63 protein-coding genes, 1 tRNA gene and 1 pseudogene are annotated in these 84,377 nt (G+C 70.3%); 29 read left to right on the top strand and 36 right to left on the bottom strand.

Translation table 11 applies throughout. From position 1 onward, the window contains the following. Positions 1-579: SDR family oxidoreductase (locus ACLBYE_RS03275; RefSeq protein ID WP_447693024.1), on the bottom strand; the 579-nt coding region annotated here is incomplete at its 3' end. A gap of 237 nt (positions 580-816) precedes the next feature. Here ACLBYE_RS03275 and ACLBYE_RS03270 point away from each other — a divergent pair. After that, positions 817-2,421, top strand: a complete 1,605-nt coding sequence (locus ACLBYE_RS03270) for an ATP-binding cassette domain-containing protein (RefSeq protein WP_447693023.1) — start codon at positions 817-819, stop codon at positions 2,419-2,421. Positions 2,422-2,836: 415 nt separating this feature from the next. Here ACLBYE_RS03270 and ACLBYE_RS03265 read toward each other — a convergent pair whose 3' ends face one another. From ACLBYE_RS03265 to ACLBYE_RS03250, 4 genes are all read right to left on the bottom strand, one after another. Beyond that, positions 2,837-3,787: an adenylate/guanylate cyclase domain-containing protein gene (locus ACLBYE_RS03265; RefSeq protein WP_447693022.1), complete on the bottom strand. Its 951-nt coding sequence runs from the start codon at positions 3,785-3,787 to the stop codon at positions 2,837-2,839. 8 nt (positions 3,788-3,795) lie between these two features. Beyond that, a complete protein-coding gene (locus tag ACLBYE_RS03260; RefSeq protein ID WP_447693021.1) occupies positions 3,796-4,041 on the bottom strand; it encodes a hypothetical protein in 246 nt (81 codons plus the stop codon). A gap of 300 nt (positions 4,042-4,341) precedes the next feature. Next, positions 4,342-5,643 (bottom strand): glycosyltransferase, encoded by a 1,302-nt coding sequence (locus ACLBYE_RS03255; RefSeq protein WP_447693020.1) that lies wholly within the window; start codon positions 5,641-5,643, stop codon positions 4,342-4,344. A 309-nt stretch (positions 5,644-5,952) separates the two neighbouring features. Further along, a complete protein-coding gene (locus ACLBYE_RS03250) occupies positions 5,953-7,203 on the bottom strand; it encodes a cytochrome P450 (RefSeq protein WP_447693019.1) in 1,251 nt (416 codons plus the stop codon). Between the two features lie 244 nt (positions 7,204-7,447). Here ACLBYE_RS03250 and ACLBYE_RS03245 point away from each other — a divergent pair, with 244 nt between their 5' ends. Beyond that, positions 7,448-7,687 carry a hypothetical protein gene (locus ACLBYE_RS03245; protein WP_056532465.1) on the top strand — a complete coding sequence of 80 codons (240 nt, stop codon included), beginning with the start codon at positions 7,448-7,450 and terminating at the stop codon, positions 7,685-7,687. 91 nt (positions 7,688-7,778) lie between these two features. Here ACLBYE_RS03245 and ACLBYE_RS03240 read toward each other — a convergent pair whose 3' ends face one another. From ACLBYE_RS03240 to ACLBYE_RS03230, 3 genes are read right to left on the bottom strand one after another with little or no spacing between them, the layout of a single operon-like run. Beyond that, the gene (locus ACLBYE_RS03240) at positions 7,779-8,636 is read right to left on the bottom strand and encodes an alpha/beta fold hydrolase (RefSeq protein ID WP_447693018.1); all 858 of its coding nucleotides are present in this window, start codon (positions 8,634-8,636) and stop codon (positions 7,779-7,781) included. Beyond that, complete coding sequence (locus ACLBYE_RS03235; protein ID WP_447693017.1) at positions 8,633-9,886, bottom strand: Bcr/CflA family efflux MFS transporter; 1,254 nt, start codon at positions 9,884-9,886, stop codon at positions 8,633-8,635. The genes ACLBYE_RS03240 and ACLBYE_RS03235 overlap by 4 nt, the downstream gene beginning before the upstream one ends. Continuing rightward, on the bottom strand, positions 9,877-11,160 hold the full coding sequence (locus tag ACLBYE_RS03230) for a glycosyltransferase (protein WP_447693016.1): 1,284 nt from the start codon (positions 11,158-11,160) through the stop codon (positions 9,877-9,879). Before ACLBYE_RS03230 ends, ACLBYE_RS03235 begins: the two co-directional genes overlap by 10 nt. A gap of 787 nt (positions 11,161-11,947) precedes the next feature. Here ACLBYE_RS03230 and ACLBYE_RS03225 point away from each other — a divergent pair. From ACLBYE_RS03225 to ACLBYE_RS03210, 4 genes are all read left to right on the top strand, one after another. Continuing rightward, the gene (locus tag ACLBYE_RS03225; RefSeq protein ID WP_447693015.1) at positions 11,948-12,709 is read left to right on the top strand and encodes a response regulator; all 762 of its coding nucleotides are present in this window, start codon (positions 11,948-11,950) and stop codon (positions 12,707-12,709) included. Positions 12,710-12,711: 2 nt separating this feature from the next. Continuing rightward, positions 12,712-13,740 carry a cytochrome-c peroxidase gene (locus tag ACLBYE_RS03220; RefSeq protein WP_447693014.1) on the top strand — a complete coding sequence of 343 codons (1,029 nt, stop codon included), beginning with the start codon at positions 12,712-12,714 and terminating at the stop codon, positions 13,738-13,740. Further along, positions 13,737-16,295, top strand: a complete 2,559-nt coding sequence (locus ACLBYE_RS03215) for a two-component system VirA-like sensor kinase (protein ID WP_447693013.1) — start codon at positions 13,737-13,739, stop codon at positions 16,293-16,295. The genes ACLBYE_RS03220 and ACLBYE_RS03215 overlap by 4 nt, the downstream gene beginning before the upstream one ends. A gap of 208 nt (positions 16,296-16,503) precedes the next feature. After that, positions 16,504-19,545, top strand: a complete 3,042-nt coding sequence (locus ACLBYE_RS03210; RefSeq protein ID WP_447693012.1) for a PAS domain-containing protein — start codon at positions 16,504-16,506, stop codon at positions 19,543-19,545. Positions 19,546-19,593: 48 nt separating this feature from the next. Here ACLBYE_RS03210 and ACLBYE_RS03205 read toward each other — a convergent pair whose 3' ends face one another. Next, positions 19,594-20,340 (bottom strand): SDR family oxidoreductase, encoded by a 747-nt coding sequence (locus tag ACLBYE_RS03205; RefSeq protein WP_447693011.1) that lies wholly within the window; start codon positions 20,338-20,340, stop codon positions 19,594-19,596. 96 nt (positions 20,341-20,436) lie between these two features. Between ACLBYE_RS03205 and ACLBYE_RS03200 the strand changes: the two genes are divergently transcribed. Further along, positions 20,437-21,342 (top strand): AraC family transcriptional regulator, encoded by a 906-nt coding sequence (locus ACLBYE_RS03200; RefSeq protein ID WP_447693010.1) that lies wholly within the window; start codon positions 20,437-20,439, stop codon positions 21,340-21,342. Positions 21,343-21,711: 369 nt separating this feature from the next. Continuing rightward, complete coding sequence (locus tag ACLBYE_RS03195) at positions 21,712-22,890, top strand: DUF1624 domain-containing protein (protein WP_447693009.1); 1,179 nt, start codon at positions 21,712-21,714, stop codon at positions 22,888-22,890. Between the two features lie 79 nt (positions 22,891-22,969). Here the strand turns inward: ACLBYE_RS03195 and ybaL are convergent, their stop codons facing one another. After that, the gene (gene ybaL / locus ACLBYE_RS03190; RefSeq protein WP_447693008.1) at positions 22,970-24,844 is read right to left on the bottom strand and encodes a YbaL family putative K(+) efflux transporter; all 1,875 of its coding nucleotides are present in this window, start codon (positions 24,842-24,844) and stop codon (positions 22,970-22,972) included. 878 nt (positions 24,845-25,722) lie between these two features. Between ybaL and ACLBYE_RS03185 the strand changes: the two genes are divergently transcribed. Continuing rightward, a complete protein-coding gene (locus ACLBYE_RS03185; RefSeq protein WP_447693007.1) occupies positions 25,723-26,004 on the top strand; it encodes a hypothetical protein in 282 nt (93 codons plus the stop codon). Here ACLBYE_RS03185 and ACLBYE_RS03180 read toward each other — a convergent pair. The 6 genes from ACLBYE_RS03180 to ACLBYE_RS03155 form a co-directional block, all read right to left on the bottom strand. After that, a complete protein-coding gene (locus tag ACLBYE_RS03180) occupies positions 25,969-26,517 on the bottom strand; it encodes a metal-dependent phosphohydrolase (RefSeq protein WP_447693006.1) in 549 nt (182 codons plus the stop codon). The genes ACLBYE_RS03185 and ACLBYE_RS03180 overlap by 36 nt on opposite strands. 58 nt (positions 26,518-26,575) lie before the next feature. Next, complete coding sequence (locus tag ACLBYE_RS03175; protein WP_056532440.1) at positions 26,576-26,776, bottom strand: hypothetical protein; 201 nt, start codon at positions 26,774-26,776, stop codon at positions 26,576-26,578. A 752-nt stretch (positions 26,777-27,528) separates the two neighbouring features. After that, positions 27,529-28,935 carry an argonaute/piwi family protein gene (locus tag ACLBYE_RS03170; protein WP_447693005.1) on the bottom strand — a complete coding sequence of 469 codons (1,407 nt, stop codon included), beginning with the start codon at positions 28,933-28,935 and terminating at the stop codon, positions 27,529-27,531. Beyond that, positions 28,932-30,350, bottom strand: a complete 1,419-nt coding sequence (locus tag ACLBYE_RS03165) for an SMEK domain-containing protein (protein WP_447693004.1) — start codon at positions 30,348-30,350, stop codon at positions 28,932-28,934. Before ACLBYE_RS03165 ends, ACLBYE_RS03170 begins: the two co-directional genes overlap by 4 nt. Positions 30,351-30,598: 248 nt before the next feature. Then, positions 30,599-34,300, bottom strand: coding sequence for a DEAD/DEAH box helicase (locus ACLBYE_RS03160; RefSeq protein WP_447693003.1), 3,702 nt, complete (start codon positions 34,298-34,300; stop codon positions 30,599-30,601). Positions 34,301-34,695: 395 nt separating this feature from the next. Then, the gene (locus tag ACLBYE_RS03155) at positions 34,696-35,802 is read right to left on the bottom strand and encodes a hypothetical protein (RefSeq protein WP_447693002.1); all 1,107 of its coding nucleotides are present in this window, start codon (positions 35,800-35,802) and stop codon (positions 34,696-34,698) included. Positions 35,803-36,608: 806 nt separating this feature from the next. Between ACLBYE_RS03155 and ACLBYE_RS03150 the strand changes: the two genes are divergently transcribed. The 13 genes from ACLBYE_RS03150 (at position 36,609) to ACLBYE_RS03090 (ending at position 53,869) form a co-directional block, all read left to right on the top strand. Next, positions 36,609-39,722 (top strand): MobA/MobL family protein, encoded by a 3,114-nt coding sequence (locus tag ACLBYE_RS03150; protein ID WP_447693001.1) that lies wholly within the window; start codon positions 36,609-36,611, stop codon positions 39,720-39,722. 282 nt (positions 39,723-40,004) lie between these two features. After that, positions 40,005-40,649, top strand: coding sequence for an AAA family ATPase (locus ACLBYE_RS03145; RefSeq protein WP_447681167.1), 645 nt, complete (start codon positions 40,005-40,007; stop codon positions 40,647-40,649). Further along, entirely contained in the window at positions 40,646-40,975 is a 330-nt protein-coding gene (locus ACLBYE_RS03140) for a hypothetical protein (protein WP_447681166.1), read from the top strand. The genes ACLBYE_RS03145 and ACLBYE_RS03140 overlap by 4 nt, the downstream gene beginning before the upstream one ends. Before the next feature lie 299 nt (positions 40,976-41,274). Further along, positions 41,275-42,405 carry a hypothetical protein gene (locus tag ACLBYE_RS03135; protein ID WP_447681165.1) on the top strand — a complete coding sequence of 377 codons (1,131 nt, stop codon included), beginning with the start codon at positions 41,275-41,277 and terminating at the stop codon, positions 42,403-42,405. 486 nt (positions 42,406-42,891) lie between these two features. Continuing rightward, positions 42,892-43,845 (top strand): hypothetical protein, encoded by a 954-nt coding sequence (locus ACLBYE_RS03130; protein WP_447681164.1) that lies wholly within the window; start codon positions 42,892-42,894, stop codon positions 43,843-43,845. A 207-nt stretch (positions 43,846-44,052) separates the two neighbouring features. Beyond that, positions 44,053-45,444 carry an exodeoxyribonuclease VII large subunit gene (locus tag ACLBYE_RS03125; protein ID WP_447693000.1) on the top strand — a complete coding sequence of 464 codons (1,392 nt, stop codon included), beginning with the start codon at positions 44,053-44,055 and terminating at the stop codon, positions 45,442-45,444. A gap of 23 nt (positions 45,445-45,467) precedes the next feature. Then, positions 45,468-45,674, top strand: coding sequence for a hypothetical protein (locus tag ACLBYE_RS03120; RefSeq protein ID WP_447681162.1), 207 nt, complete (start codon positions 45,468-45,470; stop codon positions 45,672-45,674). Positions 45,675-46,056: 382 nt separating this feature from the next. After that, a complete protein-coding gene (locus ACLBYE_RS03115) occupies positions 46,057-47,496 on the top strand; it encodes an IS1182 family transposase (RefSeq protein WP_447692999.1) in 1,440 nt (479 codons plus the stop codon). Positions 47,497-47,732: 236 nt separating this feature from the next. Next, positions 47,733-48,200, top strand: coding sequence for a GNAT family N-acetyltransferase (locus ACLBYE_RS03110; RefSeq protein WP_447681161.1), 468 nt, complete (start codon positions 47,733-47,735; stop codon positions 48,198-48,200). 193 nt (positions 48,201-48,393) lie between these two features. Continuing rightward, a complete protein-coding gene (gene nikR, locus ACLBYE_RS03105; RefSeq protein WP_447681266.1) occupies positions 48,394-48,882 on the top strand; it encodes a nickel-responsive transcriptional regulator NikR in 489 nt (162 codons plus the stop codon). Positions 48,883-49,127: 245 nt separating this feature from the next. Further along, positions 49,128-51,152 carry a TonB-dependent receptor gene (locus ACLBYE_RS03100; RefSeq protein WP_447681160.1) on the top strand — a complete coding sequence of 675 codons (2,025 nt, stop codon included), beginning with the start codon at positions 49,128-49,130 and terminating at the stop codon, positions 51,150-51,152. A 489-nt stretch (positions 51,153-51,641) separates the two neighbouring features. Continuing rightward, positions 51,642-52,724 carry a YeiH family protein gene (locus ACLBYE_RS03095; RefSeq protein WP_447692998.1) on the top strand — a complete coding sequence of 361 codons (1,083 nt, stop codon included), beginning with the start codon at positions 51,642-51,644 and terminating at the stop codon, positions 52,722-52,724. Positions 52,725-52,789: 65 nt separating this feature from the next. Then, on the top strand, positions 52,790-53,869 hold the full coding sequence (locus ACLBYE_RS03090) for a molybdopterin-dependent oxidoreductase (protein WP_447681265.1): 1,080 nt from the start codon (positions 52,790-52,792) through the stop codon (positions 53,867-53,869). Between the two features lie 13 nt (positions 53,870-53,882). On the opposite strand, the gene ACLBYE_RS03085 is transcribed toward ACLBYE_RS03090, so the two are convergent. The 3 genes from ACLBYE_RS03085 to ACLBYE_RS03075 all read right to left on the bottom strand — a co-directional run bounded on the left by ACLBYE_RS03085 (position 53,883) and on the right by ACLBYE_RS03075 (position 56,154). Continuing rightward, positions 53,883-54,767 carry a LysR family transcriptional regulator gene (locus ACLBYE_RS03085; protein ID WP_447681158.1) on the bottom strand — a complete coding sequence of 295 codons (885 nt, stop codon included), beginning with the start codon at positions 54,765-54,767 and terminating at the stop codon, positions 53,883-53,885. A gap of 83 nt (positions 54,768-54,850) precedes the next feature. Next, positions 54,851-55,648, bottom strand: a complete 798-nt coding sequence (locus tag ACLBYE_RS03080) for an anti-sigma factor family protein (RefSeq protein WP_447692997.1) — start codon at positions 55,646-55,648, stop codon at positions 54,851-54,853. Then, positions 55,645-56,154 (bottom strand): sigma-70 family RNA polymerase sigma factor, encoded by a 510-nt coding sequence (locus ACLBYE_RS03075; RefSeq protein ID WP_447681156.1) that lies wholly within the window; start codon positions 56,152-56,154, stop codon positions 55,645-55,647. Before ACLBYE_RS03075 ends, ACLBYE_RS03080 begins: the two co-directional genes overlap by 4 nt. 196 nt (positions 56,155-56,350) lie before the next feature. Here ACLBYE_RS03075 and copM point away from each other — a divergent pair, with 196 nt between their 5' ends. Together copM and ACLBYE_RS03065 are read left to right on the top strand one after the other, a co-directional pair. Then, on the top strand, positions 56,351-56,749 hold the full coding sequence (gene copM / locus ACLBYE_RS03070; RefSeq protein ID WP_447692996.1) for a CopM family metallochaperone: 399 nt from the start codon (positions 56,351-56,353) through the stop codon (positions 56,747-56,749). Positions 56,750-56,797: 48 nt separating this feature from the next. Continuing rightward, positions 56,798-58,237 (top strand): YncE family protein, encoded by a 1,440-nt coding sequence (locus ACLBYE_RS03065; protein WP_447692995.1) that lies wholly within the window; start codon positions 56,798-56,800, stop codon positions 58,235-58,237. A gap of 46 nt (positions 58,238-58,283) precedes the next feature. On the opposite strand, the gene sorB is transcribed toward ACLBYE_RS03065, so the two are convergent. The 9 genes from sorB to ACLBYE_RS03020 form a co-directional block, all read right to left on the bottom strand. Next, positions 58,284-58,604, bottom strand: a complete 321-nt coding sequence (gene sorB, locus ACLBYE_RS03060; protein WP_447692994.1) for a SorB family sulfite dehydrogenase c-type cytochrome subunit — start codon at positions 58,602-58,604, stop codon at positions 58,284-58,286. A 13-nt stretch (positions 58,605-58,617) separates the two neighbouring features. After that, entirely contained in the window at positions 58,618-59,829 is a 1,212-nt protein-coding gene (gene sorA / locus ACLBYE_RS03055; RefSeq protein WP_447692993.1) for a SorA family sulfite dehydrogenase catalytic subunit, read from the bottom strand. Positions 59,830-59,950: 121 nt separating this feature from the next. Then, a complete protein-coding gene (locus tag ACLBYE_RS03050) occupies positions 59,951-60,655 on the bottom strand; it encodes an anti-sigma factor family protein (protein WP_447681151.1) in 705 nt (234 codons plus the stop codon). Next, on the bottom strand, positions 60,655-61,143 hold the full coding sequence (locus ACLBYE_RS03045) for an RNA polymerase sigma factor (protein ID WP_447692992.1): 489 nt from the start codon (positions 61,141-61,143) through the stop codon (positions 60,655-60,657). Before ACLBYE_RS03045 ends, ACLBYE_RS03050 begins: the two co-directional genes overlap by 1 nt. A gap of 266 nt (positions 61,144-61,409) precedes the next feature. Continuing rightward, positions 61,410-63,626: a hypothetical protein gene (locus ACLBYE_RS03040; protein WP_447692991.1), complete on the bottom strand. Its 2,217-nt coding sequence runs from the start codon at positions 63,624-63,626 to the stop codon at positions 61,410-61,412. Between the two features lie 321 nt (positions 63,627-63,947). Further along, positions 63,948-64,022: transfer RNA gene (locus tag ACLBYE_RS03035), tRNA-Gln, on the bottom strand. An 82-nt stretch (positions 64,023-64,104) separates the two neighbouring features. Beyond that, on the bottom strand, positions 64,105-65,682 hold the full coding sequence (locus ACLBYE_RS03030; RefSeq protein ID WP_447692990.1) for an aldehyde dehydrogenase (NADP(+)): 1,578 nt from the start codon (positions 65,680-65,682) through the stop codon (positions 64,105-64,107). A 61-nt stretch (positions 65,683-65,743) separates the two neighbouring features. Continuing rightward, entirely contained in the window at positions 65,744-67,414 is a 1,671-nt protein-coding gene (locus ACLBYE_RS03025; protein WP_447692989.1) for a thiamine pyrophosphate-binding protein, read from the bottom strand. 129 nt (positions 67,415-67,543) lie between these two features. Then, positions 67,544-68,239 carry a GntR family transcriptional regulator gene (locus ACLBYE_RS03020; protein ID WP_447692988.1) on the bottom strand — a complete coding sequence of 232 codons (696 nt, stop codon included), beginning with the start codon at positions 68,237-68,239 and terminating at the stop codon, positions 67,544-67,546. Positions 68,240-68,431: 192 nt separating this feature from the next. Here ACLBYE_RS03020 and ACLBYE_RS03015 point away from each other — a divergent pair, with 192 nt between their 5' ends. The 4 genes from ACLBYE_RS03015 to ACLBYE_RS03000 all read left to right on the top strand — a co-directional run bounded on the left by ACLBYE_RS03015 (position 68,432) and on the right by ACLBYE_RS03000 (position 73,343). Next, entirely contained in the window at positions 68,432-69,151 is a 720-nt protein-coding gene (locus ACLBYE_RS03015; RefSeq protein WP_012319094.1) for a ribonuclease activity regulator RraA, read from the top strand. 81 nt (positions 69,152-69,232) lie between these two features. Beyond that, the gene (locus tag ACLBYE_RS03010; RefSeq protein WP_447692987.1) at positions 69,233-70,540 is read left to right on the top strand and encodes an MFS transporter; all 1,308 of its coding nucleotides are present in this window, start codon (positions 69,233-69,235) and stop codon (positions 70,538-70,540) included. A 16-nt stretch (positions 70,541-70,556) separates the two neighbouring features. After that, entirely contained in the window at positions 70,557-72,287 is a 1,731-nt protein-coding gene (gene araD, locus ACLBYE_RS03005) for an L-arabinonate dehydratase (RefSeq protein WP_447692986.1), read from the top strand. 51 nt (positions 72,288-72,338) lie between these two features. Continuing rightward, complete coding sequence (locus tag ACLBYE_RS03000; RefSeq protein WP_447692985.1) at positions 72,339-73,343, top strand: SMP-30/gluconolactonase/LRE family protein; 1,005 nt, start codon at positions 72,339-72,341, stop codon at positions 73,341-73,343. A gap of 133 nt (positions 73,344-73,476) precedes the next feature. Here ACLBYE_RS03000 and metH read toward each other — a convergent pair whose 3' ends face one another. The 4 genes from metH to ACLBYE_RS02980 form a co-directional block, all read right to left on the bottom strand. Then, complete coding sequence (gene metH, locus ACLBYE_RS02995) at positions 73,477-77,229, bottom strand: methionine synthase (protein WP_447692984.1); 3,753 nt, start codon at positions 77,227-77,229, stop codon at positions 73,477-73,479. Between the two features lie 170 nt (positions 77,230-77,399). Next, a complete protein-coding gene (locus ACLBYE_RS02990; RefSeq protein ID WP_447692983.1) occupies positions 77,400-77,651 on the bottom strand; it encodes a hypothetical protein in 252 nt (83 codons plus the stop codon). A 43-nt stretch (positions 77,652-77,694) separates the two neighbouring features. After that, complete coding sequence (metF, locus tag ACLBYE_RS02985; RefSeq protein WP_447681066.1) at positions 77,695-78,615, bottom strand: methylenetetrahydrofolate reductase [NAD(P)H]; 921 nt, start codon at positions 78,613-78,615, stop codon at positions 77,695-77,697. Positions 78,616-78,671: 56 nt separating this feature from the next. Beyond that, positions 78,672-79,697, bottom strand: coding sequence for an ArsR/SmtB family transcription factor (locus ACLBYE_RS02980; RefSeq protein ID WP_447692982.1), 1,026 nt, complete (start codon positions 79,695-79,697; stop codon positions 78,672-78,674). A gap of 186 nt (positions 79,698-79,883) precedes the next feature. Here ACLBYE_RS02980 and ACLBYE_RS02975 point away from each other — a divergent pair, with 186 nt between their 5' ends. Continuing rightward, on the top strand, positions 79,884-80,465 hold the full coding sequence (locus ACLBYE_RS02975; protein WP_447692981.1) for a histidine phosphatase family protein: 582 nt from the start codon (positions 79,884-79,886) through the stop codon (positions 80,463-80,465). Positions 80,466-80,468: 3 nt separating this feature from the next. On the opposite strand, the gene ACLBYE_RS02970 is transcribed toward ACLBYE_RS02975, so the two are convergent. The 4 genes and pseudogenes from ACLBYE_RS02970 to ACLBYE_RS02955 form a co-directional block, all read right to left on the bottom strand. Beyond that, the gene (locus tag ACLBYE_RS02970) at positions 80,469-81,365 is read right to left on the bottom strand and encodes a bestrophin family protein (RefSeq protein WP_447692980.1); all 897 of its coding nucleotides are present in this window, start codon (positions 81,363-81,365) and stop codon (positions 80,469-80,471) included. Positions 81,366-81,477: 112 nt separating this feature from the next. Continuing rightward, positions 81,478-82,416, bottom strand: a complete 939-nt coding sequence (locus tag ACLBYE_RS02965; protein WP_447692979.1) for an ROK family protein — start codon at positions 82,414-82,416, stop codon at positions 81,478-81,480. Next, complete coding sequence (locus ACLBYE_RS02960; protein ID WP_447692978.1) at positions 82,416-83,789, bottom strand: dicarboxylate/amino acid:cation symporter; 1,374 nt, start codon at positions 83,787-83,789, stop codon at positions 82,416-82,418. Before ACLBYE_RS02960 ends, ACLBYE_RS02965 begins: the two co-directional genes overlap by 1 nt. Positions 83,790-84,020: 231 nt before the next feature. Then, a pseudogene (locus tag ACLBYE_RS02955) lies at positions 84,021-84,377 on the bottom strand (hypothetical protein); the annotation flags it as partial.

Genomic DNA, 84,377 nt, shown 5'->3' with positions numbered 1-84,377 from the left:
CCGGAACGGCAGCCGCTCCGGCCCCGCGACGTCGATCGTCCCGTCGGCGGGCGCGCCGACGGCCACCGCGGCGAGCGCCGCGGCCACGTCCGCCGCCGCGATGGGCTGGAAATCCGCGTCCGGCACGACGATCCGGTCCCCGACCGCGAAGGCTTCGGCGATCGTCGCGACGAACTCGAAGAACTGGGTGGCGCGGACGATAGTGTAGGGAAGGCCCGAGGCCGCGATCAGCCGCTCCTGCGCGACCTTCGCTCGGAAGTAGCCGTTGCCGTCCGCGCGGTCCGCGCCGACGATCGAGAGGGCGACGTGGTGCTTGACGCCCGCCTGCCGGCTGGCGGCGAGGAGGTTGCGGCTCGAGCGCTCGAAGAAGTCGCGCACCGCCGCGTCCTCGAAGGAGGGCGCGTTCGCCACATCGACCACGGTGTCGGCGCCGGCGAGAACCCGGGCCAAGCCGGCGCCGGTCACGGCGTCGACGCCCGTGCTCGGGGAGGCCGGGACGGCCTCATGGCCCGCGCGCCCGAGCTCGGCCGTCAGGTGCCGGCCGATCAACCCGCTGCCGCCGATCACCACGATCTTCATGACGTCTGTCTCCCGCGCGGACCGGGCCGAGGGGCACCCTGCCGCTCCGGCGTCCCGGTCGGCGACAGGACGATGCAGCATCCCGGTTTGTGACATCCCGCCGCAAAAAGCGACGGCCGCGGCGTTGCGAGAGGCCGCGACCGGCGCTACGGAGGCCCCCCGCCGGAGCCGAGACGCCGATGAGACTGACCCTGACTGCAACGCCGCCCCGCCTTGCCGCCAGGACCGTCTCTCCGCATGCCAGCACAGCTCTCCCTCCTGAATCTCGCGTGGACCGCGCCTGACGGGCGCGCCGTCCTCTCCGGCATCACCGCCAGCTTCGCGCGGGAGCGCACCGGCATCGTCGGCCGCAACGGGGCCGGCAAGAGCACGCTCCTGAATCTCCTGGCGGGCCGCCTCGCGCCGACGGGCGGCAGCATCCACCGCGACGGCACGGTCGCCCTGCTGCGCCAGTTCGCCGGCCCGACCGCCGACGAGACCGTCGCCGACCTGTTCGGCGCGACGGCGGGCCTGGCGCTGCTCCGCCGCGCGGAGGCCGGTGCGGCGGAGGCCGACGAGCTCGCCGCCGCCGACTGGACCCTCGCGGAGCGCCTGACGGGAGCGCTGGCGCGGATGGGCGTGGCGGTGGGCCCCGACACGCCGCTCCGGCGCCTCTCCGGCGGGCAGCGCGCCCGCGCGGCGCTGGCGGCGGCGATCTTCGCCGCGCCGGATTTCCTGCTCCTCGACGAGCCGACCAACGACCTCGATCGCGACGGGCGGCGGGCGGTCCAGGAACTTCTGCAGGGGTGGCGCAGCGGCGCGATCGTGGTCAGCCACGACCGGGCCCTGCTCGACGCGATGGACGCGATCGTGGACCTCGCGCCGGGGGAGGCGACCCGCTACCGGGGCAATTTCGAGGCCTTCCGGCAGGCCAAGGCGACGCGTCTCGCCGCGGCCGAGCACGACCTCGCGGTCGCCGAGAAGCGGGCGACGGACCTCGCCCGCCGGGCGCAGGAGCGCGTCGAGCGCCAGCAGCGCCGCGACGCGGCTGGGCACCGCCGCTCCGCGAAGGGCGACCTGCCCCGGATCCTGGCCGGGGCTCGCCGGGACAACGCGGAGCGGACGGCGGGTGGGAGCGCGCGCCTCACCGAGCGCCAGCGCGCCGGCGCCGAGGCCGATCTGGCGGAGGCCCGGGACCGGATCGCGGCGGTGAAGCCGGCCGCGATCGCGCTCCCGCCGAGCGGGCTCCACGCCGACCGGCGCGTCCTCGCGCTCACCGACGTGACGGTCGGCTACCGGCCGGGACAGCCGGTCCTGCGGGACGTGTCCCTCGCGGTCACGGGGCCGGAGCGCGTCGCCCTCCGCGGGCGGAACGGCTCGGGCAAGTCGACCCTGCTCGCGCTGGTCGCCGGCCGCCTCAGCCCGTGGTCGGGCCGCGTCTCGGTCGGGGTGCGCGCCGCGCTGCTCGACCAGCGCCTCGACCTCCTCGACCGCGACCGGACCGTGGGGGAGAACTTCGCGCGTCTCAATCCGGAGGAGGACGCGAACGGGTGCCGGGCGGCGCTGGCGCGATTCCAGTTCCGGGCGGCGGCCGCGGACCGCCCCGTCGCGGCGCTGAGCGGCGGCGAGCAGGTCCGGACCGCCCTCGCCTGCGTGCTCGGCAACCGCGCGCCCCCGCCCCTCCTGATCCTCGACGAGCCGACCAACCACCTCGACCTGGACGCGGTCGAGGCCCTCGAGGCCGGGTTGGCGGCCTATGACGGCGCGCTCCTCGTCGTCAGCCACGACGCGGCCTTCCTGGACGCGGTGGGGATCACCCGGCGCGTCGACCTCGACGACCTCGACGACCGGCCCCGCGCCTGAGGGCCAGCACCCGCAGCGGCGGCGGTATGGGAGGCGGCCGCCGCCCGCCGGAACAGCCGGGCCAGAGCGGCTCAGGGCCGCGTCGACGGCGGCGCGGGACGAGGACCGCACGGCGCTCGTCGAGCCCTCGGCGCGCGTGGCGCGCCTCCCCTCTCCCGTTCGGGAGAGGGACAGGGTGAGGGAGGAGAATTATCCGGAGAGATCGCATCCCTCACCCCAGCCCTCTCCCGCACGGGAGAAGGGGCATAGCGCGGCTGTCTCGACCGGAGTCGTCCTTCCAAACCGTCGCAACACGATCGGGAGCAGCTCTAGCGCGCCCGTCAGAGGTGGCCGGTCCGGATCGTCTGGCGGCCGCGCGGGTGGCGGGCGGCCCGACCGCCGGCCTGTCGGACACCGTCCCGCCGCGTCCGCGGGATCACTCGGACCCGTCCCGAGACGGCGCCGCCGGATCGAGCCGGAGGGTGAACAGGCGCAGGACGGTGCGGCCGCCGCGCACGGGCCCGACGGCCACGATCCGCGCCCCGCCGGACGGCGCGGCCCGGACGACCGCCTCGGAGGCGAGGCAGTCGCAGGGCAGCGCGCGGGTCATCTGTTCCAGCCGGCGGGCCACGTTGACGGTGTCGCCGACCGCCGTGAACTCGACGCGCTCCGCCCCGATGACGCCGATGAAGACCGGGCCGCGATGCAGCCCGATGCCGACCCGCACCGGTGGCAGGCCGGCCTGCCCGCGCTCCCGGCTCCAGGTCGCCATCGCGGCCGCGAGCGCGCGGGCCGCCGCGACGGCGCGACCGGCATCCCCGGGCGCCGCGTCCGGCACGCCGAACACCGCCATCACCTCGTCGCCGACGAACTTGTCGACGAGGCCGCCCGCCGCCTCGATCGCCCGCGCGGCGCGGGACCGGAACGCGGCGAGGAACGCCGCGACCTCGCCGGGCGCCATGCCCTCGCAGAGGCGGGTGAAGCCGCGGATGTCGGCGAAGAGCACCGTCGCCTCCTGCTCCCAGCCGGGGCGCCGGGCGGCGCGATCCGTCTCGGCGACCCATCGGGCGACCGTCGGCGCGGTCAGGCGCGCGAGGTTGTTCCGCTGCCGCGTCGCGGCGCACGCCGCCCCGCGCAGGCGCTGCACCCGCAGCGAGAGCCACGCCAGGGCGAGCCCGCCGAGCCCGATCGCCACGGGCTCCGGCGTCGTCGTGGCCGCGAGCGCCAGGAGCAGCGGCAGCGCCGCCGCGGCGAGGAGCCGGCCGCGCTCCGCCGCCGGGACGGCGAGGCGTCGGCGGAGGGGAACCGCCCGCGCCCGTCGCCCGATACCGCCCGCGAGCCCGGGACAGGCGTCCGCCGTGTCCGCGCGGGGCTCCCGCAGCGCCATGGCGGGCATCAGCAGCGCGAGCAGACGCGGGCGATGATGCGCTGCGCCCGGGAATGCTCCCGCTCCACGGCGGGGGAGCGGAGGTCTAGATCCGTCCGGAACGGGCGTGCCCGGGCGATCACCGCGACGCTCGGGACGTCGGGCTGCGCGAAGCGCGGGATTGGCTGCGCCGGCGCGGCGGTCGGGGCCGCCAGGACCGTCAGCAGCGTCCCGAGCGCGGTGGCCGCGGCGGCCCGTGTGCAGTGTGAGATCATGGTCTCGTGCTCCTCGTGGTGGAGCGTCCGAAGTAAAAATCCGATCTTTCACCGCGATTTCGGCGGATCGGAAAACAATGACAGCAGACATGCGGGGCGATCGACGGACGGGCTCGGGATCGTTGCCGGGACGGTCGTGACCCGGGTCCGGGCTCGTCGCCCCGACAGTTGCCCCGACAGTCGCCCCGACACGCGAACGGCACCCGGTCCGCCGGACCGGGTGCCGTGATGGGCGCGGATGCGGGGGCCGTCCGCGCCGGGCTGGTCCCGGGACGGTCCCACGCCGGGTGCGACGGACGCTCAGGCGGCGCTGCGCGCGCGGCCGCCGTGGCTGGACAGGAGCCGCAGGATCTCGGCCTTCGCGTCGTAGGCGGCGAACTCGGCGGCGAGGCGCCGCGCCTCCCGGCGATGGCCGGGCGCGTCGAGCACGGTCCGCACCGCCTTCCGGATCGCCTCCGGCGTCGGGTCGTTCGCGGCGAGGTCGATCCCGGCCCCCGACCATGCGATGCGGGCGTTCACGTCGGCCTTGTCCTCGGTGAGGCCGGCGGCGACGAGGGGGATCCCGTGGCTCAGGGCCTGGTTCACGCTCCCGTAGCCGCCGTTGGTCACCATGGCGTCGACCCGGGGCAGCAGCCACTCGAATGGGAGGTAGGGCGAGAGCCGCGCGTTGGCCGGGATCGGGCCCGGGATCGCGTCGAGTCCCCGGCCGCCGCCCGTCACCACGGTCAGGATGTCGGGCTCATCGGCCAGCGCCCGGAGGGCGGGGCCGATGAGCAGGCCGAAATCGTGGTTCGCGACCGTGCCCTGCGTGACCAGCACGACCTTGCGCGCGCCGTCGAGGTCGCCCGCCCAGGGCGGGAGCGCCGCCTGCCCCGGGACGATCGGCAGCGCCCCGATGAAGCGCACCGTCGGCGGCAGCGGGAACGGGTACTCGAAACTCGGGACGGTGAGCTGCAGGTAGGTGTCGGCGAGCCGCACCACCGCGTCGAACAGCGGCCAGGGCGGGGCGGCCCGGCCGAGTTCCGCCAGCTTGGCGGCGAGGCTCAGCCCGACCGGCCGGTCGACCGCCGCCTCGTAGGCCTCGGCGATGCGGCCGTAGGTGGCTTCCTGCTCGGGCGTCTCGGCCGGCGGGAGACCCAGGAAGGCCGGAGCCCGGTCGGGCCGCGCGCAGTGCAGGATCGACGTGCCGCACAGGACGATGGCGGGGCGCTCCGCGCGCGGCCCCAGCAGCAGCGGCAGGGCGCCGAAGAACATGTCGTCGCCGATCACCAGCGAGGCCGGGAAGGCGCGGAGCGCCGCGCGCAGGCCGCGCGCCTGGTCGGGGATGCGGTCGACGAACACGCGCTCCATGGCGACGCGCAGCCAGTCCGGTCCCGGCGCGATCTCGGCCAGTTCGGGCACGACCGCGCGGAGGTCGCGGCCGTCGAAATCCGCCGCGCCCGGCAGGGCCATGAAGCGGGCGCCGGCCGCCACGATGCGGTCGCGGAAGGCCGAGCCCGAGAGGACCATGACCTCGTGGCCGTCCGCGATCAGCATGTGGGCGATGGCGAGGAGGGGATTGAGATGGCCCGTGGCGGGCGTCGAGCAGAGGAGGACCTTCATCGCTTGTCCTTTCCGTGGGGGGCGTGAGGGCGCCGCGATCGCGGTGCGATCGCCGGGGCGTCCGGGAGCGAGGCTGGGGGCGGCCCGTTACGGCGTCGCTGCGGGGCGGGGCCGAAGCGGCTACGGCTGCAACGGGCGCGCGGGGGACGCGCGGGAGACGGCGCGAAAGCGTTGCAACGGTCCGGAGGGGCGCGACTCCGGTCGAGGTAGCCGCGCCCTGGCCCCCTCGCCCGTGCGGGAGAGGGGACCTCGCTACGCGCGGCGAAGGGCTCGGCGAGCGCCGCCGTCCCCATCCGGTCGGGAACGGCGCTAGGCGGCGACCCGCAGCGCGTCGATGCGGCGGATGCCGCTGTGGCCGCGGAGGACCGGCATCGCGCCGGTCAGGCGCAGGCGCGGGGCGAGGCGCAGCACGGCGCCCAGTCCCTCCTCCAGCTCGACCCGCGCCAGGGCCTCGCCGATGCACCTGTGCGCGCCGCCGCCGAAGACCGGATGGAGGCGCGGTAGGTCGGTGCGCCGGATGTCGAACGTGTCGGGACGCGCGTAGACCGTCTCGTCCCGCATCGCCGACAGCGTCGAGAGCAGCATCAGGCTTCCGGCCGGCACGACGTGCCCGTCGAGGGGAATGTCCTCCCGGGCGACCCGGCCGGCGGAGCCGGCGCTCGGCTCGTAGCGGAGCGACTCCGCCACCGCGGCCGGGATCAGGTCGGGATCGCGGCTGACCGCCGCCCACTGCTCGGGATGCTGCAGCAGCAGCGCCACCTGCATGGCGCCCGCGACCCGGGTCGTGTCGGTGCCACCGATGATCATCTGCACGAGCTGGATCACCACCTCCTGCGGCGTGAGCTCGCCCGCCGCCTCGGTCTCCGCGAGGAAGCGCGACAGGAAATCGGCGCGGGGCGCCGACCGGCGCGCGGCGAGGATCCCGGCCACGTAGTCCTGCAGCGCGACCGCCGCCGCCTCCAGATCCGGAATGTCCTCCGGTCCGAAGGTGAAGCTCAGCACCCGGGAGACCTCGTAGGCGAGGTGCGTGAACCGCGGGATGTCGTCGCGCGGCAGGCCGAGGATGTCGGCGATGACCTGGGCCGGGATCTGCGCGGTGTAACGCGCCACGAGGTCGACCTCCCCGTCCCCCAGCCAGTCGCGGACGAGGCCCTCCGCGGCGACGCGGATCCGGGGCCGAAGGCCCTCGATCAGGCGCGCCGCGAAGGTGCGGGTGAAGGGCGAGCGGCGCCGGCGGTGGACCGCGCCGTTGGCCGTGAGCATGCCGTGCGCGAAGATGTCGAACAGCGCCCCCTCGGGGATCGCGCGCGATTCCGGATAGAGCGTCTCCGTGGCCTGGGCGCGAGGGTCGCGCATCAGCAGGTCGACGTCGCGGGCGCGGAGGACGAGGACGCCCGCGACCTCGTGGCCGACGAAGGGCAGCCGCGGCCGCCAGGCGCGGTAGACGCCGTGCGGGTCGGCCTCCAGCTCCGCCACCGTGAGCGTCGGGACGCCGGTCAAGACGCCGGTCGGGGCTTCGGGCGGGCCGGCCTGTCGCGTCAGATCTTCGGTCGCATTCATCTGTGCGTTCTCGCTGCTGTGTTGCGCGAGAACTCTCGGAAGCCCGGACTACAGGATGATTGCGGGAGCTGGGCCGAACATTACAGCCATAACATGCGCCGCGCCGGCGGCCCGGTCGCAGCCGCGGCCGCCTTGTGCGGAAGAGCACGCCGATCGCCGCGCGGATGGTGTGTGAGATGTTCCGAAATCATGCCGTAACTTGACCCTTCGAAAAAGGCGCCGCTTCGCAGAAGGAGAAGTCCTCATGGTTGCAGGGCTGGCGAATACGGACGACGTCTTCGAGACGCTGCTCCGACGGACGATCACGGACTTCGTGATCGGCGGTATGGACCACGGGATCCCGGACGAGGACGGCCTGATCGTCCGCCTGAGACAGTACGAGCAGCGGGCGCGCCAGGAGCAGCTGAGCTCCCAGACGCTCCAGGTGATCTCGTCGGCGCGGCGCCTCCTGGGCGACCGGACGGAGGCGGGCCGGGCGTCCTGACGCGCTTCGCGCGACGGGTCGCGGGACGGCTCCGCGGAGGGCGCCGTCCCGCCTGTTCCGCGATGGTCCCGCGGCGTCCCGCGGCGTCCCGCTACCGCGCGCGCGGCCCCAGGCCGACCGCCAGGAAGCGCTCGATCATCGCGTTGACCTGCTCGGCCACCTCGATCGTGTTGAAGTGGCCCGCCAGCAGCGTCTGGGCGGTGACGAGCTGCGGGCAGAGCTCCCGCAGCCGGTCGAGGTCGCGGGCCTCCGCCACGAGCGGCACGTCCGCCGAGATGTAGGCCATCGGGATCCGGCAGGCGCGCGCGGCCGGGACGGGATCGTGGGCCAGCACCATGTCGCGCAGCGCCGCGTAGGCCACGTGCTGCGGTGTCCGCTGGCAGGGGCCGAGGATGAACGTCTCGAAGATCGCCTTCCGCCGGGCCGGATGGTCGTACTCGCCGCCGATCACCCAGGCCATCTCCCGGACGACGGACCGGTAATCCGGGCCGCCGACGCCCGCCAGCAGCCCCTCGATCGCGGCGCCGCCCGCCGCGTCCGCCGACGGCAGGACGATCGAGTCGATCATGACGAGGCCGGCGGCGAGGTCGGGATGGCGGCCGCACAGCTCCAGCGCCACCGCGCCGCCGAAGCTGTGGCCGATCACGATCGGTTTCACGAGGCCCAGCGTCCGGCTCTGCCACGCGACGTCCTCGGCGAAGCCCGCGACCGTGTAGTCGCGCTCCGGCGCGTCGCTGGCGCCGTGGCCGCGCAGGTCGACCGCCACGACGCGGCGCGTCCTCGCGAAGTGCCGGATCTGCGGCGTGAAGATGCCGTGGTCGCCGGTCCAGCCGTTGATCAGCAGCAGCGGCTGCCCCTCGGGGGTGATCGGCCCGGCCTCGATATGGGCGAGCCGGCCGCCCTCGCGCGTGAGGTAGAGGGGCGGCCAGGGGGGCGGGTCGAAGATCATGCGGGTTCTCCGTGGGGCTGGGAGAGGGCGCGGGTCACCGGCCGGGCGAGACCCGCGTGGGCGGCGGCGGCCGCGAGGCAGCAGCCGAGCATCACGGCGGCCATCGACAGGGCGGACCGGCCGTCGAAGAACCGGGCGACGAGGTCGCTGGCGACGGCCGCCCCGAGCATCTGCAGGAAGACCGCGACGGCGCTGGCCGCGCCCGCCGCCTCCGGGCTGCGCTCCGTCGCGCCGTGCACGGCGTTGGGCGAGACGAGGCCGAAGGCCAGGGCCACGCCGACCATCGCGGCGATTACCGGCGCGGCCGCGGGCGGCCGGGCGAGCGCCGCGACGAGGAGCAGGGAAGCCGCGCCGGTCGCCAGGGCGAGGCCGGCGGCGATCACCCGCGGCGGGGGGACGCCCCGGGCCGCGAGCCGCCCGTTCAGGAAGGCGCCGACCATCACCGACAGGGAGCTCGCCCCGAAGACCAGCCCGTAGGCCAGCGGGCTGAGCCCGAGGGCGTCGACGAACACCAGCGCCGAGCCGGTGATGTAGGCGAAGACCGCCCCCGCGGCCGCGGCGTTGCACAGGGCGTGGCCGAGGAAGACCCGGCTCGCCAGGATCCGCCCGTAGCCGCGCAGGATCCCGGAGGCCGGCCCCGGGCCCGGGGTCCGCCGTAGGGGCTCGTCGATGCGCCGGATCGCCACCAGGGCCGCCAGGGCGGCGGCGACCGGCGCGGCGTGGATCAGGCGCCAGCCGCCGAGATCCATCAGCCCGGCGCCGACGGTCGGGGCCACCATCGGCACCACGTTGATGGTGAGGACGACGAACGACATCCGGGCGCGCGCCGCCTCGCCCTCGAACAGGTCGCGCACCATCGCGAGGACCGCCATGCCCGGGCCCGCCGCGCCGATCCCCTGGAGGGCCCGGAACAGCAGGAAGTCCGGCAGCGTCCGCGCCGCGCCGCAGCCGAGGCTGCCAACGACGAGGAGGAGGCAGCCGCAGACGATGGCCGGCTTGCGGCCCAGCCGGTCCGAGACCGGGCCGTAGACCAGCAGCGCGCCCCCGAAGCCGAGCAGGTAGATGCCCATGGCCGCGCCCATCGCGGTGGCCGGGACGTGCAGCGCGGCCGCCGTGTCCGACAGGCTCGGCAGGATCATGTCGATCCCGAAGGTCGGGAGCGCCGCCAGCAGCCCGAGCAGCGCCGAGAAGCCGGCCGAGCCGGGGCGGATGCGGGGCCGCGCCGGCGCGGGCGCGCGGATCAGGCCCAAAGCCGGTCTCCGCCCCGGGTGCCGCCCCGGTCCGCGGAGGCCCGGCGCGCCGCCACCATCGCGTCGATCTCGCGGACGAGGCCGCCCGCGTCGAGATCCGCCCGCACGGCCGCCCCGAGTATTCCGGCGGCCCTGCGGAAGCCCGGCTCCGCCAGGAGCCGGCGCGCCGCGGTGGCGATCTCGCCCTCGCCCGCGTCGGCGGGCAGGCGCAGGCCGGCACCGCGCAGGGCGACGCGGGCGGCGTTGTCGGCCTGGTCGCGGGCCAGGGGGATCACCAGCAGCGGCGCACCGTGCAGCAGGGCGCGGCTGACCGTCCCGTGACCGCCCTGGCACACCACCAGGTCGGCCCGCGCCATGAGGGCGTCGTGGGAGGCGGCCGCCACGACCCGGACGGCGGCGGGGGCGGCCAGGTCCGCGGGCCCGACATTCGGTCCGGTCGTCACGATGGTCTCGGCCTCGACCGAGCCAACGGCGCGCGCCACGCGCCGGAGCAGGTCGGTCTGGTTCTGGGCGCCGGTACTGCCGGCGACGAGGATCCGCCGCCGTCCCGAGCCGGACCACCCATGCCCCGTCCCGCGGGACCAGCCCGGCTCGTCGAGCAGCGGGCCGATGTAGCGGTAATTGGCGGGCAACGCCTGCGTGTCGAAGTCGAAGGCGCGGCTGACGGCCAGCAGGACGCGGTCGGCGCGATCGAAATGGGCGAAGGCGCTGGCGACCGGCGGCAGCCCGAAGGCGCGCCGCGCGGCGTTGAGCGCCGGCCGGCCCCGCTCCATCGCCGACACGATCGCGGCGGTCGCCGCGTCCACCGCGTCCCGCTCCGCCTCGGTCCGCGGCGGCGTCAGGCCGCTCGCGGCGGGCGGAATGCCGGGGAGCGGGCGGATGCTGATATGCGGCGACAGGACCGCGTGCGGCAGGTCGGCCGCCTCGGCCGCCAGGGCGCAGCCGGGCAGGAGGTCGAGGCTCAGGACGGCGTCGGTCGGGAGGCGGCGGATCTCGTCGAGCGTGTCGGCCGCGTAGGCGCCCGCCGGGGCGAACATCGTCTGCCGCAGCCAGTCCGCGAGATCGGAGAAATCGGCCGGGTCGGCGTCGAGGCCGGTCGGGGCGCGGCGCCACCCGACGAACGGGAAGCCCGCCGCCTCGACCTCCCCGCACATCGCCGGGTCGGCCATGACGCGCGGGCGGTGCCCCGCCCGGCGCAGCTGCCGGGCCGCCGTGAGCACGGGGCTGAGATTGCCGGTGGTGCCCCACGAGATGCAGAGGACGTTGAGCGACATGATCTGGATGTCCCGAGATGATCGCGCGCGGACGCGCGCGGAGGCCGCGACTCGGCTGACCTCCCTGGAGCGGTCTGGAAGACGACGTGGCACTGTCGACGGCGGGAGCGTCAGGTCCGGTGCCGATTTGCGCTGCTGATATCGCGCAGGAAGTCGACGTAGTCCGGGTGGATACTGTGGATGCACCCGCCGAATGCGAAGCTGACAACGAGCGCGTCGAGCAGCCATCGTCCGTGGCGGGCGAGCGCCGGTCGCGGCGCGGCGATCGGGGACGGAGTTGGCCCGCCGCGCTCCCGCGCCGGGCGTCCCGACGGCCCGGGAAGACCAGCGGCGGGCTTCCGGCAGTCGGGTCCGGGCTTGCAGAGGTTTCGGTGAAGGCGCGGACCGATCTCCGGGATCGCGGCGTCAGTCATGATCACCTCTCTATTGCGAGAGAATGATCATGTTTTCTGCGGGTTACATCCCGGTGTCTCAACAAGATGATCTCGGTTACAGCTGTAACGGTGGCATTCTCGTTTGTTCGATACGGTACGTGCCGGGACGAATGCTCGCGCTGTGCTGTCACGCACAATATGAAGCGCGCAATCTTTTAGGGGGCGTGGTATCAACTCAGCCGTGTAAGGCCCGATGACCGGACGCGCCCAGATCGGCCGCCGGGGCGGGCCGGCGACGGACGCGAAGGACATCCGGAGGGCGCTATCAGCCCGACCGGACGCTCCTCCCGCTCCCCGAACCGGCGCGTCGAGATCGTGCCGTCGCGGCGGGCCGCCGCGAACCGGAGGTGGCCATGATCGAATCCAGTCTGGACCGGAGTCAGGGTCGGAGCGCGCGCGCCGGCACGACCCGCATCCTCCTCGTCGAGGACGACGCGGGTATGCAGCGCATCGTCTCGGACCACTTCGCCGACCACGACGTCGCCGTGACGGCGGCGACCGACCGGGCGGAGGCGGAGAAGCGGCTCGCGGAGGCCGAATTCGACCTCGTCGTGCTGGACCTGCGGCTGGGCTCGGAGAACGGGCTCGACCTGCTGCGCGACCTGCGGGCCAGGAGCGACCTGCCGGTGATCATCACCACCGGCCATCGCCGGGACGAGATCGACCGGGTGATCGGCCTCGAACTCGGCGCCGACGATTACCTCGTGAAGCCCTACGGGCTGCGCGAGCTGCTCGCGCGGGTCAGGGTCATCCTGCGTAGGGCCGAGGCGGCGCCCGCCCCGGCGCGGGTCCAGGAGTCCCACCGCAGCCGCTTCGAAGGCTGGGTGCTCGACCGGCGTCGCCGGCGCCTCACCAATCCCGACGGCGCGGAGGTCGCGCTCAGCAAGGGCGAGTACGCCCTGCTGGTGGCCTTCCTCGACGCGCCCCAGCGCCCGCTCAGCCGCGAGCAGCTCCTGCAGGCCACACGCGTCCACGAGGACGTGTTCGACCGCAGCATCGACGTCCAGATCCTGCGGCTGCGCCGCAAGCTGGAGGTGGATCCGAGCGCGCCGCGCCTGATCGTCACCGAGCGCGGCGTCGGCTACGTCCTCGCCGCGACCGTCGAGAAGCTGTAGCCGTGACCCGGTTCCGGGCCGGCCGATGGCGCGTCGCGGTCGCGGCGCTCCTCGGCAGCGCAGCGGCGCTCCTCGCCGCGGTCGCCCACGGGAGGCCGGCCGGCCACGACAGGCCGCCCGACACCGCGCTCTCCGCCGAGGCGGCAGATGCGCTGGGGGTGATCACCCCGGTGCCCGACACCCTGGAGGCGGACCCGGCCCGGGCCGCGATCGGCCGCCTGCTCTTCACCGACACGCGGCTTTCGCGCGGGGGCGACCGGGCCTGCATCACCTGCCACGACATCCGCACCAGCGGCGCGAGCGCGGTGCCCCGGAACCTGACCGCCGACGGCACGCCGGTTCCGCGCAACACGCCGACGGCCTTCAACGCGGCGCTCAGCTTCCGGCAGGGCTGGGCCGGCGACATCCCGAGCCTGCGCGAGCAGGCCGAGCTCGCCCTGACGCGGCCCGAGTTCCTGGGCGGGTCCTGGCCCCGGATCCTCGACACGGTCCGCGGCGACCCTGTGCTCGCCCCGATGTTCCAGGCCGCCTACGGGCGCGCGGCCGACCGGGAGGCGGTGATCGACGCGATCAACAGCTTCGAGCGCACGCTCCTCACACCGGACAGCCGCTTCGACCGCTGGCTGCGCGGCGACGCCCACGCCATCACCGGCGCGGAGCAGGCGGGCTACGACCTGTTCCGCCGGATCGGCTGCGCGTCCTGCCACCAGGGCGTCAATGTCGGCGGCAACCTGTTCGAGAAGGTCGGGATCTTCGTCACGATCCCCAACAAGGTGGCCGAGGTGCTGCGGGTGCCCAGCCTGCGCAACGTCGCCGTCACGGCGCCCTACTTCGACGACGGTGGGATCGCCACGCTCCCCGAGGCGGTTCGGCTCATGGCGCGGGCGCAGCTCGGCCGCGAACTCACCGCCGCGCAGATCGACGGGATCGTCGCCTTCCTCGGGACCCTGACCGGCACCTACGAGGGCCGGCCCCTGACCGCGCCGCCAGCGCCCGGCGCGGCCCCTCAGGACGGCAAGCCGCAGCTATGAGACTGACCCTGCAGGCCGTCACGCTCGGCGCGCTGCTCGCGGCGCTGCTCACGTGGCTGCTGATCAACGGCAACGGCGGGATGGAGGCCGCCTACCAGGCGACCCAGCGGACCGTGGACGCCCTGGCACTGGCCGAGTCGCGCATGCAGCACGACGTGCTGCGGGCCCGGACCGGCCTGCTGCGCAACTACGACCCGATCGTCGCGCACCTGCGCGAGATGCAGAAGGCCGTGGCCGACCTGCAGGCGAGCAATGGCGGGGATCCCGACGTCCAGGCGCTGGCCGAAGCGGTGGAGCGGGAGGCCGCGATGGTCGAACGGTTCAAGACCGGCAACGCCCTTGTGCAGAACTCGATCGCCTACTTCGACTCGCTCAGCGACCGGCTGTCCGAGTCCGACATCGCCCCCGGCCTCTCGCGCGCGGTGGCCGCGCTCCAGATCCGCATCTCGGAACTCGTGCGCGACTCGACGCCCGCGCGCCTCGCCGACATCCGCACCCGTCTCGAGACGTTGCACGCCGCCGACGGGGCGGGGGCCCCGGGCCGGGGCGCGGGGGCCACCGCCCCGCGCGCGGCCCCGCCCCCCCCCCCCCCCCGTCCGGGGGGGTCGCCCCCCCCGGGGGGGGCGCCCGCCCGGGCCGGCGACGTCGACGCCATCGTCCTGCACGGGCGCCAACTCCTGGAACTGCTGCCGCATGTCGACGCGGTCACGCGCTCGCTGCCGGCCTCGTCGAGCGAGGCGGCCCGCGAGGCGCTTCTGGAGTCCCGGCGCAGCCTCCGCGACCGGCGCCAGGCCCGGGCGGACGGGTTCCGCCTCGCGCTCTACGCCGTCGCCCTCGCGCTGCTCGCCCTCGTGGTCCGCGTGGGGGTGCTGATGCGCGCCGGGACCCGGATCCTGCGCCGGACCGTGGCTTTCCAGACTGTCGTGGCGCAGGCGGCCAACCGCTTCCTGGCGATTCAGCCCGACGAGACCGACACGCGCATCGTGGACGTCCTCGCCATGGTGGGCGAAGGGCTCGACACGGATCACGGCTACGTCCTCATGCTCGACGGCACCGGCGCGGTGCATCTCTGGAACCGGCCCGGCCTCGCTCCGCCGAGCGGCTGGCCGGCGGCGCAGCAGGCCCTCGTTCACGACGTCGCGGCCGCCGCCAGCGACCTCATCTTCGTCGAGGTGGCGGACGAGACCGGGCCGCCGGCGCTGCGCCGCTCCCTGGCCGAGCGCGGCGTCGTCTCGTGGGCCTGCGCGCGGCTGCGCCGCGGCGAACGCATCGTCGGTCTGCTCTGCTTCGAGCGCACCACCTCCGGCCTGCCGCCCTGGCTGCGGCACTCGCGCGGCCTGCTGCAGGTCGTCGCCGACAGCTTCGCGGCCGCCCTGGAGCGGCAGCACGTCTGGGCCGAGCGCCGGGAGATCGAGGCGGCGCTGCGCCGCGCCCAGCGGCTCGAGGCCATCGGGACCTTCGCCAGCGGGGTCGCCCACAACATCAACAACGTCCTCAACGTCATGCTGGGCCACGCCGAGATCGCCGGGGACGCCCTGCCGGCTCATCCGGCGCGGGCGGCCGAGCATATCGGGCTGCTGGTCCAGGCCGGCGGCCGCGCGCGCGAGATCGCCGGCCAGATCCTCGATTTCGGCCGCCCCGCGCGCTCCGCGCAGTGCACCAGCGCGGCGGACGCGGTGGTCCACGAGACCGTGGCGCAGATCCGGGCCTCCACGGCCGGACCGGCCACGATCGCGCTCGCGGGCACCGCGGAGGGCGCCCGCGTCGGCGGCGAGCCGGCACAGCTGCAGCAGGTCGTCCACAACCTGATCCGCAACGCCGTCCAGGCCTCCGCGCCGGGCGCGGCCGTCGACGTGCGGCTCGACCACGTCGCCCTGCCGCGGACGAGCGCCCTGACCCACGGCACCCTGCGGCCCGGCGCCTACGTCCGGATCCGCGTGTCCGACACCGGCCGCGGCATGGACGAGGCCACGCTCGCGCGGATCTTCGAGCCGTTCTTCACCACCCGACCGGCCGGGACCGGCCTAGGTCTCGCCACCGCCTTCGAGTTCGTCCAGGAGCAAGACGGCGCCTTCGACGTGCGCAGCGCTCCGGGCAGCGGCAGCACCTTCGCGGTGTGGCTGCCCGTGATCCCGCAGGCCGCGGCCGGCGCGGCGGCCGGCGGGACCGTGATGTTGGTCGGGCGCACGCGCCGGTCTGTCCAGGAGGACGAGGAGACGCTGGCGGCGCTCGGCTACGAGCCGGTCGGCTACGCGGACCCCGAGGCCGCCCTGGCCGTCCTGCGGCGGGAGCCGGGACGGTTCGACCTGCTGATCGTCGACAACCGTCTCGCCGATCTCTCGGGCCTCGCCTTCGCGCACCGCGCCGCGCGGATCTCCGGGCGGCCGATCGTGCTCTCGCTGTCGGCGACCGACGCGGTGCGGCCGGAACTCCTCGCGGCGGTTCCCGTCGCCGACATCGTCCGGCGGCCCTGGCGCTCGAACGCCCTGGCGCTGACACTGCGGCGCCATCTCGCCTCCGCCGACCCGGCGCGTCGCCCGGCCGCCGTCTCCTGAGGGGGCCGGCGGCATCAGAATCCTGCGATCCGGCCACGCGGGCGCCATCCCGGCTTTGACAAGCTCGGCGTCTCGTGGGACCGGTCTGGCATGCCGGGCGACCAGATGCGCGATGCCGCCCCGACGATCGAACGGGCCGTGTCGAGTCTCGCCGAGACCCCGTCGCCCGAGGAACCCCCGATGCCCGTCGAAGCCGCGTCAGGACGCCATGCACGGGAGATCTGACGCCCCGATCCGCGACCCGGCCTTCCTCGCCGACGGCGGCGCGATGGCCGTGCTCCTGCGCGCGCACGACTGGGACAGCACGCCCCTCGGGGCGCTGTTCGCCTGGCCCGAATCGCTGACGACCCTCGTCGGGGTCATGTTCGGCGCGGACCGGCCGACGTTCATCCTCTGGGGCCCCGAGCGGCGGCTCCTGTACAACGATCTCTACGCGGAGATCCTCGGCGACCGGCATCCCGCGGCCCTCGGCCGGGACTGTCTCGCGGTCTGGGGCGAGGTCGGGGCCGGTCTCGCGCCCCTCGTGGACCGGGCCTACGCCGGCCGGCCGGTCCACACGGCGGAGGGCGAGCCCGTCCTCGACGGCGACGGCGGTGCCGACGCGGCGCGCTTCGCGCTCTCCCTGGTGCCCGTCCGGGACACGGCGGGGCACGTCACCGGCCTCGTCGGGACCTGCACGGCGATCGCCGGCCAGGAGGCCGTCGCCCGCCGTACGCGCGAGACGGAGGCGTCGCGCCGGGACAACGAGGAGCGGCAATCCTTCCTGCTCGATCTCAGCGACACGCTCCGCCCGCTGACCGCGTCGGCGGAGATCGTCGCGGTGGCCTCGCGGCGCCTCGGCGAGCGCGTCGGCGCGAGCCGCGTCTTCTACGCCGAGATCGCCGGCAGCCTGATGAAGGTCGAGCGGGAATACGCCCGGGGCGTCGGCTCGATCGTCGGGGAGCATTCCCTGGCGGCGTTCGGCCCCGACCTTCTGGCCGCCTACCGCGACGGGACCGTGGTCGCGGTCGAGGACGTGGCCGCCGATCCCCGCTTCAGCGAGGCGGCGCGCGCCGGCCTCGGATCCCGCGAGGTCGCGGCCTTCGTCGACGTCGTGCTGTTCCGCGGCGCGGAGTGGGTGAGCCTGCTGGCGGTTCAGAGCGCGGTGCCGCGTGCCTGGACCACCGCCGAGGGGAACCTGATCCGCGAGGTCGGCGAGCGCGTGAAGGCGGCGATCGAGCGCGCCCGCGCAGAGGCGGCCCTGCGCAAGAGCGAGGAGCACTTGGCGGCGATCTTCGCCGGCGCCTCGGTCGGCCTGTCCGAGGTGGATGCCGCGGGGCGCTTCCTGCGGGTTAACACCGAGCTGTGCCGGATCCTCGGGCGGCCGACCGAGGCGCTGCTGCGGCTCGGCGTCGCCGACGTGACCGATCCCGCGGACCGGGCGCCGAGCGCGGCCGCGCTGGCGCGGGCCCTCGAGACCGACCGCGACGTCGCCCTCGACAAGCGGTATGTCCGTCCGGACGGCAGCGCGATCTGGGCGAGCAGCAGCATCCGGCGCCTCGACGACGCGGAGGGCGGGCTCAAGAGCCTGCTGATCGTCACGGCCGATCTCAGCCGGCGCAAGGAGGCCGAGCAGCGCCTGGCCGAGAGCGAGCGCCGCCTCCAGGACCTCAACGAGACCCTGGAGCTGCAGGTCTCCGAGCGCACCGCGGAGCGCAATCTCTTCGCCACGATCGTCGAGAGGACCGACATCATGGTGATGGCGGCCGACCTCGACTACAACATCCTGGCGATCAACAGGGCGAATGCCGACGAGTTCGCGCGCATCTACGGCGTGAGGCCGAAGGTGGGCGACAACATGCTCGACCTGCTGGCCGATCAGCCGGAGCACCAGGCGCAGGTGCGGGCGGTATGGGGACGCGGGCTCGCCGGCGAGGAGATCACCCTGGTCGAGGCGTTCGGCGACGCCGGGCGGGCGCGCCCCTCCTACGAGATCAGCTTCCGCACCCTGCGCGACGCGCGGGGCGCGCGCACGGGCTGCTACCAGTTCGTCATGGACGTCACCGAGCGGCTGCGCGGCCAGGCCGAGCTGGCCCAGGCGCAGGAGGCGCTGCGCCAGTCCCAGAAGCTGGAGGCGGTCGGCCAGCTCACCGGCGGCGTCGCGCACGTCTTCAACAACCTGCTGACCATCATCCGCTCGTCCGTCGACTTCCTGCGGCGGCCCGACCTGCCGGAGGTCCGCAAGCGCCGCTACCTCGACGCGGTCTCCGAGACCGTGGAGCGGGCCGCGAAGCTCACCGGCCAGCTGCTGGCCTTCGCCCGGCGGCAGGCCCTCAAGCCCGAGGTGTTCGAGGTCGGCCAGAGGGTGCGGGCGATCGCCGACATGCTCGACACCCTGACCGGCGCGCGGGTGCAGGTCGTGACCGAGGTGCCGGAGGCGACCTGCCTGATCCGGGCGGATGTGAGCCAGTTCGAGACCGCGCTCGTCAACATGGCGGTCAACGCCCGCGACGCCATGGACGGGGAAGGCACGCTGACCCTGCGCGTGACCTGCGGCGCGGCCCTGCCGGCCATCCGCGGCCATGCCGGGTCCCGGAAGCCCTTCGCGGCCGTGTCGCTGATCGACACCGGCACGGGCATCCCGCCCGAGCGGATCGGGCGGATCTTCGAGCCGTTCTTCACCACGAAGGAGGTGGGCAAGGGGACCGGCCTCGGCCTGTCCCAGGTCTTCGGCTTCGCCAAGCAGTCGGGCGGCGACGTCGACGTGCGCAGCACCCTCGGCGCGGGCACCGCGTTCACCCTCTACCTGCCGCAGGTGGCGTCCGAGGACCGGCCGGCCGGCGACCGCCTGCCGGATGCGGACCTCGCGCCGCTCGGGAGCGGGCAGCGCGTCCTGGTCGTGGAGGACAATGTCGGCGTCGGGCAGTTCGCGACGCAGATCCTGGAGGATCTGGGCTACCGGCCGACCTGGGCGGCCAACGCCGAGGAGGCGCTGGAGGAGCTCGGGCGGGCGGCGAACCGATACGACTTGGTCTTCTCGGACGTGGTGATGCCCGGCATGGGCGGCGTGGCGCTCGCGCAGGAGCTCCGGAGGCGCGCGCCGCAGGTGCCCGTGGTGCTGACCTCGGGTTACAGCCACGTGCTCGCCCAGTCGGACGCCCACGACTTCACGCTGCTGCACAAGCCGTACTCGGCCGAGCAGCTCGGCCGCATCCTGCATCGGGCCCTGGGCCCGCGCCGGAAGTCCGGCGCGCGCGCCGATCCGTCCTGAACCCGGGCCCCCGCGTCGGGATCCCGGACCTCCGGCCCGGCGCCGCCCTCAGCCCGCCTTGGCCCACGCCACCGCGTCGGCGCCGGCCGGCAGACGCATGGGGCACGACGGGTCCGTCACCGCGCGCCACACCGCCTCCGCCACGTCCGAGGACCGGGTCAGGTCCCCGTCCGCCTGCTGGATGCCGGCGAAGACCTTCGCGGCCACCGCCGCGTAGGCCTCGGGGATGTCCATGCCCATGCGGGCGCGCGCGTTGGCGCCGAACGCGGTCTCCGGGGCCCGTCCGGGAATGACCAGCCGGGCGCGGATTCCGAACGGTTCGAGCTCCAGCGCCAGGGACTCGGTGAAAGCGTTCACCGCCGCCTTGCTCGCCGTGTAGACCGACAGCAGGTGCAGCGGGCGCTGCGTCACGCTCGACGTCACATTGACGACGACGCCCGCGCGTCGCGCCCGGAACTGCGGCAGCACGGCCCGGGTCATCGCGATGGTGCCGAGGGTGTTGGTCTCGAACACCTCCCGCGCGGCGTCCATCGAGACGCCCTCCAGCGCGTTCAGGAGCCCGACGCCGGCGTTGTTGACCAGCGCGTCGACCGGTCCGGCGGCCGCGACCGCGCGGTCGATGCTGTCGTGGTCGGTCACGTCGAGCGGCAGGACGCTCAGATGATCGGAGGGCGCCAGCAGGTCGCTCCGCGGCCCGCGCATCGTGGCGACCACGCGCCAGCCCCGTTCGAGGAAGGTGCGGGCCGTCTCCAGGCCGAAACCGGACGAGCAGCCGGTGATCAGGATCGTGTTCATGGGAACTCCCGTGCAGTAGGGGCAACGGGGTGATAGGGAGCGCGGGCCGGACCTGATACGTGCGCAAGTCCGGTTCGCATTGGCGAGCGTCCGAGAATGCCCGATCCGCTCACTCAGGTGGTCGGCCTCCTCCGGCCGAGCGCCCCGCTGTCCAAGCTCGTCACCGGCTCCGGTCACTGGGCGGTGCGGCGCACGGATTCCGGGCTGCCGTTCTACGCCGCCGTGCTCGAGGGCGGGTGCCGCCTCGCGATCGACGGCGAGGGCGGCATCGTGCTCGGAGAGGGCGACTTCGTCCTCATCCCCGCGGCCCACGCGTTCACCACCACCAGCCTCGAGCCGCCGCCCCCGCGGCGCGCGGCGCAGCGTCCCGTCGCGGTGAGCCCCGGCGCGTTCCGGCTCGGCGACGCCGAGGGGCCGCCGAATGTCCGGATGCTCGTGGGCCACTGCATCTTCGCGTCGAGCGACGCGGATCTGCTCGTCTCGCTGCTGCCCCGGTACGTCCACGTGCGCGGCGCCGCCCGGCTGACCACCCTGCTCGGCCTCGTGAACGAGGAGACCCGCGCAGACCGGCCGGGTCGCGACGTGGTCCTGGCGCGCCTGCTGGAGGTCGTGCTGATCGAGGCGCTGCGCGCCACCGCCGGGCCGGCGGCGCCCTCGGGACTGCTGCGCGGGCTCGCCGACGACCGGCTCGCCGCCGCCCTGCGGCGGATGCACGACCGGCCGACGGCGAGCTGGACGGTGGCCGCGCTCGCGCGCGAGGCGGGCCTCTCCCGGTCCACGTTCTTCGAGCGGTTCCGCCGCGCCGTCGGGGTCGCCCCGATGGCGTACCTGCTGGCGTGGCGGATGGCGCTGGCGAAGGATCTGCTGAGCCGCGAGGCGGTCGGGATGGCCGAGGTGGCCGCGCGGGTGGGCTACAGCTCGGCGAGCACGTTCAGCGTCGCCTTCGCCCGGCACGTCGGCCGGCCGCCGATCCGGTACGCCCGCGAGCGGCCGGTGCCGTGATCCGGGCCGGCTGGCCGTGCCCCGGCCGTGCCCCGGGCAAGCCCCCGACACGGCGAGGCGGTTTCCTTCCGGTCCGGCACCGGCATCGACCGTGCCAGCCGGCCCTTCGCCCCGAGGCCGGGTTCGGGTACGAGACCGGGATCGCGCTCGACCCCGTCACCCGCCGCGGCGCGACCGACGCGCACGGCCCCTCGCGCAGGAGAACGTCCTGATCACCGATCCGCAGGCCCTCCGCGCACAGGCCGGTGCGAGCCGCCGCCAGGACCGCGCCGCTCGATGGACGCCGGCATTCCGCGCGATCGCCGGCGGCGTCCGAGCCGATATCGGCGCTCCCCCGCGGGGCACCCTCGGCACGGCGGCGCGCTCCTGATGGTCGCATCGTCCTGGGCGCCCGTCGCCGCGCCCGTCGGTCCGGCGGCATCCCGGCGCGTCGGCTCCATCGACGCCCTGCGCGGGCTGGTGATGCTGCTGATGCTCGTCGACCACGTGCGGGAGTTCTTCTACCTGCACGCGCAGGTCCGCGACCCGATGGACCTCGCCGCGACGCCGCCCGACCTGGTCCTGACGCGGGCGGCCTCGCACCTCTGCGCGCCGGTCTTCGTCCTGCTCACCGGCCTCTCGGCGTGCCTCTACGGGCAGAGGCACGGCGCGCGGGCGACCGCCGCCTTCCTGCTCAAGCGCGGTCTGCTCCTGATCCTGCTGGAGGTGACGCTCGTCAACTTCGCCTGGGCCGGCAGCGTCCGGCCGCCGATCCTGTACCTGCAGGTGATCTGGGTGATCGGTCTCTGCATGGTGGCGCTGGCCGGCCTGCTCTGGCTGCCGCGGGCCGCCCTCGTGGCTGGGGCCCTGGCGCTCATGGTCGGCCACAACCTGCTCGACGGGGTCGCGATCCGGGCGGACGAGCCCGGCTACGTGCTCTGGTCGATCCTGCATCAGCGCGGGATGATCGCGCTGCCCTGGGGCGGGCTGGCACGGACCTCGTACCCGCTCCTGCCCTGGATCGGCGTGATCGCGGCCGGCTACGCCCTCGGACCGTTCTTCGCCGGCGGTGTCGACGCCGCGCGCCGACGCGCGGGGCTCCTCGGGCTGGGGGCGGCCGCCCTGGTCGGCTTCCTCGTCCTGCGCGGGCTCAACGGCTACGGCGAGCCGGTGCCGTGGCAGGCGGGGGCCACGCCGCTCGCCACGGCGCTGTCCTTCGTCAACCTGACCAAGTACCCGCCCTCGGCCGACTTCCTGCTGCTGACCCTCGGAATCGGTCTCGGCCTGCTGGCGCTGTTCGAGGTGCTGCCGCAGCGGCTCCTCGGCGGCCTGCGCGTCTTCGGCGGCGCGCCGCTGTTCTTCTACCTGCTCCACCTCGCCCTGCTCCGGGTCCTCTACGACGGCGCGGCGGCGCTGGGCCTCGCCGGGGCGTCGGGACGGGTGGAGGCCGGCTCGCCCCTCGCGCTCTGGCTCGTCGCGGCTGCCGTGAGCGTTCCCCTCTGGCTGGCGTGCCGCGCCATGGTGCGCCTGAAGCGGGCCTCCACATCGCCGGTCCTGAGCTACCTCTGACGGCGGCCCCCCGCCGCCGACATCCGCCGCGGGCCCGTGCGGGAGCGGCCACGACCGGGCCCCTCCCCGCGGTCCTGCGTCAGGACAGGTCCGCCCCGTCGCGGTCGTGCTGATGGCGGAGCTCGGGGGTCCCCTTCACCGGCCCGACGGTGACCTCCGCGTCGCTCCGGCTCTCCGCGCGCGCCGTGTCGATGAAGACGCGGGCCTCGCCTTCGCGCACGCCGAGACTGCGCAGCGCGTAGAAGGACATGCCGAGGGCCAGCTCCCGCTCGCCCATCAGCACGAGGCCGACGCCGTCTTCCTCGAGATGCCGACGTTCCGCCTCGCTGTGCGTGCGGACCACGGTGTCGATCCCCGGGTTGGCGGCGCGCGCGGCCTCGACGAGCCGGCGCGCCTGATGCGCGTCGGGCGTGGCGACGACGAGCAGGCGCGCGGTGCCGATGCCGGCCGCCTCGAGGATGCCGGGCGCGGTCGCGTCGCCGAACACGGCCTGCGTGCCGGCCGCGCGCAGGGCCAGCACGCGGCGCCGGTCGCGCTCCACCACCACGTAGGGCAGGTCCCAGGTCTCCAGCGTCGCGCCGATGCTGCTGCCGACGCGCCCGAAGCCGATGATCACGACGTGGTCCCGTCGCGGCGGCTCCCCGCCCGAGATGGCGACGTCGGCCGCGCCCTTGCGCGCGAAGCGGGCGGCGAGGTCCGGCCGGTCGGCGAAGACCTGCTCGATCCGCACCGCCAGGGCGAAGAAGAGTGGGTTCAGCGTGATCGACAGCAGCGCTCCGCCAAGGATCAGGTTGCGCCCTTCCTCGGGCAGCAGCTTCAGCGACAGGCCGAGCGACACCAGGATGAAGGAGAACTCGCCGATCTGGGCGAGGCTCGCGGCGATCGTCAGGGCGGTGCCCAGCGGGTGCCGGAAGGCCAGCACGATGGCGACGGCCGCGAGGGACTTGCCGACCATGATGACGCCGAGCACCGCCAGGACCGAGAGCGGCGCGCGCAGGAGGATCCCCGGATCGAACAGCATCCCGACCGACACGAAGAACAGGACCGCGAAGGCGTCCTGCAGCGGCAGCGAATCGGCGGCCGCCTGATGGCTGAGATCGGACTCGGCGAGCACCATCCCGGCGAAGAAGGCCCCGAGGGCGAAGGAGACCCCGAACAGCTCGGCCGAGCCGAAGGCGATGCCCAGGGCCAGCGCCAGGACCGCGAGGGTGAACAGCTCCCGCGAGCCGGTGCGCGCCGCCTGGTCGAGCAGCCAGGGCACGAAGCGGCGTCCGCCCACCAGCATCAGGCCCGCGAAGACCGCGACCTTGGCGAGCGTCAGAACGACGGTGAGCGCGAGGCTCTGCGCGTGCTCGGGTCCGACGATCTGGGCGACGAGGTCCGTGAGGGCGTGGGCCGTGCCGTGCCCGAGGCCCCGGGCTTCGCCCCCGAGCGAGGGCGCGAGGGCGGGCAGGACCACGAGGGTCAGCACCATCGCCAGATCCTCGACGATGAGCCAGCCGACCGCGATGCGGCCGTTGTCCGTGTCGAGGAGGCCGCGCTCCTCCAGCGCGCGGAGCAGGACCACCGTGCTCGCGACGGAGAGGGCGAGGCCGAAGACCAGGCCCTGCCCGAGGGTCCAGCCCCAGGCGAAGGCGAGGCCGATGCCCATGGCGGTCGCCGCCGCGATCTGCACCACCGCGCCGGGCAGGGCGATGGCGCGCACGGCCATCAGGTCCTTGAACGAGAAGTGCAGCCCGACCCCGAACATCAGCAGGATGACGCCGATCTCGGCGAGCTGGCCCGTGAGGTTGCTGTCGCCCACGAAGCCCGGCGTGTAGGGGCCGACGAGGACGCCCGCGACCAGGTAACCGACCAGCGGCGGCAGCCTGAGGCGCTGCGCGACCATCCCGCAGACGAAGGCGAGAGTCAGCCCGAGGGCGATGATGGCGATCAGTTCGGTCGCGTGCGGCACAGGGGCTTCACCTCCGAGGGGCGATGCGGATCGGGCGGAGCGAGCCTTTCCGAATGGCGGCCGCGATTCAACGCTCTTCCGACCGAACGCCTGTGCGAACCGCCGTCGGCAATCCCCGCTTGCCTTTCGGGCGCCGCGAAACAGCCTCCCGCCGAGCCACGATGGTCTTCCGGAGTGCTGTCCCGCGCCAGGGCGGCGGGCGCCGCCCGCGTCCGCGCGTCCCGATCGCCCATCGTGCAGGAATCCGGCGCGCGGTCGAGGGCCGAGGCGGGTCGGGGCGGGACGAACGGCCGGGACCTGGAACCTGCGGCCTCGCCGCTGCCGGGACCGGGCGCCTCGCTGGGGCCCGCCCCGGGGGAGCGGTGCCGCCCGCCCGAGGTGCGGCAGCCTGACCGGGATGCGCGGCTCCGTCACGCGGCCCGGAAGCGGGCGCGCGTCCGGCCGCAACAGGGTCGGGTATTGCTCTACCTGTCAGTGAGGATCGACGTGAGATCCGTGAACCCCTGGGCCTCGCTCGTGAGCAGGGCCACGAGCAGCAAGCACAGGCCGCCCAGGAGCGCGACCCCGGCCGTGGCTCCCACCAGATCCGACGTCCGAATGGTCGGCTCAGCTTGACGGCTGAACAGCAAAGCTCGCCCTCTGCGAGTGTTCGGATACGTGCGGCTCACGCGATGCCCCCAGAGATCGAGGCCCCTTGTATTAACGTTCACATGATCTGCCCTTCATCCCCGCACGAGCCGCGAGCATTGTAAATCGCGTGCGCTGGCGCACGTCCATGATCTGGGAAGGGGATGATTTGACCTTCCCTCGATTGTCCGGGTCTTGGTCGCGGGAAGCCGCTGCTCTTCGGGGACAGCTTCGGCCACCGGGCGCCGTTCATGCTGACGATCCTGCTCGCCGCGACGTTCCGGGAGGTGCACGTCGTCTGGTCGACCTCGATCGATGACGGACCGGTCGATCGCGTGAAGCCCGACACCGTTCTGACCGAGAGGGCCGGGTGGTGGCTCCATCTGACCGTCGACGGCGGCTTCGCTGCCGCGGCGCGGGTCGCCGCGCATGCCGCAGCCGTGACAGCGGGACGGCGCTGGTCGCGCGAAGCGTCGCCGCATGGGCAAGGTTCCGGGCTAACGCGGCCCGCTGCCTTCGACCGTCGTCGGTGAACCGAGCCAGCCCTTCGCCGCCGCCGCCGCGCGCAGGATTGCCTTGGCCGGCTCGTACTTGAGATGAAGCCGCTCGCGGATCTCCTCGGGCAGGAGCGCCAGACGCCCGGGATCCGAATTGTCCTCGAGGTCGGCGAGCTTGACGAGGGTCGCCCGGAGGGTGCCCACTTTCGCGATGTTGTTGATCCAGGCCGCGTAGGTGACGCGACCTCCGGGCTTCGTGAGCATCGCGACCGAGGTCAGCACGTTGTCGCTGAATCCCTCCTTGGCCAAGTCGCCGAACCCGTAGCGGGTGTCCTCGACCACATCGTGCAGCCACGCGGCCTGCAGCGCCTCGTCCCGCTCCAGGTCGGACCAGAACGGGCACCCCTCCGACAGCCCGAGCACGCCGGCAGCCACCCGCGCCGCATGCTCGATATACGGCCTGCCGGCCTTGTCGACCTGGCCCTCGTGGGCGACGGTGGCCACCGTCCGCGCGTCGGCCGCGGTCCGGCGGAGGGGAGGCAGGATCACGCGGTCATCCCTTCACCGGATACGCCAGCAGGGTCGCTGTCCCGGCCATGTACCGCCCTCAGCCCGACACGAACAGCATCATCATCCGCGCCGCCGCCGCGATCTGCTCGACGGTGGCCTCCGGCATGTCGGCAACCGCCTTCTCCACGATGCTCCGGGCAATGCCGTCGTACAGGCCGATGCCCAGCGCGAACGTGCTGAGACGAACCAGCACGCTGTCGGCGATCGTTTTCCGCTTCGGATCGGGCACGTCGCTCATGTCGTCCTCGGGCAACTCATGTTGATCGCGCTCTCGGCCACGTGCGGCGGAGCGCCGGCGCGGAGGCTCGTCGCCTGAGAGCGCATTTCGATGGCCTCGGCCACGTCGACGTGGTGGCCTGTCGGGATCGTGAAGGGCTCAGCCGTCGCGGTCTCGCTCTCCACAGCGGTCGTCTCGGCCTCCCGGTGCGGAGCACCGGCGCCGGACGGCCCGCGCGGGCCGTTCGGGACCGTGCGGATTCTCGTGCCGCGGGGCGACACCGCGCGTTCCGGCGGGCCCGCTCAGTCCCGGCCCCAAAGGTTCTGTTTTCCTTGGGAAATTTGGCTGGGGCGCCAGGATTCTCACCCAGGTCCAACCCAGCAAAGCATTTGACTTAAGTCATTGTTTTTACACGCGCCTCAGCTTCGTGCGTACAAGCAGTTGATACGATCCCGCGCTCAGTGCCAATGCTGAATTTTGGTGCTCCACAAGGGATCGCCGCAGGCAGAATACCAGGATTTTAGACTGGCACTCCGAGCCCCACGAAAGCATGAAAGTGTCGTCGGCAAAGCGCCAGGAGCGGAAGTTCGGTGCCCGCCCGAAAGCCGACATGGCGGCCATCTACTCTCGTGTTTCATGTCACTGCTTGAAGCAGTGGTTTCGATGCAAGGCCAAGAAATTTTATCTGGCAGAAGCTAAGACCGTTCGAGGCGAAGACCACTTCGGTGGTCTTCTCAACCGCACGGGGCCAAGCCGTGGCTGTCAAGGCCGGTCTACATATAGAAACTGTAGCTGACCTGCGGCTTCTCAGTCGGGCTGACATATTTCATAATATCGCCGATCTTTCTGGCGCACTCCAGAGTGATTGGTAGCCGGCCATCCATCTGCGTGTTGTTCCAGTTCATCTTCGTCAGGCCGAGGATTTCGTCACACAGATTTTCGAGGGAGGAATCCTGCTCGTAGACGGTGACCTTCAACGGATTGGGGACATACATGCCGGGATAGGTCTTGTAGAAATCGACGGTCCCGCGCGTGTACAGGACGCCCTCTGTCTCCGAGATCGTCAGCATGGTGCCGCGCTTTGGCGGATAGTCGCTATCCCCGAACAGCCTGATCTGGGTGTCGGTGATCGCGACGAAGTCCTTCGACCTGATGCCCTTTTCGTCGAGCGCGCGGAGGAACCCGGCCCGCTCGCTATCCCGGAAGTAGCTGGACTTGTGGATCACGATCCGCGCCGGCATGTGCTCCAGGGCCCGATCATACTCGTCCAGAGCATCGCGCAGCAGCTCGTAGGCCTGCTCCTCGTTCAGGTATGGATGCCGGTTCTTCTTGTCGATCGAGACCGGAGTACCGCGGAGGATGATGCCGTGCCCAAACTCATCGAAGACCTGCGCAAGGCTGGACGAGATCGTAGCCCCGTCCCGGCTTTTGTAGAATCCGATCCCGATGTAGCAGGACCGCAGTTTTGCCGTATCCTCGACTAGGCGCCATGGGATCGTGCGGTTGCCCTTGTAGTACAGGGCCGTGCAGAAGTTCCAAGCCTTGGTGGCTGGATCCTGCTGATCGCCGGCGAACTTCGTGATGAGGATGGTCTTCTCGCGCACGAGCTGAAGCGGCGTGCCGAGGTGCATCGACTTCGCCTTCAGGATGCGCCGAAAATTGTGCTCCAGCTCATCCTTGTCCGAGTCGTCGTCATCGGCCGTAGTCACGGAGTCAAACATCTCGTTCGGCATCACGCAGACGATCACATCAACGGCTCTGTTCTCGGCCAGGAAACGGATCTGCTCGTAATACAGTTCGACAGCCCGTTGGATGCGGTCCACGCGGGAGGCCATCTTGACGACCTCAGTGATGTCGGATTTCTTCAGTGTCCGGGTATACTGGGATGAATTGATGAGCTTGGTCAGGAACCCGTAGTTTTGGTTGATGCCGCCGAACCCTCGGAAAAGGTTTAGCAGCTTCGATTCCTTCTTGCGCTCAACCCCAACCCGGCATTTTTCCAGCCAGTCATCGAGGAGATCGACGCCCTCGCCGCGGCCGACAACTCCTATCCGAAGCTCGGTTCGGCGGAGCTCGTCACGCTTGTCGTAGACCCCCATCCGCTCGATCCCGGTTCGGGGGCAGATATGGGTTCCGGTGCCGAACTCCAGCAGCGGCTCCGCCAGCATAGTCAGCTTCATGCGACGGCTCCCTCAGCCAAATCGTCACCCTCATCGCTCTCGGCCTGGTCGCCCTCATCAGCCTCCCCGACGTCGAACTCCAGCAACGACAGGAAGCGGACGCCGTCATCCTGGACGTCGTACATTTTGGACAGAAAGTGAGCGACGAAGCGGACCATGTTCCGGACGCTGGCGTTGTGTTCGAGAGCCTTCTGCGTCGACAGAAGGTCCTCGTGCCAGTTCGACCTGACGTAACCGTTGTACGAGTAGTACCAGCTCGGCACGATCTGCACGTACCAGTCGTCATCCAGCTTCGTGAACGTTAGTTCGAACGAGAAGTGGGTGTGGTGGGCGACCTTGGTTGGGTCCTTGCGCTGGTATTTCAGCTCATAGACCCGTCGGGTTGCAGCCCTTTTGCCGACCCACGTCTCCTTCCGCTCGGTCTGACCTTCCTCGACGGGACCGAAAAAGAAAAACCTGTCCTTGGCATGCATGCGGACGTGCAGCTTCTTTAACTGCTCCTGAGTTTCGGCGGACAGAAGCTGCTTCAGGATGTTAACGTTGTCCAACTCGGGCGAGTCGGCGAGATCAGATATCGCCAACCGCTCCACCGACCCTTCGTCGACGACACTAAGCAGCCCGCACTGCTCGATATCGAGGAACGAGAACAGCTTGTTGTCGTGGCAGACCCAGGCGTCGGTCTCCACACCGTTGAGGAGGAGCGCCATCTTGACGACGGCTTTGCGGCTCTTCGCGTAACCTTTGTAGTTGAGCTCCCGTTTTGCCCTGGAGATCACGGCCTTGTCGTCGATCGTCAGCTCGGCGACATACGCCGCGTCGGGCAGACGGATCCGCTGGAGGTTCGTTGTTATTGCTACCGGCGCCGCGATGCCCTCGGCACTGAAGCTGATAAAGGCGTCGATCTCGCCCAGAATGTGCCTGAACTCGGCTAGCACCCTTTCCTGGGCAGCGAGCCGAAGGCCAGATACCTGACCGAGGAGATCGCTGAGATCGATGATGTGCTTCTTGCAGTTGAAGGCGAATTGGTCCGTCAACAGCTCGTTGACCGAGGGCTGGCTGTAGGAGGCCTGTTTCCTCGACAGCATGAGGATGAACAGCTCGTCGAAGTCATTGTAGTAGGCCCGATCCATGAACTGGCGGATCGTGCCCTTCACCTTGTCGAGCGTCGTCGTCGATGTGATCTGGAACGCGACGCGGTCGTGGTCGTCGCCGAGATCGATTCCTGGATAATTCTTCTGCTTTCGATTCAAATTGACGAGTTGAGGCAGGTTGTAGATCGACTTCAAGATAGGGATGAACGCATCCTCAAGCGCGAGGTTGATGTCGGTTCGTCCTTGCGCCGTGGCCAGTTCTACCTGAACCACGATACGGCTGACCACCTCACGGAGCTGGTTCTCGATCTCGAGCTGCCTCATCGGGCACCCCCGTCATGTGCGCGACCAGGTCCCTATCATTAGAACGCAGCGGGAACATTTCAAGAAGACGGAGGGCGGTCGTTCACCGATTTCGACGTCTGGCACCATCCCGCGGCGGCGCCCAGTGCCTCGGGCGTGGCAGCGGTCCGGAAGCGGACAATTTCAGGGTCGGCTATGGGTCAGAAGCCAACACGCAGTGCCTAACCGGGATTGACCATCCAGGCTGGCTCACTCACGCCCGCTTCCAACTACAACGTCATATCATCTGCCGACCAGCCGGTAGTACCCCGCTTTCCCATCGCTACACGACCCAGGATCTGGTTGGTGGAGGGCTCGTAGACGAACCCTGCTTGGCGCGACTTCAGGCCTAATAGCATGCGGACCTCCGACGCCATGGCAACGCGTAGACCGTTCGGTGACGCGACACCGGCTTCGACCCGGCATTTTCCTTTGCGAAGGACCGCCGCTTGCTGAGCTGCTGCCATGGTCCAGGCATCTTGCCGATCAGTGGCACGGTTGACGCCGTCGAGTAGGGCAACAAGTGGGGCGAGGCGCGGCGGAGCAGCATTCGTTGCGAACGTGTAGAGGATCCCGATTCCGGTAAGCGCGCAGATTCTGACATCCTCTGGATGTACGGATTGTCCACTCCAGCCGCATGATTGGGCTTCGGCAGGTAGACAATACACGCCATGGGCAGCGCGCACGGCTTTTTCCTCAAGCATCAGGGCCCCGGAAACGCTGCTCGGCACGAGGAGGCGTTTCAACACCCGGCTTCCGGTAACGACGCATCGGCCAAGCTCCGATGGGAGGGAGCGAGTTCCCGTGGCTGCGCAGGACTCCAGGATACCGGGGCGAACCAGATGTCCCGTTATGCCGCACCGTTCGCCCTCGCTTGGGGCGAGGAGGCCTCGCGTCTCGTGGCAGGCCACGAATTCGTCCTGATGGCCAATGCGCCCGGATACAACCGACGACGCGGCCCGATCCTCCCGGAACAGCTTGCCTGACAGATCACTCGTCCGCAGCTCACTACGCAACGCTTCGTCGCCCGAGAAGACGCAGCGCCCAAAATAGTTGGCCTCTGCATGCTTGCCGCTGACTGCTGATGTTTTGAGCTGGTCACGTCCTACGAGTTTGCCGGTCATGGCCGACCGCTCGACCTCATCAGTCAGGAGACGACGATTCGTCAGCGCACATTGGACCACATACTCAGGCAGCGCCCGACGTCCATTAAGTTCCGACGCCACCAAGCGATGCCGCAGTTCCCGCTGCCCGCTGATCGCGCATGCATCAAGGCAGGTCTCCGGTACGGCCTGCTGACCAGGGCTGCATGATACCAGTGCCGGCGCCGCTAAAATGTGGCTAGAGGAGGGGACGATCGTCAGCTCATCTGCATAGCCGCCGTCGCCGACCCGGTAGCTTACCCGCAGCTGAACGTCCCGGAGAACAGCGCCTTCCGCGCCTGCCAGCACGAACGACAGGCGCGGTGTGAAATCCTCCTCCATTTTTGCACGCTTTCGGGCATCCTGGCCCGCCGAGGCCATCTCCTGTCCGCGCCGTTCCAGGTAGAAGCGCGTGAATTCCGCGATGCCCGGGTCCTGACGGGCCGCTTCCATGACTTGGTCGACGCTAAGCCCCAACGCATCGGAGGCTGCGTCGAGAACCAGAGGGAGCGGAGTCAAAGCATCACGGGTAAATGAAAACTTTGCCCGATTACGCGGTGCACAACGCACCTCGATCAGCCGCTCGTAGGCGTCATGCGCAACGGTCGCCCGTACACGAACCAGGATAACCCCTTCGAACCAACGGCGCGCGGCAGCGCTTTCCGTGCCGACCAGAGTCCCCCCGAAGCTTTCGACCCATTGCCTCGCCGCTGCATCTGCCCCAAGCCGCGGATCCTCATCGAGGTCACGGACCGCATAGCGGCCGCTGACCACCATCCGCTGTACTATCCGGTTGAAAGCAGGCGACCCCGGCTGGTAAAGGGAGGACCGCGTCCCGCTCATCGCGTCGCGCTCGAAGCGGATCACTTCCTGGCCGCCCTCATCTTCAACCGCGAACAGACGGTTGCCCAACGGCGTGATCCGCGCGCCGAGCTGGCCCAGAGCGCTAAGAGCAAAAGGCTGGTACTCCATCGAACGCGTCTGCGGCGGCAGGCTCGGTGCCCGCGGCCCGACATAGCCCTGGCCGTCCGTGTCCCCTAGCATCGCATCGATGCGCTTTTCTTCTTCGAGGAGCGCCTGCTTGGCCGCCGCGATGCTTTGCTCGGCCATTGCCACGCTCGCTTTAACGTCTGCCCCCTTGAGCGCTGCCACCACAAGTTCGCGGATCCGCTCTTCGAAGCCCGCGGCGCCATCCTCACCTCCCACGGAGCCTTCCAGCAGAGATTCGATGTCGCCTATGGCGCTCGTCGACATTTGCAGCTTCTCCATGAGCCGCCCGACGATGTACTCCTCAAAAGTCCCCTGCAGCGTGACATTCAGAATGCTGACATGGGCATGCTGGGACGCAAGACGTTGTACCCGGCCGATGCGCTGTTCCACGATCATCGGGTTCCAGGGTAGGTCGTAGTTCACCAGCACGTTGGCGACTTGCAGGTTCACACCCTCTGACCCGGCCTCAGTTGAGACGATGACGCGGTAGCCGGGCGGATTGGTCCGGAAGCGTCCGATTGTCTCCTGGTTGCGCGCACCAGACGTGCCGTTGATAATCCCCACCGTCAGGCCGTGCCCCTCTAGAAACTCCTGGATGGTGGTCTGAGTCTCCCGCCGTCCCGTGAAGACGACGAGCCGCCAGCCGTCCGGATTCTCGTGCTTCAATTGGGTGATCAGTCGTCCAAGGCCATCCAGCTTTGCGCTCGTCGTCATGCCCCGCACGACTGCCCGCACCGCGCCCGCGAAATCAGGCGCAATCGTGCCGTTGCGCTCCATGTTATCGAGCTGGGCGCTGAGCGCGTGCGGGCTACTTGTTAGCGCCTGGAGGATGCCGATCTGCGCCAGACGATTGAGCTTCTCGATACCCTTGGCGACGATTGCGATCAGTTCGAGCTCGGCTGGTGTCGGCTGCACCCGATGCAGTTGCACCTTGCGGTCGGGGAAATGGAGCTTGGCGTCGCCGCGACGCACCCGAGACATGTAACCATAGACGATCGATCGGAACGCCTCGGCCGCCTCCGGCTTCAGCTGGCGTGCCTGCTCTCGGTCACCTGCGATGAAGCGCCGGGCAAACTGGCCTTCGTTGCCGAACGGGTTCTCGTGTCCCCTCGCCACGGTGAGCAGATCGACGAGCGAATAGAGGTCCCAAAGCCGATTCTGGATCGGCGTGGCCGTCAGCATCAGCACGAACCGGAACCGCCGTGCCGCTAAGGCACTCCGAATGACCTGCCCCACTTTGGGCGGCTCCGGTGTACCGTAGAGATTTCGTAGCTTGTGCGCTTCGTCGAGGATCAGCATCTCGAAGCGATCGGCGGGAAGTTTCTCCAGGTAGAGCCGCGCCGAATTGTACGTCGTGATGATCGCACCGACGCCATCCGGGTTCGCACTCAGCAGTTCGCGGCCCGTTGCGACCTCGGCTGGAATATCGAACTTCGTTTCCAGCTCCTCCTTCCACTGTGGTCCAAGGAGTTTGGGACAGACGATCAGGGCTCGCGACAGCCGTGAACGCGCGATGAGCTCGCTCATCACCAGGCCCGCACTGATCGTCTTACCCAGCCCGACATCGTCCGCGAGCAGCGTTACAGGCAAGCGGCGGCAGAAAGTAATCAGGTTGCTGACTTGATGATTGAACGGCTCGACCCGGTGACGCCACTGCGCTTCCGACTTTACGTCCTTGCGTGACTCAATCACGATCGGATCGGACAAGTCCCATTCAAGGGCTGCCTTGTAGATTCGATATTCCTCAGGCGACCGCGCCGCGCGAAGGAGCTTCGTCTGCCATTCAGAATCAGCGGTCATGTGCTGCCACAAGGTTTTTTTCTAAACTGCATACTGAAGTGACCAGGAGCCTCACTCAAGATTGTGGCGAGCTCGATTGCCGTCTGATGGCAGTCGCGAACATCCGCGCGCGACGCCGCAGCGGGCGATGTCATGATGAATTTTGCTCGTCTCAACCCTCGACTTCATTGTCATCCTCATAAACATTGTGGCCGCCGCTAACGTCTTCCGGCATGTCGTAGAGGTCGGCCTCAGCGATCTCTACTCACGCGGTTGGATGGCCGGACGCCGAACAATCACCTGTCGTCGCAGTTGGACCAGCCCGAGGCATGTATCTATTGGACCGACGGTCGACGCGACTCCGGTCGCTAGCATTGCACCGGAGCCGCCACAGAGGCTCGGCGAGCCCATCGGCTTCAGGTCGACCCTACGTCCTCGGGATCGTCGTCCTCGTAGGCGGAGGCGTCGTTGCCATCGTCGTAGGGCACCGCGTGCAGCCTGGCGCCCGACGCGAGCCAGGGACGCTCTGGAAGGAGCATGACGAGTTCGTGCCAGACCGGATGCAACACCGGGTCAATCGGAATGCGACACCAGTCTTTATAGTAAGCAAATTTCTCCTCAGCCTCCTCGAGCGTCGTCGTTCCGCCCGGGCCACCCGGCGACATTGCCAGAACCAACCCATACAATTCGAGGAGATCGGGCCAGACGTGGCGTCGCGCCTGCTCGCGCCAGATCGCCTGCTGGACCGGCTCTCGGTAGCGAGCTCCCTCATCGGACCAGAGCCAAGTCAGCACTTCATCCTCAGCTGCTGGCAGCGCGGACGGAGGGATGTCGCTGATCTCCGAGAGCAGCGGCAAGAGCTCACCAAGATTGAGAGGGCTTAGCTCCCATTGGTCACCAATGCGCATCCCGCTCAGCGGAAAGCGCGCGCTGACGCAGGGCGGCGGCGCATCGACATCCAGCCAATCCGGCGTCGATGCGGCGACCAGGGCGTACAGCGCCGGCAGATCCAAGCGAGGTCCCTCCTCGTCCAGCTCGTCGGCGCGATCCATGATGGCAGCGAGACTGGGACCGCTGTCGGTGCTGTCCCAGTCATCCTGTTCCCAAGGGTCCTCCTCGAGGTCGGGATCGTCCCAGGCTCCGCAATCGGAGAGGGATCCGGATAGCGGGCGATGCCGCGACGAACCTGCGGATTGCGCCGGTCGCGTCCTGCGACCCGCGCGACGGGCACGCTCCTCGTTCCTGATCGCCATGACGGTCTCGACCTCGGCGAGATCGACCAGGTAGGAGAGCCGCTTGTGCGTCAGGGCCCGAGAGCGCTCGAGGAAGTGCCGGATGAGGGCCTCGACCTTCGCGTCGGTATCCGCGATGCCCTTCTTTAGTGCGGCTTGGCGAGCACGGGGCTTCTGCTGGCCCCACGAGTGAGGGTCATCGGGCTGACGCGTGCGTGATCTCAAGCCGAGCTCGATCCGAACGGCCGCGAACGCCGTCCCGATCATCGGGGTGTAGGACAGGGGTTCCACGAGTCTCCAACCTCATCGATCGCCTCATGCGTGAAGGCGACAGGAGGAAGAGCGAACGGTCAAGCCTCGTGCCGGACCGCGCGTGCGCCGGAACGGCCCGCTGGGCAGCCATGGCGGGCGGCCTGGGCAGCCCTCAAAACCCCGGAAGGGAACCCCCGAAGACGGCCGCCCCGACGGGCGGCGGCCGGGCTTTGCCGTTCGCTCGGTCGCGCGAACCAAAGCCCGGCCAACCCCCCAGGATGACTTCGATCCCAGGAAGGACGATCCCGGAAGGACGTCCCGGATCGTCTCGCGCCACCGAGGCGATCCGGGACAGGGCTCAGCTCCCCTAATTCAGAGCAGCCCGGCGGCCACTCTCGATTAGGCGGCACCTACGCGCCGGCTTCGACTTCCCAAAACAAGAGCAGGCTGACCGGGCCGTCAGCCATTCAATCGCGATGTGTCCATCGGCTCGGCACGAGGCTGCCCGAGCCCGTCTGACACGTCCGCCGGTTCGCCCCGTGACGGGCGCGGGCGGCCTGTCAGAACGCGCCCCACAACCGGCGCGAGATGATTCATGCGGCAGAACATCGCATTTCAACACACGCAACGTAGAGTTTGCATGAAAGCATCGACTAAATCTCAGATAGCTAACAATTCGTTACCGTTTGCGATTCGTTTGTTAAGGTCAAGACCTCAATGCGGCCGCGTAAGACGGTTGCTTCTGCCCGAATCGCTCAATGCTTTTCATGCGCTTGCGTGAATCGGTAGAGCCTGCCTAAGCTTGGCCATCTGCACTTGCCGGTGCTTGCCGGTGGCCATCGAACATGCCCGAACCGACCATCACGCACCCCTTCGTGCGCGGCGTCCTCGCGTCGCTCTGCCACGACGCGGACGGCCCGCTCCTGCCCGAACACGACCTCGGCCGCGCTCGCCTGCCCGAGACGCTGCGGCACCTCTATGGCGCGCCGGGCGTGCGCTTCGCCAGCCGCGGCGAGCGCGAGCGCGAGCGCCCGCTCTCGCGCGACGGGGCGGTGACCTGCCACTTCTCTCAGACCTCGGTCTCGAAGACCTCGCCGATCCTCGCGAGGATTCGGGCCGCCAAGGCCGGCCGGAGCTACCAGGGATCACGCGCCGTCGCGCACGAGGCGTATATCGAGCGGCCGGGCGCCGCCGAGCGGCTCGGGCCGGCACGGAGCCGACGCGCCACCGGCCGCGACGGTCGCGCGCAGCAGGCCTATCTCGAGCGCGACGGAGCGGTCGAGGTCGACCCGGACGACGCCCTCGCGCTCGCCTCGTTCGGCACGATCGGCGACACGCCCGCGGAGCGGTCAAAGTTCTGGACGCTCGTCGAGGAGAGCGAGCGCTCGGCCCGAGGCGACCGGATCAGGATCGTGCCGGGGCGGGACCCGGACTGGTGGGCGCGGGCGCTCTCCGCGATCGACGCGGCACCGGAGGCAGCCCGAGACATCCTGCGGGCGGCGGGCTTACAGCGTTCGGCTCCCCTGACGCTGACGCTCCCGACCGAGGACGCCTTCGCGCTGTGGCGCTGGGCCATCGGCCTCGGCGCGGACGCGCCGGTCACGATCGCGCCGGGGCGCGGCGGGCGCATTCAGACCCGGATCATCGCCGAGCTGCCGCACGAGATCGACGCCCGTCAGCGGCTTGCCATCGTCGAGGCCTTCACGGGCAAGCTCGCGGGCAAGGGCTTTCCCTTCTGGGCGGTGGTGCACGCGCCCGACGAACGCAACGACGCCCGCAACGTCCACGTCCACATCGTCTACTACGACCGCCCGGCGCGACGGATGCCGCACCCGGACACGGGTGCGCCGAGCTGGGACTTCGCGATCACCTGCGAGAGGCGGCGGGCGAACCGCACCCGGGTGCTGACGCGGCCCTACCGGCAGTCCAAAGATCGCGCCAGCCACGACCGCACCTGGATCGCTGAGCTGCGGACGCATTGGGGGGCGTGCTGCAACGCGGTGCTGGCTGAGGCGGGGATCGGCAAGCGCTATGACCTGCGCGCCTACGCCACGATCGGCATCGCCCTGGCGCCGGGCGTGCACATTCCGGCGCGCCAGTACAACAAAGAGCGCAAGGGCGCCCTGACCGAGGCGGGGGCCGACCTTGCCCGCAGGCAGTGGCAGGCCGAGGCGGACCGCATCCTCGAGGCGCGGGCCGCGGCGACCGGGGCCAAGCTCGGCCTGTTCCTGCAGCGCGGCCGGCAGGCCGAGTTCGCCGCGCCGCGCCCCGCGATGGGCGAGCGGGGTGCCGCCGGCCGTGACAGGGCCAGCGACCCCGTCCAACCAGTGCGGCTGCTGATCCAGCGCGGGCTCGCCCTCGTCGTGGAGATTGGCAGGCTCGAGCTGGGGCGGGATCTGGCTCGGCTCGTCTGCGCGCGAACCCAGTCCCGGCCGCGCCTGCTCTTGGCGGCAAGCGCGACGCCCGCGCCCGCTCGGGCCACGAAGGCCGATCCGCGCGGGATCACCGGGGCGGATTCCGCGGTGCCGGAGGGCGCGCCCTTCGGTCTGGCGCGCCGAAGCGAGTTCGTCGGGCTGTGCGAGCGGCTCGATCGAAGGGCGGGACAGCTCGCTGCGGCCTACGAGGCCCGGATCGCGGACGCACAGAGGCGGCTAGACAGAATCCGCGCCGACCTCTCTCCGGCTGGGCGAACGCGGCCCATGGACCCGGCGCGGGCGGGAGCGGCCTCAGCAGTTGGCCCGGATCCGTCGATCACTGCTGTTCCGACCGATCCGGTCCCGGAGGCTGAGTTCGCGGCCCGGGTGCGGGCGAACCTAGAGCCCATCACTGCGGCACTCTGGCATCGATACGCCGAGGTCGTGCCGGACGGGGCCGAGGCGGCCGCCGGGAGGCCGTCGCTGGCGATCGCCTTGCGCGAACCGACACCGAACCTGAGGCCCGCGACAACCCCCCCGGCAGAGCCGCCGGCTCAGATCGCGCCGGTCGTCACCCGCGCTTCGTCCTGGTCGGACGCCGTCGCGCGTGCGGCGGAGCGGCATGGCAAAGCTCAGGTCGATCCGATCCCAGCCCAGCGGCCTCGACCGCCCCAGCACGAACGCGTCCGACCACCCGTCTTCAGCCTCGGCGGAAGCCACCGCTCGAACGGTGCGCCGCTGACGCCGCCTGCTCCTCACCCCACGGCCGATCGTGCGGGCACAGGGGCCGCGGATCCGGGTGGAGGTCAGCCGCTCGCGCGACCGCCCGAGGCGCGTAGCGCCTTCTCGCCGCCAGCCTCGGCTCTGCCTACACCGGCGTCCGCACCGCCCATCGTCGCGGAGAGCGTTGAGCACATTGTCGCCACAACGCCGGCAGACCCGCCCGCGGTCGCGCCGATGTCCGACAAGACCGCGGTGCCGCCGACGGTGCCGGTGCCGGTACGGCCGAAACCAGAGATCGGGGACACCACGTCGGCTCCGGTCGCCGTCGCGGTCGAGACTGACGCGCCGCCGGAGCAGGCCGAGCCGGCCCTGGCCACGTCGGAGATAGTCGCTGGTCCGGCTACCGCAGACACGAAACCCATCCCGATCCAGTTCCCGCAGGTCGGGACACCGGCGATCCGGAGTGAGCCCGAGCCACGGGTCCCAGCGGTCGAGCCGGTGCGGGAAGCGCAGGTCCGGATAGCAGCATCCTCCGACGCCGACGGTCCTGTTGCGGACCGGGTGGCGATTGGGCCGCAACAGCGCGACGACGAGAGCGATGCGCCCTGGCCGCCGCGCGGCGAAGCGACCGACCCGGCGCCTCGGGTCGCCCCTCCGGCCCGCTCGTCGGCCGAGGCCCCGCCGCTGCGCCTGCCGCTCTTGGCCGTCCACGGCGCGGACGAGGCTGCCGCGACCGGCAATCGTCGCGCGGGTCGGCGGCAGCACGCACCACAGCCAAAGCGAAACGGACGCGGCCGTGGCGGTCGCGGGATCGGAGACTGATATGAAGAATCCCCGTGCCCGTCGGACCCGATACCGCCCGCCCGCCTCGCACCTGGCGAGCGGCCGGCCCCGCACGACGAGGCTGCAGCGTCATGGCGCTGTGAGGCCAGGATGCCGTGGCGCTGCGATGCAGTGGCGCAACGATGCGGGGACGCCACGGCGCTGGCGCATCACGATGACCTGGCGCTGCAGCGCCGTGATGCCGTGGCGTCGTGATGCCGATGCGTCGGGGCGCCGTGATGCGGCAACCCCGGGCCTGCCCGCGCGCGGGGGACCGTCGTGATGGACGTCCTCGCGATCGCCAACCAGAAGGGCGGCTCCGGCAAGACCACGGCTGCCGTCAACCTCGCGGTCGCCGCCCATCAGGCCGGGCGGCGCGTCGCCGCCCTCGACCTCGACCCGCAGGGCTCGCTCGCCGCCTGGGCTACACGCCGCGCGGCGGACGATCCGGCCGTCGATCATCTCGGACTCGAGCGGGTCGGGCAATTGCCCGAGATCCTCGCCGCGCTCACGCGACGCGGCTTTGACCTCGTCGTCCTCGACACCGCCGGGGCCCTGAGCCCCGTGGCCAACCAGGCGCTGCGCGCGGCCCATTTCGTCCTGGTCCCGACCCGGCCAACCCTGCTTGATCTCCTCGCCACCGAGCCGACGCTGCGGGCGCTCGCCCAGATCGGCCTCGCCGCGCGCCTGGCGCTCCTTCTGAGCCAGTGCCCGCCGCAGGCCGGCGCGCGCACCGCCGGCTACGCCGAGCGCCTGCGCCGCTGGGGCCATCTGGCCGAACCGCCGCTGACCCAGCGGATCGACCATCAGGACGCGCTGCTGGGTGGCCAGGCCGTCACCGAGTTCGCCCCGACCGGCAAGGCGGCGGCCGAGATTCGCGCGCTCTGGGCCTGGACCGCGCAGCGCCTGATGGAGATGCCACGATGACCGACCCGACCCGGCCCCCGCGGAAGCGGCTCGACCTGCTCGGCAGCCTGGACGATCTGGGCGGGGCACCGCCCGGCTCCGGCCCGTCGGCCATTCCGGCGGAGCGCGTCCCGGCGGCGCGGAGCGAGGTGTGCCCGGCCGCGGGCCGAGGCTCCGCGGCGACGCGGCGAACCTCGGTCTACTTGTCCGCGGCGACGCTGCGGCGCCTGAAGGAGCTCGCGCTCGCCCGCGACTGCAAGGTCAACGACTTGCTGGTCGAGGGCGCGGAGGCGGTCCTGCGCGAGAGCGGCCACCTGCCGTCCCCGATCCACCGGGACACGAGCTGACCCCGCTCATGCCTTGGTCCCGACCGCCCGGCATCACGACGCCTTGATGCCGTGACGCTCCGGCATCGTGACGCTTCGGCATCACGGCATCTCGGCGCTCCAGCATCAGGGCGTCTCGGTAGCTGGGAGCGCTCCGGCGTCTCACCCCGGAGGCCGGACGAAGACCGCCCCGCCTCCAGCCTCGATCCCCAGCGCAACGCCCTACTGGCCGGCCCCAATCCCCGGGCGCCGCGCCGCCGGGGCAGCCCCGATGCTGGGGCGCTCCCATCCCGCAGCATGAGCACTAGGAACCCACGATCATGTCGAACACCCGCCCCACCACCGATCCCGTCAGCGATCGGGATCCGCCCCGCGACCCGGCGACCGTCGTGTCGCTTCTCGACCACATGCGCGCCGGCCTCATGAGCCAGCGCTTCCGCCTGGGACTGATCGGCGTGCAGGCGCCAGACGTCGTCGGAGAGACGGCGGACCGGCGCGATGGCGCGGCCGCCGCTGTCGACAGGCCGCGCCAGGACCGCCCGGCGCCCGCGCGCACCAAGGCGGCGCGCCGCCATGCGGCCCGCGAGAGCCTGAATGCCCGGATGCGCCCGATCCTCTACGCGCTCGCGCAGAATGCCGGTCTCGACCCGGCTGTCTGGAAGGCGCGCCTCGACGCTCCGATGCCGTTGACCGATCCCGAGATCGTGCGCGCCCTGCCCGAAGTGTTCGCCTCCGACGCCTTCCGCGACGCCCGCGCGGCCTGCCGTGACCTCTCCCTGCTGGCGCCGGAGCAGAGGGTCTATGCCGAGGCGCCGTTCGACCTCGGCTTCCGCGGGCGTCCACCGGCGGAGATCCTGGCCCATCATCCCTGCTGGGATCTCCCGCTCGTGCCGGGCGCCCGGGCGCTGGAGCGCTGGACCATCGCGGATGTCGCCGAGTGGATGATGGACTGGCCGCCCGAGCCCGGCGAGCTCAAGGGGCCGATCGATCTCTGGGATGAGCCCACCGCCGACCTCTGGCTGCGCCGGTATAGGCTCGTCCAGGGCCAGGAGACGGATAGGAGGCACCCAGTCGTCGCCTACCGGGAGGGTCGAGGGAAGAAGAGCCCGCTGAAGGTTATGGCCGGGCTCGACGACGACGCGCTGCTCGTCTTGACCGATTCGGTGCTTTGCGAGCGTCTGCGCCGCGAGGTGATGGCCGTGCTGATGCAGGATCGCGCCGACCTGATCCACGTCGGCCTGGAGATGGTGGCGTGCGGCTACCTCACCGTGAGGGATGTGCGAAAGGCCCTCGCAGCCCATGATGTAGCTCGCGAGAAAGCATTCTGGGACGCCTTCGCCGAGAACGACGACTGGATGTACGAGTGGATCGTCACTTGGAGTGCGTTGCTGATCTGGCAGTACAACTTTCCCCTAGTCGGGACGCATCGTGTTGCCTTCATGGGATATTGAAGGCGGGTCGAGGCCGCACGCGGGCCGGAGCTCCAAGCCGAGCCGCTGTCGGCCTGAGTGCCGGGGAGACGAAGGAAGGCTGCCGGATCGGTGGGATCCGGCAGATGGGATAGGGGTACGACGCCGAGACGGATGACCCTACGTCACACATCGGCAGGGGGGTGCGTTGGACAACACCCGAGGCCGAATGCCGATTTTGTAGCAAAGACTTGGCGCTGCGTTGGACAACACACGAAGGACTGGACGATGGCGTGCTCACCCGAGCCGGTGCCGCCGGGGCCGCCGTACAGGCTCGGGTGGGGAATCAGGGACGAGAACAGGCGAGGACGAGCACAAGAATGGGGAAGCAGGGCGAAGGCACCTTCGCTCGAAACCCCGGAATGACCTGACGACGGGATGACGGAGGGCGGCGCTCGCACAGCGCCGGCCCGAGGTCGGCGAGGCTCCTTCGATCCCCTGACCCCGCATCACGAAAGTCCCCCCACCATGACAGATCACGACGCGCCCTCCGGCGCGAACGAGCCCGGCTGCGCGCTGACCCCGACCGGCCTCTGGGTCCGCGCCCAGGTCCGGCAATCGCGCCGGCACCGGGACGGGCTACTGCTCGCGCTCGAACCACTCGATCCGCATCGCCCGGGCCGGCTCAGCGCCGTCCTCTCCGGCCCCTTCCTGCGCCAGATCGAGGCAGCCTCGGGCGTCCTGCTCGACCCGGACCACCTCGTGGGCGAGCACACCCTGCTGCTCACCCTGGTGGTCGATCCGCTGCTCGGACTGACCGGGCAGGTGCTCGGGCTCGAGCGCGGTGCCTTCCTCCAGGCTTGGCGCGAACAGGATCGGATAGCGCAGGCGGCATTGGAAGCGGATGGACTGTGGGACCGGCAACGCGGCTTTCCAGTCCCTCAGAAGCTCCGGCGGGTCGTGCTGATCGAGCCGGACGACGCCGCGCCTCACCCGATCGGGGCGACGCTCGCACGCTGGTACGAGCAAGGCTTGATCGAGCTGATCCGCCTGCCCGTCGCCTACGAGGAGCCGGGCTCGGTCGCTGCGCTGCACGAGGCCTTCGCGGCGGTCTACGACCAGTGGGACTGGGGCACCCTCGACGCGGTTGTGGTCGAGCCGGGCCTCGGCTTCGCTCACCGGGCGCTCTCGGACGAGGGCCTGATGCGCCGCATCGCCGTGCTGCCGGTACCGGTGCTGTTCCGTCGGGTCAGCGCGCCGACCCTGATCGACGGCGTGGCCTTCCGCGCCTGCGACACCGCCGAGGCGCTGCTCGCTGATCTTACCGAAATCCTGCGCGGCGAGCTCCGGACCGGGGGCTACGTCCGCCTCGCGGCGATCGCCCGCGCGCTCGGTCCAGACCCGGTCGCGACAGCGCCTGCATCGGCGTCCGAAGCTCCCACCGATCCGGGCCCCACCCGACAGGGGCCGCTGTTCGACTGAGGCGGTGAATATCGATCCGGCTGCCCGCATCCGGGCGGCCGGATCCGCTCCTCAGTCACCGCGTCTCACGCTGCTCCTCGACCCTCCGCACGCGAGCCCGCGCGTTCGCGACACCTTCACAACAACACAGGATTCCGACATCCCATGCGTCATCACAGATTCCATCACGGGCCGGACACACCGCCCCGACCGCCGCGTCCGGCCTCATTGCCGGACGGCGGCCGCCGAAGCCTGCCCGATGCGGGCGATGCGGTTCACTCCGAGGCGGCGGTCGTCGGCGAGCTGCGCGACCTGATCGGTTGGCTGCGCCAGCGCCTGCGCGGCGAGCACACGGTGCGCGCCAGCGTGCTCACCGCGGAGCCGAACGGACAGGACGGCTATCTCATCCTGCTCGGTGAGGCCGAGGCCCGCCTCACCAACGATCCGCCCCGGCTGAAGGCCCGGCTCGATTCGGCTGAACTCGCCCAGATCCGGACCGAGTACGGTCCGGACTTCGACCCCGCCGGGCTCGTCAACCGCACGGTCACGCTCACCTTACGCACCAGCCTGCGCCAGCGCTTCGGCCGCGGGGCCGGCGTCCAGGCCAAGGTCATCGGCTTGATCTGCGTCGGTCAGGTCCCGCTCGAGGCCGATCTCGACCGCGAGCGCACGCTGCAGCGGCTGCGCCTGGAGGGACGGCGCTTCGGGCCCGAGACCTGGAGCGAACCGGAGGATCCCTGCCACATCGCCCTCGTCGTCTCCGAGCACGGCGAGGTGCGCCGCGACGTCGAGCACGTGCTGCAGCCGCTGGAGGTAGCTGGACTGATCCGGATCCACCGGGTCTGGGCGATCTTCGAGGGGGCGGGGGCGGAGCGCTCGCTGGCCGAGGCCTTCGCCCGGGTAGCGGGCCTTCAGCACGAGCACGGCCTCTCCGCGACGCTGGTCTGCCGGGGCGGCGGACCGGTCGAGGCGTTCCGGCCTCTTAACGCATTCGGGACAGCGAACGCTGCCGCGCACCCTGAGGTTCCGAACCTGATCACGGGCCTCGGTCATGCCGGCACCCCTTGCACCGCGCTCGATGCAGTGGCGGCGCGCTCGGAGCCGACCCCGACGGCGGCGGCGATGCTGGTACGCCAGCTCGTCGAGCGTACCGGGAACCGGGCCGAGCGGGCGCTGGCCGACCTCGATGCCGCGATCGAGGCGGAGCTGGAGGCGGCGGGCCGCATCGTCCTGGCCCGGGCCGGGGCCGCCTTCGATCGGGCGTTGCGCAATCTCGCTGACCAGGCCGACGAGCGGCTGCGTCACCTCGGCCAAGCGGTCGAGCGGAGCCTACTCGCCAATCTCGCCGCTGCCACCTGTGTCAGCGCGAAGTCCGCATCAGCTGCCGATACCGCCGGGGCCACCCCGCTCAATGAGGCTGCCCTGCTCGAAGAGAGCGGGGAGGAGGATCTCCTAAGCGAAGCCCTGACGCTGGTGATCGCGGCCGAAACGGGCCAAATCGTCAGCACGGCCGAGCAGGCCCGCGCCGAGACAGACCTGCTGCTGCTCTTCCCGGACGGCACCGTGCCCGCCCGGGTCGAAGCCTGGACCACAGCCATCCCCTCCGTAACCACCCACTGAGCCACAACGTGGAGAACCCTAGCATGACCACGATCCGCACCGACATGACCGCTGCGCCCGAGACGCCGAGCTTCCTCTGGGCGGTGAAGCGCATCGAGGCGCTGACACAGGAGATCCGCCGCGAAGGTCTTGGCGCCTTCGAGAAGGCGGAGGCCGCCTACGCGGAAGTGCAGGAGCTGCGCACCATGCTGATCGCGCGCATCGCCGACCTGCGTCGACGCAACGCGTAATCGGGAGCAGCGCCACCGCCGAGCCTTATGGTACCAGCGGTGATGTTCACGTAGTCAAAAGCGAAGAGGCTGTTCCCTTCGAATGCGATGCCGCATTGGCATGAGTGGAGTTCCAAACCCCACTACTGTACGGCAGGTATCAGATATCGTAGCGCAAGCGCAGAGAAGACTTGATGAAGATCTATGTTGGGTGAATTGCTGCTGTTCCGGTTTAGGGAGGAAGCTCGAAGAAATCGGACGCTCGACAGTTGGCTGGAATTGGCCGAAAGCAGCTGGTCCGCTTCCGAATAAGTCCGCTGGAAAAGCGGACGGCCTCCTAACGACCCTGGCTGTGTCAAAACCCCGATGGTGGTAGCTTTCCTCTGCACGACCGGAGGACGGCATGGGACGGTTCGTTGTCGGTGCCGAGCGCGATCAGACGACGCTATTTCCCCCTTGTCTTGAGGACTGGATCGCCGAGGACAACCCTGTCCGCGTCGTCGATGCCTTCGTGGAGGCCCTGGACCTCGGCGCGCTCGGCTTTGCGGGCGTCGATGCGGCACGGACGGGTCGACCGGGCTACCATCCGGCCGCCCTGTTGAAGCTGTACGTCTACGGCTATCTCAACCGGGTCCCGTCGAGCCGACGGCTGGAGCGCGAGGCGGGCCGCAACGTCGAGGTCATGTGGCTGATCGGCCAGCTGTCGCCCGATCATAAGACCATTGCCGAGTTCCGCCGGCAGAATGGCTCCGCCATCGGGCGCGTCTGTGCCCGCTTTGTCGCCCTGTGCCGCACGATGGGCCTACTGACGGGGACGTGCGTCGCGATCGACGGCTCGAAGTTCAAGGCGGTCAACAATCGCGACCGCAACTTTACGCAAGGCAAGCTCGACCGGCGCCGCCAGCAGATCGAGGAGAGCGTGTCACGCTACCTCTCGCAGCTCGACACAGCCGATCGTCAGGATCCGACGCCGGAACTGGCAGCCAAGGTGGAGAGGCTGAAAGAGAAGGTCGCCCGCCTCGGGCAGGAGATGGAGCGGCTGGCGGGGTTGGAGGAGCAGATGAAGGCCGCACCCGACCGGCAGGTCTCGCTGACCGATCCCGACGCGCGGTCCATGGCCACCAGCGGCCGTGGATCGGGCGTTGTGGGTTACAACGTCCAAATGGCAGTCGAGACCGAGCATCACCTGATCGTCGCGCACGCGGTCACCAATGCCGGCTCGGACCGGGCGCAGCTCAGTGGCATGGCCACACGGGCCAAGGAGGCTCTGGAAGCGGACACGCTCGATGCAGTGGCAGACCGGGGTTACTATTCCAGTGAACAGATCCTGGCCTGCGAACGCGCCGGCATCACCGTGACGCTGCCCCGGCCGATGACCTCGGGCGCGAAGGCCGTCGGACGCTTCGGCAAGGATGATTTCCTCTACCGTCGTCAGGACAACACCTACCTGTGTCCGGCGGGTCAGACGCTCTCCCATCGCTACACCTCGGTGGAGAATGGCCTGACCCTGCATCGGTACTGGACGAATGTCTGCTCGACTTGCGCGATGAAGGAAGCCTGCACGACGGGCAAGGAGCGCCGGGTGACCCGGTGGGAACACGAGGACGTGCTGGAGGCCGTGCAGCGCCGGTTGGACGGCGATCCGCGGGCCATGCGGGTCCGGCGCGAGACGGTCGAGCACCCCTTTGGCACGCTGAAGGCGCGGATGGGGGCGACGCACTTCTTGACCAAGACGTTGCCACGCGTCTCGACCGAGATGGCACTCCAGGTCCTGGCCTACAATCTGACGCGAGTTCTCAACATCATGGGAAGCCGGAAGCTCTTGGCAGCGATCCCTGCCTGAGCACAGGCCTTTGATCGTTCACTGAGGGACTAAAAAGCCATCCAGCAGCGCCTTCAACTCAAACGGACAACTGCTCGACCACAAAAGATCGCTCCGAGCGATGGAAGGCCTATTCTCGCAAGAGTGGGGCGGCACCCAGCACAAAGCCCATTCCCGGCGTTTTGACACGGCCTGGACCCTTTGCCGCCGTTGAGGAGCCCCTTTCGATTTTTTAGAAGCAGCCATAGCGCTTTGGCATGATCATTCGCCCCTTCGAACCGTCAGATGCCGATGCGCTTGCAACGCTGTTTCATGCGTCTGTCCATGAAGCCGGTCGTCGATACTATTCCGACACGCAGGTGAAGGCGTGGAGCCCGTCGAGGCCGGAACCCGAACGGTATCTTCGACAGTCCAAGGGTCGGACATTCCTCGTCGCGATCGATGAAGCTGGACAGCCTATCGGCTATGGGGACTTGGAACCCAACGGCCATATCGACCACCTTTATTGTCGTCCAGACAGGATCGGGACAGGCGTCGGATCCGCGATCTACGCCGCCCTGGAAGACGCAGCTAGAGCTGCGGCGGTAGCAGTTCTGTACGTCGAAGCCAGCGAAGGCGCGCGCCCTCTTTTCGAGCGTCGAGGCTTCAAGGTCGTTGTCCGAAACGACTTCGTGTTGAACGGCATCGTGATCCACAACTATCGCATGTCCAAGTCGCTGGCCTGACGCAGGTCGGCCGAGGCCTCCTTTTCAAACTGATCGGCGTGGAAGCGGACCGGAAGCTTTCCACCCACCCCAGCCGATCGAAACGCTAACGGCGGTTATCTAAAGTGGCCGTTCGTCCGTTCTCCGACGACTTCGACTAAGGGTGGAAAGCGGTGCCACCTGGCTGCGCCGCGACGGTCACATCGAGACACTCATGCAGCGCGTTACCATCACCATCGACGACGAACTGCTGACGGCGATCGATGCACTCTGCGACAGCCGCGGCTACGGCAGCCGCTCCGAGGCCGTGCGCGATATTGTCCGCGACGCCCTGGCGCCTGCCCGCGCCGCCGGCGCTGGATCAGCGGCCTGCTACGGGGCGCTCAGCTACGTCTACAGCCACGGCACGCGCGATCTGGCCCGCCGGCTGACCGATCAGGGTCACCAGCACGGCGTCTCCATCGCCAGCATGCACGTCCACCTCAACCAGGACGACTGCCTGGAGGTGGCCGTTCTGCACGGGTCAGTCTCTCAGATGCAGAGCTACGCGGACGCCGTCATTACCCAGCGCGGGGTCCGTTACGGTCATCTGCATCTCATCCCTGAAGGTGACGAAGCTCATCATCTGCATGGCCATGACAACAAGGTTGCCGATGGCGCTGCGTCTCACGAGCAACAGGGCCAAGCTAATCCGGCGGTGTGAGTTATCCGTATGTTTCTCATACTCCATCCGTGTGAGAACAAGCGAACCGTCACGCTTTGCCCGGTCTGCAAGTGCCTCGTCCGATCTCCCGGCCCAGTTGCTCCGCACTAGGCATTCGCGTTCGCAGCGTCACCCGTCCGCTGCTCACCACTGGCGGTCTCGTCATTGCGACATGCACTCTTGGATGGGCAGCTCCCGATGCGGCTGCGCCATCACCGTCCGCAGTCACGCTGTCCGAGATCTCCGTGGTCTCCGCGCAGCCTTCGACCACTCTCACGCCAGGGACGCCGAACGCCAGCGCCGGGTACGTCGGAGGCGTTACCGGGATCGGCGGCGCCCTGCTGACGGTGGACTCCGCCAGCGCTGGCATCATCAGCGGCGCGGCCATCAACGCCCGGCCGGTCACACGCCCCGGAGAGGTGCTCGAAGAGGTCCCGGGTCTGATCGTCACCCAGCACAGCGGCGAGGGCAAAGCCAACCAGTACTTCCTGCGCGGCTTCAACCTCGACCACGGCACCGACATCGCCATCAGCGTCGACGGCATGCCGGTGAACATGCGCACCCACGCCCACGGTCAGGGCTATGCCGACCTCAACTTCCTGATCCCCGAACTCGTCGGCGCGGTGGAGTTCCACAAGGGCCCGTACTTCGTGCGCGACGGCGACTTCGCCTCCGCGGGCTCGGTCCGGATCGACTACCTCGACAGCACGCCCAAGAACCTCGCCCTGACCTCAATAGGGTCATTCGGCTACAAGCGAGCCCTATCGATCACCTCGGTGCCGCTGGGCGAGGGCAACCTGCTCGTGGCCGGTGAGGCGCAGGTCTACGACGGGCCGTGGGTCGTGCCGGACGCCCTGCGCAAGATCAACGGCGTCGCCCGCTACAGCCAGGGTACGGCGCTGGACGGGTTTTCGATCACCGGCATGGCCTACGCCGCCAAGTGGACGGCGACCAACCAGATACCCGAGCGTGCCGTGGTCTCGGGGCAGCTCAGCCGCTACGGCACGATCAACCCCACGGATGGCGGCGACACGAGCCGCTTCTCCCTCTCGGGGCGGTTCAGCGCCACGGACGACACCGGCATCACCCGGGCTTCGGCCTACGTGATCCGCTACCAGATGAACCTATTCAACGACTTCACCTACTTTCTCAACGACCCAGTGAACGGCGACCAGTTCCACCAGCTCGATCAGCGCATCCTTGGCGGCGGCGAGGTCCTGCACATCTTCCAGGGCGACCTGTTCGGCCGGCCGCTGGAGGTCGAGGTCGGCGCCCAGACCCGCACCGACTCAATCCGGGTCGGCCTGTTCAACACCACTGCACGCCAGTACCGCTCCGGCGTGCTCGACGACCGGGTGCTGGAGTCGAGCGGTGCGCTCTACCTCGACACGCGTGTGCGCTGGACCGAGTGGTTGCGCACGAGCGTGGGCGTGCGCGCCGATGGCTACTACGCCGATGTCCGCTCGGACACGCCGGCCAACTCGGGCAAGGCCACGGACGGGATCGTCAACCCGAAGCTGGGTCTCGTGCTCGGGCCGTGGTTCGACACCGAGTTCTATGTGAATTACGGCGGCGGGTTCCACTCGAACGACGCCCGCGGCGTCACCGCCACGGTGGATCCTGCGAGCCCCCTGTTCAACATCACCCGCTCGCCGTTCCTGGTGCCCTCCACGGGCTACGAGGTCGGCGTCCGCAACCGCTCGATCGCCGGGCTGGAGACGAGCCTCGCGCTGTTTCGGCTCGACTTCGCCTCCGAGAACATCTTCCAGGGCGACACAGGCACCACGGAGCCGAGCCGTCCGACCCGGCGCTTCGGGGTCGAGTGGACGAACCGCTATGCCGTGACGCCCTGGCTCTCGCTAGAGGGCGATCTGACGATCACCAACGCCCGGTTCTCCAGCTTCGACCCGGTGGGCAACCGGGTGCCTGAGGCGCCTACCACGATCGCCTCGGCGGGCGTCACCTTCGGCGAGCCGCTCGGCTGGTTCGGGTCCCTCCGCTTCCGCTACTTCGGGCCGCGTCCGCTGATCGAGGACAATTCGATCCGCTCGCGGGCGACCGCGCTTTTCAACGGCCGGGTCGGCTACAACTTCGAGAGCGGCATTAGCATCTCCCTAGACGTGCTGAACCTGACGAACAGCAAGTCCGATCAGATCACCTACGCGTATGTCTCGCGCCTGCCCGGCGAGCCGGCCGAAGGGCTGATCGATCGCGTGTTTCACCCTGTCGAACCCACGGCTGTGCGCCTCACCATCGCGGGCCGCTTCTGATTTCATTCATCCGCATTCGGACGGTCAGACTGCCTCTGTGGGTGCGTCAGCGACACGGCTACGCCCGCTCCGACGCCTTTCTGCTTTAAAGCGGACCAGCAGAAATCCATCCAACTCAACTATTTAAGGCACCCGCCAACGAAGCTGGGCGTGACCGAAATCGATCCGTCCGCTCCGATGAGTTGATGGGAAAATCAGCCGTAATTTCAACAGCCCCTGCTCGGCGTACTGTTGGCTGTTCAGGCGACACAAGCTCGCCTGAAGGATCCGGTCGTTTGCGTTGGAAACTCCGGAACCAAGATCTGCAGGGCTTCCGCGCAATCTGTCCACTCACTCCGATGGCGCTACGGCCGTGAGGAGAAACGAAAGCTGCTGATCACCGGCAACTCATCAAATAATTCGATCAAAACGTTCGATACGTTCCATTGGATTGATCGATTGGCTGCGGCCATGATCCAGAGCAGATCCAGCCCACGATGTGTCCGCACCATGTTCGCAGCAACCTTTTCCATGTCGCGCAAGCTTGCCCTGCGCCACGTCCTGCCCGGCCTGATCCTGTGCCTCGCGGTGACAGGCGCCGCCCTCACCCTGGAAGGGGTCGAGGAGTATTTCTTCGGTCGTGCGTGGTTGGAGGCTCTCGTTCTCGCCATCGTGCTAGGCACGGCCGTTCGCACAGCCTGGAGCCCGGGGCCGCGCTTCGTTCGCGGTATCGCGTTCGGCGCCAAGACCGTCCTGGAGATCGCCGTCGTCCTGCTCGGCGCCTCGCTGAGCCTGGGTACCTTGCTTGCGGCAGGACCCGGACTGCTCATCGGCATTGCAGGGGTGGTGGCTCTCGCCATCGCCGGGAGCTACGGCATCGGCCGGGCCCTCGGGCTGGCCCCGCGCCTCGCCATCCTCGTCGCCTGCGGCAACTCCATCTGCGGAAACTCGGCGATCGCGGCGGCGGCCCCGGTGATTGGCGCGGACGGCGAGGACGTCGCCTCGTCCATCGCGTTCACCGCCGTGCTCGGAGTCCTCGTCGTCCTCGGCTTGCCCCTGCTCGTGCCGCTGCTCAGGCTCTCGCCGATGCAGTACGGCGTGCTCGCGGGGCTTACGGTCTATGCCGTACCGCAGGTGTTGGCTGCTACGGCTCCGGTGGCGGCTCTCAGCGTCCAGGTCGGAACTCTGGTCAAGCTGGTCCGCGTGCTGATGCTCGGGCCGGTGGTGCTCGCCCTCTCGCTGGGCGCGAGCCGGCTGCGGGGAGAGGCGGACGCAACCGTCCCGTCCCAGACGGTCGATGAGGGCCCCGCCCCGAGCCGGGTGCCGCTGCACCGGCTGGTGCCGTGGTTCATCCTCGCCTTCCTGACCCTGGCGGGGCTCCGCTCGGCGGGGCTCATTCCCGAGGCGGCCGTGCACCCCATGGCCGCGACGGCGAACGGGCTAACTATCGTGTCGATGGCGGCCCTCGGCCTCGGGGTCGATGTGCGCAGCGTCGTCAAGGCGGGACCCCGCGTCACCCTGGCGGTCGTCGCCTCTCTCGCCGCCCTGACCGTCGTGAGCCTCGGGCTGATCCGCCTGCTCGGCATCGCCTGACCGGGGCGCGCCACCCGGTGCGTCCGAATGCGTTGAACCCCGACCTCTCCCCGGAAGGAGCCACTATGCAGAGCTTAGCCGAGCGCATGGCGCGCCTGATCGTCCACAGCGAGCGGCCCTACAACGCCGAGCCGCCGCTGGACCGCCTGCGGGCGCACTACCGGACCGCCGCGGACGATTTCTACGTCCGCTCCCACGGCGACCTGCCGGAGATCGACGCCTCCACATGGCGTTTGTCCGTTGACGGTGCGGTGGCAATGCCTCTCGATCTGTCCCTGACGGATCTATGCGCGCGTTTTCCCGAGGTGACCGTCACGGCCACGATGCAGTGCGCCGGCAACCGCCGTGCCGATATGCGAGCGGTCGCCCCGGTCTCGGGCGATCCCTGGGACGCTGGCGCCATCGGGACGGCGGACTGGACGGGCGTCCGCCTCGGCGACATCCTGCGAGCGGCAGGGGTGACGCCGGGAGCGGATCTCCACGTGGCCTTCGAAAGCCACGACGTGGTCGAGGGCCGGCCCTACGGCGTCTCCATTCCCCTCGCCAAGGCGCTCGCCGACGAGACGCTGCTGGCCTTTGCGATGAACGGGGCACCGCTGCTGCCCGAGCACGGCTTCCCGGCCCGTGCCGTCGTGCCGGGCTTCGCGGGGGTGCGCAGCCCGAAATGGCTGCGGCGCATCACGGTGCAGGACCATCCGTCGGCCAACCCGATGCAAGCCGACGATTACAAGCTGTTCCCACCGGACGTGACGGCCGAGACCGCCGATCCTTCCAAAGGCCACACCATCGAGACGATGCCGCTCAACGCGGCGATCTGCGAGCCCCCGCGCGGGGCTCGGCTCGAAGCGGGGGAGACCCCCGTCCGTGGGTACGCGATCGCGGGAGACCGGGCGGTCGTGCGGGTCGATGTCTCGGGCGACGGCGGGCGCTCCTGGCGCCAGGCCACGCTGGACCACGAGGCCGACGCGCCCTTCGCCTGGACGTTCTGGGAGATCGTGCTGGACCTTCCGCCCGGCGAACACGAACTCGCGGTGCGCGCCTGGGACTCGGCCGGGCAGACCCAGCCGGCGCAGCCGGACGACACGTGGAACTTCAAGGGCTACCTCAGCGCTTCGTGGCACCGTGTGCGAGTCGAGGTCGCCTGAGTCGCGCAGCCGGTCAGGGGGCGGCGTGAATTAGGGCGAGCAGTGCGTCGGCGGCGCGACTGCGGTAACGCTCCTTGTGGCGCAGGACCTGGAAGGTCCGCGTCGGCAGGGCGAGGGGCACGGCGACGAGTGCGCCGGTTCGCAGCGCGGGTCCGACAACCGCTTCGGAGAGCACGCTCGCGCCGGCCCCCGCGACGACGGCGGCGAGGACGGCCTCGTTCGACGGCAGTTCCAGGGCGACGGCGAGGGTATCCGGCGCGATGCCCAAAGCAACGAGCGCCGCCTCGAAGGCGGAGCGCGTGCCCGATCCGGGCTCCCGCAGCACCCAGGAGGCCGAAGCGAGGTCGGCTGGTTCCGGCCGTGCGCATCCGGCCAGGGGGTGGCCGGCCGAGACCACGAGCACCAGCCGGTCCTCGGCGATCGGCGTGCTCCCCAGGCTGGCGTCGTCGATCGCGCCTTCCACGAAAGCGAGTTCCGCCGTCCCCGCCCGCACCGCTTCGGCCGCCTCCGCAGTGTTCCCGATGCCGAGACGCAGGACGATGTCCGGGTAGGCCGCCCGGAAGGCGACGAGATGCCGGGGGAGCCAGTGGCTGGCGATGGTCTGGCTCGCCTGGATGGTCAATGTGCCGCGCCGCAGGCCGCTGAGGTCCGCCAGCACCAGTTCGGCCGCCTGGGCGCGGGCGAGCACGGCGCGAGCTTCACCGAGAAAGACGCTTCCTGCCTCGGTCAGTTCGATGCCACGGCCGACCCTGTGGAACAGCTTGACGGCGTGCCGGGTCTCCAGCGCGTTGATGGCGGCACTGACCGCCGACTGGACGAGATTCAACGCCTCGGCCGCCCGGGTGACATGCTGGCGTTCAGCCACCGCCACGAAGATCCGCAACTGGTCGAGGGTCATGGCGTTTCGGGCTCAGAAGGGCCTGGGCGGACGGGGGAGATTAGGCGGGGCCGTCGCGTCTCTATGCACACTGGACGCGCGCGTCACCGCGCGCCTTCGCGTTGGCCCGAGACCTGCGCATCGACCGCCTGGGCGACCCGGAGCAGCCGCGCTTCGTCCGTGCGGGCGGTCACCACGTAGGACATGCCCGCGTCGATCCACGAGAAGGCCGCCACGTCGTCCGCGCGGGCATAGCGAAACACGCCGCGCCCACCGGACGGCCCGGCCCGGCTGTAGAGGGTCAAACGGGTGCCCCGGTCGTCATCGTACATCAGCATGGCCGCCGGCTCGTCTCCGGCGGGGAGCAGGCGACCGCCCATCAGCCGGAAACCCTGCGCCTGCAGATCCGGCACGATGACGGGCCGTCCCAGTCGCGCGGTGAGCCATTGCACGAGGTCGGATGAGCCATCGGCGCGGACCTCGACCGGATGGGCGGCCTCGACCACGTAGGTGCGGAAGGCGGAGACGGCCGCCTGGGTCATCGGTTCGGCGGGCGCGCCCGCACCCGGCATGGCGCCGCGCCCGGCCCACCCGGCCACGCCGCCGAGGGCGAGCAGGAGCGCCGCCGCCGCCAGGTTCTTCCACCAGCGCGGGATCCCCATCCGGCGCGGAGCCGCGAGGTTCGCGATGCGCAGGCGGGCGGGGATCGGCTCCTCCGCCACGGGCGCGAGCCGAGCCCGCAGGCGGTCCCGCACCTCCCGATCGGCGGCGACCCGCGCAGCTGCCTCCGGATGCGCGGCGAGCCACGCCTCGACGCTGGCGCGGCGGCCCGGATCGAGCCGTTCGTCCACGAAGGCGTGCAGGTCGTCCTCGCCGACGGGACGCGGGTCGGACGCGGTCATTTCACCCTCCGCAGATGCCCGGTGACGATCGTGGGCGCCAGATCGAGAAAGGCGCGCATCCGCCCCCGGGCCCGGCTGAGGCGCGACATCACCGTGCCGACGGGGACCGCGAGCACGGCGGCGACCTCGGCATAGGACATGTCCTCGACTGCGACGAGGAGCAGGACGGATCGCTGCTCCTCGGGAAGCGCGGCGATCCCATCGAGCACGTCCCGCGCGCCCAAAGCCGCCTCGGGATCGGCCCCCAAATCGGCGATCGTGTCCAGCGCCTCCACGCCGACCTCGATGCCCCGGCGGCGGCGGACGCCTTCGAGGTAGCGGTTGCGCAGGATCGCGAACAGCCACGCCCGCAGATCGCCCTCGCGGCGCTGCGGCCACGCGCGGATCGCCCGTTCCAGCGTGTCCTGAACGAGGTCGTCGGCCGCTTCACGCTGGCGCAGCAGCGCGGTCGCGTAGCGGCGCAGGGCCGGTATCTGCGGTTCGATCAGGACGGCGAGATCGTCCAAGGCGGTCTCCGGATCGGGGCGCTGGCCATGCTCGCGCCGCCGCTTGGACAAGAGATGCCGGAAACGCCGGATCTATTCCGGAATAGCATGTCGAAATCCGATCACGCATCCGTGATCGGCGCGCTCGGTGCCGCGGGGAATATCCCGGCCCTACCGGCATCTCTCACCGCGTGACCTCGACACTGCGGGAGAGACCATGCGCGGAGCACCGACGGCGATCCTCATCACCCTGCTCATGGCCGGGGGTGCCTTAGGTGGCGGCATGATGATGCGCGCCGGGCATGCGGAGTCCGCACACGGCGGCTTCGATGCGATGATGGCCCAATCGATGGCGCGAATGCACGCGGACATGGCGGTGGCGCCGTCCGGCGACCCCGACCGGGACTTCGCCGCGATGATGATCCCGCACCATCAGGGCGCGATCGAGATGGCGAAGGCCGAACTCGCCTATGGCCGCGATCCGGTCCTGCGCCGGCTCGCGCAGGGCATCATCGTCGAGCAGGCGCAGGAGATCGAGGTCATGCGCCGCGCCCTGGCCGAGCGGCCGGTCGCGCAAGCCACGCCGCAGCGGAGCCCGGCCCCTCACCATCACTGAGCGGATCGCCGCTCGCCATCCCCCTCGTCAGCGCGAAGAGACCTTACGATGCGACACGTCATTCCGGCGACCCTGCTGCTCGCCCTCCTCGGTGGAACCGCCCTCGCGGGTCAGGCACCGGGGTCCGCCTCGGCGCCGGACGTGCCGGTCGGCCCCCGAGACCGGTTCTACACCTCGGACCAGTTCTCCAACACGGTCTCGGTGATCGATCCCGCCGACAACAAACTCCTCGGCGTGATCCGCCTCGGCGACACGACGCCCGCGAACCTGAGCCCGCTCTATCGCGGTCAGCTCCTCGTCCATGGGATGGGCTTCTCGCCCGACCGCAAGACTCTGCTCGCCGTCTCGATCGGCTCGAACTCGGTCAGCTTCATCGACACCGCCACCAACACGGTACGCCACACGAACTATGTCGGCCGCTCGCCGCACGAGGCATTCTTCACGCCGGACGGGCGCGAAGTCTGGGTGAGCGTGCGGGGCGAGGACTATATCGCGATCCTCGACGCCGGGACCGGCAAGGAGACGGGCCGGATCACCGTGCCGAACGGGCCCGGCATGACGATCTTCTCGCCCGACGGGCGTTACGGCTACGTCTGTTCCAGCTTCAGCCCCGAGACGGTCGCCATCGACGTGAAGAGCCGCGAGATCGTCGGGCGGATCAAGCAGGAGAGCCCGTTCTGCCCCGACATCGCGGCGACGCCGGACGGCAAGCAGGTGTGGTTCACCCTCAAGGACGTCGGCCGCGTCCAGGTGTTCGAGGCCACGCCGCCCTTCAAGGCGCTCAAGACCATCGAGACGGGCCCGATCACCAACCACGTCAACATCGCGCGCACGAAGGTCGGGCAGTTCGCCTACGTGACGATCGGCGGCCTGAACCAAGTGAAGGTGTTCCGCACCGACGACTTCACGCAGGTCGCGACCATTCCCACCGGCGCGCTTCCCCACGGCCTCTGGCCCTCGGGCGACGGATCGCGGATCTATGTCGGCCTGGAGAATGCCGATGCGGTCGCGGTGATCGACACGGGCAGCAACACCGTCATCGCCACGATCCCGATCGGCCAGGGGCCTCAGGGCGTCGCCTACGTCCCCGAGGCGGTGCCGGAAGGAGCCAGCGCGCCGAACCTCCAGCCTCTGGGGGTGGCGGGCCAATCGAGCACGCTGACGCTGGCCGGGCCGGACGGCGAGGCGGCCACGCAGGTGACGCTGTTCGACCAGGGCGTCCTGCAGACCCTGCAGGCGGCGGTGACCGGCCTCACGCCGAAGAAGCCCTACGTCCTGGCCCTCGCGGCCGATCCGAAGGGCACCGGGCCGCTGGAGCCGCTTGCAGCCTTCATGACGAACCCGGCGGGCGCGGCCATCGTCAACGCCGTCGGCCCGATCCGGCAGGTGACGCAGAACGCCAACGAGGCCGCGCGGCGCAGCCTCGTCATCGTCGAGGGCAAGCCCGGCGAGATCGGCGCGACGGTCCAGACGCAGGCGCCGCAGTAACGAGAGGAGGGGCGGTCGCCGGACCGCCCCCTTTGCAAGCCGAAGCTCAGTAGGTGTCTGTGAGGTAGGCGGCGATGGCCTTGGCCTGCGCCTCGTCGATCGGCGCGTGATAGACCTTGACCATCTTATGCACCTCGGACTCCCAAAAGGCCGCGCCTTTGCCCGGCGGCTGCATCGCGATGTAGTCCACCGAATGGCAGACGAGGCAGTTCGCCTGGGCCGCCTCGAAGCCCTCCGCATGCGTGCCGGCCTTCGGCGCCCGCAGGGTCGCGGTCGGTTCCGGCACCTCGTAGGATTTCGGCGCGGCCAGGGCTGTGCCGGTCGCGAGGGCGAGGGCCGCCGTCAGGGCGAGGGTGATGCGGGTCATTCTCGTCACTCCCTCAGGCCACGCGCACGCGGGTGGTCTCGACCACGTTGCGCAGGTAGCCGGCCGGGTTCCAGCGCGGCTCCATCGGCTGGCTCACCCCGTCTTTGCCCGTGGCCCGTACCCGGATCGCGTGCGCCCCCGGCGTCAGGTCGACAGCGAGGGTCCAGGGCCGGAAGGCGTAGGGGCCGAGATCCTGCCCAAGTTGCGCCTCCGTCCAGGTCTTGCCGTCGTCGGTCGAGACCGCCACCGACTTGATTCCCGAGCCGCCGTCGAAGGCGATGCCGCGCAAGGGCGTGCGCCCGGCCTTCACATCCGCCCCGTCGGTCAGGTTGGTGAGGAAGGAGCGCACGGTGAACCGGTTGATCGGCACCGTCTTGTCCGCCGTCTTGCCGGGTTGGGTGCAGGCGCAGTCGTTGTCGGGGATGCGATAGGCCTTCTGCATCCAGAAGCCGTCGAAGGGTTTGTCGAGCACGCTGATGCTGTCCAGGTGCTTGACCCAGTAGGTGCCGTAGAAGCCCGGCACGACGAGGCGCAGGGGATAGCCGTTGAGCCAGGGCAGGTCCTGCCCGTTCATGCCCCAGGCGAGCATCACCTGCCCGTCGCGGGCGTGGTCGATCTTCAGCGACTTGGCGAAGTCCGGCGTCTCAGGGATCACGGGGCCGTCGAGGCCGGTGAAGGCGACCTCGACGGCGCCCGCCTTCACCCCGGCCTTGTCGAGCACCGCCTTCAGCGGCACGCCGGTCCAGCGAGCACAGCCCATCGCCCCGTTGGCGAGCTGCCCGCCGGCCATGCGTGGTTCGAAGAAGCCGCGGGAATTGCCCGAGCACTGGTTGACCGCGACGATCTCGGTCGTCGGCATCGCCTTCAGGTCGGCGAGCGAGAGCGAGATCTCCTTCTCGACATGCCCCTTGATCGCGACCCGGTAGGTCTCGGGATCGATCTCGGTCGGGATGTCGGCGAGATGGTAGCGGACGAAGAACGCGTCGTTGGGCGTGATCGCGCCCTCGTCGAACACCGAGAACGGGGTCTCCAGCTGCGGCGGGCGCGCGGTCATCTGGAGCAGCGGGCGCTTGCCCGGATAGGCCACCAGGGGCCGTTGGCCGTTGCCGAAGGGCAGCGCGGCTGTCTCACCCGCGAGTGCCCGCAGCGGAGCGAGGCTGCCGCCGCCGAGGCCCGCCAGGGCCGTGAGGCCCGCGCGCCTGATGAGATCCCGTCTGTCGAGCATCCGAAAGTCCTCCCCCGTCCGCGCACGGCTCCGGCGTTCGGGCCCGCGCTGTGCGGAAGGGGAGACGCATGGCGCCCCCGGTCTATTCGCGGCGGATCGAAATAATTTCCATCCTCGCCCCTCACCCGGCGCAGGGGCGCTCCGGGAGGCCGGTGGCCCGGTCCAGGGCGATGCGCAGGCGGTCGGTCATGTCCGGCTTGGTGAGCAGCACGGCCGCCTCGGCCAGCAGGGCGAACCGCTCGGCCGGCACCGTCTCGGACAGGAGTACGTAGTGGCGACCCTCGCTGTCCCAGCGGGCCAGGCGCAGGCCGCTTCTGCCTTCCGCGATTGCGAGACCGGCTTGGGCAGGCGCCGGCCCGCTCCAGAGGGCCAGCCGGCAGCCATGACGTCCCTCGTACCCGGCGAGGCGACCGGCCGCACCGTCGTCCGGGGACAGGTAGACCAAGCGGAAGCCGACCACTCCGAGATCGAGGGGGAAGCCACGCAAGCCGCCCGCGAGCCGCACGTCGTTCGCGGGCGAGCCCGCCGCGCTCCAGGCGGTGAAGGCCGCACGCGCGGGGTCGGCCGAGGGCCGGGACGCCATCACCAGCCACCCGGCGCCGACGAGGACGGCCAAGGCCGCGGCGCAGGCCCATCCGAGGGAGGCGCGGGCGATGGGCGCGCGCCGGGGCCGCACGACCGCCGCCTTAAGGCCCTGCTTCAGCCGGGTCAGGGTCGCGACCCGCGCGGCCAGGACCGGGTCCCGGGCCAGCGACTCCGCGACCTCGTGCCGGCTCTGCGTATCGAGCTCCCCATCGACATAGGCATTGAGGGTCTCCCAGCGCATCACGGCACCTCGCTCCCATCGGATGTCCCGGCGATCCGGTGCAGCATGATCCTCCTCGCCCTGTGCAGTCGGCTCATGACCGTGCCGATGGGAACACCGAGCCGCTCGGCGGTCTCCCGGTAGCTCAAGCCTTCGACATCCACGCAGGTCACGACAGACCGGCAGGGTGCGTCGAGGGCGGCGAAGGCTTGGCGCACTGCGATGGCCTCGATCAGGCGGTCGTCGAACCCCTCGTCGGGCCAATCGAGGAGTTCGTCCTCGTTGCGGATGCGGGAACGGCGGATCCGGTCGATCCAGGCGTGGCGCACGATCTGGAACAGGTAGGCGCGGGCCGCCCGAGGCTCACGGGGAGTCGTCCGCGTGGAGAGCGCCTTGAGCGCGCTCTGCTGCATCAGGTCCCGTGCGGCGTCAGGCTCGCGCGTCAGGGTCAACGCGTAGCGATACAGGCGCGGCCATGCGTCGACGAGGTGCTGACCGATGGACCGCATCCTGACGTGTCATCCTCCCCGCACTCCATAGCACAACGATACATGGCCACACAGACTCGGGACGGTCGTCGGTGACCATGGATATCCGGAGGCCTTACATCACAGCATTGCTGATCGAAGCGTTGCTGCTGCTGAACAATCGATGCCAAGCTTGCATGTCCGCTTTCAGGCATCGTGAGGATGCGGTTGTATGACCGGGATGGGCGCTTTGCAGAATGTCCGCTCCGGACAAATGACACATCTAAGCGGACGCGATCCATAGTCGGTTAGGTCGTGTTTTTCAGGTTGCGGCGTGGTTCTGAGCGGGGTTCGACAGAATGTGGCGAACGTCCAGGCACGATGATGCGATCCTTGCCTGAAGCATGCCGGGGTGATCCGCCGGATGTCGGACGTCGCGCCTCACAAGTTCGTGCTGCTCTTGATTTCGGCGGGTCTTCCATGAGCGCCTTCTCCATCAGCGACCAGTCGTACGCGCTCAAGCTCCTTGTGACCTCAGGTATGGCAGCGATAGCAGTTTGAAGCTTCTCGGGCTTGAGTGTCTTTTTATAGTGGCGCGAATTCACTGTGGCGCCCTCGTGACCCATCATCGACTCGCGTATCGGGTCGAGGACAAGGGCTAAGATCATTTCCATGTTGCCGAAGTGCCGGAAGGAATGGAACGTTTTTCCTTCTTCCCGTGCCGACGGCACGGCTTCGTCCAGGACGACGCTCCAGCGCTTGTCAAACAAGTTCGACAGTGGGGTGTTTTCACCGAGCTGTTCAATTTCCGAAAAAATTAGGTCCGTTCGTTTTCCCGACCGTCTCTGCACAAAATCGAGGAAGCCGAGCCGAATAAGTTCGGGATGGATCGGCAGAGTTCGCTGTGACACCGCATTCTTGAGACGCCGTCTGCGGGTTGGCCTGATCCTGAGCGTGCCCCGCGTTACATCGACGTCGTCGATCTCGAGATAGGTCAACTCCGACAAGCGTGCGCAGGTGTAGTAGCCGAGAAGCGGCAGCCAATAGACGGCCGCGAAAATCTGCTGTCGGCTTGCGATCTGCCGCATATCCACCTCGGACGTCGTCGATGTCCAGACGGGATGCGCGAAGAGCCGCTCGACATCTTCAACCTCGAAGGCAGGTCGCTTGTCGCCATCCCGTTGGGGGTCGATCAGGCGAAAGTCGCGTAAGAGCTCCACTTCTCCGATCGGACGCTGATTGGCGCGGCAGTATTTCAAAATGGTCGAAAGCTGTGTGATATGCCGATTGACCGTCGCAGGACTGAGCCCGACTTTCTCGGCCTGTCCAGAAGCCCGTAACCTCTGCCCACGTTCGAGAAGATCCGCGATCGAGAGTTCCGCATCCCTTTGGCTTTTGCCGTAAGATTTCGGCAAGTTCGAGAGATTCTGGACATAGGCGACGCAATGGGCGTGTTTGATCTCTCCCAGATCGTCAGTGCCCGCGATAGCGACCAGCATCTTGGAGACGGCCCGATGCTGACGCTGGGTCTTCTCGTCCCACGTCTTACCTTTGTGGCCGATGAGCTCTTCGACGATTTCTATGAGAGAATTTGTCTTTTCGGCAGAGGTCGTCTCAGTTTGATTGTCGTTACAATTTGAGCTTTCTTGGTTGAGAACCTCGGTGCCGATGGTGGCGTTCTCAACGGGGTTCCGACCTTCATTCACTGACGTAGTGCCAAGGGTTTCTGAGGCCTGCTCAGGCGCAGCGCTATCCGTTTGATGAGGAGGCGTCGGCGCGGCGGAGGTCTGGTCTCGCCTGCTGGGCACAGCATCTTGTTCGAAAGTCCGAGAGGATGCAGGCTCGGTTTGGCGAGCGTTAGATCTCTCATCATCGTCCATCGCCTGCTGCGACGGGGTAGGGACGTCAACTTCGAAGTTGCCCCATTCGAAGCTGTCGGCGCCGTCGAAGTCCGACTTGGCCCAGCCCAATGTGTCGCGGGGTACTTCGCCCTTTGCACGCATCACTGAGAGATTGGCCCAGGCTTCCCGTGGATCTGCACGCGCCTCGGCATAGGTTGAGGCGAACTCGCGTGAAACATGGCTGGAGAGCGCCGCGAGGCCACGGAGGCAGCGATTGAGGCCAGCTTCCGTCAAAGGCTCGTTCATGCTGGTCAGCATCGTCTGTAGATAAGAGCGCGGTGGCGTGAGCCGACCAGTCTCGTCCGGGCGACCGAGATCGCGCAGGTAACCGTTCTCGATGCGCCGTCGGATGGCTCCGCGCTCCGTCAGGCTGAAGCCTTCCCGCTTCAGGCGGGCATCGAGTTCGCTGTCGTACCCTGCTTCGAAGCCTTCCTTGGCCGCTAGTGCCTGAAGGCGTCCAAAGATCCGATACTCCCGTTCCCGTTTCTCCATGAGCGAGGACCAGTCGCCGATGAGAGGCGCGCGCGGTGGATTGAGGTCACGCTGCAAGCGCGCGATCCGCGCGCTTCGCTCCCGATCGACGAACGCGCGGAGGTGGTCGCGGATTTGAGTCGCTGTTTGCATGGCGGGGTCATCCCGGACGCGGAGGCTTTCCGCGTTGAGCCCCCAGCCGAGTGTGCGCGCACGGGCTGGGTCGGTGGTGCCCAGGCTCAGAGCGACCGTGGTGGACGTCCCCCTAACAGGGGCACCGGCCGGTCGTGTCCGCTCATCGCAACGGAATCGCCTTCGCCACCAGTATACCGCCCCGCGACGGTAGACGTTAGAACAAATCGTCAACGGCCTGCCCCTGTGGACAAGCGCGTGCAACATCTCTGCGTACAATCGGCAGGACCGCCGAAGCGGCCGAGAGCCGAATGCAATCAGATCAATGACTTAGCGGAGGCTTGGCTGGGGCGCCAGGATTCGAACCTGGGAATGGCGGTACCAAAAACCGCTGCCTTACCACTTGGCGACGCCCCAAGGTGAGCGGAGGCTGTCTAGACGCCGCGCCCGCCCCTGGCAAGCGGCGGATCGCGGCCTCCCGGCCCCCGCAAGCCGCACCTCAGCGGCGCTCGGGCGTGCCGTCGATCCGGCGGGGCAGGCCCAGCGGATTGGCGGCCTGGAGCGCCGCCGGAAGCAGGGCGTCGGGGACGTCCTGGTAGCTCACCGGCCGCAGGAACCGGTCGATCGCGAGGCTGCCCACCGAGGTCGTGCGCCCGTCCGAGGTCGCCGGGTAGGGCCCACCATGCACCATGGCGTGCGCCACCTCGACGCCGGTTCCGAACCCGTCCACCAGGATCCGGCCGACGCGGCGCTCCAGGAGCGGCAGCAGGTCCCGGGCGGCCGCGTGATCCTCCGGCGCGAGGTGCAGCGAGGCCGTGAGCTGACCCTCCAGACGCTCCAGGACCGCCCGCATCGCGGCGAAGTCCGCGCAGCGCACCACGAGCCCCGAGGCGCCGAACATCTCCTCCTGCAGCTCGGGATCCGAGAGGAACACGTCCGAGTCCGCGGCGAACAGGGTCGCCCGGCCCTGCGTCGCCCCACCCTCGGCACCCTCGGCGATGCGGGTGACGGCGGCGTGGCCGGCCACCCGCGCCACGGCCTCGCGGTAGGCGCGCTGGATGCCGGGCGTCAGCATGGTCGCGGCTGGGCTCTCGCGCAGGGCCGCGCCGGCCGCCTCGAGGAAGGCGTCGAGGCCCGGGCCCGGCAGCGCCAGGATCAGGCCGGGATTGGTGCAGAACTGCCCGGCGCCGAGCGTCAGCGAGGCCGCGAAGGCCTTGCCGATCGCGGCGCCCCGCGCGGCGAGCGCGCCGGGGAACAGCAGCACCGGGTTGATGCTGCTCATCTCGGCGTAGACCGGGATCGGCGACGGGCGCCCGGCCGCGATCGCCATCAGGGCGGTGCCGCCCCGGCGCGAGCCCGTGAAGCCGACGGCGGCGATCCGGGGATCGGCCACCAGCCCCTGCCCGATCGACTGGCCGGCATCGAACAGCAGCGAGAAGGTCCCCTCCGGCAGGCCGCAGGACGCAACCGCCTTCTGGACGGCGCGGCCGACCAGTTCCGAGGTGCCGGGATGGGCGGGATGCGCCTTGACCACCACCGGGCAGCCCGCCGCCAGGGCCGAGGCGGTGTCGCCCCCCGCCACCGAGAAGGCCAGCGGGAAGTTCGAGGCGCCGAACACCGCCACCGGGCCGACGGCGATCCGGCGCAGGCGCAGGTCCGGGCGGGGCAGCGGCTTGCGGTCCGGCAGGGCAGGGTCGATCCGCGCCTCGACGTAGCTGCCCTCGCGGACGACGCCGGCGAACAGGCGCAGCTGGCCGACCGTCCGGGCGCGCTCGCCCTCGATCCGCGGCCGGGGCAGACCCGTCTCGGCCATGCAGCGGGTGACGAGGTCGTCCCCGATCTCCAGGATGTTCGCGGCGATCGCCTCGAGGAAGGCGGCCCGCGCCTCCGGGTCGGTCTCGCGGAAGGTGTCGAAGGCGGCCTCGGCGAGCGCGCAGGCCCGGTCGAGGTCGCTCCGGCTCGCGCCCGGGAAGTCCGGCTCCAGGGCCTGTCCGGTGGCCGCCTCGACGGCCCGGAAGGCCGCCTCGGTGCCGCGCCGCGCCTCGGCGCCGATCAGGTTCTCGCCGCGCAGGGTCATGAGCTGCTCCTCTCGGTGGGGGTGCGGGCGGGCCGCACCGGGACGACGCGCGCGCGGGCGGTCAGCCCCGCTGCGCCGCCAGGGCTTTCTCGCGGATGGCCGCGAGGGTCATGGTCGGGGTGAGCGCCTCGGGATCAACGAGGCAGTGGATCATGGCCGGCAGCCCGGAGGCGAGGCCGCGCTCGAAGGCGGGGGCGAACGCTTCGGTGCGCTCCACCCGTTCGCCGTGGCCGCCGAAGGCGCGGGCGAGGGCCGCGAAGTCGGGGTTGCGCAGCTCGGTCGCCGAGACGCGGCCGGGATACTCGCGCTCCTGGTGCATCCGGATCGTGCCGTACATGCCGTTGTCGAGCACCACCACCACGACGGCGATCCCGTACTGAACCGCGGTCGCGAATTCCTGCACGGTCATCATCACGTCGCCGTCGCCGGCCAGCGCCACGACGATGCGCTCCGGGCGGCTGCGCTTCGCCATCACGGCGGCCGGCAGGCCGTAGCCCATCGAGCCGGAGGTCGGTGCGAGCTGCGTGCCGAAGGCGCGGAACCGGTAATAGCGGTGGACCCAGGTGGCGAAGTTGCCGGCGCCGTTGCAGATCACCGCGTCCGGCGGCAGCCGCTCGCGCAGCCACGCGATCGCCGCGCCGTACTGGAACGCCCCGGGCTTCGGCTCCGGCGTCTCGGACCACGCGCGGTAGGCGGCGTGGGCCGCGGCGGCGCGGCCGGTGCCGGTGGCCTCGAACTCCGGCAGGACCGCGCAGAAGGTCTCGGGCGCCGCCTCGATCGCCAGCGCCGGCTGGTAGACCCGGCCGAGCTCCGCCGCGTCGGCGTGGACGTGGACCAGCGGCAGGCCGGGATCGGGGATGCCGAGCAGGCCGTAGGACTGCGCCGGCATCTCGGAGAGACGGCCGCCCACCATCAGCAGCAGGTCGGCCTCCCGGATCCGGGCGAGCAGCGCCGGGTTCGGCCCGATCCCGAGCTCGCCCGCGAAGTTCGGATGGTCGGCGGGGAAGAGCTGCGCCCGCCGGAACGAGACCACCACCGGCAGGTCGTGGCGCTCGGCCCAGGCGGCCAGGGCGGCGACGGCGCCTTCCGTCCAGCGGGAGCCGCCGAGCAGCACCACCGGCCGCCGCGCCTCCGCCAGCATGGCCCGCAGGCGCGCGACGTCGTCCCCCGACGGGGCCGGCGCGGCCGGGACGACGCGCGGCGCGTCCGGCACGGCCGCGACGTCGTCGAGCATGTCCTCCGGCAGGGCGACCACGACGGGGCCCGGGCGGCCCTGCAGCGCGACCCGGAAGGCCCGGGCGAGGATCTCCGGGATGCGCGCCGCGTCGTCGATCTCCACCGCCCACTTGGCGACGCCGCCGAACATCTGGCGGTAGTCGACCTCCTGGAAGGCCTCGCGGTCGCGCATGCGCCGGGCGATCTGGCCGACGAACAGGATCATCGGCGTCGAATCCTGGCGGGCGATGTGCACGCCGGCGGAGGCGTTGGTGGCGCCGGGGCCCCGGGTCACGAAGCAGATGCCAGGCCGGCCCGTGAGCTTGCCGGCGGCCTCGGCCATGATCGCCGCGCCGCCCTCCTGCCGGCAGACCAGCACGTCGATGCCGCTGTCGCGCAGGGCGTCGAGTACCGCGAGGTAGCTCTCGCCGGGGACGCAGGTCACGCGCTCGACGCCCTGCGCGCGGAGTTGGTCGACGAGCACCTGCGCGCCGGTGCGTGGGGGCAATCCGCTCAAGCCGTTCCTCCCTGGCGCTCGGGCCGCATCCGGGGCGTGAGGCCGGGATCGGCCGTGGATTCGCCCGCCGCTGAGATGCGTCTGATATCCCAGTTTCAGGATAGGGGCGGGTTCGGGGCGGTCAACCTGTCAGACCAGGGGGCGCCGGTCGAGGGCCCGGCGTGTCATCCGGTCGAGAAAGTCGAACAGCGCCCCGATCCCGGCAAGGGCCGCCCCCGTGTCGCGCGCCGCGATGCCCGACACGATCGCCGCGTGGATCGCCGCGCAGTCCGGGAAGCTCGCGGTCGGCTCGTAGGTGTACCAGAACCGTCGCGACTGCGCGTGCAGCGCCGCCATGGTGCCGGCGAGCGTCGGGTTGTAGGCGGCGCCGACCAGCCCCTCGTGCAGGGCGCGCTTGTGCCGGAAATACGCTTCGCGGTCGCGGGCCTCCGCGGTGCGGCGCAGCCCGCCGACGCGGTCCAGCAGCCGCGCCATGTCGTCCTCGGTGCCCCGCGCGATGGCGCAGCGGGCCACGGTCTCGTCGAGGGGCCGCCGCACCTCCAGCAGCTCGAGATGCCTGATGATGTCGACCTGGGTGACGAGGACGCCGCGGCGCGGGTGGACCTCCACGAACCCGATCGTCTTCAGCCGTGCCAGGGCCTCGCGGACCGGGGTCCGCCCGAGGCCCAGCTCCGCGCCGAGTTCGCCCTCGGAGACCATCGCGCCGGGCGCGAGGCGGCGGCTGATGATCATCTGCTCGATGGCGTCGTAGGCGGTCTCGGCGAGCGAGCGCGGCCTGCGCGCCTCCGCCGAGGCGCTGCCGCCCGCAAAGTCCAATTCGGCCAAGGGCTTCCCCGTCGATCTCCGCCCGGGTCGATCGCGGCCCGCGCCGGTTGACAATGGCGCGGCGCCCCGTGTTACTCAAGGGCTGGGATATCAGTCCGCGCCCAGCGCGGGCGGGAGCCAAGGCCGGCGCAAGCGACGCGTGATTGTCACCGTCCGCGGGTGCCGAGACCGAGGCCCGGGGAGGAGAAGCGGATGTCCGGGTTGTCCCCTGAGACGCGCGCCAAGCTGAAGACCGTCAGCACGGCCACGCTGATGACCGCCCTCTACAAGCGCGGCTTCCGCAACCAGATGATCCAGGGCGTGCTGCCCCTGAAGGCCGGCGGCCCGACGATGGTCGGCGAGGCCTATACCCTGCGCTACATCCCGGCCCGGGAGGACCTGAACCCGATCACGGTGTTCCGCGACCGCGCGCACCCGCAGCGCAAGGCCGTGGAGGAGTGCCCGCCCGGCGCCGTGATGGTGATCGACAGCCGGAAGGACGCCCGGGCCGCCTCCGCGGGCTCGATCCTGGCGACCCGGCTGATGGTGCGCGGCTGCGCTGGGCTCGTCACTGACGGCGGCTTCCGCGATGCCGACGAGATCGCCCGGCTGGAGATGCCGAGCTACCACGCGCGCCCGTCGGCGCCGACGAACCTCACGGTCCACCAAGCGATCGACATCAACGTGCCGATCGGCTGCGGCGACGCGCCCGTCTTCCCCGGCGACGTGATCGTCGGCGACGGCGACGGGGTGGCGGTGATCCCGGCCCACCTCGCGGACGCGGTCGCCGACGAGGCCGTGGAGATGACCGCCTACGAGGATTTCGTCACCGAGGAGGTACGCAAGGGCCGCACAATCCTCGGCCTCTACCCTGCCACCGACGAGCAGAGCCTCGCCGATTTCGCCGCCTGGCGGACGCGGACCGGCCGCTGAGCGTGCCGCACCGGCCCGCTCCGGCCCGGCCCGCGATCGGCAAAGGGCCGGGACGCGTCGGATTCGGCTCGGGGGGACGCCATGGCGGCGGGGTTGCGCGGGGGCGATGCGGCGCCGGAGATCGAGCGGCGGACGGTCGCCAAGGTGTCGCGGCGTCTGCTGCCGCTGATCGTCCTCATCTACTTCGTCGCCTACATGGACCGGACCAACGTCGGCTTCGCGGCGTTCGGGCTGAGCCGGGAGTTCGGGTTCTCCGCCACGGTCTACGGCTGGGCGGCCGGCATCTTCTTCCTCGGCTATGTCATCTTCGAAGTGCCGAGCAACGTCCTCCTGGAGCGCGCCGGGGCGCGGCTCTGGATCGCCCGGATCATGGTCACCTGGGGGCTGGTGGCGGGCAGCATGGCGCTCATCACCGGCCCGGCGAGCTTCCTCGCCCTGCGCTTCCTGCTGGGCGTGGCCGAGGCCGGCTTCTTCCCCGGCGTGATCCTCTACTTCACCCACTGGTTCCCGAAGCGGTACCGGGCGCGCGTGGTCGCCGCGCTGTTCCTCGCGGTCCCGGGCTCGAACGCCCTCACGGCGGTGATCTCGGGGGCGCTGCTCCAGCTCGACGGGGCGCTCGGCCTGCACGGCTGGCAGTGGCTGTTCCTCCTCGAGGCGGCGCCCTCGATCCTGCTGGCCTTCGCGGTCCTGGCTCTGATGACCGACCGGCCCGAACAGGCCGCGTGGCTCACGTCCGAGGAGCGGCTGTGGCTCGGGACGGCGATCGCGGCGGAGCGGGACGGCACGGTCCGGGCCCACGGGCCCTTCACCCTGGGGCAGGTCCTGACCGACCGGCGCGTGCTCGCGCTGGGCGCGATGTACTTCAGCATCGGTACCGCCACCTACGGCATCACCTTCTTCCTGCCGCCGATCCTGAAGAGCCTGCACCTCACCGACTGGGAGACGGGGGTCGCGACGGCGGTGCCCTACGGCGTCGGGACCCTGGGCATGATCGCCTGGAGCTGGTCGTCGGACCGGCGCGACGAGCGCCGCTGGCACTTCGCGATCGCCGCGCTGGTCGCCGCCCTCGGCCTGATCGCCTCCGGCCCCATGCTCGGCAGCCTCTGGGCGCTCGCGGCGATGTCGGTGGCCACGATCGGGCTCTACGGGAGCAAGCCCGCTTTCTGGGCGATGCCGGGAGAGTTCCTGGCCGGGCCCGCGGCCGCCGGGGGGATCGCGCTCATCAACGCGATCGGCAATCTCGGCGGCTTCGTCGGCCCCTACGTCCTGGGCTGGCTGAAGGATTACACCGGGACCTACGAGGCCGGCCTCTATTTCCTGGCGGCTTGCGCGCTCGCCGCCGCGGCGATCACGCTCGTCGCGGGCCGCCCGGCCGGGCCGAACGCGTGAGACCGGAGACAGAGCGATGACCGCGCGCAAGAAGACCCTGGAGGATCTGCGCAGCCAGCGCTGGTTCGGCGCCACCGACCTGCGCAGCTTCGGCCACCGCTCGCGCATGCTGCAGATGGGCTACGAGCGGGCGGATTTCACCGGCAAGCCGATCGTCGGCATCATCAACACCTGGAGCGACATCAACCCCTGCCACCAGCATTTCCGCGAGCGCGTCGAGCACGTGAAGCGCGGCGTCTGGCAGGCGGGCGGCTTCCCGATCGAGCTGCCGGCGCTGTCGCTGTCGGAGAACTTCGTCAAGCCGACCACGATGCTCTACCGGAACCTCCTGGCCATGGAGGTGGAGGAACTGCTGCGCCAGCATCCCGTCGACGGCGCGGTGCTGATGGGCGGCTGCGACAAGACCACGCCCGGCACCGTCATGGGCGGGATCTCCATGAACCTGCCGATGATCTTCCTGCCGGCCGGACCGATGATGCGCGGGCATTTCGGCGGCACGATCCTGGGCTCCGGCTCGGATGTCTGGAAGTACTGGGCCGAGAAGGAGGCCGGGAACATCACCACGCAGGAATGGAACGACATGGAGGCGGGCATCGCCCGCTCCGCCGGAACCTGCATGACCATGGGCACGGCCTCGACCATGACGGCGATCACCGAGGCCCTGGGTTTGTCCCTGCCCGGCTCGGCCTCGATCCCGGCGGCCGACGCCGACCATCCGCGCATGGCCGGCGCCTGCGGCCGGCGGATCGTCGAGATGATCTGGGAGGACCTGAAGCCGTCCGACATCCTCGATCGCCGCTCGGTCGACAACGCGCTGGTGGTTCACAACGCGCTCGCCGGCTCCACCAACGCGATGATCCACCTCGTGGCCATGGCGGGGCGGGCCGGTATCCCGGTCAAGCTCACCGAGTTCGACGAGTTCGCCCAGCGTGTGCCGGTCATCGCCAACCTCCGGCCCTCGGGTCAGTGGCTCATGGAGGATTTCCACATCGCGGGCGGCATCCGCGCCCTGATGGCGCGCCTGTCCCCCCTCCTCCACCTCGACGCCCGCTCGGTCACCGGCGGAACGATTGGCGACGGGCTCGCCGGCATGCGGGTGTTCAACGACGACGTGATCCGCCCGCTCGACCGGCCGATCGTGGCCATGGGCGGGACCGCGATCCTGTACGGCAACCTCGCCCCCGACGGCTGCGTGATCAAGCCGCCGGCCGCCGAGCCGCGGCTCCTGAGCCATACCGGTCCCGCGCTGGTCTTCGACAGCTACGACGCGATGAGCGCGGCGGTGAACGACCTCGACCTCGACGTCACGCCCGACCACGTGATGATCCTGCGCAATGCCGGCCCCATCGGCGGCCCCGGCATGCCGGAATGGGGCATGCTGCCGATCCCCAAGGTGTTGCTCCGGCAGGGCGTGCGCGACATGGTCCGCATCTCGGACGCGCGGATGAGCGGGACCAGCTACGGCGCCTGCATCCTGCACGTGGCGCCGGAATCGGCCGCGGGCGGCCCGCTCGCCGCGGTGCGCGACGGCGACCTCATCACCGTGGACGTGCCCGGGCGCCGGATCCACCTGCACCTCGACGACGCCGAGATCGCGGCGCGCGTGAAGGCGTTCCGGCCGCCGGACCGGGCCTATCCGCGGGGCTACAACCGGCTGTTCGCCCAGCACGTGCGGCAGGCCAACGAGGGCTGCGACTTCGATTTTCTGGAGGGCGCCGGCGGTATTCCGGAACCCGAGATTCACTGACCGGCCCGAGCCGTCGGCAACAGGCGGCAGGTCACACCACAGGGAGGTACCATGGTCATGATCGCACGCAGGGGGCTGCTCGCCGGAGCGGCCCTGCTCGGCACCGCGCGGGCGGCCGGAGCCGGCTGGGAACCGTCGCAGCGGGTGCCGGATCCGTCCGTCGAGATCCTCGATCCGGCCTTCGCCAAGTACCGCCTCGCCTCGGCGACGGTGGAGCGGGTCGCCACCGGCTTCCGCTGGGCCGAGGGGCCGGTCTGGTTCGGCGACATGGGCGCGCTGCTGTTCAGCGACGTCGTCAACGACCGGATCATGAAGTGGGAGGAGGCGTCCGGCGCGCTCTCGGTGTTCCGCAAGCCGTCGAACTACGCCAACGGCAACACCCGCGACCGGCAGGGCCGCCTGATCACCTGCCAGCACAGGACGCGCAGCGTCACCCGGACCGAGTATGACGGCAGCCTGACCACGCTGATGGACCGGTTCGACGGCAAGCCGCTGAACTCGCCGAACGACGTGGTCTGCCATTCAGACGGCGCGGTCTGGTTCACCGACCCGGCCTTCGGGCCGAACCCGCACGAGTCGATGGCCGCGCCGGAGCTTCCCGGCAACGTCTACCGGATCGATCCGAAGACGGGACAGGCCAGCGTCGCGGTCGAGGGCGTGGCGGGTCCGAACGGACTCTGCTTCTCGCCGGACGAGTCGAAGCTCTACGTCATCGAGGCGCGGGCGAAGCCGAACCGCCTGATCCGCGTCTACGACGTGGTCGAGAACGGCACCAGGACCGCGAACGGCCGCGTCTTCTACGATGCCGGCACCGGCACGCCGGACGGCTTCAGGGTCGACGTCGACGGCAATCTCTGGTGCGGCTGGGGGATGAGCGAGGCCGAGGACGGGGTCATCGTGCTCTCGCCGCAGGCCAAGCTGATCGGCCGGATCCGCCTGCCGGAGCGCTGCGCCAACCTGTGCTTCGGCGGACTCAACCGCAACCTGCTGCTGATGACGTCCACGCACTCGGTCTATTCACTGTACGTGAACACGCGGGGTGCGGGGACCTGCTGAGGTTGGATGGGCGGCTCGCGCCGCCCCGCCGTCCTTGCGAGCGGAGCGAAGCAATCCAGGGGCGTCACGCCGACCGATGTCGCGCTGCCCTGGGTCGCTTCGCTGCACTCGCGATGACGGTGGTGCCCCGCCCCTACTCCGCCGCCTGCGGCATGTACCGCGCCGGGTCGTAGTTCAGGATCGGGCCGAGCCAGCGCTCGACCTCGCGGACATCCATCCCCTTGCGGGCGGCGTAATCCTCGACCTGATCCCGCTCCACCTTGGCGACGCCGAAATAGTGCGCCTCCGGGTGGGCGATGTAGATCCCCGATACCGACGAGCCCGGCCACATCGCGTAGGACTCGGTCAGCTTCACGCCGATCCGGCTCTCGGCCTTCAGCAGGTCGAACAGCGTGGTCTTCTCGGTGTGGTCGGGCTGGGCCGGGTAGCCCGGGGCTGGGCGGATGCCGTCGTACTTCTCCAGCACCAGCTCCTCGGGCCCGTAGGCCTCGTCGGCCGCGTAGCCCCAGAACTCCTTGCGCACCCGCTCGTGCATCCGCTCGGCGAAGGCCTCGGCGATGCGGTCGGCGAGCGCCTTCACGAGGATCGCCCGGTAATCGTCGTTGGCCCGCTCGAAGCGCTCGGCGATCCGCACCTCCTCCAGGCCGGCCGTGACCACGAAGCCGCCGACATAGTCGGCGATGCCGGTCTCGGACGGCGCCACGAAGTCCGACAGGCAGGTGTTCGACCGCCCGTCGCGCTTCGAGAGCTGCTGGCGCAACCCGTGGAAGGTGGCGAGCCGGTCCGACCGGCTCTCGCCCGTGTAGAGCGCGATGTCGTCGCCGACGCTGTTGGCCGGCCAGAAGCCGATCACCGCCTTCGGGTTGAACCATCGCTCCTCCACGATCTGCTTCAGCATCGCCTGCGCGTCCTCGTAGAGGGCGCGGGCGGCCGGGCCCTGCTCGGGATCGTCCAGGATCGCCGGGAAGCGGCCCTTGAACTCGTAGGTCTGCAGGAACGGCGTCCAGTCGATGTAGGGCACGAGGTCGGCGACCTCGTAGGAGCCGTAGACCCTCGTGCCGGTGAAGGTGGGCTTCGCCGGCTTGTAGCCCGACCAGTCGATCTTGAAGGCGTTGGTCCGCGCCTTCGCGAGCGGCAGCCGCTGCTTGTCGGCCTCCGAGCGCCTGTGGGCGTCGGCGACCTTGGCGTACTCGGCCCGGACCTTCTCGATCGTCGGCCCGCGGGTCTCCTTGGAGATCAGGCTCGACACCACGCCGACCGCGCGGCTCGCGTCGGTGACGTAGACCGCCTGCCCCTTGGCGTAGGCCGGGTGGATCTTCACCGCCGTGTGGACGCGGCTCGTGGTGGCACCGCCGATCAGCAGCGGCACGTCGAGCCCCTCGCGCTCCATCTCGCCGGCCACGTGGACCATCTCGTCGAGCGACGGGGTGATCAGGCCCGACAGGCCGACGATGTCGACCTTCTCGGTCTTGGCGGTCTCCAGGATCTTGGCGGCCGGCACCATCACGCCGAGATCGATGATCTCGTAGTTATTGCAGGCCAGGACGACGCCGACGATGTTCTTGCCGATGTCGTGGACGTCCCCCTTCACGGTCGCCATCAGCACCTTGCCGGCGGCCTGGCGCTTGCCGTCGCCGCCGTTGGCGCGCTTCTCCTCCTCCATGAAGGGCTCGAGATAGGCGACCGCCTGCTTCATCACGCGGGCCGACTTCACCACCTGCGGCAGGAACATCTTGCCCGAGCCGAACAGGTCGCCGACCACGTTCATGCCGGCCATCAGCGGGCCCTCGATGACGTGGAGCGGGCGCTCGGCGGAGGCGCGCGCCTCCTCGGTGTCGGCCACGATGTACTCGGTGATGCCGTTGACGAGCGCGTGCTCGATCCGCTTCTCGACCGGAGCCTCGCGCCAGGTCAGGTCGGCGGTCTTGGCCTGCGCCGAGGCGCCGGTCTTGAAGCGCTCGGCGGCCTCCAGCAGGCGCTCGGTGGAATCGTCGCGGCGGTTGAGGACGACGTCCTCGCACAGTTCGCGCAGCTCCGCCGGGATCTCGTCGTAGACGGCGAGCTGGCCGGCATTGACGATGCCCATGTCCATGCCGGCCTCGATGCAGTGGAACAGGAACACCGCGTGCATGGCCTCGCGCACCGGCTCGTTGCCGCGGAAGGCGAAGCTGAGGTTCGAGACGCCGCCCGAGATGTGGGCGTGCGGCAGGGTCTCGCGGATCGTGCGGGTCGCCTCGATGAAGGCCACGCCGTACGGGTTGTGCTCCTCGATACCGGTGGCGACCGCGAAGATGTTCGGATCGAAGATGATGTCCTCGGGCGGGAAGCCGACCTGCTCGGTCAGGATCCGGTAGGCCTTGGTGCAGATCTCGACCTTGCGCTCGTAGGAATCCGCCTGCCCCTGCTCGTCGAAGGCCATCACCACCACGGCGGCCCCGTACGAGCGGCAGATCTTGGCGGCCTCGATGAACTTCTCCTCGCCCTCCTTCATGGAGATCGAGTTCACGATCGGCTTGCCCTGGATGCACTTGAGGCCGGCCTCGATCACCTCGAACTTCGAGGAATCGACCATCACGGGCACCCGGGCGATGTCGGGCTCGGCCGCGACGAGGTTCAGGAACTCGACCATCGCCTTCTGCGAATCGAGCAGGCCCTCGTCCATGTTGACGTCGATCACCTGGGCGCCGGCCGCGACCTGATCGCGGGCGACGTCCAGCGCTGCCGCGTAGTCGCCGTTGGTGATGAGCTTGCGGAACTTGGCCGAGCCGGTGACGTTCGTGCGCTCGCCCACGTTCACGAAGGGGATTTCCGGCGTGAGGACGAAGGGCTCGAGGCCCGACAGCCGCATCAGGCGCGGGATCTCGGGGATCGGCCGCGGCGCCTTGCCGGCGACGGCTTCCGCGATGGCGCGGATATGGTCCGGCGTGGTGCCGCAGCAGCCGCCGACCATGTTGACGAGGCCGGATTCGGCGAACTCGCCGACCAGCTTGCCCATCGCCTCCGGACTCTCGTCGTAGAGGCCGAACTCGTTCGGCAAGCCGGCATTCGGGTAGGCGCAGACCAGCGTGTCGCAGATCCGCGACAGCTCGGCGATGTGGCCGCGCATCTCGCGGGCGCCGAGCGCGCAGTTGAGGCCGAAGGTCAGCGGCTCGGAATGGCGCAGGGAGTGCCAGAAGGCCGCCGGGGTCTGGCCCGACAGGGTGCGGCCCGAGAGATCCGTGATCGTGCCGGAGATCTGGATCGGCAGGCGGATGCCGGTCTCGTCGAAGACCTGCCACGCCGCCGCCACCGCGGCCTTGGCGTTCAGGGTGTCGAAGATCGTCTCGATCAGGATCAATTCGGCGCCGCCGTCGATCAGGCCGCGGACCTGCTCCACGTAGGCCTGCTTGACCTGGTCGAAGGTCACGGCCCGGAAGCCCGGGTTGTTCACGTCGGGCGAGATCGACAGGGTCCGGTTCGTCGGGCCGATGGCGCCGGCCACGAAGCGGCGGCGGCCGTCCTTCTGCTCGGCGAGCTTGGCGGCCTCGCGGGCGAGCCGCGCGCCCTCGGCGTTCAGCTCGTGGATGATCGACTCCATGCCGTAATCGGCCTGGGCGATGGTCGTGCCCGAGAAGGTGTTGGTCTCGCAGACGTCGGCGCCGGCCAGGAAGTAGTCGAGGTGGATCTGCCGGATCGCGTCGGGCTGGGTCAGGATCAGGAGGTCGTTGTTGCCCTTCTGATCGTGCCCGTGATCCTTGAAGCGGTCGCCGCGAAAGTCCTCTTCCGAGAACTTGAGGCGCTGGATGACGGTGCCCATCGCCCCGTCGAGGACGAGGATCTTCTCAGCCGCCCGCTGGCGCAGGGCCTTGGCGATCTCGGTGCCGTCGACGGGGGCAAAATCGGTCATCGTGCGTCCTGTCAGATCACCTCGTCCTGAGGTGCCGGAGCGAAGCGGAGGCCGCGAAGGAGGCCTCCAGATATCTCGGTGTTCCCTGGAACCCTCCTTCGGGGCCGCTCGCGCGGCACCTGAGGATGTGGTGGAGGGTGGGATGGATCAGTGTTTCGGGTCGGTCGCGGTCAGCCCGCCTTTTCCAAGGCGGTGAGGCGCTTCTCGATCGCTTCGAGCCGCCCCTCGACCTCCGCAGCAGCGTAACGGCCGAGGACCGATTCGCCGTTCACGGCTTCGCGCAGATTGTCGAAGCGTCGCTCAAGCTTATCGAAGCGCGCATCGTGCTCTTCGAGCTTGTGGTCGATGCGTTCGAAACCTGCGCGCATCTCCGCTCTCATCTCCTTGAGGAGCGGAACAATCATGTCCTGCGGCTCAGCCATGGCGGTCACCCCCAGTGACGCCCGAACCGGGCGTCACTGAAATCTAAGCCGCGGCCTTCGCGGCCGCCAGCTTCGGCGCCTGGGCGCGCAGGCCGAGCAGGTGGCAGATCGCGTAGACCAGGTCGGAGCGGTTCATCGAGTAGAAGTGGAAGTCGTTGACGCCCTCGTCCACGAGGTCGAGCACCTGCTCGGCCGCCACCGCGCCGGCCACGAGCCGGCGGGTCTCGACGTCGTCCTCCAGCCCCTCGAACCGGGCGGCCAGCCAGTAGGGCACCGAGGCGCCGGTGCGGCGGGCGAAGTTCGCCGCCTGCTTGAAGTTCTGCACCGGCAGGATGCCCGGGATGATCGGGATCGTGATCCCGGCGGCCCGGACCTTGTCCAGGTAGCGCAGGTAGATCTCGTTCTCGAAGAAGAACTGGGTGATCGCCTGGTCGGCCCCGGCATCGACCTTGGCCTTCAGGGCGTCGATGTCGGCGTCGAGGGAGGCCGCCTCGGGGTGCTTCTCGGGATAGGCCGAGACCGAGACCTTGAAGTCGCCGATCCGCTTGATCCCCTTCACCAGCTCTGCGGTCGAGGCGTAGCCCTCCGGGTGCGGCCGGTAGGCGTGGCCGACACCCTCGGCCGGGTCGCCGCGCAAAGCCACGATGTGGCGCACGCCCGCGTCCCAGTAGGACTGGACCACCGCGTCGATCTCCTCGCGGGAGGCGTCCACGCAGGTGAGGTGGGCGGCGGGCTTGAGGCCGGTCTCGCGGACCATGCGGGCGACCGTGTTGTGGGTGCGCTCGCGGGTGGAGCCGCCGGCGCCATAGGTCACCGAGACGAAGCTCGGCTGCAGCGGCGCGAGGCGCTCGATGGAGTTCCAGAGGATCTTCTCCATCTCGTCGGTCTTCGGGGGGAAGAACTCGATCGAGACGCGGATCGGGTGGTAGCCGTCGCGGCTGGCGCGGTGGGTGGAGCGGCGCATCGGGGTCTCGTCCTCTATGTCGGTCGGTTCAGACGAAGTCTGCGGAGGTCAGTGTCTCAGGCGACGGCGCGCTGAGGCTGTTCTGTGTCGGTGTCGGCCAGCCCGTCCTGAGCCAGCCCGTCCTGGGCCAGCCAGAGGGTGACGGTGAGCTGGCCAGACTCGCGCGGCGTCAGATCGCGGGTGGCGACCGTCGCGAGCCCGGCCTCGGCGAGCCAGCCGGAGACCTGCTCGGCCGAGAAGCCGAGGCGCCGATGGGCCTGCCCGGTGCGGAGGAATTCCAGCTCGTGCGGCGCGAAGTCCACCACCAGCAGGCGGCCGCCCGGCGCCACGAGCCGCGCGGCCCCACGGAGCGCCCGGGCCGGGTCGTCGAGATAGTGTAGCACCTGATGGACCACGACGAGGTCGAAGCTCGCCCGCGCGAAGGGCGGCGCGTGGATGTCGCCCTGCCGCAGGTCCACCCTTGCCAAGCCCTGGCGCTCCAGGTTGGCCCGGGCGACGGACAGCATGGCGTGGCTCGAATCGAGCCCCGTGGCGCGGCCGGCCCGGGGCGCCAGCAGGCCGAGCATCCGGCCCGTGCCGGTGCCGAGATCGATCAGGCTGCCGATCGGGCGGTCGCCCAGGGCGTCGAGCACCGCGGCCTCCACGATCGCCTCGGGCACGTGCAGGGAGCGCAGCTCGTCCCATTTGGGAGCCAGCCGGGCGAAGAAGGTCGTAGCCGCATCCGCCCGCTGCGCCCGGACGGCGTCGAGCCGCGCGCGGTCCTCCGACAGGGGCGGCGCGGTCCGGTCGAGACCGGACAGCAGCGGATCCGCCAGTCCGGCGCGGGCGTCGGACAGCCGGAAGAACGCCCAGGCCCCCTCGCGGTGGCGCTCGACCAGCCCGGCCTCCACCAGGAGCTTCAGGTGGCGGGAGATCCGCGGCTGCGACTGGCCCAGGATGTCGGTGAGGTCGGACACCGAGAGCTCCCCCTCGACGAGCAGCGCCAGGATGCGCAGGCGCGTCTCCTCCGCGGCGGCACGCAGGACACCCAGGGCTTCCGGAAAGGGGATCGGCCCCGCTTCTTGCCTGCGCTCGATAGACATAAAGATATGTTTATGTCCGTTTTCACGCGGGCGCAAGCACGATCTTGATCGGATCCGCGACGGCGCGTGACGGCTCCCGACGGCATTGCCGAACCGATGAGACCGGAGCGCGGCGGCGGCGTTGATGGCAGGGTCGATGACTGGATCGATGGCAGGGCCGCGGACCGCGTGCCCGGGGAGGCACGCATGGCCGAGAGCCCGTTCCCGCAGATCACGCTGGTCCGCCACGGCGAGACCGCCTGGAGCCGGTCCGGTCAGCATACCGGGCGCAGCGACATTCCCCTGACGCCGGAGGGCGAGGACGCGGCGCGCACCCTCGCCCCGCGCCTGGCGCGCCGCGCCTACGCGGAGGTGTGGTCGAGCCCGTCGAGCCGGGCGGCCACGACCTGCGCGCTGGCGGGCTTCGGCGACCGCCGCGCGATCGACCCGGATCTCGCGGAGTGGGATTACGGCGCCTACGAGGGCCGGACCACGAAGGCGATCCTGGCCGAGCGGCCGGACTGGCGGCTGTTCCGCGACGGCTGCCCCGGGGGCGAGACGGCGGCGGATGTCGGTGCCCGGGCGGACCGGGTCATCGCCCGGGCCCGCGCCCGCGACGCCGACCTCATCGTGTTCTCCAGCGCACACGTTCTGCGCGTGCTCGCCGCGCGCTGGATCGGCCTGGAGCCGCGGGGCGGCGCGCTCCTCGTCCTCGGCACCGCGAGCGTCTCGGTGCTCGGCTACGAGCACGACCGCACCGAGCCCGTGCTGCGTGCCTGGAACGGGTAGGCGCTAGCGCAACCAGTACCCGTCGGGCGCCAGCGCCTGGGGCATCGGCTCGCCGAGCGCGTGGTGAACGATGCGGTCCACGGCGCGGACCATGGCGTCGAGGGGCAGGTCGTTGGGCTCGGTGCCGAACGGCTCCTCGAGCTCGTCCCCGAGGGCGTCGAGTCCGAAGAACGTGTAGGCCACGAGCGCCACCACGATCGGGGTCGCCCAGCCGAGGGCGCCGGTGAGGCCCACCGGGAGGAGCAGGCAGTAGAGCCACGCGGTCCGGTATACGAGAAGGGTGTAGGCGAAGGGCAGCGGCGTGTTGGCGAGGCGCTCGCAGGCGGTGTGCACCCCCGACAGCGCCTCGATCCGGGCCTCGAGGAGGCCGAACTGGATGTCGCTGAGGCGGCCCGCGCGCGTCAGCGCGGCGAGATCGCGGGTGATGGAGGCCAGGACCGAGTCGGTGGGGTTCGGGCCGGACAGGTCCGATCCGGGGCTCGTCCGGTCGACGGCGGCGGCCTCGTCCAGGTCGCGGAGGCGGGCGTGGAGGCCGTGCGCGAAGGCCGACAGGCGCCGGAGCTGGAGCGCGGCCTCCCGCTCGGGCAACAGGGCCGGGAGGGCGCGGGCGAGGTTGCGCACCTCGCCGATCAGGTTGCCCCAGTGCTTCCGGGCCTCCCACCAGCGCTCGTAGCAGGCGTTGTTGCGGAAGCTCAGGAAGATCGAGAGGGCGAGGCCGACCACGGTGAACGGCGTGACGCCCGCGCTGACCGGGAACAGCGCGGGCCACCGCGATTCCGCCCACACCACCGCGCACGAGACCGCGACGATCCCCGCGAGCTTGGGCGCCACCCGCGGCACGATCGAGCCGCGCAGGGTGAACAGCAGGGTCAGCAGGTTGGGCCGGGTGCGGACGATCATCGGGGCTTCGGCGATGCGGTGCTGCCGTCCTGCCCTGCGCCTTCCGGTCCCGCAACCGACGTCTCTGTGAGCTCGGCAGTTCGATCGACCGAGGCCGGGCCGCGGACGGGTCTCAGAGGGTCTCCGCCTCCCACAGCCACGCCGCGCCGCGCACGCCCGACGCGTCGCCGTGCAGGCTCGCCCGCACGGGCGTGTCGAAGGCGTCGGAGAAGACGTGGGGGGCGATCGCCGCCGGAAGGCCCGCGATCAGCTCCGGGATGCGCGACAGGCCGCCGCCGATCACGATCACGTCCGGATCGAGGAGGTTCACCACCTGGGCGGCCGCGCGCCCGAGGCGCTCGAGGTGGACGGCGAGCGTCTCCCGCGCCGCCGGGCTTCCGGCCCGGGCCTCGGCGACGACCGCCTCGGCGGTGAGGTCGCCGCCGTGCCGCCGCGCGTGGTCCGCCGCCAGCCCGGGGCCGGACAGCCAGGTCTCGACGCAGCCCCGGCGGCCGCAGTAGCAGGCGGCGCCCGGCCGCTCGTCGTCGCGGGGCGCCGGCAGGGGGCCGTGGCCCCACTCGCCCGCGATGCCGTTGCGGCCCGTGAGCACCCGACCGTCGAGCGCGATGCCGGACCCGACGCCGGTGCCCAGGATCACCGCCCAGACCACGCGGGCGCCGGCGCCGGCGCCGTCGATCGCCTCCGACACCGCCAGGCAGTTGGCGTCGTTCTCGATCCGGAGCGGGCGTTCCAGGCGCGCGCCGAGATCGGCCGCGAACGGGTGTCCGTTGAGCCAGTGCGAGTTGGCGTTGCGCACGAGGCCCGTCGCCGGGGACAGGCTCCCGGGCATGCCGATGCCGACGCTGCAGGGCGCGCCGGCCTCGGCCTCGAGACGCAGGACGAGGTCGGCCACGGCCTCGACGGTGGCCCGGTAGGCGCCCCGCGGGGCGGGCATCCGCGCCTCGGCCAGGGTCGACCCGTCCCGGCCGAGCACGATCCCGGCGATCTTGGTGCCGCCGAGATCGATCCCGAGACGCGGGCGACCCGCGTTCTCCGCCGTCGGCGATCCCATCACTCGGCGGCGGCGACCTTGCTGTCGGTGCCCATCGGCTGCGGCGACTCGTCGGCGATGTGGGTGCCGATGGCGACCGGGTGGGCCATCACCTCGTTGAGCTTGGCGACGTCGAGCTCGCCCTCCCAGCGGCTGACCACCACGCAGGCGACGCCGTTGCCCACGAGGTTGGTGAGCGCGCGGCACTCGGACATGAACTTGTCGATGCCGAGGACCAGGGTCATGGCGGCGACCGGGACCGGGCTGTTGGGGATCGCCGAGAGCGTCGCCGCCAGGGTGATGAAGCCGGCACCCGTGACGCCCGAGGCGCCCTTCGAGGTCAGCATCGCCACCAGGATGATGGTCGCGTACTGGCTGATCGACAGGTCCACGCCCACCGCCTGCGCGAGGAACAGCGTCGCCAGCGTCATGTAGATGTTGGTGCCGTCGAGGTTGAATGAGTAGCCGGTCGGCACCACGAGGCCGACGACCGAGTCCGAGGCGCCGAGGCGGCGCATCTTCGTCATGAGCTGCGGCAGCACCGTTTCGGAGGACGACGTGCCGACCACGATCAGCAGCTCGTCCTTGATGTAGGCGAGGAAGCGCAGGATCGAGAAGCCCGCCACCCGGGCGATCGACCCGAGCACCAGCAGCACGAACAGGATCGCCGTGATGTAGAAGGTGCCGACGAGCCACGCGAGGTCGTAGACCTTCTGGATGCCGTACTCGCCGATCGTGAACGCCATGGCGCCGAAGGCGCCGACGGGGGCGAGCTTCACGACGATGCCGATGATCCGGAAGAAGATCTGGCCGGCGGTGTCGATCGCGTGGTTCACCGAGGCCGCGCGCTCGCCGAGATTCGTCACCACGACGCCGGTGAGGATCGAGATCAGCAGCACCTGCAGCAGGTCGCCGGTGGCGAAGGGGTCGAGGAAACTCTTCGGGATGATCGCCAGGATGTGGGCGACCGTGGAATCGGCCGCCGCCTTGCTGGCGTAGGTCGCGACCTTGCTGGCATCGAGCTTCGACGGGTCGGCGTTGAAGCCGGCGCCGGGCCGGATCACCTCGCCGACAATGACGCCGATCACCAGCGCGATGGTGGACACCACCTCGAAGTAGACCAGCGCCTTCAGGCCGACGCGGCCGACCTTCTTCAAGTCGCCGATCGACGCGATGCCGTGGACGATCGTGCAGAAGATGATCGGCGCGATCATCATCTTGATCAGGCCGATGAAGGCGTCGCCGAGCCACTTCATCGACTTGCCGGTGGCCGGGTCGTACCAGCCGAGCAGCACGCCGAGCGCGATGGCGATCAGCACCTGGATGTAGAGCACCTTGTACCAGGGCTCGCGGGGCGCTGCGGCGGGAGCCGTCGCCTGGATTGCCTGTGCCATGTCCATCCCGTGCGACGACCGCGCACCCTCCCGATTTGCCGGCACGCTAGCGACTATCACCCGGCGCCTCAACGGCTGCACGCTTATCCGCCCGGAACCATCCGTGACAAAAACCTGTCATTCCCGGACGAAGATTTCTCGTATCCGAGAGCCGCGGACCCGCGAAAGCAGACGGGCCGCAGCGCGATCTGCGCTGCGGCCCGGCCGTGTCTCGCGTCGTTGCGCCGCGGGTCAGGTCTGCTGCTGGGTCCGGCGGGGGCGGACGGTCCAGCGCTCGAACATCGAGGCGGGATCCTCGCTCTTCCCGTCCTTGTTCTCGGCGGCGGGATCGGGCTGCTGGTGGATCGCCGCGCCGAGGGCCTGCGACAGGCTCTCGATGACGTCGTCGATGCGGGCGTCCCCGTGCAGGGCGTCGCCGCTGCCGGATTGCGGGGCGGGCGTCTCGGTGGCCGGCGCGGCGTGCGCGGCCGCTTCCGGCGCGGGCTCCGGCTGTGCCTCAGGCTCGGCGTGATGCTCCGGGGCCGGCTCGGGCGGGCGCGGGGCGGCAGCGGCGGGCTCGGGAGCCGGCGGCGGGGCGGCGACGACCGG

The sequence above is a fragment of the Methylobacterium sp. A52T genome (assembly GCF_053346095.1).
This window is presented reverse-complemented; position numbering and strand designations above follow the sequence as displayed.

Coding starts and splice junctions, on each gene's coding strand:
- ACLBYE_RS03090 (WP_447681265.1), top strand. CDS start 52,790: ATGCAGAGCTTAGCCGAGCGCATGGCGCGCCTGATCGTCCACAGCGAG.
- ACLBYE_RS03230 (WP_447693016.1), bottom strand. CDS start 11,160: ATGTCGCTCAACGTCCTCTGCATCTCGTGGGGCACCACCGGCAATCTC.
- ACLBYE_RS03225 (WP_447693015.1), top strand. CDS start 11,948: ATGATCGAATCCAGTCTGGACCGGAGTCAGGGTCGGAGCGCGCGCGCC.
- ACLBYE_RS03010 (WP_447692987.1), top strand. CDS start 69,233: ATGGCGGCGGGGTTGCGCGGGGGCGATGCGGCGCCGGAGATCGAGCGG.
- ACLBYE_RS03000 (WP_447692985.1), top strand. CDS start 72,339: ATGGTCATGATCGCACGCAGGGGGCTGCTCGCCGGAGCGGCCCTGCTC.
- ACLBYE_RS03050 (WP_447681151.1), bottom strand. CDS start 60,655: ATGCGCTGGGAGACCCTCAATGCCTATGTCGATGGGGAGCTCGATACG.
- nikR (WP_447681266.1), top strand. CDS start 48,394: ATGCAGCGCGTTACCATCACCATCGACGACGAACTGCTGACGGCGATC.
- ACLBYE_RS03270 (WP_447693023.1), top strand. CDS start 817: ATGCCAGCACAGCTCTCCCTCCTGAATCTCGCGTGGACCGCGCCTGAC.
- ACLBYE_RS03265 (WP_447693022.1), bottom strand. CDS start 3,787: ATGGCGCTGCGGGAGCCCCGCGCGGACACGGCGGACGCCTGTCCCGGG.
- ACLBYE_RS03160 (WP_447693003.1), bottom strand. CDS start 34,300: ATGACCGCTGATTCTGAATGGCAGACGAAGCTCCTTCGCGCGGCGCGG.
- ACLBYE_RS02970 (WP_447692980.1), bottom strand. CDS start 81,365: ATGATCGTCCGCACCCGGCCCAACCTGCTGACCCTGCTGTTCACCCTG.
- ACLBYE_RS03205 (WP_447693011.1), bottom strand. CDS start 20,340: ATGAACACGATCCTGATCACCGGCTGCTCGTCCGGTTTCGGCCTGGAG.
- ACLBYE_RS03140 (WP_447681166.1), top strand. CDS start 40,646: ATGACCGACCCGACCCGGCCCCCGCGGAAGCGGCTCGACCTGCTCGGC.
- ACLBYE_RS03085 (WP_447681158.1), bottom strand. CDS start 54,767: ATGACCCTCGACCAGTTGCGGATCTTCGTGGCGGTGGCTGAACGCCAG.
- sorA (WP_447692993.1), bottom strand. CDS start 59,829: ATGCTCGACAGACGGGATCTCATCAGGCGCGCGGGCCTCACGGCCCTG.
- ACLBYE_RS03260 (WP_447693021.1), bottom strand. CDS start 4,041: ATGATCTCACACTGCACACGGGCCGCCGCGGCCACCGCGCTCGGGACG.
- araD (WP_447692986.1), top strand. CDS start 70,557: ATGACCGCGCGCAAGAAGACCCTGGAGGATCTGCGCAGCCAGCGCTGG.
- ACLBYE_RS03200 (WP_447693010.1), top strand. CDS start 20,437: ATGCCCGATCCGCTCACTCAGGTGGTCGGCCTCCTCCGGCCGAGCGCC.
- ACLBYE_RS02960 (WP_447692978.1), bottom strand. CDS start 83,789: ATGGCACAGGCAATCCAGGCGACGGCTCCCGCCGCAGCGCCCCGCGAG.
- metH (WP_447692984.1), bottom strand. CDS start 77,229: ATGACCGATTTTGCCCCCGTCGACGGCACCGAGATCGCCAAGGCCCTG.
- ACLBYE_RS02990 (WP_447692983.1), bottom strand. CDS start 77,651: ATGGCTGAGCCGCAGGACATGATTGTTCCGCTCCTCAAGGAGATGAGA.
- ACLBYE_RS03095 (WP_447692998.1), top strand. CDS start 51,642: ATGTTCGCAGCAACCTTTTCCATGTCGCGCAAGCTTGCCCTGCGCCAC.
- sorB (WP_447692994.1), bottom strand. CDS start 58,604: ATGACCCGCATCACCCTCGCCCTGACGGCGGCCCTCGCCCTCGCGACC.
- ACLBYE_RS03145 (WP_447681167.1), top strand. CDS start 40,005: ATGGACGTCCTCGCGATCGCCAACCAGAAGGGCGGCTCCGGCAAGACC.
- ACLBYE_RS03210 (WP_447693012.1), top strand. CDS start 16,504: ATGCACGGGAGATCTGACGCCCCGATCCGCGACCCGGCCTTCCTCGCC.
- ACLBYE_RS03115 (WP_447692999.1), top strand. CDS start 46,057: ATGGGACGGTTCGTTGTCGGTGCCGAGCGCGATCAGACGACGCTATTT.
- ACLBYE_RS03080 (WP_447692997.1), bottom strand. CDS start 55,648: ATGACCGCGTCCGACCCGCGTCCCGTCGGCGAGGACGACCTGCACGCC.
- ACLBYE_RS03030 (WP_447692990.1), bottom strand. CDS start 65,682: ATGACCCTGCGCGGCGAGAACCTGATCGGCGCCGAGGCGCGGCGCGGC.
- ACLBYE_RS03175 (WP_056532440.1), bottom strand. CDS start 26,776: ATGAGCGACGTGCCCGATCCGAAGCGGAAAACGATCGCCGACAGCGTG.
- ACLBYE_RS03185 (WP_447693007.1), top strand. CDS start 25,723: ATGCTGACGATCCTGCTCGCCGCGACGTTCCGGGAGGTGCACGTCGTC.
- ACLBYE_RS03065 (WP_447692995.1), top strand. CDS start 56,798: ATGCGACACGTCATTCCGGCGACCCTGCTGCTCGCCCTCCTCGGTGGA.
- ACLBYE_RS03195 (WP_447693009.1), top strand. CDS start 21,712: ATGGTCGCATCGTCCTGGGCGCCCGTCGCCGCGCCCGTCGGTCCGGCG.
- ACLBYE_RS03250 (WP_447693019.1), bottom strand. CDS start 7,203: ATGAATGCGACCGAAGATCTGACGCGACAGGCCGGCCCGCCCGAAGCC.
- ACLBYE_RS03215 (WP_447693013.1), top strand. CDS start 13,737: ATGAGACTGACCCTGCAGGCCGTCACGCTCGGCGCGCTGCTCGCGGCG.
- ACLBYE_RS03135 (WP_447681165.1), top strand. CDS start 41,275: ATGTCGAACACCCGCCCCACCACCGATCCCGTCAGCGATCGGGATCCG.
- ACLBYE_RS03170 (WP_447693005.1), bottom strand. CDS start 28,935: ATGAAGCTGACTATGCTGGCGGAGCCGCTGCTGGAGTTCGGCACCGGA.
- ACLBYE_RS03245 (WP_056532465.1), top strand. CDS start 7,448: ATGGTTGCAGGGCTGGCGAATACGGACGACGTCTTCGAGACGCTGCTC.
- ACLBYE_RS02965 (WP_447692979.1), bottom strand. CDS start 82,416: ATGGGATCGCCGACGGCGGAGAACGCGGGTCGCCCGCGTCTCGGGATC.
- metF (WP_447681066.1), bottom strand. CDS start 78,615: ATGCGCCGCTCCACCCACCGCGCCAGCCGCGACGGCTACCACCCGATC.
- ACLBYE_RS03240 (WP_447693018.1), bottom strand. CDS start 8,636: ATGATCTTCGACCCGCCCCCCTGGCCGCCCCTCTACCTCACGCGCGAG.
- ACLBYE_RS02975 (WP_447692981.1), top strand. CDS start 79,884: ATGGCCGAGAGCCCGTTCCCGCAGATCACGCTGGTCCGCCACGGCGAG.
- ACLBYE_RS02980 (WP_447692982.1), bottom strand. CDS start 79,697: ATGTCTATCGAGCGCAGGCAAGAAGCGGGGCCGATCCCCTTTCCGGAA.
- ACLBYE_RS03015 (WP_012319094.1), top strand. CDS start 68,432: ATGTCCGGGTTGTCCCCTGAGACGCGCGCCAAGCTGAAGACCGTCAGC.
- copM (WP_447692996.1), top strand. CDS start 56,351: ATGCGCGGAGCACCGACGGCGATCCTCATCACCCTGCTCATGGCCGGG.
- ACLBYE_RS03255 (WP_447693020.1), bottom strand. CDS start 5,643: ATGAAGGTCCTCCTCTGCTCGACGCCCGCCACGGGCCATCTCAATCCC.
- ACLBYE_RS03120 (WP_447681162.1), top strand. CDS start 45,468: ATGACCACGATCCGCACCGACATGACCGCTGCGCCCGAGACGCCGAGC.
- ACLBYE_RS03130 (WP_447681164.1), top strand. CDS start 42,892: ATGACAGATCACGACGCGCCCTCCGGCGCGAACGAGCCCGGCTGCGCG.
- ACLBYE_RS03165 (WP_447693004.1), bottom strand. CDS start 30,350: ATGAGGCAGCTCGAGATCGAGAACCAGCTCCGTGAGGTGGTCAGCCGT.
- ACLBYE_RS03040 (WP_447692991.1), bottom strand. CDS start 63,626: ATGCAAACAGCGACTCAAATCCGCGACCACCTCCGCGCGTTCGTCGAT.
- ACLBYE_RS03045 (WP_447692992.1), bottom strand. CDS start 61,143: ATGCGGTCCATCGGTCAGCACCTCGTCGACGCATGGCCGCGCCTGTAT.
- ACLBYE_RS03110 (WP_447681161.1), top strand. CDS start 47,733: ATGATCATTCGCCCCTTCGAACCGTCAGATGCCGATGCGCTTGCAACG.
- ACLBYE_RS03150 (WP_447693001.1), top strand. CDS start 36,609: ATGCCCGAACCGACCATCACGCACCCCTTCGTGCGCGGCGTCCTCGCG.